This is a genomic window from Arthrobacter zhaoxinii (genome assembly GCF_024385505.1).
GTDB lineage: Bacteria > Actinomycetota > Actinomycetes > Actinomycetales > Micrococcaceae > Arthrobacter_B > Arthrobacter_B zhaoxinii.
Window position 1 is genome coordinate 456,704 of record NZ_JANFLT010000006.1, and the last position, 115,343, is coordinate 572,046.

General features: G+C 64.6%; 85 protein-coding genes, 1 tRNA gene and 3 pseudogenes (2 of these 89 running past the window's edge). 52 read left to right on the forward strand and 37 right to left on the reverse strand.

Annotated features, from left to right (window positions below):
• The 3 genes in view from NNX37_RS13575 to NNX37_RS13585 are tightly spaced (at most 44 nt apart) and all read right to left on the reverse strand, a layout consistent with a single transcriptional unit that may run on beyond the window.
• Positions 1-842, reverse strand: partial view of a transglutaminase family protein gene (locus tag NNX37_RS13575; RefSeq protein ID WP_255793258.1) — the start only. 1,504 nt of this gene lie to the left of the window's left edge; 842 of the gene's 2,346 nt are visible here — the first part of the coding sequence; the start codon lies at positions 840-842; its stop codon lies beyond the left edge, outside the window.
• A complete protein-coding gene (locus tag NNX37_RS13580; protein ID WP_255793259.1) occupies positions 839-2,179 on the reverse strand; it encodes a DUF58 domain-containing protein in 1,341 nt (446 codons plus the stop codon). The genes NNX37_RS13575 and NNX37_RS13580 overlap by 4 nt, the downstream gene beginning before the upstream one ends.
• Before the next feature lie 44 nt (positions 2,180-2,223).
• Positions 2,224-3,288 carry an AAA family ATPase gene (locus NNX37_RS13585; protein WP_255793260.1) on the reverse strand — a complete coding sequence of 355 codons (1,065 nt, stop codon included), beginning with the start codon at positions 3,286-3,288 and terminating at the stop codon, positions 2,224-2,226.
• A gap of 149 nt (positions 3,289-3,437) precedes the next feature.
• Here NNX37_RS13585 and NNX37_RS13590 point away from each other — a divergent pair, with 149 nt between their 5' ends.
• Positions 3,438-4,373: a TatD family hydrolase gene (locus tag NNX37_RS13590; protein WP_255793261.1), complete on the forward strand. Its 936-nt coding sequence runs from the start codon at positions 3,438-3,440 to the stop codon at positions 4,371-4,373.
• Between the two features lie 347 nt (positions 4,374-4,720).
• Positions 4,721-5,884 carry a ubiquitin-like domain-containing protein gene (locus tag NNX37_RS13595; RefSeq protein ID WP_308206327.1) on the forward strand — a complete coding sequence of 388 codons (1,164 nt, stop codon included), beginning with the start codon at positions 4,721-4,723 and terminating at the stop codon, positions 5,882-5,884.
• A gap of 6 nt (positions 5,885-5,890) precedes the next feature.
• Here the strand turns inward: NNX37_RS13595 and NNX37_RS13605 are convergent, their stop codons facing one another.
• Positions 5,891-7,117 carry a helix-turn-helix domain-containing protein gene (locus NNX37_RS13605; protein ID WP_255793262.1) on the reverse strand — a complete coding sequence of 409 codons (1,227 nt, stop codon included), beginning with the start codon at positions 7,115-7,117 and terminating at the stop codon, positions 5,891-5,893.
• A 249-nt stretch (positions 7,118-7,366) separates the two neighbouring features.
• Between NNX37_RS13605 and rsmA the strand changes: the two genes are divergently transcribed.
• From rsmA to NNX37_RS13620, 3 genes are read left to right on the forward strand one after another with little or no spacing between them, the layout of a single operon-like run.
• The gene (gene rsmA, locus NNX37_RS13610) at positions 7,367-8,251 is read left to right on the forward strand and encodes a 16S rRNA (adenine(1518)-N(6)/adenine(1519)-N(6))-dimethyltransferase RsmA (protein ID WP_255793263.1); all 885 of its coding nucleotides are present in this window, start codon (positions 7,367-7,369) and stop codon (positions 8,249-8,251) included.
• A 19-nt stretch (positions 8,252-8,270) separates the two neighbouring features.
• Positions 8,271-9,233, forward strand: a complete 963-nt coding sequence (locus NNX37_RS13615) for a 4-(cytidine 5'-diphospho)-2-C-methyl-D-erythritol kinase (RefSeq protein ID WP_255793264.1) — start codon at positions 8,271-8,273, stop codon at positions 9,231-9,233.
• A 6-nt stretch (positions 9,234-9,239) separates the two neighbouring features.
• Positions 9,240-11,132, forward strand: a complete 1,893-nt coding sequence (locus NNX37_RS13620) for an ABC-F family ATP-binding cassette domain-containing protein (protein WP_255793265.1) — start codon at positions 9,240-9,242, stop codon at positions 11,130-11,132.
• Positions 11,133-11,137: 5 nt separating this feature from the next.
• Here the strand turns inward: NNX37_RS13620 and NNX37_RS13625 are convergent, their stop codons facing one another.
• The 3 genes and pseudogenes from NNX37_RS13625 to NNX37_RS13635 form a co-directional block, all read right to left on the reverse strand.
• Positions 11,138-13,954 (reverse strand): FG-GAP repeat domain-containing protein, encoded by a 2,817-nt coding sequence (locus NNX37_RS13625; protein ID WP_255793266.1) that lies wholly within the window; start codon positions 13,952-13,954, stop codon positions 11,138-11,140.
• 200 nt (positions 13,955-14,154) lie between these two features.
• Positions 14,155-14,613: an NUDIX hydrolase gene (locus tag NNX37_RS13630; protein ID WP_255793547.1), complete on the reverse strand. Its 459-nt coding sequence runs from the start codon at positions 14,611-14,613 to the stop codon at positions 14,155-14,157.
• A gap of 6 nt (positions 14,614-14,619) precedes the next feature.
• A pseudogene (locus tag NNX37_RS13635) lies at positions 14,620-15,204 on the reverse strand (TetR/AcrR family transcriptional regulator); the annotation flags it as partial.
• A gap of 165 nt (positions 15,205-15,369) precedes the next feature.
• Between NNX37_RS13635 and NNX37_RS13640 the strand changes: the two are divergent.
• From NNX37_RS13640 to NNX37_RS13700, 13 genes are all read left to right on the forward strand, one after another.
• A tRNA-Gln gene (locus NNX37_RS13640) sits at positions 15,370-15,441 on the forward strand.
• Positions 15,442-15,516: 75 nt separating this feature from the next.
• Positions 15,517-17,028 (forward strand): bifunctional UDP-N-acetylglucosamine diphosphorylase/glucosamine-1-phosphate N-acetyltransferase GlmU, encoded by a 1,512-nt coding sequence (glmU, locus tag NNX37_RS13645; protein WP_255793267.1) that lies wholly within the window; start codon positions 15,517-15,519, stop codon positions 17,026-17,028.
• Positions 17,028-18,011, forward strand: coding sequence for a ribose-phosphate diphosphokinase (locus tag NNX37_RS13650; RefSeq protein WP_230024813.1), 984 nt, complete (start codon positions 17,028-17,030; stop codon positions 18,009-18,011). The genes glmU and NNX37_RS13650 overlap by 1 nt, the downstream gene beginning before the upstream one ends.
• 255 nt (positions 18,012-18,266) lie before the next feature.
• Positions 18,267-18,875 carry a 50S ribosomal protein L25/general stress protein Ctc gene (locus NNX37_RS13655; RefSeq protein ID WP_255793268.1) on the forward strand — a complete coding sequence of 203 codons (609 nt, stop codon included), beginning with the start codon at positions 18,267-18,269 and terminating at the stop codon, positions 18,873-18,875.
• Positions 18,876-18,941: 66 nt separating this feature from the next.
• A complete protein-coding gene (pth, locus tag NNX37_RS13660) occupies positions 18,942-19,529 on the forward strand; it encodes an aminoacyl-tRNA hydrolase (protein WP_255793269.1) in 588 nt (195 codons plus the stop codon).
• A 354-nt stretch (positions 19,530-19,883) separates the two neighbouring features.
• Positions 19,884-22,499 (forward strand): helix-turn-helix transcriptional regulator, encoded by a 2,616-nt coding sequence (locus NNX37_RS13665; RefSeq protein WP_255793270.1) that lies wholly within the window; start codon positions 19,884-19,886, stop codon positions 22,497-22,499.
• Positions 22,500-22,518: 19 nt separating this feature from the next.
• A complete protein-coding gene (locus NNX37_RS13670; RefSeq protein ID WP_255793271.1) occupies positions 22,519-25,218 on the forward strand; it encodes a helix-turn-helix domain-containing protein in 2,700 nt (899 codons plus the stop codon).
• A 452-nt stretch (positions 25,219-25,670) separates the two neighbouring features.
• Complete coding sequence (locus NNX37_RS13675) at positions 25,671-27,701, forward strand: helix-turn-helix domain-containing protein (RefSeq protein WP_255793272.1); 2,031 nt, start codon at positions 25,671-25,673, stop codon at positions 27,699-27,701.
• 286 nt (positions 27,702-27,987) lie between these two features.
• Positions 27,988-30,735, forward strand: a complete 2,748-nt coding sequence (locus tag NNX37_RS13680) for a helix-turn-helix transcriptional regulator (protein ID WP_255793273.1) — start codon at positions 27,988-27,990, stop codon at positions 30,733-30,735.
• Positions 30,732-33,470, forward strand: coding sequence for a helix-turn-helix transcriptional regulator (locus tag NNX37_RS13685; protein WP_255793274.1), 2,739 nt, complete (start codon positions 30,732-30,734; stop codon positions 33,468-33,470). Before NNX37_RS13680 ends, NNX37_RS13685 begins: the two co-directional genes overlap by 4 nt.
• Before the next feature lie 185 nt (positions 33,471-33,655).
• Positions 33,656-35,362, forward strand: coding sequence for a sugar transferase (locus NNX37_RS13690; RefSeq protein ID WP_255793275.1), 1,707 nt, complete (start codon positions 33,656-33,658; stop codon positions 35,360-35,362).
• A gap of 166 nt (positions 35,363-35,528) precedes the next feature.
• A complete protein-coding gene (locus NNX37_RS13695; protein ID WP_255793276.1) occupies positions 35,529-36,836 on the forward strand; it encodes a glycosyltransferase family 4 protein in 1,308 nt (435 codons plus the stop codon).
• Positions 36,836-37,561: an LbetaH domain-containing protein gene (locus tag NNX37_RS13700; protein WP_255793277.1), complete on the forward strand. Its 726-nt coding sequence runs from the start codon at positions 36,836-36,838 to the stop codon at positions 37,559-37,561. Before NNX37_RS13695 ends, NNX37_RS13700 begins: the two co-directional genes overlap by 1 nt.
• A gap of 35 nt (positions 37,562-37,596) precedes the next feature.
• On the opposite strand, the gene NNX37_RS13705 is transcribed toward NNX37_RS13700, so the two are convergent.
• Complete coding sequence (locus tag NNX37_RS13705; RefSeq protein ID WP_255793278.1) at positions 37,597-38,253, reverse strand: SGNH/GDSL hydrolase family protein; 657 nt, start codon at positions 38,251-38,253, stop codon at positions 37,597-37,599.
• A 212-nt stretch (positions 38,254-38,465) separates the two neighbouring features.
• On the opposite strand from NNX37_RS13705, the gene NNX37_RS13710 reads away from it, so the two are divergent.
• From NNX37_RS13710 to NNX37_RS13730, 5 genes are read left to right on the forward strand one after another with little or no spacing between them, the layout of a single operon-like run.
• Positions 38,466-39,287, forward strand: a complete 822-nt coding sequence (locus tag NNX37_RS13710; protein WP_255793279.1) for a glycosyltransferase family 2 protein — start codon at positions 38,466-38,468, stop codon at positions 39,285-39,287.
• Entirely contained in the window at positions 39,280-40,503 is a 1,224-nt protein-coding gene (locus tag NNX37_RS13715) for a glycosyltransferase family 4 protein (RefSeq protein ID WP_255793280.1), read from the forward strand. Before NNX37_RS13710 ends, NNX37_RS13715 begins: the two co-directional genes overlap by 8 nt.
• The gene (locus NNX37_RS13720; protein WP_255793281.1) at positions 40,500-41,957 is read left to right on the forward strand and encodes an O-antigen polysaccharide polymerase Wzy family protein; all 1,458 of its coding nucleotides are present in this window, start codon (positions 40,500-40,502) and stop codon (positions 41,955-41,957) included. The genes NNX37_RS13715 and NNX37_RS13720 overlap by 4 nt, the downstream gene beginning before the upstream one ends.
• Positions 41,954-42,814 carry a CDP-alcohol phosphatidyltransferase family protein gene (locus NNX37_RS13725; RefSeq protein ID WP_255793282.1) on the forward strand — a complete coding sequence of 287 codons (861 nt, stop codon included), beginning with the start codon at positions 41,954-41,956 and terminating at the stop codon, positions 42,812-42,814. Before NNX37_RS13720 ends, NNX37_RS13725 begins: the two co-directional genes overlap by 4 nt.
• Positions 42,815-44,050 carry an MATE family efflux transporter gene (locus NNX37_RS13730; RefSeq protein WP_255793283.1) on the forward strand — a complete coding sequence of 412 codons (1,236 nt, stop codon included), beginning with the start codon at positions 42,815-42,817 and terminating at the stop codon, positions 44,048-44,050.
• A gap of 137 nt (positions 44,051-44,187) precedes the next feature.
• Here NNX37_RS13730 and NNX37_RS13735 read toward each other — a convergent pair whose 3' ends face one another.
• From NNX37_RS13735 to NNX37_RS13745, 3 genes are all read right to left on the reverse strand, one after another.
• A complete protein-coding gene (locus NNX37_RS13735) occupies positions 44,188-45,633 on the reverse strand; it encodes a polysaccharide biosynthesis tyrosine autokinase (protein ID WP_255793284.1) in 1,446 nt (481 codons plus the stop codon).
• A 68-nt stretch (positions 45,634-45,701) separates the two neighbouring features.
• The gene (locus NNX37_RS13740) at positions 45,702-46,439 is read right to left on the reverse strand and encodes a hypothetical protein (RefSeq protein ID WP_255793285.1); all 738 of its coding nucleotides are present in this window, start codon (positions 46,437-46,439) and stop codon (positions 45,702-45,704) included.
• Positions 46,440-46,501: 62 nt separating this feature from the next.
• Entirely contained in the window at positions 46,502-49,546 is a 3,045-nt protein-coding gene (locus tag NNX37_RS13745; RefSeq protein ID WP_255793286.1) for a CBM96 family carbohydrate-binding protein, read from the reverse strand.
• 286 nt (positions 49,547-49,832) lie between these two features.
• Between NNX37_RS13745 and NNX37_RS13750 the strand changes: the two genes are divergently transcribed.
• Positions 49,833-50,285 (forward strand): adenylyltransferase/cytidyltransferase family protein, encoded by a 453-nt coding sequence (locus tag NNX37_RS13750; RefSeq protein ID WP_255793287.1) that lies wholly within the window; start codon positions 49,833-49,835, stop codon positions 50,283-50,285.
• The gene (locus NNX37_RS13755; protein ID WP_255793288.1) at positions 50,282-51,763 is read left to right on the forward strand and encodes a glycerophosphodiester phosphodiesterase; all 1,482 of its coding nucleotides are present in this window, start codon (positions 50,282-50,284) and stop codon (positions 51,761-51,763) included. The genes NNX37_RS13750 and NNX37_RS13755 overlap by 4 nt, the downstream gene beginning before the upstream one ends.
• Here the strand turns inward: NNX37_RS13755 and NNX37_RS13760 are convergent.
• Both NNX37_RS13760 and NNX37_RS16570 read right to left on the reverse strand, forming a co-directional pair.
• Positions 51,756-52,235 (reverse strand): VanZ family protein, encoded by a 480-nt coding sequence (locus NNX37_RS13760; protein ID WP_255793289.1) that lies wholly within the window; start codon positions 52,233-52,235, stop codon positions 51,756-51,758. The two genes, NNX37_RS13755 and NNX37_RS13760, sit on opposite strands and share 8 nt — an antisense overlap.
• 48 nt (positions 52,236-52,283) lie before the next feature.
• Positions 52,284-54,530 (reverse strand): LamG-like jellyroll fold domain-containing protein, encoded by a 2,247-nt coding sequence (locus NNX37_RS16570; protein ID WP_255793290.1) that lies wholly within the window; start codon positions 54,528-54,530, stop codon positions 52,284-52,286.
• 328 nt (positions 54,531-54,858) lie between these two features.
• On the opposite strand from NNX37_RS16570, the gene NNX37_RS13770 reads away from it, so the two are divergent.
• From NNX37_RS13770 to NNX37_RS13805, 8 genes and pseudogenes are all read left to right on the forward strand, one after another.
• Positions 54,859-56,175 carry a cysteine desulfurase gene (locus NNX37_RS13770; RefSeq protein ID WP_308206328.1) on the forward strand — a complete coding sequence of 439 codons (1,317 nt, stop codon included), beginning with the start codon at positions 54,859-54,861 and terminating at the stop codon, positions 56,173-56,175.
• On the forward strand, positions 56,176-56,634 hold the full coding sequence (gene sufU, locus NNX37_RS13775) for a Fe-S cluster assembly sulfur transfer protein SufU (protein ID WP_255793291.1): 459 nt from the start codon (positions 56,176-56,178) through the stop codon (positions 56,632-56,634).
• A gap of 779 nt (positions 56,635-57,413) precedes the next feature.
• Positions 57,414-57,569: pseudogene (locus NNX37_RS13780) on the forward strand (sugar transferase); the annotation flags it as partial.
• 81 nt (positions 57,570-57,650) lie between these two features.
• Positions 57,651-58,082, forward strand: a complete 432-nt coding sequence (locus NNX37_RS13785; RefSeq protein WP_255793549.1) for an adenylyltransferase/cytidyltransferase family protein — start codon at positions 57,651-57,653, stop codon at positions 58,080-58,082.
• Positions 58,079-59,302: a DUF1972 domain-containing protein gene (locus tag NNX37_RS13790; protein ID WP_255793292.1), complete on the forward strand. Its 1,224-nt coding sequence runs from the start codon at positions 58,079-58,081 to the stop codon at positions 59,300-59,302. The genes NNX37_RS13785 and NNX37_RS13790 overlap by 4 nt, the downstream gene beginning before the upstream one ends.
• Positions 59,299-60,096 (forward strand): CDP-alcohol phosphatidyltransferase family protein, encoded by a 798-nt coding sequence (locus NNX37_RS13795; protein WP_255793293.1) that lies wholly within the window; start codon positions 59,299-59,301, stop codon positions 60,094-60,096. Before NNX37_RS13790 ends, NNX37_RS13795 begins: the two co-directional genes overlap by 4 nt.
• 10 nt (positions 60,097-60,106) lie before the next feature.
• A complete protein-coding gene (locus tag NNX37_RS13800; RefSeq protein WP_255793294.1) occupies positions 60,107-60,856 on the forward strand; it encodes a hypothetical protein in 750 nt (249 codons plus the stop codon).
• A complete protein-coding gene (locus NNX37_RS13805; RefSeq protein ID WP_255793295.1) occupies positions 60,853-63,471 on the forward strand; it encodes a PKD domain-containing protein in 2,619 nt (872 codons plus the stop codon). Before NNX37_RS13800 ends, NNX37_RS13805 begins: the two co-directional genes overlap by 4 nt.
• 44 nt (positions 63,472-63,515) lie before the next feature.
• Here NNX37_RS13805 and NNX37_RS13810 read toward each other — a convergent pair whose 3' ends face one another.
• The 4 genes from NNX37_RS13810 to NNX37_RS13825 all read right to left on the reverse strand — a co-directional run bounded on the left by NNX37_RS13810 (position 63,516) and on the right by NNX37_RS13825 (position 70,366).
• Positions 63,516-64,850 carry an MATE family efflux transporter gene (locus NNX37_RS13810; protein ID WP_255793296.1) on the reverse strand — a complete coding sequence of 445 codons (1,335 nt, stop codon included), beginning with the start codon at positions 64,848-64,850 and terminating at the stop codon, positions 63,516-63,518.
• Between the two features lie 1,513 nt (positions 64,851-66,363).
• Positions 66,364-67,809 (reverse strand): glycerophosphodiester phosphodiesterase, encoded by a 1,446-nt coding sequence (locus tag NNX37_RS13815; RefSeq protein ID WP_255793297.1) that lies wholly within the window; start codon positions 67,807-67,809, stop codon positions 66,364-66,366.
• Positions 67,809-68,834 carry a glycosyltransferase family 4 protein gene (locus NNX37_RS13820; RefSeq protein ID WP_255793298.1) on the reverse strand — a complete coding sequence of 342 codons (1,026 nt, stop codon included), beginning with the start codon at positions 68,832-68,834 and terminating at the stop codon, positions 67,809-67,811. The genes NNX37_RS13815 and NNX37_RS13820 overlap by 1 nt, the downstream gene beginning before the upstream one ends.
• A 59-nt stretch (positions 68,835-68,893) precedes the next feature.
• Positions 68,894-70,366, reverse strand: a complete 1,473-nt coding sequence (locus NNX37_RS13825; protein ID WP_255793299.1) for a polysaccharide biosynthesis tyrosine autokinase — start codon at positions 70,364-70,366, stop codon at positions 68,894-68,896.
• Between the two features lie 170 nt (positions 70,367-70,536).
• On the opposite strand from NNX37_RS13825, the gene NNX37_RS13830 reads away from it, so the two are divergent.
• Entirely contained in the window at positions 70,537-71,190 is a 654-nt protein-coding gene (locus tag NNX37_RS13830; RefSeq protein ID WP_255793300.1) for an arsenate reductase/protein-tyrosine-phosphatase family protein, read from the forward strand.
• Positions 71,191-71,222: 32 nt separating this feature from the next.
• Here NNX37_RS13830 and NNX37_RS13835 read toward each other — a convergent pair whose 3' ends face one another.
• Complete coding sequence (locus NNX37_RS13835) at positions 71,223-72,191, reverse strand: glycosyltransferase family 2 protein (protein ID WP_255793301.1); 969 nt, start codon at positions 72,189-72,191, stop codon at positions 71,223-71,225.
• A gap of 106 nt (positions 72,192-72,297) precedes the next feature.
• Between NNX37_RS13835 and NNX37_RS13840 the strand changes: the two genes are divergently transcribed.
• The gene (locus NNX37_RS13840) at positions 72,298-73,329 is read left to right on the forward strand and encodes a glycosyltransferase family 2 protein (protein WP_255793302.1); all 1,032 of its coding nucleotides are present in this window, start codon (positions 72,298-72,300) and stop codon (positions 73,327-73,329) included.
• On the opposite strand, the gene NNX37_RS13845 is transcribed toward NNX37_RS13840, so the two are convergent.
• Together NNX37_RS13845 and NNX37_RS13850 are read right to left on the reverse strand one after the other, a co-directional pair.
• Positions 73,326-74,333: a glycosyltransferase gene (locus tag NNX37_RS13845; protein WP_255793303.1), complete on the reverse strand. Its 1,008-nt coding sequence runs from the start codon at positions 74,331-74,333 to the stop codon at positions 73,326-73,328. The two genes, NNX37_RS13840 and NNX37_RS13845, sit on opposite strands and share 4 nt — an antisense overlap.
• Positions 74,334-74,451: 118 nt before the next feature.
• Positions 74,452-75,993, reverse strand: a complete 1,542-nt coding sequence (locus NNX37_RS13850; RefSeq protein ID WP_255793304.1) for a glycosyltransferase family 39 protein — start codon at positions 75,991-75,993, stop codon at positions 74,452-74,454.
• A gap of 321 nt (positions 75,994-76,314) precedes the next feature.
• On the opposite strand from NNX37_RS13850, the gene NNX37_RS13855 reads away from it, so the two are divergent.
• Positions 76,315-77,391: a glycosyltransferase family 4 protein gene (locus NNX37_RS13855; RefSeq protein WP_255793305.1), complete on the forward strand. Its 1,077-nt coding sequence runs from the start codon at positions 76,315-76,317 to the stop codon at positions 77,389-77,391.
• Here the strand turns inward: NNX37_RS13855 and NNX37_RS13860 are convergent.
• A complete protein-coding gene (locus NNX37_RS13860; RefSeq protein ID WP_255793306.1) occupies positions 77,388-78,701 on the reverse strand; it encodes a UDP-glucose dehydrogenase family protein in 1,314 nt (437 codons plus the stop codon). The genes NNX37_RS13855 and NNX37_RS13860 overlap by 4 nt on opposite strands.
• 195 nt (positions 78,702-78,896) lie before the next feature.
• Between NNX37_RS13860 and gmd the strand changes: the two genes are divergently transcribed.
• The gene (gmd, locus tag NNX37_RS13865; RefSeq protein ID WP_255793307.1) at positions 78,897-79,925 is read left to right on the forward strand and encodes a GDP-mannose 4,6-dehydratase; all 1,029 of its coding nucleotides are present in this window, start codon (positions 78,897-78,899) and stop codon (positions 79,923-79,925) included.
• Position 79,926: 1 nt separating this feature from the next.
• Positions 79,927-80,916, forward strand: coding sequence for a GDP-L-fucose synthase family protein (locus tag NNX37_RS13870; protein WP_308206329.1), 990 nt, complete (start codon positions 79,927-79,929; stop codon positions 80,914-80,916).
• 28 nt (positions 80,917-80,944) lie between these two features.
• On the opposite strand, the gene NNX37_RS13875 is transcribed toward NNX37_RS13870, so the two are convergent.
• The 5 genes from NNX37_RS13875 to NNX37_RS13895 form a co-directional block, all read right to left on the reverse strand.
• Positions 80,945-82,258, reverse strand: coding sequence for a UDP-glucose dehydrogenase family protein (locus NNX37_RS13875; protein WP_255793308.1), 1,314 nt, complete (start codon positions 82,256-82,258; stop codon positions 80,945-80,947).
• Positions 82,259-82,662: 404 nt separating this feature from the next.
• Positions 82,663-83,223 carry an LPXTG cell wall anchor domain-containing protein gene (locus NNX37_RS13880; protein WP_255793309.1) on the reverse strand — a complete coding sequence of 187 codons (561 nt, stop codon included), beginning with the start codon at positions 83,221-83,223 and terminating at the stop codon, positions 82,663-82,665.
• Positions 83,224-83,457: 234 nt separating this feature from the next.
• On the reverse strand, positions 83,458-85,344 hold the full coding sequence (locus NNX37_RS13885; protein ID WP_255793310.1) for a DUF4012 domain-containing protein: 1,887 nt from the start codon (positions 85,342-85,344) through the stop codon (positions 83,458-83,460).
• A 43-nt stretch (positions 85,345-85,387) separates the two neighbouring features.
• Entirely contained in the window at positions 85,388-86,851 is a 1,464-nt protein-coding gene (locus NNX37_RS13890; protein WP_255793311.1) for a sugar transferase, read from the reverse strand.
• A 20-nt stretch (positions 86,852-86,871) separates the two neighbouring features.
• Positions 86,872-88,347, reverse strand: a complete 1,476-nt coding sequence (locus NNX37_RS13895; RefSeq protein WP_255793312.1) for a polysaccharide biosynthesis tyrosine autokinase — start codon at positions 88,345-88,347, stop codon at positions 86,872-86,874.
• Between the two features lie 399 nt (positions 88,348-88,746).
• On the opposite strand from NNX37_RS13895, the gene NNX37_RS13900 reads away from it, so the two are divergent.
• The 4 genes from NNX37_RS13900 to NNX37_RS13915 all read left to right on the forward strand — a co-directional run bounded on the left by NNX37_RS13900 (position 88,747) and on the right by NNX37_RS13915 (position 93,677).
• Complete coding sequence (locus NNX37_RS13900; protein WP_255793313.1) at positions 88,747-89,880, forward strand: hypothetical protein; 1,134 nt, start codon at positions 88,747-88,749, stop codon at positions 89,878-89,880.
• Positions 89,864-90,922 (forward strand): glycosyltransferase, encoded by a 1,059-nt coding sequence (locus tag NNX37_RS13905; protein WP_255793314.1) that lies wholly within the window; start codon positions 89,864-89,866, stop codon positions 90,920-90,922. The genes NNX37_RS13900 and NNX37_RS13905 overlap by 17 nt, the downstream gene beginning before the upstream one ends.
• A 291-nt stretch (positions 90,923-91,213) precedes the next feature.
• Positions 91,214-92,446: a lipopolysaccharide biosynthesis protein gene (locus NNX37_RS13910; protein ID WP_255793315.1), complete on the forward strand. Its 1,233-nt coding sequence runs from the start codon at positions 91,214-91,216 to the stop codon at positions 92,444-92,446.
• 148 nt (positions 92,447-92,594) lie between these two features.
• Positions 92,595-93,677: a glycosyltransferase family protein gene (locus NNX37_RS13915; RefSeq protein WP_255793316.1), complete on the forward strand. Its 1,083-nt coding sequence runs from the start codon at positions 92,595-92,597 to the stop codon at positions 93,675-93,677.
• Positions 93,678-93,798: 121 nt separating this feature from the next.
• Here NNX37_RS13915 and NNX37_RS13920 read toward each other — a convergent pair whose 3' ends face one another.
• The gene (locus NNX37_RS13920) at positions 93,799-95,115 is read right to left on the reverse strand and encodes a sensor histidine kinase (RefSeq protein ID WP_255793317.1); all 1,317 of its coding nucleotides are present in this window, start codon (positions 95,113-95,115) and stop codon (positions 93,799-93,801) included.
• A 479-nt stretch (positions 95,116-95,594) separates the two neighbouring features.
• On the opposite strand from NNX37_RS13920, the gene NNX37_RS13925 reads away from it, so the two are divergent.
• The 3 genes and pseudogenes from NNX37_RS13925 to NNX37_RS16640 form a co-directional block, all read left to right on the forward strand.
• Positions 95,595-96,416 carry a response regulator transcription factor gene (locus tag NNX37_RS13925; RefSeq protein ID WP_255793318.1) on the forward strand — a complete coding sequence of 274 codons (822 nt, stop codon included), beginning with the start codon at positions 95,595-95,597 and terminating at the stop codon, positions 96,414-96,416.
• A gap of 527 nt (positions 96,417-96,943) precedes the next feature.
• Positions 96,944-97,924 (forward strand): acyltransferase family protein, encoded by a 981-nt coding sequence (locus tag NNX37_RS13930; protein ID WP_255793319.1) that lies wholly within the window; start codon positions 96,944-96,946, stop codon positions 97,922-97,924.
• A gap of 136 nt (positions 97,925-98,060) precedes the next feature.
• Positions 98,061-98,444: pseudogene (locus tag NNX37_RS16640) on the forward strand (IS3 family transposase); the annotation flags it as partial.
• Positions 98,445-98,854: 410 nt separating this feature from the next.
• Here NNX37_RS16640 and NNX37_RS13935 read toward each other — a convergent pair.
• From NNX37_RS13935 to NNX37_RS13950, 4 genes are all read right to left on the reverse strand, one after another.
• Positions 98,855-100,531, reverse strand: coding sequence for a sensor histidine kinase (locus NNX37_RS13935; RefSeq protein WP_255793320.1), 1,677 nt, complete (start codon positions 100,529-100,531; stop codon positions 98,855-98,857).
• Positions 100,532-100,648: 117 nt separating this feature from the next.
• Positions 100,649-101,026, reverse strand: a complete 378-nt coding sequence (locus tag NNX37_RS13940; protein WP_255793321.1) for an Hpt domain-containing protein — start codon at positions 101,024-101,026, stop codon at positions 100,649-100,651.
• A 264-nt stretch (positions 101,027-101,290) separates the two neighbouring features.
• A complete protein-coding gene (locus tag NNX37_RS13945) occupies positions 101,291-101,728 on the reverse strand; it encodes a VanZ family protein (RefSeq protein WP_255793322.1) in 438 nt (145 codons plus the stop codon).
• Complete coding sequence (locus NNX37_RS13950; protein WP_255793323.1) at positions 101,725-102,303, reverse strand: arsenate reductase/protein-tyrosine-phosphatase family protein; 579 nt, start codon at positions 102,301-102,303, stop codon at positions 101,725-101,727. The genes NNX37_RS13945 and NNX37_RS13950 overlap by 4 nt, the downstream gene beginning before the upstream one ends.
• Before the next feature lie 227 nt (positions 102,304-102,530).
• On the opposite strand from NNX37_RS13950, the gene NNX37_RS13955 reads away from it, so the two are divergent.
• The 5 genes from NNX37_RS13955 (at position 102,531) to NNX37_RS13975 (ending at position 106,049) form a co-directional block, all read left to right on the forward strand.
• Positions 102,531-103,112 carry an alternate-type signal peptide domain-containing protein gene (locus NNX37_RS13955; protein ID WP_255793324.1) on the forward strand — a complete coding sequence of 194 codons (582 nt, stop codon included), beginning with the start codon at positions 102,531-102,533 and terminating at the stop codon, positions 103,110-103,112.
• An 89-nt stretch (positions 103,113-103,201) separates the two neighbouring features.
• The gene (locus NNX37_RS13960; RefSeq protein WP_255793325.1) at positions 103,202-103,747 is read left to right on the forward strand and encodes a hypothetical protein; all 546 of its coding nucleotides are present in this window, start codon (positions 103,202-103,204) and stop codon (positions 103,745-103,747) included.
• Between the two features lie 19 nt (positions 103,748-103,766).
• The gene (locus NNX37_RS13965) at positions 103,767-104,522 is read left to right on the forward strand and encodes a signal peptidase I (protein ID WP_255793326.1); all 756 of its coding nucleotides are present in this window, start codon (positions 103,767-103,769) and stop codon (positions 104,520-104,522) included.
• On the forward strand, positions 104,522-105,472 hold the full coding sequence (locus NNX37_RS13970; RefSeq protein WP_255793327.1) for a hypothetical protein: 951 nt from the start codon (positions 104,522-104,524) through the stop codon (positions 105,470-105,472). Before NNX37_RS13965 ends, NNX37_RS13970 begins: the two co-directional genes overlap by 1 nt.
• The gene (locus NNX37_RS13975; RefSeq protein ID WP_255793328.1) at positions 105,465-106,049 is read left to right on the forward strand and encodes a hypothetical protein; all 585 of its coding nucleotides are present in this window, start codon (positions 105,465-105,467) and stop codon (positions 106,047-106,049) included. Before NNX37_RS13970 ends, NNX37_RS13975 begins: the two co-directional genes overlap by 8 nt.
• Positions 106,050-106,057: 8 nt before the next feature.
• Here the strand turns inward: NNX37_RS13975 and nhaA are convergent, their stop codons facing one another.
• The 4 genes from nhaA to NNX37_RS13995 form a co-directional block, all read right to left on the reverse strand.
• On the reverse strand, positions 106,058-107,425 hold the full coding sequence (gene nhaA, locus NNX37_RS13980) for a Na+/H+ antiporter NhaA (protein ID WP_255793329.1): 1,368 nt from the start codon (positions 107,423-107,425) through the stop codon (positions 106,058-106,060).
• A 167-nt stretch (positions 107,426-107,592) separates the two neighbouring features.
• The gene (locus NNX37_RS13985; protein ID WP_255793330.1) at positions 107,593-107,814 is read right to left on the reverse strand and encodes an SCO4848 family membrane protein; all 222 of its coding nucleotides are present in this window, start codon (positions 107,812-107,814) and stop codon (positions 107,593-107,595) included.
• Between the two features lie 3 nt (positions 107,815-107,817).
• Complete coding sequence (locus NNX37_RS13990; RefSeq protein ID WP_255793331.1) at positions 107,818-108,321, reverse strand: DUF2505 domain-containing protein; 504 nt, start codon at positions 108,319-108,321, stop codon at positions 107,818-107,820.
• A 131-nt stretch (positions 108,322-108,452) separates the two neighbouring features.
• Complete coding sequence (locus NNX37_RS13995) at positions 108,453-109,124, reverse strand: hypothetical protein (protein WP_255793332.1); 672 nt, start codon at positions 109,122-109,124, stop codon at positions 108,453-108,455.
• A gap of 357 nt (positions 109,125-109,481) precedes the next feature.
• On the opposite strand from NNX37_RS13995, the gene NNX37_RS14000 reads away from it, so the two are divergent.
• Positions 109,482-111,125 carry a M28 family peptidase gene (locus NNX37_RS14000; protein WP_255793333.1) on the forward strand — a complete coding sequence of 548 codons (1,644 nt, stop codon included), beginning with the start codon at positions 109,482-109,484 and terminating at the stop codon, positions 111,123-111,125.
• Between the two features lie 207 nt (positions 111,126-111,332).
• Positions 111,333-114,932 (forward strand): transcription-repair coupling factor, encoded by a 3,600-nt coding sequence (gene mfd, locus NNX37_RS14005; RefSeq protein ID WP_255793334.1) that lies wholly within the window; start codon positions 111,333-111,335, stop codon positions 114,930-114,932.
• A 2-nt stretch (positions 114,933-114,934) separates the two neighbouring features.
• Here mfd and NNX37_RS14010 read toward each other — a convergent pair whose 3' ends face one another.
• Both NNX37_RS14010 and NNX37_RS14015 read right to left on the reverse strand, forming a co-directional pair.
• Entirely contained in the window at positions 114,935-115,072 is a 138-nt protein-coding gene (locus NNX37_RS14010; RefSeq protein ID WP_255793335.1) for a hypothetical protein, read from the reverse strand.
• A gap of 135 nt (positions 115,073-115,207) precedes the next feature.
• On the reverse strand, positions 115,208-115,343 hold the 3' portion of the coding sequence (locus NNX37_RS14015) for a hypothetical protein (RefSeq protein ID WP_146363517.1). It continues 116 nt past the right edge of the window; 136 of the gene's 252 nt are visible here — the last part of the coding sequence; its start codon lies off the right edge, out of view; its stop codon occupies positions 115,208-115,210.

A 115,343-nucleotide genomic window follows, 5' to 3' on the forward strand; every position in this document is an offset into this window, starting at 1 on the left:
CCCAGGGAGACGACCGGATTCAGTCCGGTGCTGCCGGAGAAGAAGTTGAACCGGGTGCCTTCCGGGAAGGCGCCGCCGCTGAATCCCGGCAGGACTGCGGGCAGCAGCAGCGCCAGTGCAAGGGACGACGCGGAAACCGCGGTTGCGCGTGCCAGCCAGGGCCGCGGAACGCGGGTGCCGGGTCCGTGCTGTTCCCGGCGGGCGCCGGCCGCGAGCAGCACCACGTAGCCGGCGCCCGCGAGCAGGAAATACCCCGTACCCAGACTCTCGGGTTTCAGCACCGCGGGGAGCATGAGGACAGCGAACAGGCCGAGCCCTGCGGTGGCCGGCATCCGGAGCGTGGCCGCCAGGGTATCGGTCAGCACAGCCACCAGCCCGATCCCGGCGCAGCACAGGAACAGGATGCCCGGCAGCGGCTGCACGGGCGTGACCTCGGTGAGGATCACCGTGCGTGCCTCGGACAGCAGCGCATCCGCGCGGGCGAGGGTACCCGGACCGGGCAGGAAACCCAGGAATGAGGACGATGAAGCAAACAACCAGGTAAGGGTGCACGCCAGGACGGCCATACCGGATACCGGCACCAGCGGTTGCGGCACCCTGAACCTCCGTGCAGCGGCGGTGGCCGCCAGGGGAACGAGGACGGCGAAAAACAGCGGCGTCAGCCAGGACCAGCCTTCGATGACCCCGTGCACGCTGAGTGAACACAGCAGGACGGCCAGGGCACTTGCCGCGCCTACCGCAACGTTGGCCGCTTCACTGCTTCCCCGGGGAGCCGGGTCCGGCTCCTGCGGGCTCCCGGACAGCGGAGAGCCGGCTTCGGGGCGTGTCAGCAGGGCGCTCATATCTGCTCCCCGCCCGCGTGGACGGACGGGCGGTCCTGGTCGAGGAGGGACCACGCAGCCGGCACCGGAGTTGCCGGGGTCACCGCAGCGGCAATCCACCCGGCGTCCCGGAGGATTTTCACTACCGGGTGCAGCCCGGCCGGCCGGTCCGTGACCAGCAGAATCAGCGGCTGGCGGGCATACCGGGAGGCCGGGGCCAGGACGAGGGCTTCTTCGGTGGTCATCCGCCCCGCAACAACCAGCAGGGGTCCCGGTGCCTGGCCGGATCCGTCCAGTGCCGCAAACGGCACCGCAGCGTCCGGCGGACGCCCGGCCGACGCCGGCGGAACGGGCTCCAAGCCCAGGGCGGCCAGGCCCTCGGCGAGGTTCAGCACGCCGTCGGATCCGCGGAAACCGGTCTCGCTGCCGTCCAGGGCGGAGGGGGAGCGGGCCAGTCCCGGCCGCGAAAGCTCGTCGATAAAGCGCACGCTGAAGCCGGCCTCCGTGAAGAACACGGCACATGAGATAACGGCCGACACTGCCCACTCGAACGTTTCCGAGGTCAAGAGGTCGCCGTTGCCGGGAAGCGGTGCCGCTCCGTCAGCATAGGCGGGCAGGCGCTGGTCCAGCAGGATGGAAGCGGTGGGCGCTGTCACTGGTTCCTCCTGCCGGACCATCAGTTCGCCGTGCCTGGCCGTTGCAGCCCAGTGCACGCGGCGCATCGGATCCCCGTACCGGTACTCCCGGGTGGACACATCGTCTTCACTGGGCGTTCCGCGGCGTCTGCTGGATGCGGTGCCGTCGGTGCCCAGAGACCCGAACAAGGACGACGGCGGGAGCTCAAGCGGTGCAGGAGCCACGGCCAGCCGGTCGGTTCCGCCGAGGGTGTGCACGGTCCTGGCCAGCCCCAGGGGATCGAGGAACTCGGCGGTTACCGGACCAATGCCGTAGAGTCCGCGCCGGCTCGACCGCAGGCGGTACTCGTAGGTGCTGCTTCCGTTCTCCGCCGCGTGGACGGCGGGAAACCGGAACACCGGGCTGGGCCCGAAGCGGAACGGCAGGCCCTCCCGCATCACGGCTCCCGACACCGGTGCTCCCCGGCTCTGCACCCGCAGCGTCACGGTGGCTGCCGTCCCGGTCTCCACCAGCGGGGGTGCGAAGGTCCGTTCCACCTCAAAGCCCGGTTTGAACAGGCGCAGCAGGGCCGCAGCCAGGACCGGCAGCCCGAGCAGCAGGACCGCGAGGGCCAGCAGGTCCCGGCGTCCCAGTGCGGCTGCGCCGAGCAGCGCCGCCGCACTGGTACCCAGCAGGGCCCAGCCGCGGGGAGTGAAAAACCTCGTGACGGAGGCGGCTTCCATGGTGGCCTTTCGCTGGGCGGTGCGGCGGAGACGGGCAGGGGCAATCAGCGGTGCAGGCGCTCCTGAGCTGCAGCGGTACGGGGGACTGCTACGGAGGTAATCACGGAAGCAATAACGTCTGCGGCGCTGATCCCGGCTCCCGCGGCCTTGCGCTGGAGCAGGAGCCGGTGGGCGAGGACAGGATCCGCCAGCCTCGTGACGTCGTCGGGCAGTACGAAATCCCGGCCCTCGAGCGCTGCATATGCCTTGGCGGCACGGAGCAGCTGCAGAAGAGCACGGGGACTGGCACCCAGGCGCAGATCCGGATGTTCCCGGGTGGCACGCCCCAACGCGACCGTGTACTCCTTGACAGCAGCCGAAACGTAAATATCCCGGACCCGGGCGATCATTGCCGACGCCTCGCGGATCCCTACCACGGGGGTGATGCCGTCCAGGGGCGAGCCGGCCTGGTGGTGGTCCAGCATGTCCACTTCCGAGCGGGCATCGGGGTAGCCAAGGGAAAGCCGGGCCATGAATCTGTCCCGCTGTGCTTCCGGCAACGGATAGGTCCCCTCCATCTCGATGGGGTTCTGCGTGGCCACCACCATGAACGGCGCCGAGAGCCGGTGCGTGCCGCCGTCGACGGTCACCTGGTGTTCCTCCATGCACTCCAGCAGGGCGGACTGTGTCTTGGCCGAGGCCCGGTTGATCTCATCGGCGATCACCACGTTGGCGAAGACCGGACCCTGGCGGAATTCGAACCGGTGGCTGTCCTGGTTGTAGATGGACACCCCGGTAACGTCCGACGGCAGCAGATCGGGGGTGAACTGGATGCGGCTGACGGTGCAGTCGATGGTCCGGGCGAGCGTTTTCGCGAGCATCGTCTTGCCGACGCCGGGAACGTCCTCCAGCAGTACGTGACCCTCGGCAAGCAGGACCGTAAGCACCAGCCGGGCAGCTTCTTCCTTGCCGTCTATGACGGTGTTGACCGCGGCGAGGATACCCTCGGCCGCAGCGGCGAAGGACTCTGCGTCAATGGTGGAGGAGGGGGACTGGAGAGTGGTGGGGGATTGCCGGGAAGGAAAGCCGTTGAGGGACGCTGCGGCGGCAGAGGAGAGCGGAGCGTCCATGGACACCTTCCATGCTCGGCGGTGGCTGCTGCGACACGCGGGTCGCCCACGGGATAAACAGGCCGGGATATGCAGGCTGAGATATCCGTGCGGTGAAGGCAGACAGTGGTTTGTCTCCTTAGGCTACTAGCTCACCTAGGCTTAAGAACATGAGTAATCGAAGTGGATTTGTCCCGGGAAGCATACCGGCGGCCTACCTGCCGCCGGCCGAAGACGCCGGATCCGTCCGGCACAAGGGCAAAGGCTATCCGCCGGCGCCTGAGCCGCTGCCGGTGCCCGTCATGGATAACCATACGCATTTCGACTTCCCGGCCGACAACGGCGGAGGCGGTTTTACGGCCGCCCTTGCCGCTGCCCTGGATGCGGCAGAAGCCGCGGGCGTCTCCGGTGCCGTCCAGGTGGGAACCGATCTCGAGTCCTCCCGCTTCACCGCTGCCGCCGTCGATTCCGATCCGCGCCTGCTCGGTGCAGTGGCCATCCATCCCAACGATGCCCCCGTGCTAGCCGGGGAGGGGACGCTGGAGCCGGCGCTCGCCGAGATCGAGGCGCTCGCCGCCCATCCGCGGATCCGCGCCATCGGGGAAACCGGGCTGGACTATTTCCGGACCGGGGAAGACGGCAGGGAACAGCAGCACTATTCCTTCCGCCGGCACATTGACATTGCCAAGCGCCTTGGACTTGCCCTGCAGATCCACGACCGCGACGCCCACGACGACGTCGTCCGCCTGCTGAAGGAGGAGGGAGCCCCCGGCACGGTGGTCTTTCACTGCTTCTCCGGGGACACCGAGCTGGCACGTATCTGCAACGACAACGGCTGGTACATGTCCTTTTCCGGAACGGTGACTTTCAAGAATTCGCACAATCTCCACGAGGCGCTCGCGGTTGCGGACCGGGAGCTGCTGCTGGTGGAAACGGACGCCCCGTTCCTCACACCCCATCCGCACCGCGGGCGTCCGAATGCGAGCTACATGGTGCCTTACACGGTGCGTTCCATGGCGGCCCGGCTGGGCGCGAACCTGTCGGAGCTGGGAGCGCAGCTTTCTGCAAACACGCTTCGGGCCTACGGATCCTGGGCCGAGGCATAGCCTCCCTCCACAGGCGCCGAAGGCAGGAGCGTGAAGCAGGTGTAACGGGTGGCTCCGGACAGCGTGTTTGCCACCACATCACGGTTCGGTTACGGTAGGGATCAATTAGCCGGGGTCGGGGAAGGCATCCGGACTATCACTTGCATTTTTTGCGGGACTGTGCCGTTCAGTGGTGCGGACCTGTAAACGCGTAGAGGGCAGCACAAGCCTGCTGCCCTCCACGGGTTGCGTGCCGCCATGCCTGCGCCTGGCCGCGTTCCATCCACACTGCCCCCGGGCAGCGTGACCTGGACAGCGGATGGCGCTTCAAGTCCCCGTGCCCGGATTCTTTGACCGTTTGGAATCTCGTGGCAAGTTCACTCGCAAAGCGTGGGGTAAAGATCGTCGGCCAGGCAACCGTGATGGTCTGCCTCCTGTTGGGACTGGTCGCCTTTGTCGGCGCCAGCAAATCGGTGGTGCTGACTGTCGACGGCGAAACCCGGAAGGTGCAGACCTTCGACGGCACCGTCGCCGACGTCCTGGAAAAGGCCGATGTCTCCGTCTCCTCCGCTGACCGTGTGACCCCGGAACCGGCAGCCGCGGTCCAGGACGGCACCACCATCGAAGTCGAGCGTGCCCTCGCCGTGGACGTGACGGTGGACGGCAAGGGGACCACGGTCCACACCACGGGGGAGACCGTCGAGGACCTGGTCTCGGAGCTCCGGGTCTCCACCAACTCCGCCGTCTCCGCCCCGCTGGACAGCTCGCTCGAGGGGTTGGACGGCAGCATTTCGATCTCCACTCCCAAGACCGTGTTCGTCACCGTGGACGGAAAAACCCACGAGCGCAGCACCACGGCGGGGACCGTCCGGGACCTGCTGAAGGAATCAGGAGTGAAGCTGGGCGCAGCCGACCAGGTGTCGGCGCCGCGCAGTGCCGGCCTGGTGGACGGCATGGGCCTGAAGGTTACCCGCGTCTCCGCCGGCGTGGAGGAAACGGTCACGGAGCCGGTGCCGTTCACCAGCGCCGAGGTTCCGGACGCCACCCTCGTGGAGGGCGAAAAGAAGGTGACCACTGCCGGAGTGAACGGCGAACGGACACGCATCTTCTCGGTCACCGTGGTGGACGGCAAGGAAATCAGCCGGACCCTCGTCAAGGAAAGCGTCACTAAGGAACCGGTGGCCGAAGCCGTTGCGAAGGGCACCAAGAAGCGCGCCGAAGCCAAGCCCGCCACCCCGCCGGCAGCCACCCCGCCGGCTGCCGGAAGAGGCGGGAACGCACCCGCTTCCGGCACCTGGGCCGCACTGGCGCAGTGTGAATCCGGTGGGAACTGGCATATCAACAACGGCAACGGCTACTACGGCGGCCTGCAGTTCAGCTCCGGCAGCTGGCTTGGTGCCGGCGGCGGCGCCTACGCACCGGTGGCCAGCGAAGCCACTCCGGAGCAGCAGATTGCCGTGGCTGAGAAGCTGCGCGCCAACGGCGGATGGGGCCACTGGCCGTCCTGTGCCTCGAAGCTCGGCCTGCTCTAAGCGGGCTCAGCCGGCAGCAATCCGGTGGGCCAGGGCAGCGGCGTGTGCTGCCCGGTCCCCGGCCCCGGCCGTGCGGAAGGACCGTTCGCTGTCCGCGAGATAGGCGGAACCGGCGTCGGCACGGCCGGTCCGCGCCAGGGCGAGGCCCAGATGGAGGGCCAGTTCGCCCGAGTCCTGGGGCGACAGTTCGTCCCGGTGGCTGTAGACGTCCGAGAGCATTCCGACCGCCCGGGAGTGCTCACCCAGCAGGTCCAGCAGGAGGCCCTGGCTGTGGGCCAGTTCCAGCTGCTCGGGACCGGAGAGCCCCACCACCGACATCGCCGCCTCGGCGTGCTCAATGCAGGCAAGTGTCTCGTCGTCGGAAATGCCCGCGGCGAGGCGCATTGCCGCCGTCGCGTTGTTGAACCGGGCCCACAGTTCGACGTCGAACCCCGGCTGCAGCAGGTCCCCGGCAGTGCGGTGGTGCAGCAGCCCGGTGTGTATGTCACCGCGGCGGAACGCTACGGTGCCCACCGCCCAGAGGGCCTTGCCCTTGGTCTGGCGGTCCACCCCCGTCTCCAGCAGCGGCAGGATCAGGGTGCGGCAGTAGCCCCAGGCCTCCTCGATCCAGTCGGCCTCGGCCAGGGCGGCAACCAGTGCCTCGCACGCTTCGAGGAAAGCCGCAGGTCCAACCCCTGAGCCCTGCACCTTCGCCACGGCCCTGCGGGCATGGGCAACTGCCGCCTCCAGTTCTCCGGCCCCCTGATGGGCGGCGGCGAGCAGGGTTTCGGCCTGCGCCGCCCGGGCAGAGTGCTCCAACGCCAGGGGATGACCGACCAGGCTGAACGCTTTTCCGATGCTCTTCCGATAGGCGTGGACGGTGCACAGGCAGCAGGCGGCCAGATAGGTCAGCTCCCACCACGCCGGCAGATCTCCCTCAGCCAGCGCAGCTTCCGCCCCTGCTCCCGCAAGGACACACGCCGTACCGTAGTCCCGCTCGTCCACCGCCTGACGGGCGGAGAGCTCAAGGAAAAGGACGGTCTCGTCCCCGGCGCGGCCCCCGCCCCGGCTGCCGGTACTGCCGGGGGCAAGCCGCTCGCACAGCATCCGGACCGCGCCCGGAACGGGTTCCCTGCGCCCGGTTTCCAGCAGGGAGATTTCCCGCGGCCGAAAAATCCCGTAGCCCAGCTGAGTCTGTGTCAGGCCACGCTGCTGCCGCTCCGACCGCAGCTTGTCACCGAATGATTTACCCATCGTCGATACCGCCGATCCCAGGGGTGCGGCACACTGTCGCCGGTGCCGGCAATGCGCTCGATGCTACCGGCGGGAGTCCGCCGTCGGCAGAGCAGGCCGCTGTTCCGGACGGCAAAACAGCGAAGTCCCCGGCATCCACCGTAACGACCGGTCCGTGCGCCGGGAACCGGGTCCGGGGGACTGTCCCGAAACGACCCGCAGCCGGATGCCCGCACCCGGCTGCTGCGCCCGCTCGGCTAGTATTACTGGGTGAGAGAATCCGAACCCGCCCCCCGAACACCCGTCCCCGCGCTCCTTGGCGCCTCGGATATCCGGGCGCTGGCGGAGGAACTCGGAGTCCGACCCACCAAGACGCTGGGCCAGAACTTCGTCATTGACGGAAACACCATCCGCCGGATTGTGGCTGCAGCCGATATTGCACCCGGTGAAACGGTGCTGGAAGTAGGCCCGGGACTGGGATCGCTCACCCTGGGCCTCCTCGACGCAGCCGAATCAGTGGTGGCTGTGGAGATTGATCCAGTCCTTGCCGGCAAGCTGCCCTCCACCGTGGCTGAACGGCGTCCGGAAGCGGCGGACCGCCTGCACGTTGTCCTCGGCGACGGCATGCGGATCAAGGAACTGCCCAGAGAACCCACCGCGCTGGTGGCGAACCTGCCCTATAACGTTGCGGTGCCCGTGGTGCTGCACCTGCTGGAGCACTTCCCGTCCCTGCAGCACGGCCTGGTCATGGTGCAGGACGAAGTCGCTGACCGGATGGCCGCCAAACCCGGCTCCAAGACGTACGGTGTGCCCTCCGTGAAGGCGGCCTGGTATGCACAGATGCGCAAGGCCGGCGTGATCGGAATGAACGTGTTCTGGCCCGCGCCGAAGATCGCTTCCGGGCTGGTGGGATTTGTCCGGCATGAACCGCCGCAGACCCGCGCCACCCGCGAAGAGGTGTTTGCCGTCATCGACGCCGCTTTTGCCCAGCGCCGCAAGACGCTGCGCGCCGCCCTGGCCGGCTGGGCGGGCAGCCCCGCGGAAGCGGAGAAGGCGCTGCGTGCAGCGGGTGTGGACCCCAGCGCTCGCGGCGAGGTCCTGGACATTGCCGCTTTCGCCCGCATTGCCGAGGCACGGAAGCCGCTCATTGCCTGAGGAAAAGGAACCTGTTGAGATGTCCGGCCCGCGTTCCGTCCGCGTCCGGACCCCCGGGAAGATCAACGTCTCCCTGAAAGTGGGTCCGCTGCGCCCGGACGGCTATCACAGCGTGGCCAGCGTCTACCTGGCCGTGTCCCTTTTCGAGGAAGTAACGGCCACGGAGCTGGCAGCGGATGAGATCCGGCTGACGCTCAGCGATCCGGAGGGCCGCCTCCCGGAGGCCGGGATTCCGCTGGACGGGGACAACCTTGCCGCCCGTGCCGCCCGGGCGGTTGCGTCCCGGGCCGGCAGGGACCGCGCGGGTGTGCACCTGCACATCACCAAGCGCGTACCGGTGGCCGGCGGGATGGGCGGCGGCTCGGCGGACGCCGCGGCTGCCCTGGTCGCCTGCAACGAACTCTGGAACGCAGGCCTGGGGCCGGCGGATCTGGCGGATCTGGCTGCAGGCCTCGGAGCCGATGTGCCGTTCGCCCTGCTGGGCGGCGCTGCCGCCGGGCTGGGGGTGGGGGACCGCCTCACCCCGGTCCCGGCCCCGCAGCAGCTGCACTGGGTCCTGGTACCGGCTGCCTACGGACTCTCCACTCCGCAGGTCTACGCCGCCGTCGACCGGCTCCGCGACGGGGCCGACGTCGCCGAACCCACGGAAGCGGACCCGGCAGTTCTCGCCGCCCTGGCAGACGGGAACACCGCCGCGCTGGCAGGCGTTCTAGCAAATGACCTGCAGGCGGCCGCGCTGGAGCTTGCCCCCGGACTCCGGTCTGTGCTGGAGGCAGGGATCGGGCTCGGTGCCCTCGCCGGCATGGTCTCCGGCTCCGGACCTACCCTGGCCTTCCTGACAGCGGGCGAAGCCGCCGCGTCCGCCCTGGCCGCCGCCCTGCGCGCCGAAGGGTATGACGCCCTGGCCGCCTACGGGCCGGCCGAGGGCGCCGTCGTGCTTCCGGCCGCCGAAACCACCGCACCTCAGACGTACAGAAAGTAGTACCGATTGGCACACCTGCTTGGTGCTGAGAACCTCAGCATTTCCTTTGGCACGCGCACCATCCTCGACGGTGTCTCCCTCGGCCTCGAGGAAGGCGACCGGATCGGCATGGTCGGCCGCAACGGCGACGGCAAGTCCACCTTGATGAGCCTGCTCGCTGAACGGCAGAGGCCCGACGACGGCCGGGTCACCCGCCGCCGCGACGTCACCGTGGGGTACCTGGACCAGACGGACGTGCTGGACGGGGACCTGACCGTCGGCCAGGCCATCGTGGGCGACGCCGCGGACTACGAATGGGCGTCCAACGCACGGATCCGCGACGTGATGAGCGGCCTGGTGCAGGAAGTCGACTGGAACGCCTCCGTCTCCTCGCTCTCGGGCGGGCAGAAACGCCGGGTGGCGCTGGCCAAGCTGCTCACCGGCGACGACGACGTCATCATGCTGGACGAGCCCACCAACCACCTCGACGTTGAGGGCGTGGCCTGGCTGGCCCGGCACCTGAAGCAGCGCTGGCGCCCCTCCGACGGCGGCCTGTTGGTAGTCACCCACGACCGCTGGTTCCTGGACGAAATCTGCACCCGGACCTGGGAGGTCCACGACGCCGTGGTCGACCCGTTCGACGGCGGGTATGCCGCCTACGTGCTGGCCCGCGCAGAGCGTGACCGGATGGCGTCCGTGGTGGAAGGCAAGCGCCAGCAGCTGGTCAAGAAGGAACTGGCCTGGCTGCGCCGCGGCGCCCCGGCCCGCACCGCCAAGCCCAAGTTCCGCATCGAAGCCGCCAACAACCTGATCGCGGACGTTCCCGAACCCCGCGACACGCTGTCCCTGAACAAGATGGCCACCGCGCGCCTGGGCAAGGACGTCCTGGATCTGGAGAACGTCTCCCTGACACTCGGGGACACCGACCTGTTCCGGAACATCACCCTGCGCCTGGCGCCGGGGGAGCGGCTGGGCCTGGTGGGTGTCAACGGCGCCGGCAAGACCACACTGCTGCGCCTGCTCAACGGCGACATCGAGCCCACCTCAGGCAAGCTTAAGCGCGGCAAGACCGTGCAGACCGCCGTGCTGTCGCAGGAGGTGAAGGAACTCGACGAGGTTGCCGACCAGCGCGTCATCGAGGTCATCGAAAACGAGAAGCGGGTCTTCAACGTCGGCGGCCGCGAGGTCTCCGCCGGCCAGCTCGTGGAGCAGCTCGGCTTCAGCGCCCAGCGGCAGTGGACCCCGGTCCGTGAGCTTTCCGGCGGTGAACGGCGCCGGCTGCAGCTGCTGCGCCTGCTGGTGGGGGAGCCGAATGTCCTGATGCTGGATGAGCCCACCAACGACCTGGACACCGACACCCTGGCAGCCGTCGAGGACGTGCTGGACGGCTGGCCCGGTACGCTCGTGGTGGTCTCCCACGACCGGTACCTGCTGGAACGGGTCACCGACCACCAGATGGCGCTGCTCGGCGACGGAAAGCTGCGCGGCCTGCCCAACGGCGTGGACCAGTACCTGGAACTGCGCGGCGCCGCGCTGGCCGCCAACTCGTCTGCGTCCACCGCGGCCCGGGGATCATCCCAGGCTGCACGTGCCGCTGCGGCCGGTGCCTCCCGTCCCGGCGGTTCCTCGGCGTCCTCCGCGCCCTCCAACGGCGGGACGACGACGGCGCTGGCGGGCTCCGGTGCGTCCGAGGCCGAAAAGCGGGCGGCCAAGAAGGACCTGACCCGGATTGAACGGCAGCTGAGCAAGCTGACGGCGCAGGCGGAGAAGATCAACGCCCAGATGAACGACGCCACCCAGAAAGCGGGCGGCGCGGACTTTGAACTGATCGGCGAGCTCAACGCCAAGCTGCAGGCCGTGGCAGCCGAGCAGGAGGAACTGGAAATGCAGTGGCTGGAGGCCTCGGAGCTGCTGGAATAGGGCGGTCAGAACCTCCCGGAGCCGGCGAGGAACGAACCGCGCAGATCCATGGGATAGGTAATTACGCCGGCAAAGCGGGTCCCGCTGGCACTTACGTACTGTAACCAGCCGCTCCGCTTCACCGAAAGGACCCCACTGTTGTCCCGGTAATGCCCCCGCACGGCGGCTAGCGCCGTCGTATCACTCCATCCCGCGGAAGCGGCAAGGACCGCCGCTCCGTCGAAGCTGCCCTTGCCGTTGGAGGGCTGGAAGTAGAGCTTGGCTCCGGACCGTCCCAGCAGCCCCGCCCGGCCGGACCCCGACATGTCGATCATCGTGATATTGCGGCCCTTCCATCCGGTCCCGATCGCGTAGCCGGCGCCGATTGTCCCGCCGGCGCCCACCGGGTGCCGGCGCACTTCCCCTGCGGCGTCCAAGCCAATGACCGTGGGGTAAATGCCGCTCACCCACGGTCCTACTGTCATGGTTTTCATAGCCCATCCGTAAGCTACGACGGCCGGGGCCTCGAACCCGCCGTTCACCTTGCCCCGGTGCCACTCCAGATTTCCGTTGGTCCGCTGGACCAGGATGTCGGGGATACCGTCTCCGTTCCAGTCCGTGACGTGGAAGCTCCGGATGGTGCCCGCCTGCCAGCCGGTACCGTGTCGGACAAGAGGTGAGTATTTGCCGCCGCCATTGGACGCGGCGATCAGCAGTTCCCCGGCTGCGTTGATGATGACCAGGTCGGAGCCCGAGGAAATTGTCGGATTCGGGTCCACATGTACCTCGGCGATGTGGTTGTTCTGATAGGCGACGAATACCCGGCCGTCGGGCATTACCGCCAGCGGGGTACCGGCTCCGGTTTGGACCAGGACGGACTGGGTGCGTTCTTTTACATCGATTAGCATGACCGTGCTGCCGGAACTGTGAACAATCTTGCTGGTGCCGGGGACCGGATGGGCGCGGGCGGTTTGGTAGCCGGGTCGAGCTGTCCGGTTCCGGACCGCCAGCGTCTGCTGGAGGGTTCCGTTGGCGGGGTCGAGGCCCAAGAGCCCGTTGATGGTGGCCACATAGAGAGCGCCGTCGACAATCATCGGCGAATACAGATCCCGGTGGCCCTTGAGATATGAGACCCATAGTGTCTGGTCCGTGCGGGCGTTATAGGCGAAGACACAGGCATCGCCTGTGTAATCGGCAATACCGTAGCCTCCTCGGCCCGAGGTCGTCCCGTAGGCGATGTCCCCGTGCCCGGAGAGCCCGACGATTGACTGCTCGGGGATGAACTTATTCAGGACCTTCTGAAGACGGTTGGTCACCGGATCTATAACAGCGAGGGCGCCGCCGCGCAGACCGTATTCCGGTACGGTGCCCGCAAGTACTTTGCCGCCGGCAGCCGTCCAAGCGAACGGTCGGGACTGCATGTAGGTTGTTCGCAGATTAGCGACAAGCGTGAAGGCGGCGTCGCCCTCTGCTATCCGGCGGCGGTCGAAGGCGTACAGTTTCGCCGAACCATACGAGCCGATGTACAGACGGTTCTCGTCGTACTGCATCAGGTGTTCGATCTGCGCGATGCCTACCGTGTTGCTCGAACGCCAGCGTGCATCCGTGACGGGGTCAAGGGAAGCGATCCCGTCTCCTTGATAGCCGCCCAGATACAGCAGGCCGTGATCCGAACTGATGAGTGACTGCACCTGAAGGGAACCTGCCAGCAGATCGGGGCGAATACGCCGGACCTCCGCCTTTGTCCTGAGTGAGTACTCAGCGACGACGGGCTCGCCGGAATGGCTACCTGCGACCAGGACCCTGTCGCCTGAAACGTAAATCGAGCGTGCGAGGGGTATACCCGTGGGGCACACAGCGGTCTCGGTCATCAAACCTGTGTCGGTCTGGAGCAGCAATGACCCAGCTGCACGCCAGGTGATATTTCCCTGGGCGGCGGAGAAGGGGCTGGAAAGTGGATTCAAATTATCGGCATTTATCCACGCGGCTTTCAGCAGATCGTAGACGTAGCGGCGCGTGGCATTAGTATTGTCCTCGGCAAAAACGATCAATTTGTCTCCGCATGCAACGATCTTGTGAACGAAGCCGACAGCGGCGGCATTCGGAATTTTGAGGACAGTCCGCCGGGTCGGGTCGTTCACAGGGAATGACACAATGTGGGGATTCTGGGACCCTGTTCCGACAAAGACCGTTTCCTTCCAGACGGCGAGAGCCTTCACATAGTCGGTCAGCTCGTCTAGTGGTGGGTAGGAGGTAAATTTCCGGTTCTTAGGATCGTAGCGCCAGACAATTCCGCTCGGATAGGAACCACCCCAGAGCCCTCCGGCAGAGTCAAGGACAAGAGCGTACGTTCCGGACGCACCGGGAGTACTCACACCGAGCGACACCAGTTTCCTGGTGGCAAAGGACCAGGACAAAATGGTGCCTTCGCTGGCTGCATATACGGTTCCTGTAGCGGGATCCCAGGCGAGGGTGGCAGCCAGCTTGTGTCCCTCCGGAGTGGTTTCAGCGTGCTCCCGTCGTCCCGTTGCTGCGTCGCAGACTTGGAACTGGTTGGTGCTTCCGGAGGTGGCGGTGACTAGCTTAGGTATCCCGGCGGTATCGGTGATCACCAGCATGTCGAGGAACGTCAAGGACGGGAAAGCATCCTTGTAGATCCTTTTGATTCCCGCTCCCGAGGCGACCCGGCGTAGCTCCGACGTGCCGGTGCCGAGAGCCGCAGGAGCGGACGGAGACCATGCCGTGGCGGAGGGGACAACCGGCGGACCCGCCGCCGTGAGGAAGCCGGTGGCGGCCGCCAGCGAAAGTACCGAGCGGCGGGACATGGGGGCAGGATTGGTCATCTTGGTCCTTCCGGACGCGCGTCTGCAATCGGCAGGCCTCCGGGACAGGAGCAGGTCTAGCACACGGGGTCAAGTTGGAGAACAGCAAAGACCCCAACCTGCATGGTCGGGGTCTTTGCTGCGGTCCGCAATGGCGGCTCTAGTCTTCTTCTCTTGTGTTTCTGCTGACGGAAAGGGAAAGTTCCGGATCCCTGAACCGCTTAGCCCAGCAGCATGGGCAGGATGTGCTCGCTCAGCAGCGGCGAGAGGTCGGTGCGTTCCGCTGCAGCCGTCGGCGCGGTCCAGAGAATCTCTTCAATCTCCGCGGCTGCAGCGGGCTGCGGGCTCCCCGCGGGAAGGGTCCACGCGAACAGGCCGGCGTCTATGAACGTGTTTTCCTCGTTCGCTGCCGGACCGTACCAGCGGCCCAGATCTTCCAGCTCCGCGGCGGCAACGGTGAGTCCGAGCTCCTCACCGATCTCCCGTGCGGCTGCCTCGGCGAAGCTCTCGCCCGGCTCAAGCTTTCCGCCGGGCTGCATAAAGCGGGAGGTGCCGCGCTTACGGACGAGTAGGATCCGGCCGTCGTCGTCGCGAACCAGGACTGCCGAAAGGCGCAGGACGGCGGGACCGGGCTCGTCGCCGCCGGCCGGGGCGGCAGCAGCGGAGCCGAGCACCGGCATGTGGGAGAGCTGCGGATCCTTCTGCAGCCCCGCCAGGCCGTTCCAGGACAGGTTCACCAGGTGCGCCGCCACGGTGGCCTTGTCCGGGGTCCGGGTGTCCAGCCACCACTGGCCGGTCATGGCCACCATGCCCACCAGCATCTGCGCGTACATCCCGCCGACTTCGGCGCTCAGGCCGCGGCTGCCGAACTCCTTGGAGAGGATGTGTTCCACGTGCCGGGTGATCCGGGACAGCAGGGTGGAAAATGTCCCTTCCGGCTGGGACGGAGGCGCGTCCCGGGTGAGGATCCGGAAACCGTCGGTGGAGTTCTCAATATAGTCCAGCAGGGCATAGGCGGCGCGTTCCAGCAGCACCCGGGGAGCGGCATCGGCGCTGAGCGACTCGGTCATCACCTCAAGCAGGCGGCGGAACTCAATGTCCACCACCTCGTTGTAGAGGCCCTCCTTGGAGCCGAAATGCTCGTAGACCACCGGTTTGGAAACACCGGCCGCGGCCGCAATGTCCTCGATGGTCGCGCCGTCGAGGCCGCGCAGGGCAAACAGCCCGCGGGCCACCTCGATGAGCTGGGCGCGTCGCTGGATGCCGGTCATACGCAGGCGCGTGCCGCCCGCGGAAGTCTTTACCACCGGACCAGTGTACCCACGCGGGTCCCTGGCAGACGGAGGGCGTGCCCGGGCGGTCGCGACTCAACTCGCGAACACCTCGGCTCCCGTGGCAGACTAAACTCTTGTGTGCGGGGCTAGCCACGCACATGGTCCGCCCTGGTGTAATGGCAGCACCCCGGCCTTTGGAGCCGTGGAGTATAGGTTCGAATCCTATGGGCGGAACGCTGTGCAGTGTGCCTGTGAGGGCAGCCGCGCACCAGAAATACGCCGGCCGTACCACCGAGGAGCGCCATTTTCGTGACCACCAACGATGTCCGAACCAGTGGGGCCACCACCGGCACTTTGTCGGCAGTGATCGTCCTTGCAGCCGGCGCCGGCACACGGATGAAGTCCCGGACCCCGAAGATCCTGCATCCCGTGGGCGGCATCTCGATGCTCGGCCACGCCCTCGCCGCCGCCTCAGAGCTGCACCCCCGTTTCCTGGCCGTCGTCGTGCGCCACGAACGCGACCTTGTCGCCGCGCACGCCGCCGAGCAGGCACCGGCGGCCGTCATCGTGGACCAGGACTCGATCCCCGGTACCGGCCGCGCCGTCCAGGTGGCACTCTCGGCGCTGGATGCCGCTGACGGGCTCGAAGGCACCGTTGTGGTGACTTACGGCGACACTCCGCTGCTTGAAGCGCAGACCCTGCGCAACCTGGTGGCCGTGCATGAAACGTCCGGCAACGCCGTGACCGTGCTGACCGCCAGGCTCGCCGACCCGACCGGCTACGGGCGGGTCCTCCGGGCCGAAGACGGCACCGTCACCGGGATCGTTGAGCACAAGGACGCCACTGACGAGCAGCGGGCCGTTCGCGAGATCAACTCCGGCATATATGCCTTCGACGCCGCGGTGCTGCGCAGCGCGCTGGAATCGGTCACCACCGCTAACTCGCAGGGCGAGATGTACCTGACCGACGTCCTGGGCATCGCCCGCGCCGCCGGCGGACGCATCAGTGCCGTTGTCACCGATGACACCTGGCAGGTGGAGGGCGTCAACGACCGCGTCCAGCTTGCCGCGCTCAACGCAGAACACAACCGGCGCAACCTGGATAAGTGGATGCGGGCCGGTGTCACGGTCGCGGATCCGGCGACGACCTGGATCGACTCGACGGTAACCCTGGCCGAAGACGTCACGATCCTCCCGGGCACGCAGCTGCACGGCTCCACCAGTATCGCCCGGGACGCCGTCGTCGGACCGGACACCACCCTGACCAACGTCACCGTGGGTGAGGGTGCGCGCGTGGTGCGTACCCACGGGAGCGACGCCGTGCTGGGCGCCGGAACCAGTGTCGGACCGTTCGCCTACCTGCGCCCCGGCACCGTGCTGGGTGCCAGGGGCAAGATCGGCACCTTCGTGGAAACCAAGAACGCCGACATCGGCGCCGGGTCAAAGGTTCCCCACCTTTCCTATGTGGGGGACGCCACCATCGGCGAGGAGTCCAACATCGGCGCAGCGTCCGTTTTCGTGAACTACGACGGCGTCAACAAGCACCACACGACCATCGGATCGCATGTGCGCATGGGCAGCGACAACATGTACGTGGCGCCCGTCACGGTGGGCGACGGCGCGTACAGTGGAGCCGGAACGGTGGTCCGCAAGGATGTCCCCGCCGGTGCCCTCGCAATCAACGTTGCGCCTCAGCGCAACCTCGACGGGTGGGTGCTGGACAAGCGTCCCGGGACTGCCGCCGCGGAAGCTGCGGCGGCCGCGGCCACCAACACTTCTTCCTCAGTAACTGATTCCCCCACGCGAGAAAGCGATCATTAATGAGCAGCGAGATCACCGCACAAGGTGAAAAGAAGCTTGTCCTTGCCACTGGCCGGGCACACCCGGAGCTGGCCGAGGAGATCGCACGCTGTCTTGACACGGATCTGCTGCCGCTGGCGTCCTATGACTTCGCCAACGGCGAGATCTACGTCCGTCCCGGTGAGAGCGTCCGCGGCACCGACGCCTTCGTGATCCAGGCCCACCCGGCGCCGATGAACAACTGGCTGATGGAACAGCTGATTACCGTTGATGCGCTGAAGCGGGCCTCCGCCAAGCGGATCACCGTGGTGTCCCCGTTCTATCCGTACGCCCGGCAGGATAAGAAGGGCCGCGGCCGCGAGCCGATTTCCGCCCGCCTGATCGCCGACCTGTACAAGACTGCCGGCGCGGACCGCATCATGAGCGTGGACCTGCACACCTCGCAGATCCAGGGCTTCTTTGACGGCCCCGTTGACCACCTGATGGCCATCCCGCTGCTGGCCGACTACATCCGCACCCGCGTAGACGTCTCCAACGTCACGGTGGTCTCCCCGGACACGGGCCGTGTCCGTGTCGCTGAGCAGTGGGCCGAGCGCCTGGGCGGTTCGCCGCTGGCCTTCGTACACAAGAGCCGCGACCTTACCGTCCCGAACCAGGCCGTGTCCAAGCAGGTCGTCGGCCAGGTTGAAGGCCGCACCTGCGTGCTGATCGACGACATGATCGACACCGGCGGCACCATTGCCGGCGCCGTCAGGGTGCTCAAGGAAGCCGGAGCCAAGGACGTCATCATCGCGGCCACCCATGCCGTGTTCTCCGACCCGGCCGCCCGGACCCTCGCCGAGTCCGGTGCCCGCGAAGTTGTGGTGACGAACACGCTGCCGATCCCGGCTGCCAAGCGCTTTGACCAGCTGACCGTGCTTTCAATTGCCCCGCTGATTGCGCGGGCCATCAAGGAGGTCTTCGAAGACGGATCAGTCACGAGCCTCTTCGACGGCAAGGCCTAGCACTTACAGCACCGGCGAACCCAACCGCCCGTCCGGACCGCACCTCGAGTGCCGTTCGGGCGGGCGGACTTGTGCTGGTAGCATGGAGAGCGATGCCTAGGCGAGGGAGCGGCCCGGAGAATTCCGGACGAACTCCGTTATCGACGGTGGCTGGCAACTTCTGATCGTACAAAGGACCGTTATCCGGTCCGTACGGTGCACTGTTCCGAAACCGGCGCCTGAGGCAACCACGGAACACCACTTACAGGAGTAGCAATGTCTGAGCAGAAGCTCGCAGGAACCGCCCGCACCGAGTTCGGCAAGGGTGCAGCCCGCAAGGCCCGCGCCGCCGGCCAGATCCCGGCAGTCATCTACGGCCACGGCGCCGATGTTATGCACATCCTGCTGCCGGCCAAGGCCACCACGCTGGCCGTCCGCACCTCCAACGCCCTGCTGGAAATCGACGTCGACGGCGAGTCCCACCTGGCCCTGGCCCGCGACATCCAGCGCGATCCGATCAAGCAGATCATCGAGCACATCGACCTCCTGACCGTCCGCAAGGGCGAAAAGGTCGAGGTTGAGGTCAACGTCCACGTTGAAGGCGAACTGGCTGCAGGCGACTCCGTCTTCAACCAGGAAGCCAACACGGTCCTGGTTGCCGCAGACGCCACCGACCTGCCGGAAACCATCGTGGTCAGCATCGAAGGCCGCAAGGCCGGCGAGCACATCTACGCCTCCGACCTCGTCCTGCCTGCCGGCGTCGAGCTGCTGCTTGATCCTGAGACCATGATCATCAACATCTCCGAGTCCACCGTTCAGGACCTGGGCGCTCCGTCCGACGAACAGGTTGCCATTGCAGCTGCTGAAGTCGGCGCAGAAGCGTAACCCACTTCCGGGGTCTGCTCCCGGTAACGGAGCCGTCCGGTTCTTAGTGAAGGAGCAGTACCCGTAGTGAACAGCAACACCTGGCTTGTAGCCGGGCTCGGAAACCCCGGGCCCGGCTACAGCCGTAACCGGCACAATATCGGCCAGATGGTCCTCGACGAGCTGGCCTCCCGGATGGGCGGAAAGTTCAAGACCCACCGGTCGCATGCATCCATTGTCGAAGGACGCCTCGGCATCGGCGGTCCCCGCGTAGTGCTGGCCAAGCCGCTGACTTATATGAACCTCTCCGGCGGGCCAGTCTCGTCCCTGTCCCGCTTTTTCGATATCGATCCGGAGCAGGTCGTGGCGGTTCACGACGAAATCGACATCCCTTTCAACACCGTTAAGCTCAAGCGCGGCGGCGGAGAAGGCGGGCACAACGGTCTCCGGGATATCAGCAAGGCCCTGGGCACCAAGGACTACCTGCGTGTCCGGGTAGGCGTGGGCCGTCCGCCGGGCCGCATGGACACGGCTGACTACGTCCTCAAGGACTTTTCCGGCACGGAGGCCAAGGAGCTGCCGTTCCTCGTAGGTGACGCCGCCGATGCCGTCGAGCTGCTCCTGGCGGAGGGGCTTACGGCCGCCCAGCAGAAGTTCCACGGCACCGGCGCCTGACGGTAGGGGACTAGGTACCGGCGGCACGGAATGGGGTAGTTTTCCAGCGTCGGGAATAGCGGGGAGCCATTGTTTCGGTTCGGTTACCCGGCCTAAAATGTAACCAGCCTTCAGGGCTCCCAAAGCGGGGCCGACGTCGGGAGGCCTCCGAGACTGGGCCACCCCCATCCCGGCGTCGGTCCCTTATTTCCCAGCAGTACCGTCTACGGCCCGCCCGTCTGGTTGCAAATACATGTATTTGTATCTAGACGGGCGGTCCTGTTGCACCGTATGCTCCAACCCACTGACCAGTTGCGAGCAGTGGTGTCCGGATCAGGACTCCATGCGGGCGTTGTGGGGGGCGTAGGCCGGCCGATGGACAATGAGTCACCTGTAGCCGAGCTGATCGGGCGTGCCGAGCTGCTCGACGACCTATGCGCTGCGCTGGCTGCCGGTGGTGCCGGAGCTGTCATCCTGGGCCGGCCAGGCGTCGGAAAGACCGCAGTGCTCCGTGCCGTAGCGGACCGGCTGCAGGCCGACTTCCACGTCATTCCGATCCGCGGCAGCGCCATCTCCGCCCGGACCCCGTACGGGGCACTGGCCTTCCTGCTCAGCGGCCTGCCCGAAGGCGCGGAGCAGGATCCGCTGCAGCTGCTCCGGGAACTGAGCCGCAGCCTTACCGCCCGGGCCGGACAGGGCCGGATATTGGTCAGGGTGGACAATGCGGACCAGCTGGACCGGTTCTCCATCATGGTGCTGTCCCAGCTGCTGCGGCGGGGAACCATCGCCGTGCTGGCGGCCGCCTCGATCCAATGGGGAGCCAATCCTGAACTCGTAGGCCTGTGGAGCGAAGGACTCCTGGAACGAGTCGATCTCGAACTGCTGACCGAGCGGCAGACCCGCCAACTCATGCAGCAGATACTGGGCGGACCGGTGTCGTCCCTTGCCTCCGGAACCATGTGGCGGGAAACCGAGGGCAGTCCGCTGCTGGTCCGGCTCATGACCGCCGCACAGGTCCGCTGCGGAACCCTGGCACGCAGGGATGCCACCTGGGTCTGTACCGGCCCCTTCGTCCGCACCGGGGAAGTCAGCGAAGTGCTTAACAAGGTGCTGGACCGGCTGGGTGCAGCTGAACGGCGGCTGGTGGAAGTCCTGGCGCTGTGCCGAAGTCTTCCCTTGTCCACCGTCCTGGAAATGTTGCCGGCGCCGGGGGTTGATGCCCTTGAAGAACAGCAGATCATCTCCGTGGCAGGGACGCCGGCAGCAGTCCGGCCCGGAGCGTGGATTCCCGGAACGGTCATAGCGGAAAGCATGGCGCCCGGCCGGAGGCGGAAACTTTGGGAAGACATCTCGGCGCTGATTGCCTCCGAAGATTTGGACGGCGACGAACTGACGGCATTCGCGGACTGGACACGGTCCTGCGGGGAAAATCTCCGTCCGGCGGACATCCTCCGTGCAGCGCGCACCGCGAACAGGCGCGCGGATCCCGCAGCGGCACTCAGGTTCGTCCGGACCGTGCCCGCGGCGGTGCGCAGCCAGGATCTGGTCCTGGAAGAGGTCCGCGCCCTGCACTTCATGGGGCATCTGCAGGAAGCCCTCCGCGTCTTCCGGGACGCGGAGCCCCGGCTGGTCCCGGAGGAACGTTTCAGTTATGTGCCGTTGCTGCTGCTTCACAGCCGGACGCAGGCACGCCTGCCCGGGGCCGGAGACCCGCATGAGACGCTGGCCGCTGTCGAGGCATCATGCCCGGCGGAAGGGGAGCACCCTGAACTTGCTGCGGCGCTGGTCCTGGCGCAGGGCGCATTGGCTGCGGACGGGGGCCGCCTCGGGGAAGCACCGGAGGTTCCGGACCGCCTCGCGCGGCTCGCCGCGGACGGCTCGCTGACTCCTGCCACCCGGACGGAGGCGGCCGCGCTGTCCGCCCTTGTGCTCGCCCTGGCCGGACGGAACAGCGAGGCACTGCAGGCACTCAGGCAGCTGGGGCCGCCGGAGAACTATGCCGTCAGTCCCGCGAACGCGGGGGAGGTCTGCACCCGCATTTTCGATGCCTACGTTGTATCGGGTGAGTTGGAGCAAGCTGCTGATTTCGTTCGGTCCTTCAATGACAGCGGAGTCCGGCCCTCCTACCAGGGCAGCGGCGGGGAGCTGGCCGTGGCCGTACTCGCATCATGGCAGGGACAGGACGGTGCAGCGCGGCATGCGCTCTCCGGCGGTATCGGGCAGCTCCGTGTCCACGATCCGCAGGACATGCTGCCCCTGGCACAGACCCTGGCGGCTTACGTCCGCCGGGAGCAGCCCCCGGAAGGTCCCGGAATGCCGGGCAGGGAACAGGGCCCCAGCCAGCATCCCGGCTACGTTCGTGATTTCCTGAACCGCTATTTTTCTCTCCTGGCAGGTAATGCCGTAAACGACGAGGCCTGCGCCCGTCTGCGCGGCGAAGCGGCGTCTGCCCGGGCGAAAGGGTATGCGGCGCCGGCACTATTGTTTCTTTCAGCAGCAGTGCGGACGGGTGACAGGCAGGCAGCTGCCGAGATCCTCGCGACGGCACACGAGGTGAGCGGAAGGTTCAGTGAGCTGTTGGCGGATTTTGCTGCCGGGATCCTCCGCAATGACCCCGCCCTGCTGCTCAGCGCGGCTAAGGGGTTCAGCGACCGCGGGCAGTACCTGCTCTCCCGGGATGCGGCGCAGGCGGCGGAGGACAGGTTGGCTCACGCCCGCACCGCGGAGCGGAAAAAGCTGGCCAGAACGGCACGGACCCTGATTAACGCCAGCCTGAGGCGAATGCACCAAGTCGGGGGCCGCGCAGAAACTCTGGCGGAATTGAGCCAATTCGAGGCAGATCTTGCGCATCGTGCGGTTACGATAGCCACCACCACGCAGATCGCCGGAGAGCTGAACCTGTCTCCGCGAACTATCGAGTGGCACCTGGGAAAGATCTTCGCAAAGCTCCACGTCTCCGGCCGTTCCGAGTTGGCGGAGATTCTGGTCTAGGAACCGACGGGGGAAGAGGATGCACGGGTTCAACCCGCGGCCGCTGATGGGCAGGGATGCCGTCCTTTCCTCCGTGCTCGAGAGTCTGCGCCGGCCCGTCGGACACGGCGCCGTCGTCGCCGGGGAAGCAGGTCTAGGGAAGACCGCCCTGGCGGCGGCTGCCGCACAGGAGCTGCAGGATTCGATGCCCGTCCACTGGGTCTATGCCAGCCCGGCCCTGAAGGCCGTGCCGTACGGGGCGCTGGCTGCCCTCCTGCCGGACCTCGCGCCGGGGCAGACCGGGTCACCGCTGGCGGTCATGCGTGCCCTGATATCCCGGTTGTCGGACCCGGCGGGCGGTGGACTGCCCGCCGCACCGCAGCTCCCCGAACCCCTGGTCATCGTCGACGATGCACACGACATCGACGGGCCGAGCCTCGACCTGCTCGCCCAGCTGCTGGACGCCGGACACATCCGGCTCCTTGTCCTGACCCGGTCCTTTCCGGATATATCCGGGGTTCTTCCGCATACATGGGACGGTCAGCTGACCCGCCACGGCCTGCTGCCGCTGGACGAGCGGGAAGTGCTGAAGCTGTGCCAGCAGGAGCTTCAGGGCCAAATCAGCACGACCGCAGCCGTTGAGCTGGCCCGCCTTGCCGGCGGAAACCCGATGTACCTGCTGGCGCTGCTTGACGAAGCGGTGCGCCGCGGCTTCCTGGTCCAGCGGCATGGCATCTGGGTCGTGACCAACAGCGAGGTCCCGGTGGGCGGACGCGTGGGTGACCTCGTGAAGACACAGATACGCGGCCTGGACCTGCCGGACCGCACAGCTTTGGAAATGATCTGCCTTGCCGAACCGCTGCCGCTGCCGGCTGCCTTCCGGCTGGGGCTGCATGACTCGGTGGACCGCCTCACGAATGCACTGCTGGTGAAGATCTCTGGCGATGTCCACCAGGTCCTGCGTCCGATGCACCCGATCTATGGAGAAGTCGTCCGCGGCATGGTTCCGGCGGCACGGAGCGCCCGTCTCCTTGATCAGCTGCGGCACGCCATGGAAGGGGTGGAGACGGAGGAGGAGGGACTGCTCCGCCGCATCTCGTGGGCGGTGGCCCTGGGGGCGGAGGTCCCGGAGCATGAGCTCCTATGTGCGGCGGAAACCGCGAACAACCGCTCCGATCCCCGGCTGGCCCTTCGCCTGGCAGCTGCCGTGGGAAACGGAGAACTGCGGATACCGGCACAAATCCAGGCGGCGCGCGCACTGCTGGTGCTCGGGGAACCCGGGCCGTCAGCCGCAGCGTTGGAAGGAACACTCGAGCAGGCACCCGATCTGCACGCCGTGAAGCAGGCGATGACGGTGCACGTCCAGCTCGCCCTGACGGCCGCTGAGGGAACCGGCTGGGAAGTTCCGCTGGCCCGCGAATGGACCCGGGCAACGGACCGGCTGTCCGGCAGCGAACCTCCCCAGGCGGTGGAGCGGGCCCGCTGCGGCGCTCAGATGCTCGGCATCCTGCACCGGGTCAGGGAGGGCGACTATGTCTGGGCAGAACTGGAACTGGCTCAGGTGCTTCGTTCCGCAAGGGCGAGCATGGACCATGAGGCGGTCCTCTTTGCCGAGGCACTGACGGCTGAGGTTCTGGTGGCAACGGGACGGGCGCAGACCGCACTCGAACACAGCACGGCTGCCATGAGGATGCTGCAGGAAGGCACCGGGGAATTGCAGCTTATGGGTTCGTTCGTCCTGCACCGGCACCTTGCCGTGCTGCTGTGGCTCGGCGAATGGGAACAGCTTAAGCGCTCCGTCGGTTCTGCGGATTCACTTGATCAACGGGCCCTCCTGCATTCCGGCGGCGTGGTCGACTTTGCCCTGGGTTTGAGCCGCCTGCGCTCCAGTGCCCTCGAAGACGCCCTCAAGGACTTTTCCGCTGCGGCGGAAGCTGCGGCGATCGCTGATCCCGAGGGAATCCTTCCCCTGTCGCTGGCTTTGGGTTCCTTTGCCGCCGGCAGTCTCGGCCAGCGGGACCTCGCCGGGCGGCTGCTGGAGGAGGCAGGACGGGTATCCCCGCGGGGGCCGGAGCCTAGCCGGGTGCTGGCCGACGGGATCCTGGCGGGCGGGCGTTTTGCACGGGATTCCGACGACGCCTCTCTGCAGAAACTGCGGGATCTGGCTGCGCAGGCGCAGGAACGGTCCTTCACTTCGGTGGAATTCACCCTTCGGCACCTTTCCATGCGGCTGGGCTGCTTCGACGATGCCGGACGCCTGCTGAAGGTCACGGAAGGATTCGAAGGACCGCAGGCAGGTGTGCTCAACCGGGTGGCCCGCGCCGTGGTCGATCAGGACAGCGCGGCGCTTCTCGCCCTGGCTGCCGACCCCGATCCGGAACTGGACCTGCTCCTGGCCGGGCAGTGCCTGGCCGAGGCGCAGCGCGTGGCCCGCAGGAGTAACGACAAGGCCACACTGAACCGGATCCAGCGCCTGGCGGGCCGGCATGGAAGCCGCAGCCGAGGCTCGCTTCCCGGGTTGACCCGCCGGGAACTCGATGTTGCCGCACTGGTCGCGGCCGGACGTCGCAACGCCGACATCGCCGGCACACTGAACCTCTCCGTCCGCACCGTCGAAGGACACATTTACCGGACGTACGAAAAACTCGGCATCAGCCGCAGGGAAGAACTCAAGGCAATGTTTCCTCTGCTGGACCAGCCATCCGGAGGAGCGCGGAACCGGCCTATGGCCGCCGAGTAGTTTTCGCTGGAAACACCAGTAGGTTTTACTCGGGCGCCGCCATTGCGGGGTTCGTAGCGTTGTAGCCGTTACCCACGGTTCCGTGTGCGGTTGCGGCAGGGGGCTTAGCCCGCAGCCTGCGGCGCACGGGAACCTCGGGTCCCACATACGGAGCCGGCGGCGTCGATGCCCTCTGAGACCGGGGCGTCCCCCCAGCCGCCGCCGGCTCCTTCCCGAACGCCTATCCGCCGACGCTGCGAATGCCGGCATCAACAGCACCGCGCAACCGGTGAAGGAGCCGTTCGATGGAAGCTGCCGGACGCCGCGAAAGCCTTGAAGGCAGCCAGCCGCTACCCCGTTCCGCATCGGTGCCGGCCCAGGTTCAAAATGCGGCGGCAGGAGCCCTCCAGGCGCTGTCCGAAGACAAAAGTGTTCTGGTCACGGGCGCCGCAGGGACAGGGAAGTCCACTGTCATGGCCAGTATCCTGGCGGGCCTCGGCAACGACTACTCGGTGCTGCAGCTGCGCGGGACTGCCTCATGGGCGGGAAAACCCTTCAACGGACTCTTGTGGCTCCTGAGCGAGCTGCCGCCGGAGTCCCTGTCCGATCCGGTGTATGTGCTCCAGTTCCTCCGAAAGGCTTTCCAGGAGAAGGCCGCCGGCCGCCGGCTGGTTCTCGCCGTCGAAAATCCGGCGGACCTGGACGCCGCCACGGCGGCCGTTCTCCTCCAGCTGTGCAGGGCCGGGTCGGCGCTCTTGCTGGCCACAGCCCGTGACCTGTCCGCCTGCAGCGGGGAGCTCGTCCGGTGGTGGGCCGAAGGCTCGGTCCATCGGGAGTCCCTGGAGCCGCTGCGTCCCGGCGCCACCCGGGTACTGCTGGAGGAACTGGCGGGCGGTCAGGTCTCTCACCGGCTTGTGGCCCAGGTGCAGAGAAGGAGCCGGGGAAATCCGCTGCTTTCGTCCATGTTTCTCCGGGAACAACTGAACGCCGGGACGGTGCTGAAGCGGCACGGAACCTTTGTGTGGACGGGGGCGGTGTCATATTCCGGAGCCCTGGCCGACCGGGTGGCAGCGGAAACCGTCGCCCTGTCCCCGGCGGAACGCTATGCGGCGGATGTCCTGGCGGTCACCGGGGCCCTGCCCCCGCTCCTGCTCCTGCGGGTGGCCGATCCGGTCGCCGTGGAAAGGCTCGAGCAGGATCTGCTGATCGTCTCCGGTCCAGCCGGTACCGTCCAGCTCAAGGATCCGCTGCTCGAGGAGGCGGCGGCAGCACTGGTCCCGCCGGGCCGTGCCGCCGAAATCCGGTCCCTGTTTGCCGGCGTCGTCAGCTGGGTCCCCGGTTCCGGCCCGCAGGCGCCGGAGGCGGCCCGCAGGAGGGCGGCTGCGGCCGCGGTTCGGGAGGCGGCGGATCTATCCCGCCGCGGCCGGTGGGAGGAAGCTGCCGCAGCCGCCCGGCGATGCCTGCAGGCAGCGGATGAACAGGGAGTCGAAGACAGCGGAGGGCCGGACCTGCTGTCGGACCTTTTCCACGTGTTCCTGCAGTGCGGTGACCTGCGCGAGGCTGAGGACCTCCTGTCGCGGTTGGATAAGGCAACCGAGGGTGCGGAGCTTCACGGAGGCAACGACCTATGCGCGGGTACCGTCCAGGTTCTCGGCGGGCGTGCCGACCGTGCCCTGGATTACCTGCGGCGGGCCATTGCACAGTTCGAGGCAGACGGAACCGCGCAGCTGCTTCCCCTGGCGCATTCCGCCGCAGCCTATGCCTGCATCCTGCTTGATGACATTGACACCGCATACGGTTACCTCGCTGCAGCGGTCGATCCCGGTCCGGCCGGAAAGGATCTTCCGGCGGCCTCTGATTCGGCGGAAACCGCCCAATGGGCCGCACTTACCCGACGCCTTACCGGGCTGTGCGCTGTCCGCGGAGTGACCGGCGGGCCGGGACCTGCCGCGGCCGGAGCGGATTTGGACCTGCCCGGAGCTCTGCTGGTGCTGGCCACCGCCGCCCTGCACGGCCACCCGGGAGCAGCCGAAGAGCTCGGTGAAACGGCAACCGGCTGCAGCGGGGACGCTGCGCAGTTGTACCTGGAGCTCGCTGAGGCGCTCACGGCGTCGGAGCCCGAAGGTCTCTGCCGGGCAGCAGAACGGGCCTATCAGCTGGGTCACTACCTGACGGCGTACGAGGCAGCCCGCAGTGCGGTCCGCCTGTCCCGGGCGCAGGCAGACCGCGCACGGCTGCGCGCTGCGACCCGAATCGAGAACGCCAGTTACCGGATGCTGCGGACAGCCAATTCGGTGTCGGACCGGCTGTCGGAACTGTCCGATTTCGAGCAGAGACTGGCACTGGGCGCAGCCGCCGGGTCCAGCAGTTCCCACCTGGCTGCGGCGCTGCATCTCTCACCCAGGACGGTGGACTGGCATCTCGGCCGCATCTTCCAGACGCTACGTGTTTCCGGCCGCGCGGAACTGCGCGAGTGCCTCGAAACCGAACACCAGCACGAGTGAGATCCGGTATTTCTTTCCACGGACACCCTGTTGCAGGTGGTTTAGGCCGGTAATTACGTAGCCCGGCACGGCCATCCACGGGTCATTTCCAAGTAACCGCGTAGCGGAACTAGGGTGCTCTACTCGTGTAACGCCGGGAAGGCGTTCCTACGCTGGTGCACAGCAGGAGCGCCTTGACGGGCCGCCGGTGGGTGGACATCCCCGGGGTGCAACCGAGTCCTGCTACTGAACCTGAACCTGAACCTGAACAAGAAGAACCTGAACCGACAGAAACCGGGTCTCCCAAGTGCAGCCACATGATGATCAGCAATCCCTGCTCCGCAGCTCCGGCAGTACCTCCGGCCTTCCGGCAGCGATGACTCCTGCCGGGGCGCCCGGCACGGCCGGCCAGGCGGCCCAGCCGGTCATGATCGGCAGGGCAGGAGTCGTTGAAGAGATTCTGCGGAACCTCGCCGGGGCAACACCGGGAACCGGCTGCCTGCTCGTGGGCGAACCCGGGATCGGCAAGACCGCAGTCATGCAGCACGTACTCCGGCACCTGCAGGAGGACACCTACATTGTGCAGGTGCGCGGCTCGGAATTCGCCGGCCGGACACCGTTCGGCGCCCTGACGTTCCTGCTCTCCGACCTGGATCCCGAGCTTTCCGAGCACCCGGTGATGATCCTGCGCGGACTTACCCGGCTGGTGACGGAGCGCGCCGGCGGGCGTCCCGTCCTCCTGACCGTGGACAACGCTGAGGAACTGGATGAATTTTCCGCCATGGTGCTGACCCAGCTGGTGCTCAACCGCAGTGCAGGCATGCTCGTCGCCTTCCGCGACTTCAGCTCGGCTCCGGCGGAATTCGCCGGTCTGTGGCGCGACGGCGTCCTCGCGCGGGTGGACCTGGAACCGTTGAGCGTTCCGGAAGCCGGCGCCTACCTCGGCTCCCTGCTGGGCGGCACGGTCTCCCGTGCCGCCGCCGTTGCCATCAATGACTACGCCGGCGGCAACCCGCATCTGCTGACGCTGGCACAAACGGACTTCCGGGATGCCGGGCGGCTCAGGCAGCACAACGGCAGGTGGATCCTGGCCCCCGGGGAGGACATCCGCGGCGGACGGGTTGCCGGCGCGGTGATGGGTAACCTGGCGCACCTTTCACCCGCCCAGACCCGGCTGCTCCAGCTGCTGTCCATGGCGGAATCGCTGCCGCTGCCCCTGGTTCTCGCCTGGCTCGGCAACACGGACCTGGACGCACTCCAGGAACAGGGAATCGTCGCCCTGGATACGCGTCCGGTGCCGGATGTACTGATCTCCAACCCCGTGGTGGCGCGGTCGGTCCGGGCAGGATTGACGTCGGCACAGCAGCGTCAGCTCTTTGAAGAGCTGGCCCCGTCGTTCAACACCGGACTGGTCCTCGATCCGCTTGTCCTGGCCCGCTGGCTCGACTGCATCGGTGAAGTTCCGGGCCGGGACCTGGCTGTGGGGGCTGCACGGCAAGCCACCGCACTGGGCCTGCCGGAAACAGCCGTCCGGCTGATTTCGGCAGCTTTCAGCGGGAATGAAAACGCCGGGGCGGTCATCGAGCTAGCCCGTGCACGGACGGCACAGGGCGAATACGGTGCAGCACTCGGAGTACTCGCCCGCTTCCGGGGCAGCGATGCGGTCCCGTCTGCCGGGGACCGGATCCGCCTGACGCTCGCCGAATGCCGGGTCCTGTGCATTGAGGCAACCGGGCTGCGGGATCCGCGCTCAGCCGAAGCCGCAGCAGAGCCCACCCGGATGCGGCACACCGACCTCTTTGAACAGGTTGAACGGGAGATCGCCGAGCTGGACGGGGCGGCCGGGGCCGACAGTGCCAGGCGCGAACTGGCCCTCGCCCGTGCCGAATGCCACTCGGCCCACGGCCGGTTCCTGGTGAACGCCTCCTACCTGGCCGGCCTTGAGTTCCCGGATGCGGACTTCCGGATCCTGCGTGCGGCCTGGCTGAGCGAAGCCTGGAGCATGACCAACCGCCAGGACGACGCCGTCGAACTTGCGGGGACGGTGGAACGGATGCTTGAGGGAACGAGCGCCGATGTCCGCGCCGGCGTTGTCGGCAGGCTGCTGCACACCTATCTGATCACGGGGGCGCTTTCCGCCTGTGAACGGCTGCTGGCCGGAACCACCGGTATGGAGGGCACACACGCCGAGTTGGCCGAGGGATTGCTGCACGCCTTCGCCGGCAGGCCGGAACCGGCGCTCGCTGCACTGACCCCCGCGGTAAATCAGCTGATGGTCAGCGGGCCCGCTGCCTTCCTGCCCCTTGCGGCAGCGGCAGCAGCGTACTGCCACGCCGTGGAGGAGCGAAGCGAGGACGCCCGCCGGTACCTGCAGGTGCAGCGCTCAGCGGCCGACGGCGGACCCTGGGCGGTGCGCCGCGGCGCCCGGCACTTCGCCGCCCTGGCGGAGGCAACACTCGGCGGGGAGACCGGCAGCGCCCGCTTTGTTTCGCTCGCTGCGCAGGACCAGCGGCGCGGCGCCTACGCGTACGAGCTCCTTGCACGGTTGACGGCTATGCGGCTCGGTGATGCGGAAAGCCTGGACGATGTGCTTTCCGCTGCCGCAAACCAGCAGGGGGACTTCGCGGCGTTGTGTGAGCTCTATGCCAAGGGCCTGGGCAACGGCGACGCCCAGATGCTCCTGCGGGCATCGGAGCTGGCAGCCGGAGCCGGCCACGTCCTGCTGGCCCGCGAAATCTCGGAGCACGCCCTGGGCATCGCCTCCGGTGCCGGAGACCGGGCCACCGTCCGCTTCATCCACCGGAGCCGAAGAACCGCGGCGCCGGACGCGCCGGCAGAGGCCGCAGACGAGTTCCTCGGCGCCCTCACCGCCCGGGAACGCTCGATCGCCAGAAAAGCCGTGGCCGGCACCAGCAATAAGAAGATCGCGGAGGAACTTGGGATTTCGGTTCGAACCGTTGAAGGACATCTATACCAGGTGTATTCGAAGCTCCACGTCGGCAGCCGGCGGGAGCTGGCACGCACCATCGCGGAGCAGGCAGGGGCAAAGAAATGACGTACTGGGGGCAGGGCAGCCAACTCTTCGGACGGGACCGGGAACTCACCGAGGTGACCAGCCGGCTGCTGGACCCCGGGCTGCGGGGCGTCGTCCTGCTTGGAGCTGAGGGAATCGGCAAGTCCTACCTTGCTGCTCACGCCGCTGAGCACCTGAGTTCGATGATGGCTCCGTACTATGTGAGCGGAAGCCCCGTGTTGTCCCGCATGCAGTACGGCATCCTCTCCACGTATCTGGGATCCACCACCGCCGCCGACATGGAATCTCCACTGGCTGTCCTGCGGACGGTGCGGGCCCACTTCCAGCGGCTGACGGAAACCAGTGGCATGCAGACCCTTTTGGTAGTGGACAATGCCCAGCACCTTGACGAAGCCAGTGCCCATCTGCTGACCCAGCTGGCCATGTCCGGGGAGCTTCGGCTCATGGTGATTTCCCGTGCGCGGGCACCCAGAATCCACGAACTGCTCTCGCTGGCCCGGGACGGCCTGCTCGCCCGGGTGGATCTGGGGCCGTTGTCCGCGCAGGCTGTCCACGAGTTCTGCGTCAGCGCTCTCGGCGGGCCGGTGCTCCAGGCCTCCAGCACGGTGCTGCATCGGATGTCCCGCGGCAACCCCCTGTATGTGAAGGAACTGCTGACCGGGGCACGGCTGCAGCAGCGGTTGGTGGAAAGGAACGGTGCCTGGTTCCTCACAGGGGAATCGGACTCTGCGGACACGCCGCTGGCGGACCTGATCAAGACGATGCTCGCTTCCCGCAGTCCCGCGGAGCGCAGCGTGCTGGAGACGACGGCGCTCGCCGTGCGCCTGCCGCGGTCGGTGGTTTCGGCGGTTTCCGACGATGAAGCCGTGCGTTCGCTGGTGATCGACGGTCTCCTGGAGGTCCTCCCGGACCGGGATGAATCAGCACATCTTGTGCAGCCGCTGCACGAGGAAATCATCCGGAGCCTGGTCCCGGCGGCCCGGAGCGCGGAGATCCGTGCAAAAGTCCTGAGCCGCTACGACCCGAAAACGCTGATCGATTCAAAGGAACCTTCCGGCCTCGACATCCTGCTCCGCCATGCCGAGTGGGCGCTGGACTGCGGGGAACAGCTCGGGCCCGAAGACCTGCTCGCGGCGGCGCGCGCGGCCAACGACATGGGGGACGCAGCACGCGGGATGCGGTTCGCAGCCGCGGTCCGCCCGCTGCCCTTCCGGCGGGAAGCGGACGTGGAACTTGCCGTCGCGTATGCCCGGCAGGGCAGCTACGGTCGGGCCCGCACCCAGTTGGACGCGCTGAAGAGCGGGACGGACGACGCCGGCGCCTGGACACAGCTCAGCATGCGGCGGGCGGTATTTACGGGCGCACTGATGCTCCGCCAGACCAATGCTGAGGGCCGGACGTTGACTGCCCTGTCCGAGAGATGGGTTGAAGCGGCAACAGCGCTGGCAGTCCGGGCAGATGCTTCCGCAGGAACTCCGGCCGGAGTCCGTGCGGGGGCGGAATTGCTTGCTGCCGCTGCGCTTCTCCTGGACGGCAGCTACACCGAGGCCCGTAGCTGCCTGGCCGGGCTCGCTACGCAGGAAGCTCCGGACCCCGAACAGGCCCTTGTTTTCCACGGCCTCTATGCAGAAGTCCTCACGGCGTGCGGCGACGTGGAAGCAGCGCTGCAGCAGGCGCAGGACGCCGCAGACCTGCTCGACGCCAGCTCCGGACAGCTGTGGAGCTATTCCGGGTTTGTGTTCGTGCGCCATGCCTTCGCCCTGCTCCATGCCGGCCGGTTTACCCAGTTGGAGCAGCTTGCCGCCCGGGTCCATTCCGGACCGCGGCACCTGTTGACCGCCATGGGCGGGACGCTGGGGGTTATCGAGGGCGCCCTTGAAATTCACCGGGGGAGGCTGCATGAAGGACTGAGGCGCCTGCGGCCTGCGGTGGAATCACTGCGGGACTGGGATCCCGAGCTGCTGCTTCCCTATGCGCTGGGGCTCGCAGGCTACGCATCGGCAGTGGTCGGCGACGGGACGCCTGCCGCCGGATCCGGCTCCCGGATGACGGCGCCGGGATACACCGGTCCCCGGCATTTGTGGCTTACCGCCCAGGCATACGCCGCTGCAGCCGAGGCATCGCAGTCCACCGAGGGTCCAACCCCCGACAGGCTTGCCGCGCTTGCCGCTGAAGCACGGGCCGCAGGACTGCTCAGCAGCGAAAAAGACATTCTCGAACTGTGCCTTGCCGTCGGGGACCTGGCCCAGGTGGGCCGCCTCGCCGAACTGACCGCGGACCTCGACGGCGGGGAGGCCCGGGCGCTGCATACTTATGCCGCCGCCGTGGCTTCGGGTAACCCGGACCGGATGGTCGCGGCCGCCGAGGACGCCATCCGTGCGCAGAAGTACCTGGTAGCCGTGGAGAGCATCGGCCATGCCATCCGGTTCTACGGCAACCACGGAAACCTGCGCCGGCAGCGCGCGCTGATCCAGCAGCTGCGGCGCCGCCGGGAGGAACTGGCCGGTGTGACCGTCTCTTACCTCAGCCCGTCACTGCACCTGGTCCGCCTGACCCGGCGTGAACATGAAATTGTGGATCTGCTGCTCTCCGGCGCCACGACCAAGGACATTGCCGGGCATTTCACCCTCTCCCAGCGGACGGTGGAGGGGCACGTCTACCGGATCTACGTGAAGCTGGGAATCAGCCGCAGGGCGGACCTCGACGCGGCCTACCGTGCCCTGGAACCGGGACCCCGGACGGCGTCCCTGCTCTAGGCAATCCTGCACTGGCGGGAGTGCACTCCCGCCCCACGCGTAGCAATGCAGGTAGACGCCCTCCGGCGCAGAGCCCGTCCATCCCTCCAACCGAGTACCCGGTACTCGTGCCCGCAGCAGACGGTCCTCCTAGATTGATGCCCGTTGGATAACTGTTGGTTTGGAAAAGGAATGACGGTCTCGTTATGGGTGCTGATATACACCCCCGGCTTATGCCGGGTGCCCCGGCATTGGGAGCGTTGCCTCCGGCAGCCGGCACCGATGCTGCCGGTACGCAGCTGACCACTGATCCTCAGCCCGTGACGGCCGGACCGGCTGCCGGTCCGCTGCCGACCCGTTCCGCGGAGACTGGCGCGGTGACGGCCGATGTGCTCGCAGCGCCTCCGGCCGTGTTGCCGGGGGAATCGTTCGTCTTTCCCAGCTTCACCGCCCGGCGGCCGTTCGGCAGGACCGGCCACCCCAGAAGTGCTGCCGTTGCGTGGAACCGCAAATACTCACGGATCATCACCGCTGCGGATGCAGTGGTGGTGTTCGCGGCGGCACTGGCCGGACACCTGGTGTGGTTCGGCCTGGCACCGGCACCGCTGAAGATCGGCTCGTTCACCACCACGTACCTTGTCGTCTCCGTGGTGGTCGGCTGTGCCTGGATGCTGGCCCTGCACGTCTACCGCAGCCGCGATCCCCGAATTACGGGCATCGGCACCGACGAATACAAGCGCGTCGTTAACGCCAGCGTAGTCCTGCTGGGCGGCCTGGCCCTGGCCACGGTGGTCTTCCAATTCGATGTGTCCAGAGGGTACTTCGGACTGGTTTTCCCTGCCGGGGTTGGCGGCTTGATCTGCTCCCGGTGGCTTCTGCGCCAGTGGCTGCAGGCCCAGCGGCAACGTGGGCGGTACCTCTCCAAAGTCGTGGTGCTGGGGCGCCCCCGGGACGTGCGGTACGTCGTCCACCAGATCAACGCCAAATCCCGTGCCGCCTACCAGGTGGTGGGTGTGGTTTTGACGGGCAGGCAACGGGCGTGGCTCGACGTGGACGGGACGCGTCTGCCGGTGGTCTCCGACGAACATAAAGTGGTTGACGCCGTGGCCCGGCTCCGGGCCGATGCCGTGATTGTTGCCGGTCAGACCAAGGGTGGAAGCCGTTACGTCCAGGAACTCGGCTGGGAGTTGGAGGAATCGTCGACCCAGCTGATCCTGACCACCGGGCTGACGAACGTAGCCGGCCCGCGGATCCATTCCCGTCCGGTGGAGGGCCTGCCCCTGATGCATGTGGAGCTGCCCCAGTACACGGGGGGCAAGCATGTCCTGAAGCGGGGACTGGACATTGTCCTCTCCGGGGCAGCCCTGCTGGGCCTGGTTCCCGTCTTTCTTCTCCTGGCCGTCCTGGTCCGCCGGGACAGCCCGGGACCGGCGCTCTTCCGGCAGGAACGGGTGGGCCGTGGCGGAGAAGTCTTCGAGATGCTCAAGTTCCGGTCCATGGTGCAGACCGCCGAGGATGACCTGGCCGGCCTGCTGGACCGAAACGAGGGCTCGGGGGTGCTGTTCAAAATGCAGCAGGATCCCCGTGTCACCCGCGTGGGCCGCTGGATGCGGAAGTACTCCCTCGATGAACTGCCGCAGCTGTGGAACGTTTTCCTGGGCCATATGTCCCTGGTCGGCCCCCGCCCCCCGCTGCCCCGCGAAGTGGCCCAGTACGGCAACCGGGTGCACCGCCGCCTGTACATCAAGCCAGGACTCACCGGCATGTGGCAAATCAACGGCCGGTCGGAACTCAACTGGAAAGACGGTGTCCGGCTGGATCTGTACTACGTCGAAAACTGGTCGCTTGCCGGCGACCTCATCATTCTCTGGCGCACGGTGCAGATGCTCCGCCGGCCAGTGGGCGCGTACTAGCAAGTTCCTTTCCGGCTTCGGCTGGTCTCACCACTAAGAAAGCGGAAACCATGAAGAACACAGTAGTCGCCGGTGATGGCCGGGGGCCTTCTATCTCCCCGCACAGCGGACCGGAGCGGACCTGCACGCGGTTGACGGACCAGGTTCCAGAGCAAAGGGCTTAGCTATGCGTATCCAGATGCATGATTTTTCCGGTCATCTCTTCCCAGCTGAGCTGTCGCGTGAACTGGTGGCCCGTGGGCACTTCGTGGACCACGTGTATTCGACCCAGTACGCCAGCGGGAAAGGGACGTTGGAACGGACAGCGGATGATTCGGAAAGGCTCAGGTTTTCACCGCTGACCGCGGAGCAGCCGTTCCAGAAGTACAGCCCGCTGGGGAGGGTCCGTTTCGAACGGTCCTATGCAGCGGTGTGGCAGGAACACGTCCGGGCTACTGCACCTGACTGCGTTGTGGCCTGCAACATGCCGTTGTTCGCCCTGGACGCCTTCCGGCGGACCGCTGCCCGCCGGAAACAGCCCTGGCTGCTCTGGCACCAGGACCTCTTCAGCAATGCCATTTCCGAGGAGCTCAGCCGGCGGCTGCCCGGGCCGGCTGCCCTTGGCGGCCGTGACCTGGTGCGCCGCATGGAGGCGGGGGTGGTGCGCTCAGCCACGCAGGTGGTGGCGATCGGTGAGGAGTTCCGCCAGGCCTACCGGCTCTGGGGATTGACCACGGACCACGTAACGGTGATCCCGAACTGGGCGCCGCTGGATGAGATCACGCCGCGTCCACGGGAAAACGCCTGGTCGGCACAGCATCTGCCGGCCGGGACGGAACTGCGGCTGCTGTACGCAGGAACCCTGGGCCGTAAGCACAATCCGTTGCTGTTGGCCGGGCTGCTGCGGTCGGCGCTGGCCGCAGGTCTGCCTGCACGGCTGATCGTGGCCTCGGAAGGGGACGGGATCGAGATGCTGCGGGAGGACCTTTGCCAGGAACCACAGCTTCCGGTCACGCTGCTGCCCTTCCAGCCGGCAGCAGAGTTGCCGGATATGTTGGGGTCAGCTGACGTTTTGGTAACCATCCTGGAGCCCGGGGCCTCCCGCTTCTCCATTCCCAGCAAGGTCCTCTCTTCCCTCGCTGCCGGCCGGCCTGTGCTGGGACTGATGCCCGAAGACAACCCTGCTGCCGCTGACATCCGGGCTGCAGACGGGTTTGTGGGTCCCCCCACTGACTTCGGGATCGCCGGAGGCGTGGGATGGCTGCGCCGGTTGCACCGGAATCCGGCGGCTGCCCAGGCGGTGGGAGACAAGGGGCGCGCCCTGGCGGAGACAAGGTTCGGCATCGGGCCCATCACTGACCGCTTCGAAGCGGTGCTGCGGACCACGGTTCCCGGGATTCCGGAGCCGGATGGGCAGCCGGAGGCCGGTGCCGCGCCTCGGCTTCGCCCCGCTCATGCTGCCTCCCCGCGGGGCTTTTTGCGGAAGGTGTCCTGATGCTTCGGCACGAGCTGCCCCCGGGGTCCCCTGAGGACAGTCAGCGGCAGCAGGACGGCCAGGGGCCGGAGGACAACGGGGGAACCCGGCTGCCGCGTCGTCATCCTCCGGTGATTGATCTTTCCCAAGCGCCCGGGACAGGTGAATCATGGGGGCGGCCACGGGCAGTGGTGTACCTCTGGTCCGCCTGCGAACTGCTGTTCGTGTCGAACCCGTGGCAGATCAGTTCGCGCCTGCGCGTAGCTGTGCTGCGGGCGTTTGGTGCAGAGATCGCCGACGGCGTCATCTTCCGTCCGCGGACACGAGTGAAGTCACCCTGGAACCTGCACATCGGAGAGCGCAGCTGGATCGGCGACGGCGTCTGGTTCCACAACCAGGACCACATTTATGTGGGCGCTGACGTCGTGATTTCCCAGGAAACGTTCCTCACCACGGGCAGTCACCGCGTGCGCAGCGACATGGGGCTGATTACCAGTCCCATCCGGATCGGTAACGGCGCCTGGATCACCTCCCGCTGCATCGTGCTCGGCGGCGCACGGATCGGCGAATCCGCGGTTGTACAGCCGATGACAACCGTCAAAGGCGAGGTGGGAGCCAACCGTGTGTTCGGAACGCCGCTGCCGCCGGTGGAACTGGGCGACCGGTTCGCTCCGGTAAAAGAGCCCCGTGAAGCTGATCTCCGTGCAGCCAATGCCGGTGAAGCCGAGCCGCGGGAGCGGGCATGAACGGGGCGGGGAGGAACGGCCGGGAGCATCCGCAACTACGGAGCAGGCTCCTCAATGACGTCCTCGAGGAGAGGGAGAATTTTCGAGGCGAGGTAGGCATGGCCCTCATCCGTGGGATGGATCCCGTCCGTGCCGATCAGTCCGTCTTCGGAGCCGGCAAACCAGCCCTCGGCGAGGGCATCAATGTAGACGACATCCTCATCGGACGCGGCCCGGGCCATCGCATCATTATTGGCGGAGATGAAGTCAGGAACGTCGGCGTCCACCCACACGGGTCCGACAACAACAACCTTCGCGTCGGGAGCAATGTTCTGGATGTCGGAGTAGAGCGACTGTGCAGCGTCGTACATCGTGTTGTCGTCCTGCCGGCCGTCGTTGCGGCTGCCGAAGACCAGCACAACATCAGCGGTGGGGCGCAGCCGGAGGGTGGCAGCCTCCCGGAAAACCAGGTCGGTGGTGCCGCGGGCCAGATAGCCGGATCCGGGCTGGGCAATCACATTCAGCTCGACGCGGGAGCCCTGGTCATAGAAGCGGGTGCCGACCACCTTGGTCCAGTTGGCGGATCCGTTGCCGCCCTCGGCGGAGCCGCCCACATAGGAGTCACCCAGGATATCGATCTGGGGAACCTTCTCCACGGGTTGCGTCGTGCGGGCAGGGCGAGGAGCGCCGTTCGCCTCCTGCGACTGGGACATCGCGTAAAAAGTCAGCAACCCGGCGGCGATGACGAGGCCCACGAACCCAAGGACTCGGGGCCACCGGCGGATGGAATGTGAAGTTCGGCGATTATCGCGTCGAGTTGGCATTCCTAAATATTAGCCGAGCGGCGTCTCCGGATAAATGCTTATCGCAAACAACATAATACTTATTTCAGGGGGGAAACTACGTGAACAAAATACCTGTTACCGTGTTAATTCAAACAAAAAACGAGGAAAGGGGAATTATCGCCTGCCTGGCCGGTCTCAAAGAATTTGACGAGGTTATTGTTGTTGATTCCAACAGCACCGACCGCACCGCTGAGCTGGCCAAGGAAGCCGGCGCTTCGGTCATCAACTTCACATGGGACGGCAGATTCCCGCAGAAAAAGCAGTGGATGATCACCCAGGTGGACACCCGGAACGAGTGGTTGCTCGTAATGGACGCAGATGAGTTTCCCACGCCGGAACTGGCCGCCGAACTCCGGTCCATAGCCGAAGACCCTGCCGAAGTCCGGGTGGCGTTTGACGTGCCGGTGGCCTACCACTTTGCGGGTGCGGAGCTGAAGCACGGACACCGCGTGGTGAAGCGGACTTTCCTCCGGCAGGGGATGAACTCCTACCCCAACATCGATCTGCTGCATTTTCCCGGTATCGGCGAACAGGAAGCGCACTACCAGCCGGAAGCGCACGGTCCCGTGGGAAGGACCACCGGCAAACTGGCCCACAATGACCTGGATCCGGTCCGGACATGGTTTGACCGGCACAACCTCTATTCGGATTGGGAAGCCTCGATCCGCACCCATGCCGAAACCCGGGGCAGCGTCCGCGCGTCCAAGACCAGCCAGGGGCGCCGGTTCGATGCGCTCCCGCTGAAACCGCTGGTGTTCTTTCTTTACAGCTATGTGCTGCGCCGGGGGTTCCTGGACGGCAGGCCAGGGTTCGACTATGCGCTGGGCCTGTCCATGTATTACTGGCAGATTGGGCTGAAATCGCGGGAACTGCAGCGGGAGCAGACGGCGGACCATGGATAACACAGCAGATACTCAGCACCGCCGCCTCAGCATCCTGCAGGTCGGGGGACTGGCAGGCCCGGGTGCGGCCGCGGGAGGAGTCTGGGCGGTTGCCCGGACCCAGAGGGCAGCCCTGGCGGGACTTGGCGAAACCGTCGAACTGGTGGGCGGCTGGCTGGGCAGGGTGCCGAAGACCGATAACACTGCGAACGGCGAGGACCCGGTGACGCTGTTCCGGGTTCGGCGGCCGTTCCCCGGCGCCCGCCTGCGCGGACTGGTGAGTCTGCGCCTTCCCCGTTACGTGGCGGCACGCGCCGCATCATCGGACGTGGTCCAGGTTCATTTGTGCCGCGATTTCATCACCACCGCGGCTACGGTGCTGCTCAGCCGGAGAAACACTCCGGTCATTGCACAGTCCCACGGGATGCTGGTGCCCTCGCGCTCGCTGCCGGTACGGATCTACGACACTGCCATCACGCGGTGGCTGGTCCGCATTCCGCGGCTCTGGCTGACGCTGACTGAGGATGAGGAACGCGGTCTGCAACAACTGGGCGTCGATCCTGTGCGGATGCGCCGGGTGGTTAATGCAACGGTTGCCTCCGACCACGTGTGGTCGGATCCGGAGCAGCAGGTGTTCCTGTTCGCTGCGCGGCTGGCTCCCCGGAAACAGCCCGCGGTGTTTGTCCAGGCGGCTCTGGAAGCGCTCGACCGTGGACTGGACGCGCACTTTATCCTTGCCGGCCCTGACCAGGGGGAGGCCGCCCGGGTTCGGGCCATGATCGCCGCATCGGCACATGCGGAACGATTCGAGGTGTCAGGGGAACTGACTCCGGCGCAGGTGCAGAGCGCCATGGCCGCCTGCACGGCGTATGTCCTGCCGGCCTTAAACGAGCCGTATCCCATGTCGGTAATCGAGGCAGCGGCTGTGGGAACACCGCTGATCGTGACTTCCGAATGCGGTCTTGCGGATGACCTCTATGAGGGTGATGCTGCAGTGCTGGCGGAGCCGACAGCAGATGCGTTCTGCCGGGCCATGCTGAATGTCGGCGCTGACCCGGACCGCCGGATTGAGCTGGGAGCAAACGCGCGCCGGGTGCATCAGCGGCTGTGGTCTGCTGAACGGCTGGCTGAGGAGCTCCGCAAACTCTGTTTGGAGGCTCTCGAAGAGACGGCCGGAAGTAGTTGGGAAACCATCAAGCCTGCCGAACCTGTCCAGCAGAACGGAGGCCGGCTATGAGGACCAATCAGCTAGGACGTCGGCCTGCCCCCGTTTCCGGCGGCCCCGGGGCTGACACGCGGCCCGGCGTACGCACCGCCGTCGCGCTTGTGGCCTTTCTGCTGTTCGCCGTGGTCTTTCCGTTGGAGATCCGGGATGCCGGGGCCGTCTATTTCACCGACGCCGACTTCCTGATCCGCTATGCCGTGGCGCTCTATGCGGCCGTGAAGCTTGCACTGCTGCTGTGGCACAGCGACATACGCCCCATGGCTGCGGTGTTTTGGATTTTCGTCTACACCGGCATGGGACTTGCACCGTTGGCCCAGCTGACCACCGGCCGTTCCACGGCCGTGGCCGTGCAGGTGGACGACGTTGCACTGACAACAACCAGCCTGCTCACGTTGGTGGGATGCGTCTGTTTTGACGTCGCCTACCACCTGAGGCTGCGCAAGCACGGACGCGAACCGCAGCTGCGGTTCCGGACGCTGCGCAGCATGGACGTGCTGCGCGTTTTCTCGGTAGCGGCAGTGGTGGCCGCACTGGTTTACGTCGTCCAGGCAGGCGGCCTGTCGGTGTTCTTCCTCAGCCGCCAGGAAGCAGGCCATGCGCTGGATGAAATCAGCCCTGACAGCGGGCATGCCCTGCGCGCCATCATTTCCTCTGCCGGGTCAGTCGGCTGCCTTACGGCGCTGATCTTCTACCTGCATGTCTGGCGCACCCGCGACCGCGCACTGGCTGCAGTGGACGGTCTCCTTATGGCTGCGCTTCTGGCGATGAACATTGTGGTCAACAATCCCGTTTCGAATTCCCGTTACTGGACGCTCGCGGTGCTCTTTGGCCTGATGCTGCCCCTGATCCGCGGGCGGAAGAACTTGTTCAACGCTGCGGTGGTCGGGGGAGTCATAGCGTCCATCGTCATTTTTCCCTTGTCGGACATTACCCGCCGGGCGGGCGGACAGGGGACGCCGGTGAACCTCGACTCGGTCTGGATCGTTATTGCCACTAAGGATTACGACCAGTTCACCATGCTCGCCAACACCTTGGCCTATACCGATAACAACGGCTTCTCCTGGGGTCTGCAGGCCCTGGGGCCGCTCCTGTTCTGGGTGCCGCGCGTCATCTGGGCCAATAAACCGCTGGACACCGGAGTTGAGGTGGGCCAATGGATGAACAGCGTCAACCTCAACCTTTCGGCGCCGCTGTGGGCCGAAGCCTGGATCAACTTCGGGCTGCCGGGCCTGATCCTGGTGTTCGCCGCGCTGGGCATGCTGTCACGGCGCCTGGACTCGGGGTTCAGGGCAGAAATCCTGAGCAAGGGGGCGGTCGGATACCTGGGCATTTCCATTCTCGCCGGGTACCTGTTCATTCTCCTGCGCGGGTCGCTGCTGCAGTCCATGGGCCGGCTCATGATCCTGGTACTTTCGGTCGCGATCCTGACCGCTGTCACAAACCGCCGAGAAAGGCTCCAGCCATGAGTCAAACCCTCCCGCAGACTCGGGCCACCTTTCGCGAGTCGTTCAACCAGCTGAAGCAGGCACAGAAAACCCGCAAGGGAGCCCCGCTGTACCTGCTGTACGTCAACCGACCGGCGGGCCGGGCCGTGGCAGCGGCCCTAAGGCACACGCGGCTGACGCCCAACCATGTCACCCTGGCCGGTGCGGTGTGTACCTACGGCTCGCTGGTTTGGCTAGCCTTTGGAGCCGCGGCCGATCTATCGTCGGCACTGGTGGGAGCGCTGCTGGTGGTGGGATACATCCTTGATTCGGCCGACGGACAGCTGGCGCGTCTGCAGGGCACCAGTTCCGCCTTCGGCGAGTGGCTCGACCATGCACTGGACAACGGCCGGATTACGGTCATGCACGTGGCTGCCTTTTGCTTCCTCGCGCGCACCACCGACTACGACCACATTCAGCTGGCCGCCGTGTGTGGACTGTTTTTGCTCTCCAGCTCCTGCATTTTCTTCGGCGGTGCCCTGCTGGATCAGCTGCGCAAGAATCCCCGTGCGCCGAGGGGTGCTAATGCACGGCCTTCGGGGAACGCCGCTGCACCGTCGATGCCTGCTGCCGCGTTTGCCGCAGCCGCAGGCGGGGACGCGAACAGGGACTCGGGCCGGGCCGAAAACCGCCGCGCAAACCGGGCTGACAACCGCCGGATGCTGATGCGGTCAGCTGTAACCCTGCCGGTGGATTACGGCATGACCTGCCTGGCGTTTCTGCTGCTGCCCTGGCCCCGGGTGTTCCTGGCGGCCTATCTGGTGCTGGCGGCAGCACACGTGCTGATGGCCGCGGCGTTCCTGCCGAAATGGCGTTCCGAGCTCCTGGCGCTGGGTTAGGTGGGGGGATTCCGCCGGCTGGTCACCTTCGCGGACCAGGGCGTTTCCAGTGTTTCCAATTTTGTGGCGGTGGCGGTGGCAGCCAATGTGGCAGGTGCCTCCGAGTTTGGCCAGTTTTCACTGGCCTATGCCGGCCTGCTGTTGTTTCTGGGGGGCCAGCGGGCCCTGGTGGGGGAGACCCTGCTGGTGCGGTATTCCCAAACCGGCAAACTGACCCGGGATGTTGCCTCGGCCAGCCTGGGGGCCACCCTGCTGGTGGCATTGCCTGCCGTCATGCTCCTGCTGGCCGGGGCGGTCCTCTCCGGTGCAGAGAACTCCCTCGTATGGCTGGTGATGGCGGCGGCGTCGCCGTTTGTGCTGCTGCAGGACAGCATCCGATACCTGTTCATCTGCCAGGGGCGGCCGGCGCTGGCACTCCTGATCGACGGACTGTGGGCGGGAGGGTCCATCAGTGCGATGCTGCTGGCGGCTCAGTCCGGCAGCGCGCTGTGGGCAGTCCTGGCGTGGTGGGGTGCAGGTGCTGCCGCCGCGCTCGCGGCCGGCCTCATCATTGCCCGCAGCGTCCCGGCTGTTCCTGCCGGCGTCCGCTGGCTGCTGCTCAATAGGGACTTTGCTTTCCGCTACCTTGCTGAATTTGCAGCGCTCAATGCCTCCACGTTTGGTGTGCTGTATTTTCTCGTGTTTCCGCTGGGTGCGGCGGGGGTGGGTGCGCTTAGGGCAGCGCAACTGCTCTTTTCTCCCTTGAACACGGTGTTCAGTGCGATCAAGACAGCAGTCATTCCCGAGCTGGTCCGGACTCGGGGGACCGGGGCGTTCCGCAGCAGGCTGCTCGAGACCTTCGTTCTTGTACTAGTCCTGTGTGTGGGGTGGGCCGCGGCCGTTCTGATGCTGCCGGCATCCGCCGGCGAGTTTGTGCTGGGGGAGACCTGGCACAATGCCTCAGACCTGCGCTGGCCGTACGCGGTTCAGTACCTGGCCATGGTCCCGTATACGGTTCTTCTCGCTTACTTCCGGGCCGTCCAGGTCAACCGGCTGTCCACGCTGATGCGCGGGGTTCTGGCTGTCCTGACTCTTGTACTGCCGCTGGCCCTGGCCCTGGGCGGATCTGCCGCCGCCTCGGCGTGGGGCTTCACCGGTGCGGTCGCTATTGCTGCGGTATGCGGGCTGGTTGCGGTACGCGTGGCCCGAGTCCGTTCCGCGCGGCCTGCGGCGGGCGCTCTCGAACCTGTGGATTAGCCGCGGACAAGGGAAAAGCCTTCCGGGTGATGCGCTTCTGAAGCTGCACACCACCCGGAAGGCTTTTGTTGTTCCCCGTTGTCCGGGACGGCTCCCGGAACGGACCCGGCCCGTAGCGAGCCGGGTCCTTGCCCGGGTTATCCCTTGCTCAGCGCCCTGCTGTTCTGGCTGTCCCGGACAATCGCGGCTTCTGCTTCGGCCACGGGAGAGGCCGGACCGCCGTCGTTGTCGCGGATGACGGGCAGCGGCGTGACGCCGTAATCGGAGAGGTAGGCGGAGTTGGCATCCGGGCCGGAGCGCGGAATGCGGTTGAGGACCGCTCCCACCACATTCGCGTTCACCAGGCTTAGCTGCTCCACAGCCTTGGAGAGGTTGTGCTGGCTGACCCGGGTTGCTCCGACGACCAGCAGGATGCCATCGGTGTGGCGGGTGAGGATCGCGGTATCGGCCACCGGCAGCACCGGCGGAGCATCCAGAATCACCGTGTCGTATTCGGCTTCGAGTTCTTTGACCAGTTTCTGCATGGCATCGGAGCCGAGCAGCTCGGTGGGATTCGGCGGCAGCGGTCCGGAAGTCAGCACCGACAGGCCGCCGGTGCCCCAGTGCTGGGTTGCCTCGGCCAGGCTGGTGCGCCCGATCAGCACGGTGGTTAGGCCAACGCTGCCTTCCAAGCCGGTGGCGCTGGACACCGAAGGGAGCCGCAGATCGGCGTCGACCAGGATTACCCGCTGCCCGCTTTGCGCGATGCTCAGGGCCAGGTTCAGGGCGACGGTACTCTTGCCCTCACCCGCCTGCGAAGACGTGATCACCAGCGACTTCATCTGCTGGCTGACGGCGGCAAACTCCAGATTGGTCCGCAGCTGCCGGAAGGCCTCGGTTCCCGCGCCACCCAGGATGGTCGGGCGGCTGGTGTGCCGCGTGGATTCGGTAATCCCGCCGAGCAGCGGCAGATCGGTGGACTTGCGCAGATCGGCCTCCGTGCGGACATGGCGGTCCAGGACATGGCGGAGGATCGCCACAACCAGCCCGAGGGCGAGGCCGTACAACAGTCCCAACGCCAGGTTCAACGGTGTCTTGGGACTGGAAGCGGACGACGGCGGCTGGGCCGTGTCTACCGAGGTGAGGCGCATGGGGGAGGGCAGTCCGTTGGTGGGCCGCTCCAGATCAGCAACTGAGGTGATCAGGCTGGCCACCACGCCGTTAGCGATATCCGCCGCACGCTGGGGTGAGGAATCCACCGCCTGGATTTCGATCAGGACGGTGTTGCGGGAGGTCCCTGCCTTGACCTTGGTGGCCAGCTCCTGGGGCGTCATGTCCAAGTCAAGGTTCTCAATGACCGGGTTCAGGACCTGGGGCATGCTGACCAGCTCCACGTAGGACCCGACCCGGTTCAGGGAGAAGACGCTGCCCTGCTGGAGTTCGGCGGAGGTTTCAACATTCTGGGTGGAGACAAATAGGTTGCTAGTGGCGGTATAGGTTTTGGGCATCAGTACGGAAATAGCTCCGGCGCTGATCAACCCGATGAGTGCAAATGAGACTATGAGCATCCAATTGCGGCGAAGGATGAGTATTTGTTCGCGCATATCCATTGGTTACCCCTTCCCGTGGATAGGCAGATGATGGAAACAGAAAAAGAAGCTGCAGGTGGACGTCATGAACGGAACCACGTGTAGCACTGGTCCGATTCCACACGTGCAGCGTCAGCGCCGATAGTGACCGGAGCGGACCCGTCGTGAGACCCGAGGAGTTCCCCGGAGCCGGTGTAGACCGTGATGAGACAGCCCTCGGGCTGCCCGTAGGCCCGGTAGATCCCGGGCGCAATCGAGGGTTGCTCGCCGTGAGGCGCAGCCGCTCCTACCGAGAAGACTCCATCGGGGAAGCCCAGCTTGGCCGCTTCCAGGACGGGCAGGAGCTCAGGGCACAGTGCGGCGACGGCGTCGGCGGTGTCCCGCGCCGGGCTCATGATGAGCTCGCTGAGGACCGACTCTTCGTCAATCGCCCTGGCGCTGAGCAGCTGATCGCAGCGTTCCTGGCCAACCTGCAGTACAGCGTTGGGATCACCGCCTTCGGGCACCTTGTCCTGAAGGTACTGCTCCTGCTCCGCCTCGAATGTCGGTTCCGGTGCCGGCTGGGGCGACTGCACCACGGCATCGGGCGCCGTCCCGGTCCCCTCGGCAGCGGACGTTTCGGGCGCGCTGGTCGGAACAGCGGTTCTGCTGCTTCCCGGTGCGGCCGACGACGACGGCTCGCCGGATGAAGCGGACGATGACGGTGAAGCTGACGGCGGCGCTGCTTCGGGTGAGCTGTCGGGGGAACTGCATCCTGTTGCCATACTCAGCATCGGCAACAGCAGCATTCCCAGGAGTGGTGGCTTGAGACCGGTTTTCATGGAGTGTGCCTTCTATCGAATGAACCTGCAGAAAGAGTGCTGCCCCCTTGCAGGGGCACGAGTTAGGGGCCGAAGACCAGTGTCAGGACCGGCCGGCGGCTGGAGGACGCTTCCTTTGTGTAAAACCAGGCATTGTCGGTGCCTGCGCCGGTGATCGCCAGGTCAACGGACTCGGACAGTGCGGCTGAGACAGCTGCGGGATCCAGGTCCACGGAGTAGGCGGTGTTCGTCGCCGTCGGCGAGACGGTGCCCAGCACCGCGCTGCCCAACGTCGGCCGGGTGTTGTAGGTGGTGCCCGCTTCCGTCCAGGCTCCGGTCGCCGTTTGGACACTGTGCCGGTCAACGGAATTGCTGAGGGGATCGGAGGTCGTGTACACCCGCAGGCTGGCCGAAATCAGTCGCATTCCTGCCGGCACGGCGGTGCCGGGAGTAAACCTCAGGTACGAGGTATAGGCCTGCGAGCCACGTGACGCCATGGACGTAGACGTTCCATAAGCCGCATTGGGAGCACTCTGGTTCACATAGGTGTCTGCGGTCGGGGACAGGGACAGGGTCACCGGTTCGGCCGGAGGAGCGCCGGCGACAGTGGCGCTCGCCTCGTCGGACGCCGCGCCGGCATTCCCGGCGGCATCGATGGCCACCACCCGGTAGTAGTAGGTTCCCGGTTCCAGATCCGCATCACTGTAGGAGAGCGCCGAACCGGGGGAGGTGGTCAGCAGGCTGCTGTCCGACGGCGTGAAACCTCTCGTCACCGACCGGTGGATCCGGTACCCGGTGACGCCCACATTGTCGGTGGCGGTATTCCAAGTGAGCGTGGCCGTGGTGCCGCTGACCGTGGCCGACGCACCGGACACGCCGCTGGGTGCGGTGGTGTCGGGAGCCGGTTCCGGCTCAGCGGGACTTCCCCCGCCTGCGGTGTAGTGCTCGGTTACCTGGGCGGTGCTGATGGCCACGGGGTAGGCCGCGAATTCGTCGATGGACCCGGCCAGGTAATTGCTGGTGGGCCGTTCGGGCCAGTTGTTCAGGCTGTCGCCGCCCACCCGCCAGGAGCCGGTGTAGGTTTGTGCGGCGGCTGTCGGACTGGTGGCCACGGCAATGCCGTCCACGTACAGCGTGAAGCCCGAAGCGGTCTGGACTGCCGTTGCGTGGTGCCACGCGTTGTCGTTGTAGGCCTTGGCGGTGCTGACGCTGACCGGGGTGTTGGCCGCATTGAGGACACCGTAGGCCAGTGTCCCGCCGGTGGTCATATACAGGTGGCGGTCCACGATCCCGCTGGAGTTCCGGTCGCCGTGGCGATTGGGCTGGCCGGAAGCGAAGCCGAAGATCTTGCCGCCGCGCACTGTGTCGGTTTTGAACCAGACCTCGGCAGTGTAGATGGTGGGAGCAGCGTACCGCTGCTGTCCGGAGACCTGGTCGTCGACGCCGTCAAACACGCCTGCCGTGCTGCCGGGTACGGCGCCTTCGGTGCCGGCCAGGAGGGGACCCGCGTAGGCAATGCCCCGGTTGTTGCCCGTGGAGGTGTCTGCCGGAGCGGTGGCGCGGCTGTCGTCGAGCCGCCAGTATGTGGAGGCACCGTCACGGAGCACCGAAGCAGGGTAGGGCTGGGTGGCCGTGGCAGTGGTGACGGAAACCTGCGCGGAGAGGGCGCTTGTGCTGGAGCCATCGCCTGCCCTCACCCGGTAGGAGTAGGCAGTGCCCGGCACCGCTGTGCGGTCGGTGAAGGACAGCTGGGGTGTGTTGAACCAGGTGGAGTTGCCGGTCACGGTGCCGAGTGCGGTGCTGCTGCCGTTGCGGTAGATGCTGTAGGTGAGGGCGGAGTCGTCATTGTCCACGCTTTGGGTCCAGCGGATCTGGTTCTGGCCGGCGGCGAAGCTGACTGCGCTGACGTTGGCCGGCGTGCCGGGAGCGGCGGATGCCGGCCCGGGACCGAAGCGGGTCAGGCTCTGCTGAGCGGTGCCGTTGGTGGTGGTGAATTCACCGGCAACCCACAGGACATCGCCGCTGCCCGTGCCGGTGGTCTCCAGTGCCCGCGGGCCCAGGGCTTCCCCGGTGCCGTCATTGGTGTCGGGGCTCCAGCCGAGGAACGGGTACGGATCGTTGATGTCCTGGGCGGAGAGGTGCTTGCGGGTGCCGTCGGGGAAGCCATCCATGCTGGAGCAGTCGTGGACGTGGTGCCCGGAGTAGAGCACGTCCTTGTAGGGCAGCACCGCCTGGGTGGCGCCCTGGCAGGTGTCTTTCCAGATCTGCTCGTAATTGTTGTCCAGGGAAAGCCGGGCCCGGCCGTCGAAGGACCTTGATCCCAGGCCCTCACCGGCGACGTAGAAGCTGGTGCCGTCGCTCGTCACGTCCTTGACCACGGCCGTGGCGGGGATGTAGCCGGCTGAGGGATACGTGCGCACATTGGCACCGGAGGCCTTGTCCACCACGGCCATCGCCCGCGATTCGGCGCCGTTGACAGTGCTGAAGTCCCCGGAAACCAGAACCACGTTCCTGCCCGCCGGGACGTCGAGGGCACGGCCCACGCCGTCAGCCGCCGGCGCCCACGGAAGCAGGCTGCCCGTGGTGCCAACGGCTGCGAAGCGGTTGCGGGCGGTGCCGTTGACAGTGGTGAAGTCACCGCCGAAGTAAACGGCGTCGTCGGTGGCGGCGACGGTCCGCACCGTGCTGTTCACCGTGCCGGGCCGGAAGGAGGTGTCCACCGTGCAGTTCGGAAGGTTGATGGCGGCCAGCCGGTTCGCGGCGACGCCGTTGACCGTGGTGAAATTTCCGCCCACGTAAAGCCTGCGGCCATCGGGGGAAACATCCATGGCCCGCACCGTGGCGCCCGTTCCGCCGGTGAAGGACAGTGCGCATGAGGTGGGCGTGCCCGTATAGGCATCAAAGGCTGCGAAGTTGACTGCTGCCCGGGACTGGCTGTTGCCGGCCGCGGTGCCGGGGGGCCGCACGGAGGTGAAGGTGCCGCCGACGTACATCACGCCGTTGGCCTCCGCCATGGCCCACGCAATGCCGTTGGTCTGCCAGGTGGGGAGCGCGGCGGCAGAGAAAGCCACGCCCGGGGACAGGGCCGTGGCCGGAGCGGCAACGCCAATCAAGGTCGCTGCTGCCACAGCCGCAACCGAAAACATTGCCGCAATCTTTTTATGCACGGCATACCGCCTCAAGAAGTGGGGACGGGCCCGCGGCCCGAAACTGTTTGGAAGCGTAGCTCCGGGCTTCTGCGTGTCACACGGTGGCGTTTACGCGAATCGGTGCCGTGAATACCCGTGCTTCGGGTGCCTTTACTCGTGTTTGCCAGGACCCTACGTGATTGTCCTCAATTCGCTTTACGGGTCCCGAAAATAATCCAAAGATGAATTGATATTTAGCGGAGACCATATCTGGGGGTAGTACAAAATGACAGTTCGGATTGGCTATGCCTCGGGTGTTTATGATCTCTTTCACGTCGGCCATCTGAATTTGTTGAAGCATGCCCGCAGCCAATGCGACTATCTGATTGCAGGCGTTGCCTCCACTGACATGACCCAGCGGCTCAAGGGAACCACTCCGGTGATCCCCCTTGCCGAGCGGCTGGAGATCGTGCGCAGTGTCCGCTATGTCGACGACGTGGTCATTGATGAGCACCTGAATAAGGCCGACACATGGCGTGAAGTGGGATTCAACGTGTTTTTCAAGGGCGACGACTGGCGGGGCACCGAAAAAGGCGACCGCCTGGAACGCGACATGGCTCAAATAGGAGTGCAAGTGGTGTATTTCCCCTACACGGTGACCACCTCCTCCACCGCGCTGCGCCGTGCCCTGACCCTGCTGGAGGGCGGCCGCACCGGGGACGCAGCCCTGAAAGCATGAACTCCCGGCGCGCTCTCGGGCACCCGCTGCGCCCGGCCTCCGGGCTGTCCCGCCGTGAAGTGCTCGTCCTGGGCGCCGCGGGGCTTGCCCTGGCCGGCTGCACCGGAAGGGCTGACGCGGACGGCGAGGCGACTGGCACGCCCGAGCCGGCACCCGTCCACACCATCGAGTCCATGCTGGCAGCTGCCCCGTTCCTGGTGGCACACCGCGGATCCTGGGACAACTGGCCCGAGCACACCATGACGGCTTACCGAGAGTCGGCCAACGCCGGCGCCGTGGCCCTCGAGATCTCAGTCAGCGCCACCTCGGACGGAACGCTGATCTGCCACCATGACCTCAGCACCGAACGCACCACCGGCCGCAAGCTGGTGATCAAGGACTCCACCTACGCCGAGGTGTCGGAGCTGATGGTTGATGCCCGTGCCTGGCTGGGGCCGGAGGCCGTGCCGGAGAAAATTCCGCTGCTCAAGGATGTCCTGGATGCCTTCGCTGCCACCCACGTGCTCTTCATCGATGACAAGCAGGGCACCAACGCCAACGTCTTGCTGGACCTGATGGACACCTATCCGGAGTCGCACAGCCACTTCATCTGGAAGCAGTCAGCGGAAGCTGCGCAGATCGATGCGGTGTCCAAGCGCGGGTACTCCAGCTGGGGGTACTTCACTGTGGAACAGCTGGACCTCGTACCGGCACTCGCGGACAAGTTCACCTATCTGGGCGTCCATCATTCGGCTTCCGATGCTGCACTGGCGGAGGTTGTGTCCACCGGTAAGCCGGTCATCAGCTGGGAGGTGCACACCCGGGAGCTCCGCGACCGGCTGTTGGGGCTCGGCGTGTCCGGACTGATGTGCGCGAACCTTCCGTATTTGTCCACTGACGAGCCGATGGCGACGTCCGACAGCTTCGGCGACGGGATCCGGGCCGCCGGGGACCTGCCGTGGATGGTCAGCCAGGGATGGGACTTCCAACCCGAACTGAAGACTTCCGGGACCCTGCTCATGTCCGCCGCAGCCAACAGCAGCTACCGGATGGGTTCCCTGGGGCCGCTGCGGCGGCAGATCTACAGTATCCAGTTCGACATGCGCTGGCCGGAGGCGCTGCCTGCCGATGACACACTGCACGCCGGCATCGCATTCGGCCAGGACGACGACCGCCCGTACCGGGTCCTGATACCCAGCGACGTGGGCGGCTATCACCTGGTGGTGCGGCTCACCGGGGAAATGACGCTGCTGCTGCGCAGTCCGGGCGAGTCCGGCGGGCTCCGCTTGGGTACGGTGGATACACAGCCGGTCAGGGTCGGGGAATGGATGTCGTTCAAGATCGATATTGACCCGGACAGTATCCGCTATTCGCGGCTCGACGGCGCGGGCTGGGCGGGCAGCACCTCGAACCGCAAGTACCGCGGGGGTTACTTCAGCCTGGCCCGCAACTATTCCGAGGACTGCCCGGTGGAATTCCGCGGTGTGAAGGTCATCTAGTCCGACTCCGCCGTGTGCCTGCACGCAGGCCCCGACCGGTAGCGGCCACTGCTACGCCCAGCAGCGCACCCACGCCGTTGTTCAGCACATCCTGAAGACTGCCCTGCCGCAGGGGCAGGAACAGTTCCTGGAACACTTCGGCGCCCGCCGCCATGCCCAGGCACAGCAGCAGCGCCAGCCACCACCGCCGTGGGGGCAGCAGGAGCGCGGCCAGGAGTCCCAGCGGGACAAAGAGCAGCACGTTGGCAGCTGCTTCCGCTGCAGCGTAGTCCACCCAGCCCGGGAGCCCGTGTTCCTGCAGCCGGCGGATGGCGCGCAGCACCTTACCGTAGACGGGCCGGTCCACTGGCCCGGGAGTCAGGAGGACGCCGCCCATGCAGGCCAGGACCACCGCGGCAGCCAACCCGAGCACGGCGCGCCGGGCCGATCGGCCGCGGCTGCCCTGTTCCGGGGGCGGGCTGCACGTTGCCACGCGCCGGTTACCCAAGTCGGCGCCTCCGGGAAATCCTGCCGGCACCGGCTACCTGCGTCCCTGCTGGTTGTGGGCGGCAACCTGGGCGGCGGTCAACGCTGTGGGATAGACAGCGAATTCGTCAATGGTGCCCTTGAAGTGCCTGCTGGTGGGAGCGTTGGGCCAGCTGGACGGGATCGAATCTCCGCCGATCCGCCAGGATCCCAGGCTGACCGTGTTAGCGGAAACGGTATTGGAGGCAACCTTCACACCGTCGACATACAGAACCATGCCCGCCGGGCCCTGGGTGGCCACCACGTGGTGCCACGCGTCGTCGTTGTACCTCGCGGGCGAGGTGACAACCACCCGGGTGCCGGACCAGGTGCCGAACACGAGGTTCCCGGCGTCGCTCATGTACACGTGGCGGTCATAGACGCTGCTGTAGCCGAGGAAGGTTCCGTTGCGCCGGGGCTGCGCATTGCCGAAACCCAGGATCTTCCCGCCGGTGGTCGTGTTGGTTTTGAACCAGGCTTCGGCGCTGAATACAGTCGGGGCGCTGACGCGCTGCTGGCCGAAGATCATGTCGTCGACGCCGTCGAAGCTGGCCGCGCGGTTGTTGTCGCTGCGTAGGGCTCCGACGGATCCCGAGGGTTTCGCCCCGAGGTTGGGCAGGCCCATCTTGTTGCCGTTGGAGGAATCCGCTGCCGCTGCCAGGGAATCACCCAGCCGCCAGTAGGTGATGGCGCCGTCGGCCCGGACCATGGCTGGATACGCGGCGGCCGAGGTGGCCGTGGTGATCTGCACCTGCGCGGACAGGGCACCGCTGCGGCCGCTGGGATCGGTGGCCTGCACCCGGTAGGTGTAGGAGGTGCCCGGCACCGCAGTGGTGTCAGTGAAGGAGGCCTGCGGCAGGTCCCACCAGCGCGACGACGAGTTGACGGTTGCCAGCGGAGTGGCGGAACCGTTGCGGTAGACCCGATAGGTGAGCTCGGAATCGTCAGGGTCGGAGGTGGACTGCCACCGGATGGTGTTCTGGCCGGAGGCCCGCGACTCGGCGCTGACAAACTTTGGGACGCCGGGACCAGCGGTGCCGGGGCCGGGACCGAACCTGGTCAGGCTCTGCTGCGCGGCGCCGTTGACGGTAGTGAATTCCCCTCCGGTCCACAGCATGTCCCTGCCGCTGCCGGCGCTGGTGTGCGCCAGGGTGCGCGGGCCGATTTGTTCACCCTGGCCGTCATTGGTGATCGGGTTCCACTGGTACATGGGCGAGGGTCCATTGATGCTCTGTGCGCTTAGGTGAACCCGCGGTCCGTCGGGAAAGGAGTTCATGCTGGAGCAGTCGTGGGCGTGGTGCGCCGCGTAGAGCGTCGCTCCGTAGACGGAGACGGCCTGGGTGGCACCGAGGCAGGTGTCCCGCCAGATCTGGTTGTAGGTGGTCAGGTCCAGCCGGGCGCGGCCGTCAAACACCCCGCCGCCGGTGCCCTCATTGCCGATATAGAAACTGGTGGCGTCGGAGTCGATGGACTTTACCGTGGAGGTTTTTGGAATAAAGAAGTTGGGGTACGTGCGGATGTTGGCGCCCGTGGTGTTGTTCAGGACCGCCAGGGCCTTTGAATCGGCACCGTTCATGGTGAGGAAATCCCCGCCGGCCAGCACGATGTTCCGTCCGGCCGGGACGTGCAGCGCCCGCACCGGCTGGTCGGCCGACGGCGCCCAGGGCAGCAGTGTGCCGGTGGTGCTCACGGCGGCCAGCCTGTTCCGCGCCGCACTCCCCACCGTTTTGAAGTCCCCGCCGAAGTACACTGCGGAGGCCGTTGCCTCGATGGCACGGACGGTCGTGTTGACCGCCGCCGGCTTGAAGTTGGTGTTCACTGTGCAGGAGGGCAGGTTGACGGCTGCGAGCTTGGTGGTGCCCACGCCGTTCACCGCTGTGAAACTTCCCCCGATGTACAGCGTCCTGCCGTCAGGGGAAACGTCCAGGGCCCGCACCGTGGCGCTGCCCCCGGTGACCGAGAGGGAACAGCCGGCCGGGTTCCCGGTATAGGCATCAAGAGCGGCAAAGTTCACGGCGCTCACCGACCCGGCACCGCCGGCGGCGACTTTGGGCGGGCGGATGGCGGTGAAGGTGCCTCCGACATACATGACCCCGTTGGACTCGGCCATTGCCCAGACAATTCCGTTGGTCTGCCAGGTGGGCAGGTCCGAGGCGGCGAACGACACTCCGGGGGAGAGGGCGGCCGACGGAGCGGACACCCCGATCAGAGTGCCGGCGGCGAGTACGGTCCCGGTGAGTACTGCAATGAGTTTTCTGCGCACGATGATCAGACCCCTGGCTTGTGTTTCCCCGGCACGCCTCATCAAGACGTTCCCCCCCCCCGACGCCGCTGCAGGACGTTTCCCTAACGGAACGTAATGCCTGCGGCTGCACCCGGAAATGCGTACCGGTACGCGCATTCGCAGGAACACCTGCGTAGTGGCGCAGGATCCTGGCCACGGGTGACCCCGTACCGGGGCGGGGAGGAACTAAGGCCCGGCTCAGATGCGCTCCGAGGGCGGCAATGGGATGATTAGCAAAGAGTTCCGTTGCGTAATGGTGCAGATCACCTGATGCGCACATCCGACGGCCAGCCAAGGAGATTTTTCCGTGCCTGTGGTTTCCACCCCTGATACCCTCCGGCCCGCTCACGGGCCCTTGGACAACGCCGAAGTGCTGCGCATCCGCAACGACTTCCCCATCCTGAACCAGCAGGTCAACGGCAGGCCCCTGGTCTACCTCGATTCGGGTGCCACGTCCCAGAATCCGCTGAGTGTCATTGAAGCCGAGCAGGAGTTCTATGAGCAGCGGAATTCCGCCGTCCACCGCGGCGCCCACACCCTTGCCGTTGCGGCGACCGAGGTGTACGAGGATGCGCGCGCCAAGGTAGCCGGGTTCGTGGGTGCGGGCCCCACTGAGATTGTCTGGACCTCCAACGCCACCGAGGCACTGAACCTGGTGGCCTACGCCTTCTCCAACGCCGCCGTCGGCCGCGGCGGGGAAGCGGCCCGCCGCTTTGCGCTGGGCGAAGGCGACGAAATTGTGGTGACGGAAATGGAGCACCACGCCAACCTGATTCCGTGGCAGGAACTGGCGGCGCGCACCGGAGCGACTCTGCGGTTCATTCCCGTGGACAACGACGGCGCGCTGCGGCTGGAGGAGGCCGAGCGCATCATTACCGGGCGCACCCGGATCGTGGCGTTCACCCACGCCTCCAACGTGCTCGGAACCATCAACCCGGTTCGGGCACTCGTCGACATGGCGCACCGGCAGGGGGCGCTGGTGGTGCTGGACGCCTGCCAGTCCGTGCCGCACCTGCCCGTGGATGTGAAGGCCCTGGACGTGGACTTCGCCGCGTTCTCCGGGCACAAGATGCTTGGCCCCACCGGCATCGGCGCCCTCTACGGCCGGGCCGAACTGCTGGACGCGATGCCCACCTTCCTGACCGGCGGCTCCATGATCACGACCGTGACCATGGACAAGGCCGAATACCTGCCCGCGCCGCAGCGCTTCGAGGCCGGAACCCAGCGCATTTCGCAGGCCATGGCCCTGGGCACTGCCGTCGACTACCTGCAGGAAACCGGGATGGACCGCATCCATGCCTGGGAGGCGCAGCTGGGTCAGCGGCTGGTGTCCGGCCTGGAACAGATTGACGGTATCCGCGTCCTCGGCCCGAAGGCGGGCGTGGAGCGGATCGGGCTGGCGGCGTTCGACGTCGCCGGCGTCCACTCCCACGACGTCGGCCAGTTCCTGGATGACCAGGGCATCGCCGTCCGTGTGGGCCACCACTGCGCCCAGCCGCTGCACCGGCGCCTGGGGCTGGTCTCCACCACCCGCGCCAGCACCTACCTTTACAACACCACCGACGACGTCGATGCCTTCCTGGCCGCAGTGGCCGGCGTCCGTCCCTTCTTTGGAGTGAAATAAATGAGTTCTGACCTGCAGCAGCTGTACCAGCAGATCATCCTGGAACACGCCAAGCGGCGCCGCGGCGACGGGCTGGTAGATGTTCCGGCCGGCGCGGTATCGGGGGAGTCCCACCAGCTCAACCCCACCTGCGGAGACGAGATCACGCTGCGCGCCGTCGTCGACGGGTCCACCGTGGAGGGGATCAGCTGGGAAGGCCAGGGCTGCTCCATCTCCATGGCCTCGGCCTCGGTGCTGACCGAAATGGTGGCCGGGCTGGACCGCGGGGAGGCAGCCGGGCTGGTGGAGGAATTCCGGACGCTGATGCGTTCGCGCGGAAGCATCGAACCGGACGAGGAAGTCCTGGGCGATGCCGCGGCCTTCGCCGGAGTGGCCCGCTATCCGGCCCGGGTCAAGTGTGCCATGCTCGCTTGGGTGGCGCTCGAAGAGGCCCTGGACCAGGCCGCACCGGCGGCCTAGGGCCCCGGCGTCTGCAGGTAGCCACCCGGAAAATCACGCGGGCAGTCGCCGCTATCAAGGCCGGGCAGCAGCACCTCTACATGGGCAACCTGGAGTTTCCTATCTCAGCCCGTCGCTGCATCTAGTCCGACTGACCCGGCGGGAACATGAAATCGTGGACCTGCTGCTCTCCGGAGCTAGCCGCCGGGCGCACCTCGAGTCGGCCTACCGGGCCCTGGAACCCGGGCACCGGACGGCGTCGCTCCTCTAGTTTTCCGGCGGAAAGCGCAGCAGTCCCGGTAGCGCCGGGGTACCCCTGCCCGCGGATACCAGTGGTAACAGCAGCCCCTGCAGTACCAGCAGTCCCGGTATTTCCAGTACCCGCGTAGCAAAACAGGTAGACGCCCTGCGGTGCGGAGCACGATCGCCGGTCCATCCGAGTACCCGGTACTCGTGTCGGGGGCAAGTGGCCCTCCTAGATTGATGTCCGTCGAATAACTCGTGGTCTCCACGAAAAGGAATGACGGCTCGTTATGGGTGCTGATATGCAGCCCCGGCTCCTGCCGGGCGCCCCGGCGTCGGCCGCGGCACGCACGGTCGCCACCGCTGCACCACCGGCGGAAGCGTTCATTTTTCCCAGTTTCGCCAAGCGGCGGCCTTTCAGCGGGGCCAGCCATTGTAGAAGTGCCGCCGCTGCCTGGGCCCGCAAATACTCGCGGATCATCACCGTGACGGACGCCGTGGTGGTCTTCGGGGCGGCCCTGGCCGGGCACCTGGTCTGGTTCGGCCTGTCACCGGCCCCGCTGATCCACTCCCGGCCCGTCGAGGGCCTGCCGCTGATGCACGTGGAGCTGCCTCAGCACTCCGGCGCCGCGCTGCTCGCCCTGATACCGGTGTTTATCACCCTTTCAGTGCTGATCCGCCGGGACAGCCCCGGTCCGGTGATTTTCCGGCAGATGCTGCACGATCCGCGGGTCACCCGGATGCGCCCCCACCCGCCCATCCAGCCAAACGTCCATGACAGGGAGACAGGAAAGATGGCCATCCGCATCGGCTACGCCGCAGGAGCTTATGACCTGTTCCATGTGGGGCACCTGAACATCCTTAGGCATGCTAAGGCCCACTGTGACTATCTCATCGCTGGAGTTGTCTCCGATGAACTGTGTGAGGCCCGGAAAGGCCATCCGCCGGTCATACCCCTGGCCGAACGCCTCCAGATCGTAGGGGGACTGCAGTGCGTGGACAGCGCAGTTCCCGAACTGCTCCCAGACAAGCTGCAGACCTGGGAAGAACTGCGCTTCAACGTGTTCTTCAAGGGGGACGACTGGCGCGGCACACCGGCTGGCACGGCGCTGGAAGCCGCTTTTGCCGCCGAGGTTGTCTATTTCCCCTATACGGTCCACACCTCCAGCAGCCGGCTGAGCCAGAGCCTGGAGGTCCTAAACTCGAGGGCAGGACGGCGGCTATGAAAGCGTCCCCAACGCATCGCGCACGCGTCACCCTGCGCATCGCACTGCTGGGCACCCGCGGGGTGCCCGCCCGCTACGGGGGATTCGAGACCTGTGTGGAGGAGGTAGGCCAGCGGCTGGCAGCCCTCGGACACAAAGTAAGCGTCTACTGCCGCACCGACAGCGAAAGCGACACCTCCGAAACCGAGTACCTCGGTATGGACCTTGTGTACCTGCCGGCCCTGCGGAGGCGGGCGCTGGAAACGCTCAGCCATACGGGACTCTCCGTTTTCCACCTGATGCTGCACCGGCCGGATGTGGCCATTGTCTTCAACGCGGCCAACGCGCCATGGCTTCCCATCCTGCGGGCAGCGCGTATTCCGGTGGCCACCCATGTGGATGGACTGGAATGGAAACGGGCCAAATGGGGGCCGACGGGGCAGCGGTACTACCGGATGGCGGAAGCGGTTGCCGTGCGGTTCTCGGATGCGCTGATTGCCGATGCACGCGGTATCCGGGACTACTACCGGGATGAGTTCGACGCCGAAACGCATCTGATGGCCTACGGTGCGCCGATCCTCACCGATGCGGCCGCGGACCGTCTTGCCGGGCTCGGTCTTGAACCGGACGGCTACCATTTGGTGGTCGCCCGGCTCGAACCCGAGAACCACGTCCACACCATCGTCGAAGGGTATGTCCGGAGCCGGGCGGAACTGCCTCTGGTGGTGGTCGGGGCGGCGGCCTATGCCCGGAAATATGTCAGCGGCCTGCACTCCTGCGCGGATGAACGGGTGCGGTTCCTTGGCGGAATCTGGGACCAGGAACAGCTGCAGCAGCTCTATGCGAATGCGCGCCTCTACTGGCACGGACACTCCGTGGGCGGCACCAACCCCTCCCTGCTGCGGGCGATGGGAGCAGGAACCGCCGTGAATGCCTTCGACGTCAATTTCAACCGGGAGGTCCTAGGGGAGTGCGGCTGGTACTTCCGCCTCCCTGCTGACATCCCGGCACTCATCGAAGCTGCGGAAGGTCCGGTGTCAGATACAACGCTGCGGGCTAAGCAGTCCCAGGAGCGGGCCAAAAGCTACGACTGGGGGCAGGTCGCCGATGAGTACGAGAAATTATGCCTGGGACTGGCCTCGGGCAAACTGAAAGGGCAGCACGCCCGTTTCGGCCGGGGGTTCCTCTGGGCGCCGCGCCGGACAGCAGGGAGGCCTGTGCACGGGGCGGTGGGACCATGAGCGGCCGCCGGCGGGAAGTAGCCGGCGCCCCGTCCCGTCCGGAGCACCTGCCGCACTTCCGCGCCGTGTACGCCCAGCTTGGCGAAGCGCAAAAAGCTGCGGCACGCAGCGCCCCCGCTTACTCCCGGTTCATCAACCGGAGGCTGGGCAGGGTGCTGGCCGCCGCCGCGTTCATGTGGGGCCTGTCATCGAATGCGGTCACCGCGGTGAGCGCCGTCCTCACGTTCAGCGCAGCGACCCTCCTCATTTTCCTGCCGCCGAGCTGGCCTGCGGGAGCGGCAGTGGCAACGCTCCTGCTGCTTGGTTATGCCTTTGATTCAGCGGACGGACAGGTAGCTCGCCTGACCGGCGGCGGCAGCCCGGCCGGCGAATGGCTGGACCACATCGTGGACGCCGTCAAAACCTCCGCACTGCCGCTTGCGCTAGCCGTCGGCCTGTATCGATTCAACGCCGTCGAACACTACTGGCTGCTGGTGCCACTGGCTTTCAGTGCCGTATCCGCTGTGCTGTTCTTCGCAATGATCCTCACCGAACAACTCCGCCGGCAGGTGGGAACTCCGTCGCGGGCGGCGGACCTGCCCGGACGTTTCCCCTGGCTTCGCTCGGTGTTCGTTTTGCCGATGGATTACGGCGTGCAGTGCGTGGCATTCGTGCTTTTGGGCAATCCCGCCCTCTTCCTGCCGGTGTATACCTTCATAGCTGCTGCCACTACAGGCTTTGTTCTGCTGGCGCTCCCAAAATGGTTCCGCGAAATGAAGGCCCTGGCTCCACGGAAGACCGCAACAGCTATGTGAGGAGCAGGGCATGGACAAAGAAGGCCTTAGGAGGCGAACAGGGGGCCGGAGACGGCTGGCGCTCGTTGCGGTGCTGGTGCTGGTTCTTTTGACGGGGGGACTGTTCACCCTTCAGATTGGGGGCGGTGGCGCTGATCCGGCGGCGGCGCAACGGGAACCAAACGCCACGGAGGCGAGTCCCGGACCCCAAGGGGAGCAGTCGGCTGCCTCGCCCGCTGCCGGCGAAGCAACCGCGCCGGCAGCGGACGGATCCGGCGGCGACGGCGAAACCGGAGGAGGCGACGGAGCCGGCGCCGCTTTGGGGGAGCCGCCCGCCGCCGGGGAGATCAACGATGCTCCCCAGCCGGTTGCCGCCGCCGGGGCCCTTAACCGTCCCGCTGACGTCAGCGACGGCGTCGAGGCCGCTGTCGGTTCCTTCGAGGCTGTCGACGGCGATCCTGGAGGAGCCGCCGAGGCCGGCGGGCCCTCCATCCGGTTCAGCGTCACGGTATCCAACCGTACGGGCAGCGCGATATCCCTCGAAGAAGCCGTGGTCAACGTTGAAGCCGGTCCGGACGCGACCCCGGCAACCCAGTTGAGCGGTCCCGGAGGCACCGCCTTTCCGGCGACTCTGGGCGCCGGGGAGTCCGCGTCTGCAGTATTCGTCTTCCGCGTAGCACCTGAGCTCCGGCAAGCACTCAGGATCCTTTTCCACTATCAGGCAACCACCCCGATTGCCGCGTTCGAAGGGCCCATGCCCCAGTCAGAAGGAAAACAATGAACAAAAAACCCACCCGCCGCGAATACGCGGATCCTGGTCCGCAAAGCGCCAGGATTGTCCGGGGTTTCCGCAGGTTGACGGCTCTGGCGGGCGCAGCAGCCATCACGGCCTCGCTGGTGCTCGTGTCCGTAACTCCGGCCGCCGCAGACACCGCACCCTTGAACCCGGCCGATCCAGCCACCCCTGAAACGGTTTCCGCGGATGCCCTTCCCACTGTGCAGATTGACGGCGTTGTCTGGCAGCAGGTGGCAGTGGGCAATACCGTGTACGTCGCCGGTGAATTCACAAAGGCACGCCCTGCAGGAGCGGCCCCCGGAACCAACACGGTTACCCGCAACAACATCCTGGCCTACAACCTCACCACGGGCGAATTGATCTCTTCCTTCGCACCGAGCCTGAATGCACAGGCAAAAGCGATCACTGCTTCCCCTGACGGCACACGGATCTACGTCGGCGGAACGTTCACCCAAGTGAACGGTGTCAACGCCTACCGCATCGCCGCGCTGAACCCGACCACCGGCGAACTGATTAATTCCTTCAAGCCGGCGCCCAACTCGAAGGTCTCGGCAATTGCCGCCACGAACACCACGGTCTATTTCGGTGGCGTGTTCTCCAGCGTGGGGTCCACCAGCCGCAGCAGGCTCGCATCCGTGAACGCATCGGACGGCAAACTGACATCCTGGGCGCCAACTGCCAACGGCGCCGTAACGGCGATGGCGATGAGCCCCGATCAGAGCAGGATCGCAGTAGGCGGGGCGTTCACCACGCTGAATAATTCCGGCAACCCCGGGTACGGTTTGGGCCAGGTGTCCGCAGCGAACGGCGCACTACTGCCCTTCGCGGTGAACTCCGTAGTCCGCGACGCCGGCTCGGCGGGCGCGATCACGAGCCTCACGGCCGGCGACGACGTCGTTTACGGGAGCGGATACGACTACGGAGGAGGCGCCAACTTCGAAGGCAGTTTCGCTGCCAAATGGGACGGTGGAGCCATCAAGTGGTTGGAGGACTGCCACGGCGATACCTATGGTGTGGCCCCACTCGACGGGGCTGTGTACACCGCGGGGCACGCCCACATGTGCACCAACATCGGCGGCTTCCCGGAGGTCACCCCGCGGCGGTTCCAGCGCGGCCTCGCCTTCAGCGAGGAAGCAACGCAGAAAATCACCAGGGAACGGGGCAGCTACGTAAACTTCGAGGGCAAGCCCGCGCCGTCCCTGCAAACCTGGTTCCCGGACATCGAGGCAGGCTCCTACACTGGCAAGACCCAGGGGCCGTGGACTGTCGCCACGGCCCCTGGATACGTGCTGATGGGCGGCGAATTCCCGAAGGTCAACGGCAAGCCGCAGCAGGGTCTCGTCCGCTTCGCCACCAAGGACCGTGCACCGAACCGGCTGGGGCCGCAGGATGCGTCGTCCGAGAGCCTGCCTACCGTGAAAGACACGGGCAAGGGTGGAGCCACCGTGACCTGGAAGACCAACATGGACCAGGACAACCAGAACCTGACCTATAGGGTGATCCGGGACGGGAATATCGCTGCTCCCGTCCACACTGTCACGGAGGCCTCCACCTTCTGGCAGCGGCCCAGCCTGACCTTTACTGATACTGGGCTGTCTTCGGGTGCCCACACCTATCGGATCTTCGTGACGGATCCCTTTGGCAACGAGCTCGCGACAAACGCGGTCAGCGTCAACGTGACCGGCGGGGGGCAAGTCAATACCGCACCGATTGCGGCATTTACCGCCACCACGGCGGGGCTCACGGTCAATGTCAATGGCTCTGGATCTACGGATCCCGGCGGAAGCATCGCGGGATATGCCTGGGACCTCGGTGACGGCAGCACTGCCACCGGGGCAACCGCTTCCCGTACCTACGCGGCTCCGGGAACGTACACGGTCTCACTCACGGTGACGGATAACGGTGGTGCGGCTAATACACTCCGCCGCGCCGTAACGGTGGGATCACCAACCGTTCCGCCTCCGCCGGCGGGAACCCTGGCGCGTGACACCTTTGCCCGTACCGTATCGGGAGGCTGGGGTACCGCTGACGCCGGTGGACGCTGGACGGTCGTGGGAACGGCTGGCAACTACAGTGTGGGTTCCGGGGCAGGGTCCATGCTCGTCAACGCGGGAGGAAGCGCGGTCGCCCAGCTGAACAGCGTCTCGGCAACGGATGCCAGGACCAGTTTCAGTGTCGTCGTCGACAAGAAGCCGAACGGAGGCGGCCTGAAGGTACTGGGGATTGGACGGCGGATCGCCGGCGCCGGCGAGTACCGCGGCGGAGTCTCCATAACGTCCGCCGGGGCAGTGAACTTTTCCCTCACCAAGGTGTTGGGAAGCGCTGAAAGTTCCCTGAAATCCGCGTCTGTTCCTGGGCTGGCTCTGGCGCCGGGGGAACAGTTGAACGTGTTGGTCAGGGTGAGCGGAGTCTCGCCCACCACGGTTGAAGCCAAGGCATGGAAGGCAGGAACTGCGGAACCGTCAGGCTGGCAGGTCACGGCGACCGATAGTTCCGCAGGACTCCAGGCAGCAGGAGGAGTAGGGATCTACTCCTATCTCTCGGGAACGGCGACCGTTGGACCGATCCTCCTCAGCATCCGGTCCTTCTCGGCCCAGTAAACCCAGCCCGGCCGCTGCCCACGCGGCCGGAGAGCAGCTGATGTTCACCGGGAGGGGTCTCCGGCTTCGGACGGGGACCCCTCCTCTGCGTCCTGCACAGGGCCGGGAACGCCTTCGGACGTTTCTTGCCGGCGATGCCGTCTTCGGGCCAGGTCACGGTGGACGTACCAGAAATTCGGCAGCACCTGGCAGAGAGCAACGGACACGGCGGAACCGATGATCGGTCCGCCGGCGCCCACCACCCCCACCAGCCACCAGGACAACCCCAGATTCAGCGGAACCATAAGCAGAATGGGAGCGACCTGGAACCACAGACCTTTCTGGTCCGTCATGTACATGCCCAGCGGGTACTTGGCCGCCTGCAGTCCGGTAAAGGCGGCGAACCCAAGAACCAGGGGAAGATCCAGGTGGATCTGCCCGGAGGAGATAAACCCGGCAAGCCAAGGGGAAGCCAGGGCCAGGCCACCCCCAAGCAGTACCCCTCCGGTCAGGAAGGCGAGGGTAGGTCCGGCCGGGGATTCCACGTGCCCTTCGCGGCGTGCGAGGGCATAGACAGGCCACAAAGCCAGCCCCGCGGCAGCGATTGTCTGCAGGACCAGGCCATACAACTGGGAGGCGAGGTTGTAGGCGGCCAGCGCGTCAACCCCCGCTAAATGACTGAGCAGCAGGCGGTCGGTCTGCATGGCGATGGGAAGGGCCACCATCTGAATCAGCATGGGAAGGGCTGTGCCGGCCACGGGCACCCCCCGGTAGGAGCGCACACGCCACACCCGCCGCAGCGCCGTTCCCAGCTGGGGACGGGTATGCCGGTGGGCGATCACCAGACAGATGACGGACACGAGTCCGTTGCCGGCATAAGAAAAAACAGCCAGGAAATTTCCGGCCGGAAGGGAGAGGGCGATGACCGAGGTAATGCACAGCAGCATGAACGGCGCCACCACCACCTGCGCTGCAACCTGGCTCGTCGTCCTGCCCAGGCCCACGAGGATCCTTTGCCCAACAACCAGCGGCAGGCACACCCCGAACAGGGACAGACACAGGAAGGCTGCTGTGTTCCCTTCGCTGCCCGTGACCGCGCTGCCAAGCAGCAGCGGCCATGCCTTGAGCAGGGTGATTGCCGCAGACAGGCAGATGAGGACAAAGCCGGCACCAAACAACACCCGCAGCGCTGTTACCAGGGTCCGGGTAACATCCTCGTCGGTCCGCACAGCCTTGGACCCGGCAACCGCGTTGATGACTACTGCCGCTATGCCCAGATCGGCAAATGGCAGCAGCGACGGAAAGGAGGCAAGGAGGCCGTATTGTGCGTACGCCGACGTACCGAAGTCCTGGATGATCAAGCGGCTGGTCAGCACTGCCAGCAGGCCCGACGAGCCCATGACCAGGACTTTGACCACCGCTGTGCTGCCGACGGCCTTGAGGGCTGAATTCTTGAGGTTCCTCGTTGTTCCCTCCGCCCAAGCGTCGACTGTGGGACCTGCCGGCCGCTCGCCATGATGTCAGGCGGTACGTGTGCTTTCCATAGGTACTCGGGCGGGCTGCTAAGTACCTATTGGCAATCGGAAGCAGCGGCGTACATTGGGCCCGGCAGCGGCGGAGTGAACAGGGGGGACCGGATGCCCGAACGTGTTGGGACGGGCTGGCCGACGAAGGTACTCGAGGGGGCGTGGCCGGGCCGTTCGACGCTGCAATGGACGGACGGCGACGCCGCCAGAGGCTGGGCGGTCCTGGAACGCGTGGCAGCAGTAGCCGGTCTTCTGATCCTCGGCCTGCGAATCAACCTGCCGCAGGGACTCACGGTGGGATATGCCTTCGCGTTGGCCTTCGCCCCGGTATGGCTGTCTGTGGTTCGGCGGTACCGCTGGGCCCCGACAATGTTTGTGCTCGGCGTCCTGATGCTTCTCTCCGGGTTTGTCCTGACCGCCCTGTCGGCCCAGACCCACACCATCAGTGTCCGCACCCTTTCCGGCCAGGTTTTCCTGCTCATCGGGACACTGGCGGGGGCCGGGTTCATGCTGTGGACACGGTCCGTGATCGGAGTCCGTTGGACCGTTGCTGTATACGCCGTCGGGCTCCTGCTTGGTGTTTCCCCGAACGGGGCCCTCTACGATTCGAATCCATGGAAGTACGGTTACGCCGCCGCTGCAAGCGTTTTGATACTCAGCCTGGCGGGGGTAGTCCGGCGCCGTTGGGGTGAATTACTGGTACTGACTGTCCTAGCCGTGGTCTCTTCGCTAACGGATGCACGGTCCGCCTTCGGCCTGCTGCTGCTGACTATCCTGGCCGTGGCATGGCAGATGCGCCCGGCGCACCCAAAGCGCAGCATCAATGCAGCAAGCACTGCTTTGGCTGTGGCGGGCATATTTGTGGTGGTGTACAACCTCGGGAGGGCGCTTATCCTCGACGGATACCTGGGCCAAACCACTCAGCAGCGCTCCATCCAGCAGGTTCACGACGCCGGTTCGCTGTTGCTGGGGGCACGCCCTGAACTGGGGGCAACCGTGGCGCTAATGGAACACCAGCCGCGGGGATTCGGACTGGGTGCTGTGCCGAATCTGCAGGAAATCCTGATCGGCAAGAGCGGCATGATCCGGCTTGGATACCAACCCAATAACGGATATGTAGAGAACTACATGTTTGGTTCCTCGTTTGAGCTGCACTCCATTTTCGGAGACCTGTGGGCGCATTACGGGGTGGTGGGCGTGGCAGCTTCCATCCTGTTTGTCACCGCAGTGGTGGTTCGGCTGGTCTCTTTCATCTCGACAGGCAAAGCCAGCGCCGTCCTGGTTTTCGTGGCTGCACAGGCTCTATGGAATGTCGCCTTTTCCCCCCTGTACAGTTCCGCGGCTTTCCTGATGCTGCTGCTGGGACTTTTGTGGGAGGAGCGTAGCCCTAGGACCTTTGCACTGAACGGAATTCCAGTGGCTCGGCGGCCTTATACGCTTTCCACAGGGAGAAATGGCCGCCGCGGTACTGGGTATCCTGGGCAGAGACGGAGCTCTCCCCGCCATCGTGGCCTATGACCGTTACGGTCACGACGCCCGCGGCCATTCTCGCCGAGACCTTCATCCAGCGGCCTCTGTATGAACGGGTAGCAGGCGCCTCATCCAGTGGCACCGAGCTGCCGTCGGGACCCAGCTTCAGGAGCACGATGCGCCCCACGGGATAAACCAGCACAGCGTAGCCGTCACTCGGTGCGCCGTCGGCTACGGGTCGGTCACTGCCCTGCGCGAAGGCCAAACCCGCGCAGTCTTCATCTTGGGGCTTGCCCGGCCAACGCATCTGGAAGCTGATCGACAGCTCCTCTGACGGCAGCTCGGCCATTGAGCCCATCTGGTAGACCACCTTGTGGCCCTGCTCGAACCGCAGGGAGGCCCTGGCTGGCAGGATTTGCGGCTGCGCGGTCCAGACCAGCGGGTAGGGCAGGTCTCCCGGGGTCCGCGACCCGGAAGTGAACTTGTCCGTAGCTGCAGGGGCATCGGGGAAAGCCACGTACAGGATGTTTGAACACATCATCCCCTGTACGCCCAAGCCGGTCAGGCGGTCCCTCATCCAGCGCTGATGTACTTCCCAGCAGATGACCGGTTTCCCGGCTGCAACCACCCGGCTTATGACATCGTCAGGGGCCCGGTGATAAATCCCCAGATAGTCCAGTAACGGCACGCTCTTGGTGAAGGTTTCCTCGTCGATCTCTGCGAAATAGCCCCACACTTGGTAGCCGCGCTCGCGGCATTCACGCGCCGCCTTCGCGGATTCGCCCGGCATCTTGATGATGACATGTTGGCGGGCGTTGGGATATGCGGAAAGGACGTCAAGCAGCAGCGCTGTGTTCTTGCCAGTCTTGTCCTCGATGAAGAGCACATGGGAGGCAACGTGCGCGTCCAGGATGTCGGTGAGCTTGGGGATAGGCAGCAACGGCGTGCTGGGACCCAGCCAGGCCCGGGCATCGGTACGCAGCTCTGCAACCTGGTCGTAGGTCATTTGTTCGATTTCGCCGGGCACCCCGGTCAGCCGGGCCGTATCCCGGTCGTGATGGCATACGAACACCCCGTCCTTTGTCGGCACAGTGGACACTTCAATGGCTTTGACGCCGGCGTCAATGGCGTTGGCGTAGGCCTCGGCCGTGTGCTCCGTCCAGTTGTCCCCGGATCCCCGGTGCGCGATATAGAACGGCGAGGAGCTGAAAAGGTCGTCAATGTTGTATCTGGGCAGTACCGTCGCAGCAGGCTGTTGACGTACGCAGCCCGCCAATACCAGCGCGCCGGCGGACGCGGCAAACAACTGGCGGCGGGAAAGCAGCGGATGGACAGCATGGGCGCCGGCTGGGATCGTCGGCATCACATACTCCTGAAGAGCCAGTGGTCGGCAGCCAGGCGGCCGTCTACGGGCGGCAGGGATGACTGTACGAGGGCTGGGGGCAGCGGTGCCGCGGCGATGCCCGCCATGGCCTGGGCCAAATCCTCCGGGGAGTAATCAGCCGGCAGAACCCTGTGCCCATGCTGATGCAGCCAGGATGCCAGGCCGGTTTGGTCCGTTGTGACGATGCTGCAGCCGTGTGCAAGGCCTTCAACAATGGGCAGTCCCACCTGCTCCCGCCAGCCGGGAGTGGATCTGGAGGGGAGCGCAAGCACTTGATGCGTCAGCAGTTCCCGGTGAATGACGTCACGCGGGGGATCGGCGACAAAGCGGACACGCGGATCAGCGCGGGCAAGGTTCCGGGCGGCGGTAGACAGGCGCCCGGTGCCAATGATTGTCAGGTGGATTGCAGGCATGCAGAGCCGTACCCGGGCCCATGCCTGCAGCAGGAGGTCGAAGCCCTTCCGTTCTGAGAGGGCGCCCAAATACAGAAGGGTTCCGGGTGTCTTTTCCGGCCTCTGGGCACACGGGCAGGACGCAGGCAACGCTTCGACCAGTTTCTGGTCGAGGCGGACCCGCGGCGGCATGATCTGCTGATAGAGCGTGCGGGAGGCAACAGTCCCATAGGCGATCCGGTCGAGACGCTGCCACAAGGCTCGGGACAGGGCCGCGTTCAATACCAGGCCAGGGCGCTGACGGAGGCTGGCGGGCGGAGGGCCGAACGGATTCCGGTTCTCAATGGCGTAGCTGACTACCAGGGGGCGGTAGCCCATCAGCCTTCCGCGCAGGCAGGCAACGGCCACCGCCACGGCGGTACGCCGCGCGCTGGCCAGCATAAGCGGTTCGTTGATTTCGATTTCCCTGACCGTGGAACGTGCCATTAGGCACACCGTACCGAAGGTGTCCGCCCGAACGAGGTGCAGGCCCTGTGCTATGGTTTCGTCGAAGTCATAGCGTCGAGAGGCGTACACCAGCGACGCCGCCGGCAAGGTCCGTGCTCTCTCCATGTGGGCTGTCCTGAGCGTTTCGTAGAGTCGAACCCTCTCCAGCAACAGCGCCCCTGCCACTAGCGTCCTGAATCCGCGGCCGACCGGGCCTTGCCATCGGTCTGTGCTGGCTCATCGGGTTGTTCGGACGAGCGCCAGGACCGGGGTTCCGTCGGCGGTACCCAGGCCTCTGCTCCGGGCTTACCCACTCCGGAGTCGGGATAACTGCCGTAGTAGGTGCTTCCGAGATCTGCATCGGCCATGGTGAGCACCACTCCAACCGTGCTCGCCCCTACGTTTTCCAGTGCTGCCTGCGCCCGTGCCAACTGCTGGCGCCGGGTCTTGCGGCGCCTGGCAACAAGCAGGGTGCCCTCGGCAAGCCGTGCCAAGGGGAGGGCATCAGCTACCGGAAGGATAGGAGGGGAATCGATCACAACGAAGTCGTACCGGGCAACCAGGTCCCTGACGATCGACGCCATGGTGTTGGAGCTCAGTAGCTGGGTGGGGTTAGGCGGTACCGGCCCGGAGGGGAGGATGTCCACTCCGCTCCAGCGTTCGATGGCTTCCTCCGCTGATGCGTTTCCGGATAAGACAGTGGTCAGTCCAACGTCTCCCTGGATGCCGCAGTACGGGGCGACGGCGGGACGGCGCAGGTCAGCATCTATGAGCAGCACCCGGTTTGTGTGTTCTGCTACGGCAAGGGCCAGGTTGATGGCAATGGTGGTTTTTCCTTCACCGGGCATTGGAGAGGAGACCAGGATGGACTTGAGCTGGCGGTCCGGATCGATGTACTCCAGATTCGTGGCCAGCAGGCGGTATGACTCTGCGACGTGGCTGTGGGGATTGCTGCGCATCGCCAACTGGCTCGACTTCTTGTTGCGGTTCCGGGAAACGGAGGCAATAACAGGCAACTTGGTGACTCGCTCAATGTCCGTGGAGTTCCGCACCCGCGTATCCACCAGCTCCCGGCCAAGGGCGACGAGCACGCCGAGGACAAGCCCGCCGAGGAATCCCAGGGAAAGCAGCAGCCTGATGTTCGGTTCAAACGGAGCCCCGGGAGTCTGTGCCCGGGTGACGACCGTCAGCTCAATGGGCGGCCGCTGGTCCTGCCCCACGGCCGGCGACAGTTCCGCCACAGTCTCCGACAGTGAAGCCGCCACACTGTTGGCGATCTCGGCAGCTCCTTCAGCGGACGCATCAACCGCCTTGATGTCGATAAGCACGGTATTCAGCGGTGTTTCCGCCGTGACGTGCGAGGCGAGAGTCTGTGCCGTCGTCTCCAGATCGAGGTCTTCGATGACGGGGTCCAAAACCTTGGGCGTCGTAACCAGTTGGGTGTAGGACTGCACGATGTTTTGGGTGTAAGTGGAGCCTTGGACGAGTTCCGAAGTGGTTTGTCCACGGTCCACGGACACGAACACGCTGCTCGTGGCGCGGTACGAGGCGGGGGTCAGGGCTGCGGTCCCCAGTCCGACGAGAATGCCCGCGACGGCGATACAGAGAATCAAGAGCCACTGATTGCGCATCGCTGCTACGTAGTCCCGAAGTTCCATTGAGACCTTCTTCCAATCCTGGTGCTGCCGCTTCGCGCTGCATGCCAAACCCAGTAACTACCACAGGGGCAACAACGTGAAACGCGTAGTTCTCCCCGCACACCGGAAGGGGCCGGCGCTGTATTCTGCCGATGTAAACCGGCGGCCGGATGAGTGCGCGAGGTGTGTCCATGGAAGAAGCCCTGCCGGTGCCTGACAGAGACACGGGGGGACACCTCAATGTGCTGACCGTCTGCACGGCGAACGTATGCCGGTCACCTCTGATGGCCGCCTTGCTGCTGAACCAGGTGGGGACCAATCCCGGGAAGACCGTCATTCGCGTCGGCAGCGCAGGGACCTTGGCCCGGAATGGAAGCAGGATCTGTCCGGTGGCCGCCCGCCGGGTGCGGAATATGGGCCCGCTTCAGGCCGCCTACGCCGACAGCCACCGATCACGCTGCCTGACGGCAGCACTGGCGGATTCAGCCGATCTGATTATCGTTCCGGACCTGGCTAACCGAAGCCGGGTGATCAGTGTCTACCCACCCGCCCGCACCCGAACGTTCACTTTGATTGAAGCGGTACAGCTTGCGCAGCACCTGCCGGATGCGGAGGCCGAACATCTGGACGGGCTGGTGGAAAGGATGAATGAATGCCGGGTCCCGCTGGCCGCCGGCCGGGCCCGGGGGCTGCGGACCTGCAGCGACGGTTCCGGCACCTCAAGCGACATCCGCGACGGGCACAATCTGTCGGTATTTGGGCACCTCGCCACCCTGAAGCAGATTGCCAACGGGGTGGAGGCGCTCAGCTCGGTTCTCCAGGCGGCTCAGCGCTCCCGGGCCTGACGTGGCTGCTGCGGCGTATTCCGCGCAGGGACCTAGGTGGTGCGGCTGGCAGAACGCCGTACGGCCATGGCCGTTCGCGCAATTCTGCGTCCTTCCCATATGCCAAGCAACAGGGCGCGCAGGGGAGCGACAGGGTGAACGAGCTGCCGCCGCCCCCCACGCATGAGCACCGCCCATGCCTGCGGATACGTGCTTCGCAGCCAGCGGCGAAGCTCATCATCGGTCAGGTTCCGCGCGGCAAATAACAGGCGGTTACGCGCGTTGTACCGGTAATAGAGGGTGGATTTTCCGCGGCCTCCGTGGTTGTGCCGTTCCGGCCGCTGTGTCCCGCCGACGTCGTGCACTGCTAAGGCTTTCGAATCAACCAGCAGCACTGCACCTGCCGCCGTTGCCCGCCAGGACAAATCGATATCCTCCCAATACAGGAAATACTCCTCGTCAAAGCCGCCCAGCTTATGCCAGAACTCCGCATGGATCATCAGGCAGGCACCGCTCAACCACTGCGTGTGCCGGCGGCCCGGGTATTTGCTGCGGTGCCTGCTGGCCGCCACCTGACCGGTGTCCAGGTAAAGATCGGAACCGGTGAACCAAGGGTCCCCGGAAGGTTTGAGTACCACCGGTGAGACCAGGGTGGCCGGCTCGGCATCGACCCGGGCGCGCAGGCGCCGTACATGCGACGCGGAAATCCGGGCATCCGGGTTCAGGATGAGGAAGGCACCGACGCCCATTCCTGCCGCACGCGCGGCGCCCGCGTTGGCGCCGGCGCCGAATCCCCGGTTGTCGGGCAGGCAGACCAAGGCCCAGCCCTCAGCCCTCGCCAAATCCCCTAGGGCGCGGCGCTCCGCACAGTCTGAGAAGTTGTCCACCACGACGACAAGCAGGTTTGGATCTTCACGCGACAGTGGCGCCAGGTTCTCCCTCAGCAGGGACGAGGACGCGTAATTGACGACGATGACTGCAGTGGTGTCCGCAGTGCGCTCCACCGAGGAGATTTCAGACATGCGGCGCAGACTACCCGTGGACAGAAACGAAGACACCAGTATCCTCAAACGGCCCGGGCGTCCCGACGCCCATGCCTACGCGATCCGCCGACAGAAAAGGACGGCCATGCCTCACGAGCACAGGGAACAGGTGACGATAGCCGTCCTGACCTACAGGCGGGCGGCGGACCTGGACCGCATTCTTCCGCTGCTGCTCGAGCAGGCAGCAAAGGCAGAGACCTCCGGCTGGCCCACGGAAGTACTCGTGGTGGACAACGATCCGGAGGCCGGGGCAAGGGACCAGGTGAAGCAGGCTGCCGGGCTGCGGGCCGCGGAAGGGAGACGCCTGCGGTATGTGCATGAAGCGGTGCCGGGGATCTCCGCAGCGCGGAACCGGGCCATGGCGGCTTCACCGGATTCGGAGCTGTTGGTCTTCATCGATGATGATGAAAGCCCGGGCGAACGATGGCTGATGTCCCTGCTGGAGACATACGCCGACTATGCGCCGGCCGCGGTTGTGGGCCCGGTGCGCTCCACCTTCGAGGTGGAACCGGAGCCGTGGATCGAAGCCGGCCGGTTCTTCGCGCGGCGGCGGTTGGCAACCGGGACGCCCGTGCAGGTGGCGGCGACGAATAACCTCCTATTGAGCCTGCCGGTCGTGCGGAGGCTGGGGTTGGAATTCGACCCCGACTTCGGTATTTCGGGCGGGGCGGACTCCCTGTTCACCCTGCAGCTGCACCGGCAGGGCGGGCCGATGGTGTGGTGCTCCGAGGCGCTGGTCGACGACGTCGTGCCGTCGCACCGGCTCACTCGCAGGTGGGTGGTGACCCGGGCGTTCCGAAGCGGTAACTCCTGGAGCCGGGTGCAGCTTCGGATGGAAGGATCCGGTGCGCGCAGGGGGACGCTGCGGCTAAGGCTTCTCGGGCCGGCGCTGCTGCGTGCGTCCGGCGGGACCGCCCGTGCCACCTTTGGTACCCTGACGCGGTCCGATAAGCACCAGGCGCGGGGGATACGTACTGCGGCGAGGGGGCTGGGCATGCTGTCGGGAATGCTCGGGTACACCCATCTGGAGTACGGAAGGACGCCGAAGCGGGGGAAGCAGCCGAGGAAGCCGCATCCCGCCGCAGCACGCAGGGAGCACCCAGGCAAAGCCGGTTAACCGCGGGCCAGACGAAGGGCAAGCCGGTACGCCTCGACGTGCTCGCTTCCGGCCCGCGCCCAGCCCCGCCGGGATAGGTCCGGACTGTGCCCGGCGCGGGCGGTGCGGGTGCTGTGCAGCGCATTGACCAGGATCTCCGGGGTGAGGCTTCCGTTGTAGGTGTGTACCCAGCCTGTCCCTGCTTCCTGCTGCAGCAGGCGGTTCGTTTCATTCGCGGGAACAAGCACCGGCCTGTCCAGTGATAACGCCGCCAGCGCCGCTCCGGAGTTGTGCATCTCCCGGTAGGGGAGCACCACGAGTTCGGCGGCCGTCACCACCTGGACCAGCTCGGCGTCCGTGAGGTACCGCAGGATGGAGGCCACCCTGGGGTCGCCGTCGAGCCGTTCGATGAGCGCCTGCGGATCCGAGCCTGGCTTGCCGGCAACCATAAGGCGTAACCCTTCGTCGGGCCGTGTCTGTGCGAAGGCATCAAGGAGCCCGTCCACGTTCTTGTAGGGGCGGATAAGGCCGAAGTAAGTGAGCTGCCCGGACACAGCCGGGGAAGGGGGGAAGCTGCTGAACCAATCACGGTAGTGCCCGTGCAGGATGGTCACGCATTCTTTCCCGGGCTGGACCGGGGTGGCGTCGCTAATGTGGATACGCAGCACGGTCAGCCGGTCAAAGAGGCGCAGCAAGAGCCGCTGCACGGTGCATAACCCGGGCGGCACGTCCAGGTTATGCACCGTGCGGACCACCGGAATCCGGAGCAGGAGCAGTTTGGCCAGGAAGCCCACGAACAGTGCCTGCCGAACCGCCGCCTTGAGGGGTCCCGCGCCGGATACAAGGATTTCCGGCCAATGTGCGTGAAAGACGTCGAACCGGGACAGCAGCGCGGTACGCCAGGAGAAGTGCAGCAGATCTAAGTCCGGGCGTTCGGCTAATGACCGGCACAGCATGACAATGTAGGGGTTGGTGGTGGGTCTGGGCAGGGGTGCCGACTGCAGGATACGAAGGGGACGGGACACAGATTCCTCCTAGGGGCCCGGTAGGCACTGACCCGCGAGCATAGCTATTCACCGTGGAGCAGGCACAAGTAAGAGACGCAGGCGTTCTCCAATGCCTCGCTCGGCAGGGGCGCGCACCTCATTCCACTCTGATGAAGACGGTGATCCGGTTGGTTGTACCCGTCCAGTTCTGTTCCTGGGCAAAGCCGGAGGATGCCAGCCACTGCTCCTCCTGCAGCAACAGAGCGGCCGGGTAATCCACGCGGCGCACGGCCACGAGCCGGTCTATGCCTTTCAGGCGGACTGCAGCGTCCTGAAGTCGCAGCGAACGTCCGTCCAAGGAACCGTCATCTTCCCCTGGACGTATGAGCGTAAGGTCGACCAGTCCGCGAAACGGTGCGGGATAGGCAGTCCGGATCCGGCGCTGGGTCTGCCCCGCGTAGGTACCGTCCGGCGGCCGCCTGGGTCCGAAATACACGGCGTCGCCCGGATCTGAATGCTCCTCCACATACGCCGCCACCCGGGACCAGTCGGATGCACTCTTCGCGGACTCGGTCCGCTGGGAAGCATAAACCGGCAGGATGAGCATACCCAGCACCGCCCACGCAGCGATGCGCCTGCCCGGGGTGCTTATGCGGACCAGGCCCGCTCCCATCAGCAGAGCCAGCCCGGGTACCGCGATGGCCAGGTAACGGGGGTTGTAAATAGGTGAGACAACCAGGGAATAGGCGACCAGCACGACGGTCGGCAGCAGCACGAGCGGGGCGGCGGCCGCCAGGACGGTTTGCCCCGCGCTGCGCGCGGCCTTCAGGGCAAGCAGCCATGCCGGGAGCGCAAGGAGCAAAGCCGCAGGTTGCCACCAGCCGTCCCCTGATCCGGGAACGGACGCATTGGTAGGGGTTTCCCCCAGGAACCACTGATCCACAAGCACGTTCCGTGCCAGGTGGAGGGCCGAGAGGTCCGGAGTTCCCAACTGGCCGCTTTGGGCTGCGGAGGCCAGCAGTACCGGAGCCGCCAGGAGCCCCCCGCCGACGGCCGCCGCGAGCCAGCGTCCAAGGAACGGCCGTGCGCGGGGGATGAGGAGCAAGGTTAGGCCGTGCCCTGCCACGGCCAGCAGTACGTATATATTTACCGCGATTCCGAAGGCGGCAAGCAGCCCGTAGCCGGCGAAAGACATCCAGCGTCCACGGATCACGCCGGCCGCCAACAGGCATGCCAGCCCTACGCCCGCGGCCGTCCCGAGGGCGAAGGAACGGCCCTCCATTCCCATCCATGTGGTCCTGGGCAGGATGGCGAATATGACGGCGGCAGCAGCGGCTGTGCGTGGGCCGTCCAGCCTGCGTGCCACCACGTAGACTCCTGCAGCGGCGGCACCGACAGCCAGGGCACTGGGAAGGCGGAGTGCGAAGGCCGAGTACCCGAACACCGAGCCCCACAGGTGCATTAGCGCGTAGTAGGCACCGTGCACCGCGTCTACGTCTGTGAGCATTTTCAACAGCGAGGACCAACTGCGGGAGGCCGCGGAAATGGAGACCGCCTCATCAGTCCAAAGGGAGGCGTGCCAGGACCCCAGGACTGACACGGCAAACGCCCCGGCAGCAATGACCGCCGGGGTGAACAGCCACCCGGTCCCCGGGACCGGACGGGGAAAGGCCGCCGCCTCGGGCCTCGTTTCCGACATCAGTGCACCTCGGGCGGTAGGGGAAGGATCGTGCCTAGGAGGCCGTCAATCCGGCCACGCCCGACAGTAGCCGGTGGCGGAAGCTTTGGGCACCGAACCAAGCAGTGGCGAGTATCAGGCTCCGGGCGGGGGCGTAGGTAATCGGATGAGTGTTCGTCCTGCCGGTTTGTCTCCTAGCCTGAGTCCATGAATCCGGGTCCCGCCGGAGGTACGCGACCACGAAGGGGATCGAAGAGGACCATGGAGCTTCAACGACCACCCCGTCCGCGCCGACACCGTCGGCCGCGCACAGGGATTCTTTGCGTCCACTCATCCAATGAAATGTACGGGGCGGACCGTGTGCTGCTGCAGGTGGTGCAGGCGCTGCCCCCGGACCGCCGGGACGACGTTGTGGTGTGGCTGCCGGATGGCCGCACTGCGCCCGAAACCGCACGTTTGGACCGTGAATTGAAGCGGGCCGGTTATGCCGCCCGGTCACTGCCGCTGCCGGTGCTGCGACGGAGCCTGATGTCGGTCCGGGGGTTCGTCATTCTTTTAGGGCAAGCAGCTGCCGTCCTTCCGGCCCTGGCACGCCTGCGCCCACAGGTCCTTCACTGCTCCACCAGTGCCGCCCTTCTGCTGGCTCCGGCTGCCAGAATGCTGGGCGTTCCGCGCGTGGTGCTGCATATCCAGGAAATCTGGTCCGGTCCGGAGGCACTGGTACTGCGGTTCCTCGCCGGGTTCGCCACGGACTGGATAGCGATCTCCAGGGCTTCGGCCGCATCCATGCGGGCCGGGATGCGGCACCGGGTGCGGGTGATTCCCAATGGCGTCGAGGACCGGCCCATGGGAGAGCCGCCTCCGGGGCGGGAGAGGGAGGGGCCGCTGCGCTTCGTTATGGCCGGCCGCTGGAACGCCTGGAAGGGCCACCGAACCCTGCTGGAGGCCTGGGACGGGGCAGAGCCGCCGGGCACGCTCAGCATCCTTGGCGGTCCGCCGTCTTCGGGGAACGCCGCGGACGTTGCGGGAATGGTTGCCGGACTGCGCTGGCCCGGGTCCGTCACCATTGTGGGGGAGGTTCCTGACATCACCCCCTATATTGATGCCGCTGACGTGATGGTAGTGCCCTCCGCGAGCCCGGAGCCGTTTGGACTTGTCGCCATCGAAGCGTTTGCCCGGTCCCGTCCCGTTGTGGGCAGCAACGCCGGCGGCTTGGCCGACGTCGTCACCCACGGTGTCACTGGCTGGTTATTCCGACCAGGGGATGCAGCGGAGCTGTCGGCCGTCCTGCGGGGATTGGACCGGACCAGGACGGAAGCCGTAGGCCGGCTGGCACGCCACGCCTACGAAGAGCAGTACACCGCTGCGATATTCCAGGAGAACCTGCGCACCTGGTGGAAAGGGGTGCTCGAGGCCTAGGGTCGTCCCATTGCCTTGTAGTTCCAGCCCGCGGCCCGCCACTGGACCGCGTCCAGGGCATTGCGTCCGTCGATAATGTTTTTTTCCGTGACGAGGGCAGAGGTTGCGGCGGGATCCAGGCCCAGGTACTGCTTCCACTCGGTGAGCAACACCAGGGCATGGGCATTTTCAATAGCATTCTCCGCGACGGGCTCGTAGTTCAGCTCGGGGAAGCGGGCCTTGGCGTTCTGCAGGGCTTCGGGATCCGTGACGGTGACGGTGGCTCCCTGCAGCTGCATCTGGGCGGCGGCGCTTAGGGCGGGAGAATCACGGACGTCGTCGCTTTCGGGCTTGAAGGCGGCGCCCAGGATGGTGATTCGCTTACCGAGCAGCGATCCGCCGCAGATGTCCCTGGCCATGTCCACCACCTTCGAGCGGCGGCGCATGTTGATGGCGTCCACTTCCCGAAGGAAGGTCAGGGCTTGGTCTGCCCCGAGCTCGCCTGCCCGGGCCATGAAGGCGCGGATGTCCTTCGGCAGGCATCCGCCCCCGAAGCCCACTCCCGCGTTGAGGAATTTGCGGCCAATCCGCTCGTCCATGCCGATCGCGTCGGCGAGGGCGGTGACGTCCGCTCCGGAGGCCTCGCACACCTCGGCCATGGCATTGATAAAGCTGATCTTGGTGGCCAGGAACGAGTTGGCAGCGGTCTTGACCAGCTCCGCGGTGGCATAGTCCACCAGCATGCGGGGCGTGCCGGTGGACAGGGGGACGGCATACACCTGGTCCAGTGCTGCGGCGGCGGACTCTCCGGCGGCACCGGCAGGAATGCCGTAGACGAACCTGTCTGGTGCGAGCGTGTCCTGCACGGCGTGGCCTTCGCGCAGGAACTCGGGGTTCCAAGCCAGCACCGCGCCCGGGGCAGCCTCGGCCAGCTGGTCGGCCAGGCGTGCGGCGGTGCCCACCGGGACGGTGGACTTGCCCACCACGATGTTGCCCGGCTTGAGGTACGGTGCCAGGCCGGCGACGGCGGCGTCCACGAACCGCAGGTCAGCGGCGTATTCGCCCTTCCGCTGAGGGGTGCCCACGCAGACAAAGTGCACGTCTGCTCCGGCGGCGTCGGCCAGATCGGTGCTGAAATTCAGGCGACCGGTGGCCTGAGACCCGGCAAGCAACTCCGGCAGTCCCGGTTCGAAGAACGGTGCCCGCCCCGCAGCAAGTTCGTCAACCTTGGCCTGGTCAACGTCAATGCCTACAACGTCGTGGCCCAGTTTCGCCATGGAGGCGGCGTGGACTGCTCCCAAGTAACCGCAGCCGATAACCGAGAGATGCACTTTTTGCCCCATAAGGTTCGATGGCGGAGGACGGCTACCAGCCTATCCCTTACAACTACAACGGTTCCCGCGCAGAACTCCGTGCAGCCGTAGGTAATGGGGCGGACGGGGTACGTATCCACTACTCTTCCGCAACGGTCTCAGCCGGGATTGGCTTCATATCCACGACGGCGTCAATTACTGGGGGGAATGATTTTGCCTAAGCGCGCACTAATTACAGGTATCACCGGGCAGGACGGCTCTTACCTTGCAGAGCTTCTGCTGCGGAAGGGGTACGAGGTCCACGGTCTCATCCGCCGCGCCTCCACCTTCAACACCTCCCGCGTGGACCACCTGTACGTGGATTCACATGATCCAGAGGCGAAGCTCTTTCTGCATTACGGGGACCTCAGCGACGGCTCGCGCCTGGTGACCATGCTGGCCGGCCTGAAGCCGGACGAGGTCTACAACCTTGCCGCGCAGTCCCATGTCCGTGTCTCCTTCGACGAGCCCGAGCACACGGCGGACACCACCGGGATGGGGACGGTCCGGCTCCTGGAAGCCGTGCGGCTGGCGGGAATCGACACCCGGTTCTATCAGGCGTCCTCGTCCGAGATGTTCGGCGCCACGCCGCCCCCGCAGAACGAGGACACCCCGTTCTATCCCCGATCGCCCTATGGGGTCGCGAAGGTCTACAGCTACTGGATCACGAAGAACTACCGCGAGGCCTACGGCATGTACGCGGTAAACGGGATTCTGTTCAACCACGAATCCCCCCGGCGCGGAGAAACATTCGTCACCCGAAAAATCACGCGGGCAATCGCCGCTATAAAGGCCGGGCAGCAGGAGCACCTCTACATGGGCAACCTGGACGCAATCCGGGACTGGGGATATGCCGCTGAATATGTGGAGGGCATGTGGCGCATGCTGCAGGCCGACGAGCCCGACGATTTTGTCCTGGCCACCGGCGGGAACTACTCCGTGCGGGATTTCCTGACTATTGCCTTTGAACACGCCGGCCTCAACTGGGAGGACCACGTGAAGTTCGACGAACGCTACCTCCGTCCCACGGAAGTGGACGCACTCGTGGGTGATCCCTCTAAAGCGGGGGCAAAGCTCGGCTGGAAAGCCACGGTGCATACTCCCGATCTGGCCCGGATCATGGTGGACGCGGACATCGAGATGCTCAAGCACCCGGGCCGCAACTGGATCGACACCGTGAACCTCGACTGCTGGAACGACTGACGTGGCGGCGAGCCTTACCGCAGACAGTGCGGGCTTCGAACCGGGCGTCCTGGACCGCGCCGCACCCTTCTATGTTGCCGGACACCGCGGCCTCGTCGGCTCGGCGATATGGCGGAAACTCGAATCCGCCGGCTTCACGGATCTTAGAGGCCGGACCTCCAGCGAGCTGGACCTCAAGGACCGTGCGGCCGTCTTCGAATACTTTGCGGAGACCACCCCCCGCTACGTGGTCCTGGCGGCAGCGAAGGTGGGTGGAATCCTCGCCAACAATACGTATCCGGTGGACTTCCTGACCGAGAACCTGCAGATCCAAGTCAATGTGCTGGACGCGGCCCGCGAACAGGGAGTGGAACGACTCCTGTTCCTCGGCTCATCCTGCATCTACCCCAGACTTGCACAGCAGCCCATTTCCGAGGATTCGCTTCTCACCGGGCACCTCGAGCCGACCAACGATGCCTATGCGATTGCCAAGATTGCCGGCATCATGCACATCCAGGCGGTCCGCCGGCAGTACGGGCTGCCCTGGATTTCGGCAATGCCTACCAACCTTTACGGCCCGGGGGACAATTTTTCGTCGGAAGGATCCCACGTCCTTCCGGCGCTCATCCGCCGTTATGACGAGGCCGCACGGCAGGGTTTAGGCACTGTGACCAACTGGGGAACAGGGGCGCCCCGGCGGGAATTCCTGCATGTGGACGATATGGCAGCTGCCTGCCTTCACCTGCTGGAGCACTATGACGGACCGCAGCAGGTGAACGTAGGAACGGGGTCCGACGTCACGATCAAGGAACTCGCCGGACTAGTCGCCGAGGCCGTGGGCTATAACGGAGCCATGGAGTGGGATAGCTCGAAACCCGACGGCACCCCGCAAAAGCTGCTGGATGTCTCCAAATTGACCGAGGCCGGCTGGACGGCACAGATCTCCTTGAAGGACGGCATTCGGGACACGGTGTCCTGGTATCGGAACAATCTGGCCGCGCTGCGCGGTTAGATCCGGTACGCGCTTCCTGCCACTGCGGCTACGGCCGGCCCATGCTCCGGTAGTTCCACCCGCCTGCCCGCCAGGCCGCGGGATCCAGCACGTTGCGGCCGTCAATGATGTTCCGGTCCGCAACGAGGGCGCCGGAGGCCTCCGGGTCGAGGGACCGGTATTCCTTCCACTCGGTCAGGAGCACCACGGCATGGGCGTTCAGCAGCGCGTTTTCGGTGACCGGTTCGTACGTCAGCTCGGGGAAGCGGCCCTTGGCGTTCTGCAGGGCCTCGGGGTCCGTCACGGTGACGGTGGCGCCCTGCAGCTGCATCTGCGCTGCGGCGCTGAGCGCGGGGGAGTCCCGGACGTCGTCGCTCTCCGGCTTGAAGGCCGCGCCCAGGATGGTGACGCGCTTGCCCAGCAGGGAACCGCCGCAGATTTCGCGGGTCATTTCCACCACCTTGGAGCGGCGGCGCATGTTGATGGCGTCCACCTCGCGGAGGAAGGTCAGCGCCTGGTCTGCTCCCAGTTCCCCGGCGCGGGCCATGAAGGCACGGATGTCTTTGGGCAGGCAGCCGCCGCCGAAGCCGACGCCGGCGTTGAGGAAGCTGCGTCCGATGCGCTCGTCCATGCCGATGGCGTCCGCGAGGGCAGTGACGTCTGCTCCGGAGGCCTCGCAGACCTCCGCCATGGCGTTGATGAAGCTGATCTTGGTGGCGAGGAAGGAGTTCGCGGCAGTCTTGACCAGTTCCGCCGTGGCGTAGTCCACCACCATGCGCGGGGTTCCGGTGGAGAGGGGAGTGGCGTAAACATCGTCCAGGGCGGCGACGGCGGCGGTGCCGGCAGCGCCGTCCGGGACACCGTAGACAAAGCGGTCCGGGGAAAGGGTGTCCTGCACGGCGTGGCCTTCGCGCAGGAACTCAGGGTTCCAGGCCAGGACGGCGCCCGGGGCGTCCTCGTCCAGCTGATCGGCCAGGCGTGCGGCTGTGCCCACCGGGACGGTGGATTTGCCCGCCACTACGTTGCCCGGCTTCAGATGCGGTGCCAGTCCGGCGACGGCGGCGTCCACGTAGCGCAGGTCCGCGGCGTATTCACCCTTCCGCTGAGGTGTGCCCACGCAGACAAAGTGGACGTCGGCGCCGGCAACGCGAGCCATATCCGTGCTGAACTCCAGGCGTCCACTGTCGAGCGCTTCGGCAAGCAGTTCGGGCAGGCGCGGTTCAAAGAATGGAGCCCGCCCGGCGGCGAGGTCCTCGATCCTGGCGGTGTCGACGTCGATCCCCACAACCTCATGTCCCAGCTTGGCCATGGAAACCGCGTGAACGGCGCCCAGGTAGCCGCAGCCAATAACGGAGAGACGCACTTTTTACCCCAAAGGTTCGATGGCGGAAGACGGCTACCAGCCTATCCTTTGCACGGGCGTGGCAAGGAATGATGTTGAGTCCTAGGTACCGTCCCGTTCGGGACAGGTATCGATTACTCTTCCCCTAAGGTCGAGTACTTCTTAGGTTCGGAGCCATGAGTACAGTCGAACCGAGAAGAGAATGGCGCCGTAAACGTCCGCGCCTAACTCCAGGGGAATGGGCCAGATATGCAGGGGTCGTAGTTCTGGCAGTGGTTACGGCGGCGGTGGTGATCTCCGCATTGGCTAGGTAGCCATTCCATCAATGAGTGGAGAAATACAGAGGGAGGGCGGAAACCTGTTGGTTTCCGCCCTCCCTCCTTGCTGACTAGACCGGTCGCTGTGTGCGACCGCTAATCAGGTGGTTAGGCATTTTTGCGGCGTGCGACGGCCACGGAGGCAACGCCGGCGCCCAGGGCCAGGACGCCTGCGGCACCCCAGAGCATCATCGCAGAATCAGCGCCGGTGTCGGGGAGACCACCGTCAGCCGAAGCGTTGGCGCCAGTTCCGGCACCCGCGCCCTCGGCTTCAACAACAACGGTGCTGGTCACTACCTTGCCCGATTCCGCGCCGGTGGCAGTCAGGGTATAGGTTCCGGGCTCGCCCAGCGTTACCTCAACGGCGAAGTTGCCTGCTGCGTCGGCAGCGGTGTTGTAGCTGCCGATCTGCTGGGCCAGGATAATCGGGCTGCTCACGCCGGTTCCGCCGACAACCACAGGGTCATTGGCGTAGGTGACTGTGACGAGGATCTGCTCTCCGGGGATGAAGCCGGCGCCGCTGAAGACTACAGCCGAACCGGGGGTTACGACGCTATCGCTGACCGTGCCGGCTGCCGGAGCAGGGTAGCTCTCAAGGGCGCTGGCAGCTCCGGCGCCAGCAAGGGCCATAACTCCGGTAAGGACTAGTGCGGATACGGTTTTTTTCATGTGAGACTCCCCGGTGCAATTGATAAAGACTGTGTGTTTATAGACGGTCGGCTCCCACCAAGAACCCGTGAAACCAAGCCTGAAAATATTTCGATCTCATGATCTGTCCCCGGCGCTCTTTCGAGCGTACTGGGGATGTTACCCCGCATATTTGTGCGAAGCGGGACATGATCACGGTAACAGGTGCTGCCCATACTTCCAAGCTGTATGTGGTATGGGCAAGGTATTTATCTTCTAATCGCAGGAACCGTCTCGTTTCGCAGGAAGTGCAACGTCTTGTAGTGCCTGTGTGGAAGGAGTGACCTCAAGCTTAGGCTCGGAACTCTGCACTACACGGGAGAACTCAATATCGATAACCGCTGTTTCTCCGGGCGCTAGCTCTAGGGTTACGGTGCCCACGGGCCGTTGGCCGTGTTTACCCGCGCCGAATGCGACGCTGTTTCCGTTTATCTGAGCTGCCTCGACTAGGGACTGTGCCGGCCCATAGACCACATAGTTTGTGCGGAAGTGCCCTGGCTCTACGCCGAACACTCCGTCGCCGGTCACGTAGGCCGGAAGTGAGGTAGCGGCATCCTCTGGCGCAGTATTCGCCACCTTCAGCTGTACGGTGTAGCGGCTGTAGCCGTCAGCGTCGCAGGTCTGCATTAGCTGGGCAGTACGAGAGGCGTAATAATCCATTTTGGCACCAGTTCCGTCATTGAAATAGGCCCCAAACGTGGCCCCACCCGCTGTTGGCCCGGTAACCGACCCTGCAAGGGCGGTGGACGAAATAATGTCCTGTTCATTCTTGATACTTGACCACAGGTACAGCCGATTCTCCTGCACGCTCGTGCCCAGGGCAGAGATCAGCTGTTTGCTGTCACCCTGGCCCCCTGTAAAAGCCGAGAAGACCCTGGCAGCCACGGCAGCGAAATATGCGTCCTGAGCCGCTGGCTCTTCGATTTCTCGGTAAACATCGGACAGAAGGGTGTTGACCACATTGTCTTTGGTCAAGGATATGGGTAGTTGCGTTCCTCCAACGAGTTCCACCACGCTGGGGTCAGCCAAATCTACCGGTCCGGTTGCTTCCAAGAGGTGTCCCAACACCACGGGATCCAGGGCAAGAACGCCATCTACTATCTGCCCCGGATGCCGCCCTTCCCACATTCTTTTGGCAGTTTCTGCTGCTGTTGGGAAGTGGGGAGTGAGATTTACGTTCTGCATCTGGGTGCCGAGGCGTGCTGTGTACAGGCGCTCTTCCTCTTCGTCCACCTCCAAGGCTGGCTTGAAGGCCTCAATTGCCGCAGCGCTGCTTTGATCGCTCAGGCTGATTCGGCCATCATCGGTGGTCAGCATCGCCAAGGCCCCGGGAATGCCGCCTGTTGCGCGGGTTTCGGCGCTGTTCTGTACGAGAACTAGGTAATTGCGTTCACCATTAGTGCCCAGCATCTCCGGTAGCAGCTGGGCTGCTGAGGAAGCGGTTCCTAACGTGGTGCTGACGGATCCGAGCTGCTCTGTTGCTGAACGGATTGGGTCAGCTATTTCCGGACGGAGGCGGGAGAGGTCGATGGACTTCAATCGGTCGTGGGACATACGTACGGTGTTCGCTGCAGTGGAAATGCTTGGCTCGGCATCCTTGACTTGGCTAACATCGATCCGACCGTCCGTGGGAGTCAATGTTGCCCAGTCGAGAGATTTATATCGGTCGACCAACGGGCTTATCGCATGAGCAGCAACGTCATCGGCAGATACGGCAACTTCCGCTACTGCGGCAAAATTCGCTCCGATCAGGGGAACGGCGGCGGCCGCCTTCCACAGGGGGCCGGTCACTATAGAACGTGCACTGGCGGTACTGTCCTGGATCTGAGCAGCAGCTTGGTTTGCGCCGTCATAGTTGCTTGCACCCAGATCGGCCCGAAGCGAGGGAACCAGAGCGAAAACCGTTTCAAGGTCTGTACGAACCGCCAAAACCTGACGGGCTACCAAACCTATCCCTGCGCCAACGAATATGAGTAAAGAGAGAAGTGCGATAGCCACGCGATAGAGCAGCTGGCCCCGTCCAATTGGCCACTTACGGCGTTTCGTCGTTTGTGCAGCTCCAGATGCTTCTGGTTCGGCAACTATGCGGTAGTGCGAACTCATGGATCGGCTTTCAGCAGAAGGGGCATGTGGGAAAAGGTAGGGATTAGAAGGCGCCTTGACGTGCAAGGACGGCCCGCACCGTTTTGAGCAGAATGGCGATGTCGCCGGCCAGCGACCAGTTCTCTACGTAGTAGAGGTCAAGGCGCACCGTGTCGTCCCATGAAAGCAAGGACCTGCCACTGACCTGCCACAATCCAGTGAGTCCGGGACGAACCATCAAACGGCGATGTACGTGGCTCTGGTACTGATCAACCTCCGACCGCAGTGGCGGGCGGGGCCCAACCAGACTCATCGTTCCGTTGAGTACGTTGAATAGCTGAGGGAGTTCATCCAAGCTATAGCGGCGAAGAAAGCGACCCACTCTTGTGATGCGGGGGTCGGCCTTGAGCTTGAACATCACGCCGTTGCCCTCGCTTTCGGCTTGGAGAGCTGCCAGCTGTTGTTCGGCATCAACGACCATTGAACGAAATTTAAGCATTTGGAACGGCCGACCCCCGGTACCTATACGTTCTTGGCGGAAGAGGACTGGTCCCGATGAATCGGCCCGCACCACGGCGGCTACGATCAGAAGCACCGGTAACAGTACAACCAAAAGTCCTGTAGCGCCTATCAAATCAAAAGTGCGTTTCACTAGCCCCTGGCCGCTTCCAAGATTCGGTGTGGAAACATGAATCAGCGGGAGACCCGCAACCGGTTGAGTGTGTATCCGAGGACCAGCTATGTCTGTTAGTGCAGGTGCCATAATCATGCGAATCTGCATGTCAGCGAGGGCCCAGCCCAGCTCTCGAATAACGGGCGGGGGCAGAGGGACACCTGTCGAGAGTGCCACGGCATCGGGTGATACTTTCCGGACTGCGGCGACGATGCCCTCTATTGACGCTTCGTGTCCGAGGTTCGGCATATCGAGGGAAGGGTCGATAAAGCTATCCTTTGGGGTCCCTGGGAGGTAGGTGGCAACTGGCTGGTAGCCTGCCATGGGCTGGCTGCGCAGTGCCCGGACTAGGTGCTCAACACCAAAGATTCCGCCGATGACGAGGACAGATGAACTGCTTTTCCCGGATTGGCGTTGGCCTCGGAGGTGGGTTCGCAATAGGAAGCGAGCCACAAGCAAAGACAAAACGCCTGCCGACAAGGCGAGACCCACGAAGCCTCGGGCGGTATCGAACTGGAAAACGTAGGATACCGACGCCACAAGCCCAAATAGCCAGAAGGAAGCGGTAAGGACCCGCTTATACTCTTCTGATCCATAACCCAACACCGTAGTGTCGCGGCTGCCTAGGAGTCCCAGCATGGCCCACCAGGTGGTGCTCAGAAGCAAGGTAATAACGAGGTAAAACTCGCCTTTAGCAGCAATCCACTCCTCGCTTGCCGGAGTACCGAAGCGAAGGATAAGGGCACCAGACATCGCCCATAGAATAACTGCGGCGTCCACCGCCGCTAACCGTCCCACGTGTTGCCGCCGCCAGTCAGTTGCCATTTTCCTGCGCCCCCAGTTGAAGATTTCCACTCGTTTAAGGACTGATTGCGCTATCTGACAATATCGGCGGACTCGGACACCTCGTGACGACCCCGGTTACCAGTCACAAAATGACCACCATTGACGCTTTTTGCCGTGCGCTTATTGCTTCTCTTGCCTCCGGCCGATTCGCCCTTTGATTCATAAGAATAATAGCTGTAGGCGTAAGCATCGGGACCTTTGGAAGGAAGCATGTTGAGCACGGTGCCCAGCAAGTTTGCTTTTACCAGTTCCAACGAGGAGAGAGACTTCTCAAGGTCCCGGGACTGAATCTTGCCCGAGGCGACCACGAGAACCACACCCGACACCTTCTGAGCGAGCACAGTTGAGTCGGTCACCGGTATTAGCGGAGGAGCATCGACAATAACAGCGTCGAATTCATCGGATAGGCGAGTGATCATTTTTGACATCGCCTCTGAACCCAAAAGTTCACTCGGATTGGGCGGTATCTGCCCTGACGTGAGGACATATAGATCGTCTTCTCCCCAGGGCTGTAGAAGATCTTCTACGTCAGCAGTGCCGATCAAAGCGGTAGTGAGTCCAGCGCCGCTCTCAAGACCCAAGTATGTCGCTACCATTGGGCGCCGGAGGTCGGCATCGATGAGGACCACTCGCTGGCCGGCCTGAGCCATGGCGATCGCCATGTTCGTTGCCGTGGTGCTCTTTCCTTCGCCCGGCAGAGACGAGGTAACGAGAATGGTGTTCGAGTTGCTGTCGACATTAGCGAACTGAAGGTTAGTGCGAATTTGCCGGAAAGATTCAGCACGTGGACTCTGGGGTGCCGCCTGAGTCAGCACCGGCCTCTTCGCAGCATCCACGTCGAACGAAATGCCCCCAAGGATTGGAGCCTTGGTCACCCGTGAGACATCAGCTTCACCTCGAACCTTGGTATCTAGGGCTGAGCGGAGGATAGCGGTCCCTACTCCGGCCATGAGGCCAACAACAAGGCCGACAAACAGATTCAACTTCGTGTCAGGGGCAGATGGTGCGGTGGGTGCGACGGCTGGCGTTACCACAGAGAGTTTAATGGGTGAGACTCCACCCATGCTGGGGGTTTCTAATTGACCAACTGTCTCGACAAGACTGTCGGCTACCGCTTGTGCTACGGCCGCTGCCTGGACCGGCGAGGAATCGACGGCGGAAATTGTGATGAGAACGGTGTTCAAGTCTGCACTTGCGCTTACGGTTTCGGCAAGTTTGGCAGGAGAAACATCGAGCCCGAGGCTATCAACGACAGGCTGCAGAACCGCTGGTGTTTTCGCGGTCTCCACATAGGTTTGGACACGCGCCTGAGTGAAAGTATTCCCCTGTTGAAGCTCAGCCACAGTGCCAGTGCTTTGAATAGAGACGAATAGCTGCGTGTGCGAAGTATAAACCGGACGGATTAGGAAGGACGCTGCTGCCGCGGCCAGCGTTCCGAGCAGGGCGCACGCGACTATAACCATCCAGTTGCGTCGAACTAACCGCCCATATTCCTTGAGATCCAAGTTCTAACCTTTCGTCGCGTGCATATCAGATCGTGTGCGAGGCCAGAACAACAGGAGATGTCGACCGCCGCCCATTGCCCGAACCAGATAACTATAGCGGCATTCCGACAAACCTATTCGAACGAAAGGGGGTCTCGGCCCGCCGCGTCCGCTCTTTCGACCTGTTGCGAGCTCGGTGAAGGGCCATCGATGCCTGCAGATCACAGCCGCTGCTCCTTGAATATCGCCAGTTTGACCCCTCGCTCTCTCACTAGCACCGCTCATGACAATCAGCCTTCATGTTCCTACTCGTGGAGTCGATGAACGGGGTGGCCACATATTGTCGGTGGGAGCCGACCTGTGCCTATAGACTGGGTTGGTGCAACACAGAGTCGGTCTTACCTGGGTGAGGGAGTTTGAGTGAGTGGTCGGGAAACGCACCGATACGCACCCGGCGTAAAACGCGAACTTGTATTTATGGACCTCTGCTTCGTCGCGGTATTCCTTCTCGGATATCTCATCGTTGTCTATCGTTCTGATATTCTTCCAACGCGTTTCATGGGTGACGAAAATGTCATTCGGGAGCTTGCTTTAGGAACGCGCTCTGCTTACGGAGACAACTCTTACGGCACGGTTGCGGCTATATATAAGCATTTGGGATTGGCCAAGAACCAGCTTGCAGCCGGACTGCTTGGCTACTTATTCGCATGTGCGCCATATTTGATCGTTATGTCTAGGCACAGAAACGCCGGCGCGAATTATGGTGCCATATTTGCCCTTAGCATTGGCGTGCTTCTAAGCGCCGTCTATATGGGAACGTACTCTAAGGAAGTTTTCGTTGTACCAGTAGTAGTCGCTCTGATCCTGTGTCGTTCACGGCGAAGTGGTTTGGTAATCATTTGTACGCTGGTCGTCGTATATGCCGTAAACTTTCGAAGTTACTGGTTTCTTCTGCTCGTAACTTTCGTCGCATTGTTACTATTAGTAAAAGCTATTCGGGCTTCTTGGGCTATCGTCCTAACTGCGCTGACAGCCGTCATTGTGGGATCTTTCATCTTTAGCACCATCATGAATGTTCCCGCTGACCATTTCCGCAACAGCGTCAACGAAAATCGCTTGCTCACAGGTAACGTTAATACGCTTATACCGCGATATGTTGACACGGGGACTATTTTGGATGGCCCCATGAACAACGCGATCAGCTATATCACCTTACAGCTCCCTATCCCACTGCTCATAAAGCTGTCTCCATATTATGTGGCCCTGGCGATCGTGATGGCCGCTCTATGGATTGGCTTCTACTCACGCATGGCCTCCATACTGAACATAGATGATACGAAGCGGGACCCTCAATTAGTGCGATCTGTTACGTTCGTATTGGCGTTCTCTGTGACTCAGGCATTTTTCGAGCCTGACTATGGCTCAGCATTAAAACACTTAACTCCGTTTTTACCGATATTCCTAGCGATGTACCTGGCGGTTCGGAAGAAACCTGAAGACTTGGTGCAAAGGGGCAACAAAGAGGAGCGCTGGGCACTTGACCAAACCCATTAGAGTTTTACATGTCGTGGAGAGCTACGGGGGCGGTGTAGCGACAGCGCTTGCCCAATATGCTGCCGCAACTCCTTCCGTTGAACATCACTTGCTCCGCACAGAACGGCCAGGCGATTTCGTTGATGGCGGAGAGCTTGCACAGTTTAAGAGCGTTGAAGATCTGCCCGGAAATCCCGCTAAAGCGTGGTGGACCATCAGACGCACGGTGAAAGCCCTCAACCCGGATGTTGTCCATGCTCATTCAAGCCTTGCAGGCGCTTATGTAAGGACGTCCGTCAAGGCTTCGCGGAATTTGAGTGTTATATACACGCCTCATGGTTACGCCTTCGAGAGGAAGGACATCCCTGTATCGCTTCGCCGCGTCTATCAGACTATAGAGCGAGTTTTGGCTCGAAATACTACGTCATATGCCGCTTGTTCACCTCGCGAAGCTGAGCTGAGCCAGTTCCCAGGATTTGCAGGGGCTGTAGTTCACGTTCCTAATGTTGCGACAGACGACGTTGAAAAGATTATGCATGAGGCTCCCCATGGTTCCGCAATGGAGGTAGTTAGCGTCGGCCGGCTTACACCCGCGCGCGATCCGCACTTTTTCGCTGAGGTCGTACGGACCGTTCAGGAAGACGGCCCTGAAGTGGAATTCACATGGGTGGGGGGTGGTGATATCGAGTATATTTCGACTCTCCAAGAGTTGGGAGTACATGTGACCGGATGGCTTTCCCGCAAGGAAGCTATGGCTTATATCGCCGGCGCGGATGCACACCTTCATACTGCGTCGTGGGATGGATTCCCTATGGTATTACTCGAGGCCAACGCAATGAGGGTGCCGAGTCTTGTACGGGATATTGAACCATTCGCGCAGGTTCCCCCTACGATGCGTAGTAAATTGCCTGAAGAGATGGCTCGCCAACTAATTGGCATGCGACAGAACACTCGCCGCCAACAGGTCTTGGCCCTGTGGGACCACTACCTAAGGGACAACACCGTGGAGGTTCAGGGTGAGCGGTTGATGTCTTTGTATGATCCCCCTTCCACTAATGAGTAGTAAAGCTCCTTGGCGAGCAAAGAACTAAGAGCCGAACTTGGTATCCGCACCGCTCCGTAGAGACTAGTGAAGCTAATGAATCAACAGATAAGCGTGGAATCGCAGGCTGCAGTATATGCTGCGGAATGGGGGAACGAAGCGTTTATGCCTGGCCCCATAATTTATCCGGTTTCGCATAATATTGGCGCAAATTGTTCCGCTGTGGCTATGCTGCGTTACGGAATCGACAGAACGAATGGGTAACAACATGGTCCATCGATGTAATACCTACGGGCCGAACTAATGGTCGGTATGGGTCAAGTTAAGAACAAAATATGGTATCTTGCACCAACAGCCCTAACAGGGCTGACTTCGATATTATGTGTGCCCCTGTTGATCTATATCTTGGGCCCTGCAGGTTGGGCTGATCTGGCGCTCGGACAAGCAATCGGTCTTTTTGGAACGGTTTTCGTCAGCCTTGGGTGGCCGGTGACCGGTCCTGCGCTTATTGCTCGCTCTTCCGCTGACGAGCGGTACAGGCAAATGGTTATTTCCCTCTGGACTCGTTTCCTTATGGCCTTACCGTTGGTTGTAATTGGGGCAGTTGCACTGATCTATTGGATCCCTCAAAGTCAAGTTCTCGTGTGCACCGCGCTCGTGAGCGCTTTTCTAGGTTTTGCGCCATCGTGGTATTTTCTCGGCATAGATGACCCGAAGGGGTTGTTCTGGTTCGATGCTGTAGCTCGGGCGACTGGGACTCTCGGCGGGCTGGTGGGTGTTTATGCCACGCACGATGCTCGTTTTTACGCCTTCGGTCTTTTCTGTGGAATCGTTGTTGCTGCTACATCAGGTTGGGCGAAGGCCCGAGGGATGAGGGCTAAGGTTGGTGTGGGCGTAACGGCAAGTGAGGTATTCAAAGCGTTTAAGGGACATCTCCGGGGTTTGACTACCAATGCTCTGTATATTTCTATAGCGTCAGTCATGCTACCTCTGGTCGCCTTGTTTGGAGGCCCTGTGTATGTGGTATTCGCTATTGTTGATAAGGTGCAAAAACAGCTCTTAACGGTGTCGCTTCCGATCACGCAAATGCTGACAGGCCGAATGGCGGGGGATATTGAGGGAGGTAATGGCGCTCTAGCAGTTGCAAGCCGCTCCTTCAAGGCCATAGTTGTGGCTGGTGCAATATTAGCGCTGTGCATGATACCTATCACGCCCTGGGCTGTTCAGCTGATGTCAGTGGGCTCGGCCGACATCGACCTTGTGCAAATCCTCGCAGTTTCCCTTGGCGTCGGCTTGGCCTTTATCTTGCAATGCCTCCCTGTTGCGGTTTTGGTCGTACTGAAACGTCTTGGGTATGCCGTTGTAGGAATGATAGTATCGCTACTTATAGGCATAGCCTCGGTTGTCTTTATCGGAGATGAGTTGAATTTGACGTTCATACTATGGGTTCAGTGTGGTATGTATGCCGTTTCGATCGTCTTCTGTTGGGCGGGTTTCCATAATGCAAAGAGGTCGTTTCATTCGGTCTCCAGTGTTTGCAGTTAGTGTGGTTCTAGGGCCGCCTAAAGTCTTTTGTTGCACGCCTGTTTCAAGCTGGTCATGAGCGCATCGTGTACCGGATATTTTCCCGCTTATTGCCGTAGCGGTTATGTGTTTGCGCGGACGTCGTTGCTCTAGTGTCTGGATTATTGTTGTGTTTACTAATTCCCTCGTCACGGTAGCCACCTATGGTAGAGCCGGCGGGAGTGCCAGGGTTCGTATATATGATTGGCTGGATTTCTTACGCGTCGATGCGGCGGTATTCGACTATGCCGGCATGGGCGATAACGGTGTATCAACAATTCTCCGCAATGCCCCGTCAGCATTGCGTGCAGAGGTGGAGCTTCGTGCGCTTCCGACTAGGTTGAGTAAGTCAGTTTTGCTAATGAGTCGAGAAGCATCCCCGTTTAGTAGCGGAAAGTTGGAAGAACGACTACTTAAGAGCGCGGCTTTGTCGGTTTATGACTTTGACGATGCAATTTACGCCGCTTCAGCTCGTTTTCCGCAAAGTATTTGGCCAAAGGATAGAATTTGGACAAGGGCCGTCCGCCACGCCGATCGCGTTATTGCTGGAAACGAGTATCTGGCTGAAGCAGCATCCAAGATCGCTGACGATGTCACGATTATCCCTAGTTGTGTAAATCCTGACGCATATCCGATAAAGACGGACTACGGTCTAAATGGGACTCCGACGCTGGTCTGGTTAGGGTCACCGTCTACTGAACAGTTCCTCTTGCCTCTCGCCGATGCCCTTGTCAATGTGAATCGAGTCCGGCCTATCCGGTTGCGGGTCATAAGCGCCGGACAGCAAAGCCTCGGGAAGCTAGATGCGATAGTGGAGAGGGTAAATTGGTCGGAAGATACATTCGCTAATGAACTTCCGAGTGCGGATCTGGGAATTATGCCGCTCTTGGATACACCATTTGCGCGCGGAAAGTGTGCGTACAAGCTTCTTCAGTACGGGGCCGCGGGATTGCCGGTAATGGGCTCGCCCGTGGGTACAAACCTGTCGGTTCTGGCGGCCATGGGTGGAGCTGCGCCTTCAACGCCTGCACAGTGGGAGAACGCTCTCCATGACTTCTTGGACACCAGCGAAGAGGAACGGCGGCGCATGGGGGAACGAGCGTACGCAACCGTCGGTGAGCGTTATAGTTTCCAAGCCTGGCAGGATGAGTGGCGCCGGGTTGTGGGAATAGACGATTCGGGTCTCTTGAGTGATGCTGGAAGCATTAGCTAAGTCAGAATTTGGCGGCTGACAGGCTGAGACGGCACTTTATCTAGGTTCACGACTAGGGGCGGCAGTAATCATTTCGTCCTTACCGCTGCTGAGAGCTCATGACCAGTCACTTCCTCCTTGTTCAAAGAGCCGTGTACGCCGGCACCTCTACGCAGAAAGTAGTCCCGACGCCCAGCACCGAGTTGAACGAAATCTGCCCCCCGTGTGCCTCAACGATGGATTTGGTGATCACCAGACCCAGTCCCACTCCCGGGATGGCAGCCTTCTTCACCTGCCCGGTGCGGAAGAACTTGGTGAACACATCCCGCTGGTCGGCCTCGCTCATGCCGATGCCGGCGTCCTGCACCTCCAAGACCAGGTTTCCGCCCTCCTGCCGGGAGCGGACGGTGACTTTGCCTCCGTCGGGGGAGTACTTGATTGCGTTGGAGAGCAGATTGTCTAGGACCTGGGAGAACCGGGCCGGATCCACCAGGGCCCGCAGGTTTTCCTCGCAGTCGCAGCCCAGGTCCACGCCGGCTGTACCTGCGCGGGTGCCGGCCGAGTCCAGCGCGGCGCGCACCAGCTCGGCTACGTCCGTCTCAGTGCGGTGTAGATCCATCGTTCCGGAGGCGGTGGTCAGTAGGTCTGCCACCAGCAGCAGCAGCCGCTCGGCGTTGCGCTGCGCCACCTGCAGGGCGCTGTGCAGACGTGGCAGTAGCCGGGAGGAGGCCTCGTCATCCAGCACCAGGTCCAGGTAGCCGATGATCGAGGTGAGCGGCGTCCGCAGCTCATGGGAGACGCTGGAGACAAAGTCCTCCCGGGCGTTGAGCGCGTTGACCATTTCCGTGACATCGCTGTAGGCCAGTACGGAGCCGGTAAACTGCCCGTTCTCCCGCATGGGCCGGGCACAGACGGCCAGGGCACGCTGACGCTCGCCCGTACCCACCCAGATCACGACGTCGGAAAAGGTTTCCCCCCGCATGGCCCGCTGGGACGGCCGCTGGTCCAGGGACACGGGCGTGAGCTGGTCCAGCCCGAAAATCAGGGCGTCACCGTCCGTGTCCGAGGCATGCAAAAGACCGGCGAGAGCGTGGTTGGCGCGCTGCCGGCTGTTCATCAGGATGGTCCGGCCGGCGGCGTCCACGGCCGTGACGCCGACGTCCACCGTTTCCAGTACGGCGTCCAGCAGCTGGGAGCGACGGCTGGTTTCCGCCAGGCTGGCCTGCAGCTCGGATTCGATGGCCACCAGCCGTTGCTGCTGGGCGGTGGTGTCCGCCTCCATGGCCGAGGCGACAACGCAGATGCCCAGCATCACGAAGGGAATCAGCAGCGGCGCGGCCAGGCTCTCAAGACCCGGGAAGCCGGGGGCCTGGATAAATAGCGGTGCCCACAGCAGCAGCGTGGTGCAGAAATAACCGAGAAGCCATGCCAGACGCGGTGCCGCACCGGACCAGGCCATCCAGAATACCGGAAAAACCGCTAGGAAGCTCAGGCCAATAAGGGAGTTTTTGCCCTCGTAATAAAGGCTGGCGACAACTGCGAAATCCAGTATCGGGATACACCAATAGCTCAGCGGTGGATATCGTTCCCACGGCACCGCAACACAGGCCGCCGTAAGAACTGTAAGAAGCACCGCGGCGAACCGGAAGCCGGCGCTTCCATAGAGTTCCGGGGCAACCACAGCGGTAATCAGGAGCGCCACGACAACAGCAAGCACAAGCGGAAGCTGGCTCACCAGCAGCCGGTACCGCAGACTTAGCTGATTGAAAGAAGAGGTGATGCCCGTAAGGGTTGCCACACGGTCTTTGAGACTGGACATGAAAAAGGAAACCCCCGGAATCCTGTAGCGGTAGCTCAGATTATAGGGCCCCTCCTGTAGAATACTGAGCAAGGGGTGCGGGGAATCAGAAGGTCTCGCAGGAACAGGAAAAATAGAACATGGAAATTCAACGCGTAGCCGTCATCATCGAAGACGACGCCGATATCCGCGACCTTCTTTACGCGGTGCTTCAGCAGTCCGGTTTTGAAGTTTTTACAGCTCCCAACGGCTCAGACGGTGTTGAAGCCGTACGGCAGCACAATCCCACGGTGGTTACCCTGGACCTCGGTCTGCCGGACATTGACGGTTTTGAGGTCATCCGGCAGTTGCGGCAGTTCAGCGATGCGTACATCGTGATGCTCACGGCCCGCGCGGAGGAACTCGACACCCTGATGGGACTTGAAGCCGGGGCGGATGACTACGTCACCAAACCCTTCCGTCCCCGGGAACTGCGCGCCCGGATCTCCGCCATGCTGCGCCGGCCCCGCGGCGAGGCACCCGCTGCCGAAACACCGGACGCCGGTACCTCTTCCTCTCCGCAGGACGGGCCGGGAGCGCCCCTCACGGGACAGGCACCCGCACGCGTTGCCGCTCCCGTCTCCGAGGTAATCCCGGGCGCGCTGGCGCACAACGGTCTGACCCTGAACCCGGGCACCCGGACCACGGAGATTGAAGGCACGAACGTTGAGCTGACCCGCACGGAGTTTGACCTCCTGCAGGCCCTGTTGGAAGGCGGCCGGCTGGTCCGGACCAAGACCGACCTGGTCCGGCGGCTGCGGGGCGAGGAGTACGACACAGGATCCTTTATCAGCGACGCGGATGAACGGACCGTGGAAGTGCACGTAGGCAACCTGCGCCGCAAGCTCGGTGACGATTCGAAGGCGCCACGCTGGCTCGAAACCGTCCGCGGCGTCGGCTACCGGCTGGCACCCCAGATTTGATACGGACGGGTTGCGAAGAAGAATAGATAATGGTCCCCGCGGATCGGTCTTCCCTGCCCGAATCAGGCCTATTCTGCAAAGACCAGGCTGGTCGGGGATGTCTCTATGGTTAGAACTGTTTGCCGACGATTTCCACTAGGATTCGAGCGTAACCCTTGAAATCCGGGCTTTGGGGTAGGGCCCCGTAAAGAAGGGGTGAAGAGGCGGAGATTGGCCCAGCGAGGTGACCCCGATGGGAAGTGCGCTGGCGATCGCGCGCTGGTCCTCGACCTCCAAAACTTTCCTATGGGCGGCGAGGCGGATGTCACGGATTCAGACTTTATCCGGACGCTGGTAACTTTCTGCTCATCTGGCCTGATGTGTTCGCAGGTCGAGGTAGGTAGGACTCATATCTGCTTTGTAAACGGCTTCGTTGGTCGTGCCGCTGCCGGATTTTGCCGGGCGCCAGAAGTCAGTTCCGGTGGCGGGAGCTCGTGCCCGTCTTCGTGGAGGAATCGTGCCCGAACAGGTGGGCATATAATCGGTTAATGTCCAACGATGAGATGCCCCGAACGGAGATGCGGAAGCGAATCGATTGGATGGACTCCCTCAGAGGATTAGCCATAGTTTTCGTCCTGATTTGGCATGCAGTCTCTATCCCAACTGTACATGGGTATTCCCTACCAACGTGGATCGAATCGATCAACAATAGTGTGCTCCCGTTTCGCATGCCACTTCTCATGTTCCTCTCCGGCACGTTACTTGCTAGGTCCTTTGGCAAGTCGACCAAGAGTTATTATCTCGGCAAATTTCAAAGGCTCGTTTGGCCTTATCTGGTGTGGAGTCTGATATATATTCTCCAGTACCCAGATTCCGGCAGCCTGTGGGATCCACGCGCGTGGATCGCTACGGGACATTTATGGTTCATTTTTTTTATTACGTTCTATTACCTAGTTGCTCCAGCCTTTAGGAATTTGCCCGTACTAGTGATTCCTGCACTCTCTCTATTGGTTGCCTTGGTGCTTCCGGGGGGAGTGGTGCAGATGCTATTCTACTTTGCTGTATTCTTCTTTATGGGGAATGCAGTTACGCGCCACCCCAATATATTCAATCGAATGCTGAAGTCCAGGCTGGCCATTGGAGTGTCAGCAATGGTCGCTCTCCTTCTTGGGTTCATGTCGGCCACTTACGGGACCGAACACAACGCATGGTTTGCGCCCGCGAATCTTGCTGGTATATTGGCAATCATTGCGGGCGCCCAGAAGGTGGAGAATGCGGCTTGCCAGACGATACTGCGTTACATAGGGAAGCACTCCATTTACTTCTATTTTTCACACTTCGCTGCCATGACGGTCGCACTCGTCGCATTGGAAGCGTTGGGTACTACTGCTTACGGAGTGAGAATTCCCGTTCTATTGGCGGTCGGATCAATCACAGGATTCGTATTGAGCGGGTTTCGCGACCGGCCCCCAGTACGGTGGGCTTTCAGTCCGCCCCGTATGGCCGCCGGGTTTAATCGCGTTAGGTAGGAGACAACAGCTATTTAGTACTCCTCGCGGTGAGCCGTGCGCTTACTTGCGGGTTTGTCGGCCGCCGGTACACCTATAATTTGGTGCGGAATCGGGGGACTTTTTCGAACTCTGTTTCGTGTGGCTTCTCACGCGGCTGATTGAAGTCATCGAAGAACTCCAGGTCACCGATGCAGCTTGGTGCCGGTGGCTGATTCGGTTCGGGTTCGAGCAGAGCGCAGAGGTATCTAAGCGGACCAAGGGGCTGGAAAAGGAGAACGTCTGGCCAAAAACTGTGGCGTGGCGGAGAAGGAACTGGCCATCGAGATCATCAACTGGGTGGCCGAGGGAAAACTCTGAGCCGTGAAGCCCGCGTCGCTTTGCTGTGCCCATGGCGGCGGAGAAATTCGGGGTGTCGGAACGCCTCGCCTGCATAATCCTGGGTCAGGACTGGTCCGTGCTGCGCGAGAAGGAAGCCTGCATGGGTTTCAAGGGGGCCCGGCTCCATGCGGAGATGTGGGCTATCGCGGTTAAGCATCCCTTCCTCGCCAGCACCGAATCCGATGCGGCGCTTCTTTTTCGCCATGGAGCCCTTCGGGGACTGGGCGGCCACTCTATGTATGCGGGGTGGGTCCGTGTCTGTACGTTCAGAGAATGATGACAGTGTAGCGCGCACAGTTAGATAATCGATATTGACTGAGGAGGAAAGCCTGCGCGGGGCGCGGTGGTCTATCGGATGCCGACCGAGTGCGTGCGCGAGGCGTGCCCGACGGCATCGTGGAACCCGACGGTGCCTTCGCCCACATCGGTGAGGAACCGGCCGATACTCATAGTGTCCACGCCGTCGGTGGAGCCTCGGCGGGTTGCGTCCCGCGGCGCTGGCTACCGGCTGCCACCCCAGAACTAATCCGACGGCCCCGCGTCTCTGACCCGGGGCCGCCGGCCGGCGGGCTACACGCCGGAGGGCAGCTCCACTGTGAAACTGGTGCCCTGGCCCAGAGTGCTCTCCACCCGGATACTGCCACCGTGCGCCTCGGCAATATCCTTGCTGATGGCCATGCCCAGCCCGACGCCGGGGATACCCGCCTGCCGTACCGTGCCGGTGCGGAAGAACTTCTCGAACACCGCATCCACGTCCTCGGCGGACATGCCCATGCCGGTGTCGGCCACACGGAAGACCGCGCGGTCCGCGTCGCGCCAGGCGCTCACGGTGACCGTCCCTCCGTCGGGCGAGTACTTGATGGCGTTGGACAGCAGGTTATCCAGAACCTGCGCAATACGGTGCGGGTCCGCATGCATGGGCAGCTCGGCCGGAGCATCGTTCACCAGCTCGACGCCGGCCTCCCCTGCCCGGGGCTCCGCCGTGCGGAGGCTGGTGGTGATGATGTCCGCCAGGCACATGGGCCGGTATTCCAGCTGAATGGTGCCTGAAGCCGCCGTGAGCAGGTCCGACACCAACCGCAGCAGCCGTTCACTGTTGCGCAGCGCCACACGCAGGGATCCGGGGATGGGCCCCTGCAGCTGGGTTTCCTCAGCCTCGTCCAGGGCGAGGTCCAGATAGCCCATGATGGACGTCAGCGGGGTCCGCAGCTCATGCGACACGCTGGCGACGAAGTCGTCCTTCGCGGCCAGTGCACCTACCAGGGCAGTGACGTCGGAGAAAACGATGACCGCGCCGTTGAAGCCGCCGTCGTCGTTCCGCAGTACCGCCCCGGAAGTGTTCACGGCCATCTGGTTGCCTGGAGGTCCCAGCCACAGCGGTACGTCTTGGAAGTCGGAACCGAGCAGGGCGCGGGCCACGGGCCGCTCGTCGAAGGGCATCAGGGTGGTGCGGTCGAGGGTATAAAGGAGCAGATCGCGTTCATGTGGGCGGGTTATTCCGGCGGGCAGCGCCCGCTCCTGCAGCAGCCGCTGGCGGCGGTTCATATGCCGGGGAATGCCGTCCGCGTCCACCAGGAGGACCCCGACGTCGATGGCGTTGAGCACGCCGTCGAGGCGTTGGGACTGCCGCTTACTCTCGGCCAGCGCGGCTTCGAGCAGCCGGTCCTTGTTCTCCATGGTTTCACGCTGCGAACGGATGTCCTCACGCAGCACGGATACGGTGAGCGCGACGCCCAGGCTCACCAGCGGAACAAGCAGGGGAGCGGTGAGGTCCGCACCGCTGACTGGGCCGGGGGTGCCCAGGATGAAGGGATGCCAGACGGACAGCAACGGGCAGAAAAAGCTCAGCACCTGCGCCGACGCAGGGGATACCCGGGACCAGGAGATCCAGAACACGGGGAAGACGTGCAGGAGGCTCAGTCCCGTCAGGATCCCGTTGCTGCCGTGGTGGAGCTGGGCGATGGCCACGAAGTCCAGCAGGGGGATGATCCAGTAGGAGGGGTACCAGAGCTGGTTCCAGGGAACGGCAATGCATACTGCGGTGACCACGGCCAGCGTGATCAGGCCCGTAACGAATTCCTGCTGCTGGAAGATCTCCGGCAACTGCCAGGCGGCAACGGCGCAGATCAGTCCCACCACAATGACCAGGGGTGCCTGGCTCACCGCCGTCCGATAACGCAGCGGCAATTCGTGGAACTGGGAGGTAATGCCGAAAAACCCCAGCGTCGACCGCGACAACCGCGACATGCGTGACCCCCTTCTAAGCACAACAGGGTCTAACGATACCGGTGGTATGCCCGCTCCCGTGACCGCGCTCACGGGCGGGGCGGGTTCAGCGGGGCCGGCGGGTCTAGGCGGCGGGCCCTAGGCGGCGGAGAACAGGGATGACTGGTTCAGATGTGCCATGGTTTCCGTGCCGCAGGCACGGACGGCAGCGACCATTGCCTCCAGACCGCGTATGTCGCGGCGTGACACCAGGTCCTGCGCGGCAGCCCCCAGGGCCGAGAGCCGTTCCGCTCCGGCCATGTGGCTGGAGATCTTGATACTCAGGACCACGTCCATCGCGGCGTCGAAGTCCCGGCCTTGAACGGCCTGACAAAGGCGGGTAAACCGGCTCTCCCACATGGAGACGAAATTAGAGACGAACTGGCGGCAGGACTCAGTGCCCACCTGGTCGCTCAGCTCCCGGAGCCGCTCCAGGGAGACCAGCCGCACGTCTGTTTCTTCGCGGGGCATCGTCATGACCTGCTGCTCCCGCGGCGCGAGGCTGCGGCATTCTGTTTCAGCGGTCAGGCTGATGCACCGGCGTGCGGGCTCGGTGGCCCTGCCTGCGGAAGCTGCGGGGGAGTCAGATATAAACAAAATATCCTTCGGGGTGGGGTGCCGTGGGGCGTTCGGTTCCTGGCGGAAGCCAGCCGAAAGCTCCCGGCCGATGCTTTACGCTCTCACTCCAACCTCAGGAAATCTGGCCTGTGACACTCAAGATCGAGGCAATATTGGCGGCCCTCATCCGTCGTGTTTTCGGCTGCGGATTGCGTAGACCGCAAGCGTGCCGAGCGCCGCCCCCAGCGAATTGGCCATGACGTCGTGGACGGTGGCAAACCGGGCAGGCAGGAACAGATGCTGCCCGGTTTCAATAGCGCAGGAAACGGCAACGCCGACGACCGCGGCGAACCAGGCATAGCGTTCGGCAAGGTATGCGGCGGCCAGGACACCGAAGGGAACGAACAACACCACGTTCGCCGCGGACTCCACCAGGGTGTAGTTGACCCAGCCGGGCACGCCGCGGGCATGCAGGGCACCGAGGATCTTCTGCAGGGTGCCGGCCGAGCCCGCGTCTACCGGGGAGGGCCAGAATGCGATCAGCGCCAGCGCACCTATATAGAGCAGGAACAGGCCCGCCAGCCTGCGTCGTCGTTGAGTTCCCGGAATGACTACGTTCACCGGTAGCGGCGCTCCCATGCGAGCAGCGCGTCCACCGCGGGGGTAAGCTCGCGGACCATCTGCTGGTAGACATCGTCGCTGCGGCGGTACGGGTCCACCACGTCATCTTCTTCCGGCCCCGCCGGGTGGGCGCTGCGCAACCGCAGGGCACGGGCCATTGCGGCCTGCCAGCGGTCGGCAGTCGTCGCGTCCGGGTCGGCGTCCACCAGGGGGAGCAGACGGGCCAGTTCGCGCAGAGTGAAGGTGCGGCGCAGCAGCCCAGGGGCGAGCTCGACTATTTTGCTCCGGTGGCCGCGGGTCAGGGCCAGCACAAGGTCCTGGCCCTGGAGAACCTCCAACGTGAGCTGCCGGGAGGTGAAACCGGCGGAACTGCCGCCGAAGATATTCACGAAGCCGGCCACGTGCGGTTCGATGCCCGAGCCCACCAGCGCCCCGGTGCCGGCGCTGGTGACCTCGAACTCGCCGGGAGCCATCTGGTCCAGTCCGGACTGGAGCAGGCGCTCGGCCATGGGGGAACGGCAGATGTTGCCGGTGCAGACGGTCAGAATACGGAACGGGGCGGTGGTGGTTCTCATGTCCTCAGGCTTCAAATAGGGCTGGTTTCCAGGCCGGATACGGCCGGGTGCGCTGGTTTTGAGGGTACCTTGTGTGGCGCTTGAGCTTTGCCGGAATGTTTCACGAACCCTGTGTTTGGGCGGCGTTGTTTCTTGAGGGGAGGGCAGCAAAGTAATACCCAGCGGCGAGGAGAAAAATCTCCCCAGGCCGAACGGGTTACACGGAGCAAGGGGACACAATGAATAAGATGGCAAAAGGCGCACTGGCAATCGGTATCGGCTCGGCAATGCTGCTCGGCGGCGGCGGCACCCTGGCAGTCTGGAACCAGACGCAGGCAGCCAACGCCGGCCAGATCGCAGCCGGTGACCTGAATCTGACCACGCAGCCGGGTGTCTGGAAGAACGCCTACGGCACCGTGGTGGATCTGGATCCCACCAACGCCGTTGCTGACTACAAGGTGGTCCCGGGCGATGTCCTCACCTACAGCCAGACCATGGACGTGTTGCTCACCGGTGATCTGATGCAGGCCAAGCTCTCCATCCAGAACGTCCCCACCAGCAGCTTCGTGGCCCAGAACGTCACCATCGACAGCGTGGTCGTCAAGGATGCTTCGGGCAACAACCTGCAGAACGCCGTCCTGACGCCGGCCAACTCCGGCAAGGTCACCGCCTCCGCCAAGTTCACCTTCAAGCAGGACACCGATCTGCGCAGCAGCGTCAACGCCCTGGCTGACTTCAAGAACATCTCCTACAAGCTGGACCAGCAGGCACTGCCGGCACCGACCGCCACCCCGACCGCCACCCCGGCCGCAACCCCGGCCGCCGGCTAGTAGCACTGGCTAACGCCACCTTGTTCCAACCCCTGGCTGTGCGCGAAGCATAGGCTCCGCGCACAGCCTGTTCCCCCCGAAGGCGGATCATGAAGAGCACGCTGAAGGCAGCAGGCCTGATCCTCGCCGCCGTCGTGCTCGGTCTGATGACCGTTCAGGGAAGCTACGCATTATGGAATACCACGGCTCCCTCGAACGCCGGCACCATTCAGGCAGCTGACTTCAACATCCTGGTCAACGGGAGCCCGATGACACCCGGACCCCTCGCGGTCAACATGGGTGACGTGGCCAAGGGCCAGGCGAGATACCAGTCCATCACCGTTGAAAACGCAGTGAACGTCACCGACAGTTCTCCCCTTCGCCTCCAGGCAAGTCTGGTTGGACTGGGTCCGGTCAAAGATTTTGCCGGGTATTTGACGGTGACGGCAGCAGCGGTACCTATTTCAAGCGCCTGCGATCTCCTCTCCGCGAACCAGTACACCTCAGTTTCACCGGCACCCGTCCTCACCAAGGGCGCACCGCAGAAGATCTGCCTGAAGGCGGAACTCAACCCCAACACTCCCACCGCCTACCTGGGGCGGAACGTCGCCAGCACAATCACCCTCAACGTCGCGCAGACAGCGCCGGCTAAGTAACAGAGGATAGGAAGAAACCATGAGCGGTCGCAGGAACGCAGCAGCCTCAGCCAGCCCCCTGGGCTTCCTTGCTGCCGGCCTGAGCTACCTCGCCCTCTGCCTCGCGGCGCTGGCTGCCCTCGCGCTCGTGGTTGTCCCGATGCTCTCCGGCTCGCAGACCTACAGCGTCCTGACCAGCTCCATGGCCCCCAAGTACGCGCCGGGCACCTTCCTGGTGGTCAAGCCCGTGCCGTTCGAAGAACTCCGGGTAGGCGACATCATCACCTACCAGATCGAGTCCGGCAGTGCCGCCGTGATCACCCACCGCATCACCGCCATCAGCGCGGCGCAGAGCGGCGAACTCGAGTTCATTACCAAGGGTGACAACAACGACGTCGAAGACGAGCTGCCCGTTCGCGAGCTCCAAGTACGCGGCAAGCTCCTCTATGCGGTGCCGTTTGTCGGCTTCGCCGCCAACGCGCTCGGCAACTCGGACCGCGGCGCGGCTGCCCAGTGGGGCGCCGTCGCCCTCATGGGTTACGGTGTCATCTCCCTGGTGCGAGGTGCACTGGCAAAGCGCCGCGGGGAAAACTCCGAGGGAACACCCGGTAACGGACCCGAAGACGGAGACAACGACAGCGACGGGGACAACGCAGGCGGCGCAGCAGATGCCGGGCTCCCGGACTCCAATGATCCCTTGGAATATGACGATCCCATCCTCACCGACTGTGACTGCAGCACTCCCGTGCGCCGGCACAGCCACTCCATGAAGTACCTGACGCCCGCGGGCGTCTGATGAAAAGACCGACGAAGCTACCCCGGCGGCTGGGCGGAGCAACCGCCGTCCTCATGCTGGCTGGCACCGTAACACTCGCGGGCGCTCCCGGCGCCTGGGCCTCCGGGGATTACCTCGAGTTCAGCCGGGACGGCAAGAGCTACGCGCCCGCCATCTCGGGTCCGGTGTTCAGCGAATCCGCGAGGTATATTCCCGGAGGCGGCCAGACCGCCACGGTGTGGATCCGCAACAACTCAAACGAACCTGCCCGGCTGAGTTCAGCTGTGCGAATGGTTCGATCCGATCCCGAGCTGAACGGGTATCTGGGCCTGGCGGCCTCCGGCACATCCCGGCCTGCAGAGCGGGTTGTTCTGGGGCCGCAGGGTACGTGCCGGGACATGCCGGCTAGCTGGGACCTCGGCAGCGGCCAGGATATTGAGCTGACGCTCGTGGCGGACATGTCCGTTGACGCCCCCAATGCAACGCAGAACCGTGACGCCGAGTTCGATCTGGTCTTCTATCTTGAGTCAACGGAAGCCGGCCTGGCGCCCCGTTCCGCCTGCGATGCTCTTGACGGCGGGACAGACAACAGCGGTGGCGGGACTGGAAACGGGGCGGGCAACGGACAGTCCCCGTCCGGAGTGCGGGAAGGCGGAGCGGCTGCTGGAAGCGCTTCGCAGCCGGCCTCTGCCCCCGCGGCCGGTTCGCTGGTTGCCGTGCCCGGCAGCGGGACAACAACCGCGGGCCCGCTGGCAGTTCCTGCCGGAGCGATATCGCAGAATCCCGCAGCCCGGGGTCCGCAGGGCACGGAGACGCAGGACCGGGAAGAGGCGCCCCGGATCCTGGATGCCCGGGTGCAGAGCACGGTCGAACCCGTTATCCGGTCGCTGTCCGGTACGCTCCTGATAGCAATGTCGGTAGCGTTCACCGCGGCCGTGGTTCTTCGGGTCTGGAGTAGAAGATATGTGTGACAAGCAGTTGGGGGCTGCTCCCGAGGCGGAAACTGAACCGGTGAAGGGTCCGGGTTGGTTCGCCCGTCTGCGCGCCCAGCCGGGTTTCAAGACTGCTGCTGTGGCGTTCGTATTGACGGTGATCCTAGGCGTGGGCGGACCTGCCGCATATGCCTATTGGAGCGACTCGACAAGTGTGTCGATCTCCGGCAAGACCGTTCGGCCACCGCTTCCAACCCTGCAGGGTGATGTCAGATGCGGCTGGAACGGCTCACGCGTTGTTATATCGCAGCCGACACCTGTATCTGCCCTGCCCGGCGGGGCGTCTGTGGTCATGCGGATCAGCGATCCGAAGGGCACAACGTACTACACGGTCAGCCCGCGCGAATACGTGCGCCTCATCGATGTTCCAGGCCTGGAAGATCGCTTGCGGTGGGGTAATTCCCTCAGTATCTCGTACGCAACGGCATACCTGAACGGAAATGCTGCACCCAATATAGGGCTCGTCCAGGAAACCGATCTTCTCGACTTCAAGTCCCTCGCCTGGACTAAAGAGGCCAGCGCATACTATCGCGCATCGTTCTTCTGCGAGCGATGATTGGCAGTCTAGCGCCCCTCGCCGTCCTGGTACACGTCCGGAATGCCGTCCTGGTCATCGTCACGGCGGTCCTCCGCCTCGATGAGCCGGTAGCGCCGGTTCCGGGCGGTCAGCAGGGCTGAGGCCAGCAGTGCAGCGAAGACGGAGGCAACGAGGATGCCCACCTTGGCGTCGTCGTTGTGCAGGGTTCCGACGTCGAAGCTCAGGTCGTTGACGAGAAGGGACACGGTGAAACCGATTCCCGCAAGGATACCGATACCGGTCAGGTCCACCCACCGGACATCGGCATCGAGCTTGGCGCGCGTGCCGGCGGTGACGGCCCAGGTGGTGAGCAGGATGCCGATGGGCTTGCCGACCACCAGGCCGAGGATAATGCCGATGGCAACCGGATCCTTGACCACCGCGCCCAGCCCGCTCCAGCCGCCGAGGGCGACGCCGGCGGAAAAGAAGGCGAACACGGGGACCGCAAAGCCGGTGGAGACAGGCCGGAAGCGGTGCTCGAAGATTTCCGAGAGGCCGGGAGCTTCCGGGTTGGCCGGCAGTTTCTGCCGGTCCGGTCCGCGGCGCAGCACCGGAACAGCGAAGCCCAGCAGGACCCCGGCCACAGTGGCGTGAACGCCGGAGGCATGCATCAGAGCCCAGGTGGCGACGCCGAGCGGCAGCAGGATCACCCAGGCGGGCCAGCTGCGGGCGCCGAAGAAGCGCGGGACGCGCTGGACCAGCAGGGTGAAGGCGGCCAGCGGCAGCAGCATCCACAGCAGGTAGGCCGGGTGCACGTCTTCGGTGTAGAAGAAGGCAATGATGGCGATGGCAATCAGGTCATCCACCACGGCCAGGGTCAGCAGGAAGATCCGCAGCGCGCTGGGCAGGTGGGAACTGATGACGGCCAGGACAGCCAGCGCGAAGGCAATGTCGGTGGCCGTGGGAATGGCCCAGCCGCGCAGGCCGTCGGACCCGGCAGCCAGATTCACGGCTACGTAGACCAGGGCGGGAACAATAACACCGCCCACGGCGGCTGCAACGGGAACAATGGCCTGCCTCAGGTCCCGCAGGTCCCCGGCAATGAACTCCTTCTTCAGCTCAAGGCCAACCAGGAAGAAGAAGATAGCCAGCAGCCCGTCCGCGGCCCACGTACCGATGCTCAGCTTGAGGTGCCACGGCTCGTAGCCGATTTCAAAGTCGCGCACAGCGAAGTAGGTGTCGGCAGCCGGGGAATTCGCCCAGATCAGTGCGGCGACGGTGGCGATGAGCAGCAAAATCCCGCCCACGGTTTCCTTGCGGAGAATCTCGCCGATGCGAAGTGTTTCGCCGTAGCTGCGCCTGCCAAGGATGGTGCGTGCACCGTGCGGCTGAGGGGAGGAGGGCTCAGAGGCCATGAAAGATTTCCTAACGAGTTCGGGTACGGCAAAGTTACTGCCGACCAGACTTCCCGGCGCACCGTCTACCAGTCTAGTCATATTGCGGAGGCGGTGTGTGGTGAAAGGCGAGGCACGCAGCAAAACGCCCCGGAAGGAAACCTTCCGGGGCGTTCTGGAGGAGAAATTCAACCGATCAGACCGCGGGCACCGATGACGAGGGTGGCCAGGCCGAAGATGATCGCCGTGCTGATCTTCATCAGGTTCAGGGTCATGTACCGGGTGGGTGCACCTTTGGCGTCCCGGGACCGCGGGGACTTCAGCACGTCCCGCAGATAGGACGGCCAGATCAGGATGGACCAGAGACCGGCAATAACCAGGACGAGTGCCAGGGGAGTGGAGAGGACCATGGGTTAGCTCTGCCGGCTTTCGATCCACTTGCCGGCCTGGCCGGCCTGGATGGTCAGTGCCTTGCCGATCATGGGTTCGGCGGCCTTCGCGATCTTGTCGCCGAGGAACGGAATGGAGGAGGCCACCTTGCCATCGACGTCGACGCGGGTGCCCTCGGGGGTGTTGACCAGGCGCTGCACGGCGTTGACCTTCAGCGGTACCCCGCCTACGGACAGTTCCACCTTGGCTTCCCGTGATCCGTCGGCGGCAGGGGCGGCCCACTGCTCCTTCTGGGTGACGGTCAGGGTGGCACCGACGAACTTCTTGGCCATGTCCGGCAGGCGGTCGGTCGGCATGGTCCGCACCGCGGTGAGCACAAATGCCCCGGCAGTGTCACCGTCCACGGAAGCGGACACCAGGGAACCGCCGACGTGCTCGCTCATGCTGCGCAGGAACCCCTCGTTGGCGAACGTGTCGGTCACGGTGCGTACGTCGTAGGGCAGGATGGTGGATGCGTTCAGGGCCATAGGTCCTCCGTAAGGTGGGCGTGATGCCGGAATCCCGCGGGCTTGCAACCCCGCGGCCGGCCAACCCTCATCCTAAACTGCCCCCGCAGCTGCCCTGAAACTCCGCGCCGGGGGCCGGGGGGCGGACGGGGCTACGGCACCAGGTTGATGCAGCCCACCGGCTGCCCGGCAGCCCCGCCCTGTCCTGCATCGAGGACGAGGAGGGACTCGGCGTCGTCGTCCGGCAGCGTCCACTGCACCGTGGTGCTCGCGGAGGCATTGCCGGCGGCGTCCGTGGTGAAGTCCAGGACGAGCCCGCCCTGGCTGGTTTGGTACTCTGCGCCGGCATCCGCCGGATCCGCGCCGCAGTCGTCCGTGTGCAGCCGGGCGCTGTACGTCGTATTGGCTGCGAAGCTCTGCGCCTGCAGCCGGACGGTAGTGTCGGCGTCGGTCTCCTCGACGGTGACGATGGCGACGGATTCGTCCGGGATCAGGGCCGCGTTGTAGGTGGTCGCGACGGCGTCATCGCAGTAGGGGCCGAACGTCCCCTCAATGATGCCGCCCGGCGTCGGGGAAGCGGTGAACTTTCCGCACCGGTCGGAGTTGGCGGTGGTCCCCGGGATGCCGGCAGCCTGGCAGTTCTCTTCACCCGGGCCGTCGGGGGAAACGGTGGCGCAGGACGCGTCGCCGGAAGTGGAGGCAGTCCGCGAAGGACTAACGGGGGAGTCGTTGTAGCCGTCGCCTTCGGGGTTGCCGGCGCATCCCGCGAACGTGAGCGCAAGTACCGCGAATCCGGTCATCCAAAGGGGCGCGTTGCGTGCCATGGGGCACTCCTTACCTCGACAGGGACGTGCGGCCCGGTTCTGCCCGTGCCTTTCCAGCGTGGCAGGGGGGCCGGTGAAAAACCAGATATCCGGTGCCGCTTCCAGACGCCGGGCTGCACCTGGGCAAAAACCCCCGAGGATATGCGCCCCAACGGCAAATCAACAGGGGGAAGGCTGATCCTGCCCGCTATCGGTACTGAATAGGGTCCGGGCGCCGCACTGCCCTTACTCCGGCCCGGTGCGTCGCGTACGTTCTGCGGCACGGTACCGCCGTCGTGCGATGGGACGCGGCACCGGACCATCACCGGCACTTACGGGGGACTCACACCTAGGGGAACGATGAACAGGAACAGAACTTTGCGTACGACGGCGCTCGCAGCAGCGGTCTTCCTGGCCGCGGCAGGGCAGGCGCCGGCAGCGGCGACAGGCAACGAAGCTGCGGGCGGACAAGAGGAGATCAGCGGCACGGCATCAGGGAACGGGTATCCCGGGAAGGGGCATCCGGGAAAGGGGCATCCGGGAAAGGGGCACGGAAAGCCCGATGCCAGCGAGATACTGCGGCAGAAGGTGACCCTCAAGAATGTGATGCGGCATCTGGACGGACTGCAGCGGGCCGCGGATGCCAACGGCGGAAACCGCGCGTCCGGAACTCCCGGCTACGAGGCCTCCGGCCGCTACATCGAGAAGCAGCTGCGCCGTGCCGGGTACAAGCCGGTGCGTCAGCCGTTCTCCTATGATCAGTTTGAACTGACTTCGGAGGCGCTGGAGCAGGTGTCCCCGGACGCACGGACATTAGTGGCGGGGACGGATTTCAGCACCATGTCCTACTCCGGGCCCGGGGACGTCACGGCGGCCGTGACACCGGTGGATATCAACCTCCTCGGGGACCGGGCGTCCACCAGCGGCTGTGAACCGGAGGACTTCGCTGGCTTCACCGCCGGCAACATCGCACTGCTGCAGCGGGGCGTATGCAGTTTCGAGATCAAGGTAGATAACGCAGCCGCCGCCGGCGCAGCGGCCGCCGTCGTCTTCAACCAGGGCAACGAGGTACCCGACGACGACCGCACCGGTCTAGTGAGCGGCACGCTTGGCACCGAGTTGTCGGCCATTCCCGCCGTGACCGCGACGTTTGCCCTGGGTGAGGAACTGGCTGGAACGCCGGGGGCCGTCCTGCACCTTTCCGTTGAATCCGGGGTACGCACCACTGAGTCCTTCAATATCCTCGCGGACACAAGGAGCGGTGACCCGAACCGCACCGTGGTGGTGGGTGCGCACATGGATTCGGTGCCGGAGGGGCCCGGCATCAACGACAACGGCAGCGGCTCGGCGGCCACCCTGGAGACCGCCATCCAACTGGCCAAGACCAAGACAAAGGGCGGCCTGGAAAACCGGGTTCGGTTCGCGTTCTGGGGCGGGGAGGAAGACGGGCTGGTGGGCTCGAACCACTACGTCGCGCAACTGGGTGAAGCCGGGGTGGCCGGAACCCTGCTGAACCTGAACTTCGACATGGTGGGATCCCCGAACTTCGCCCGGTTCATTTACGACGGCGACGGCAGCATGCTCCCACCGGGCGAAGAATCCTCCATACCCGCCGGATCCGATGTCATTGAGCACGTCTTCGAGGAGTACTTCGCTTCCCAGGGCCTGACCACGGCACCCACCCCGTTCGACGGCCGTTCCGACTACGGCGGGTTCATCGCCGAGGGGATAGACATCCCGGCCGGCGGGCTGTTCACGGGTGCCGAAGGCCTGAAGACGCCGGAGGAAGCCGCGCTGTTCGGCGGAACTGCGGGTGCTGCGTACGACGCCTGCTATCACGCCGAGTGCGACGACATTAAGAACATCAACCGCAGGGTGCTGGACCAGATGTCCGACGCCGTGGCCCACTCCGTGATTACCTTCGCCCTGATGGAGAAGGACCTGCGCGGGAACGAAACACAGTCCCGGCAGCTGACGGTCCCGGCTGACAACACCTACCGCGGCCATCAGCTGCTGAAGTAGGGGCGGAGCAGGACCGCCGCGTACCACCTGTAAACGCCCGGCGCGAAGCGGGAGGCCCCTCAACGGCCTCCCGCTTTTGCGTGCTTTCCGCTCTCAGCGGGAGCAGCAGATCACTGGCTCCGCAGCAGGTAATGTGGAAGAAAACCCCGGGGTTCCGTTTGTGGACTTCGGGTATTTGCGTTGCCGTCATGAAGGAGAAAACACCCCATGAGCCTGAACGGACTGCGTGCCGCCCTCGCTGAGGACCCCTCGTACGCAAGGGTGCGGACCCTTTCCTCCCGGCCCGTAGCAGGCCGCAGCGAAGACCTGCAGATCGGCGCACCGCAGGGCATGCGCGCCGCCCTGCTCGCGGAAGTCGTGGACGGGCTGGCGGCGGCCGGAACCGGTGACGGGATCCCGCCGGTGGTGCTGGCCGTGACGGCAACCGGACGCGAGGCCGAGGACCTGGCCGCAGCCCTGCGCAGCTACTTGCCGCTGGCCGGCATCGAGGAGTTCCCCAGCTGGGAGACGCTGCCGCACGAGCGGCTGTCCCCGCGCTCGGATACCGTGGGCCGGCGCCTGTCGGTGCTCCGCCGGCTGTCACACCCGGAGACGGCTCCGGTGCAGATTGTGGTTGCCCCCGTGCGGGCCGTGCTCCAGCCGCTGGTTGCGGGACTGGGCGAACTGAAACCGGTCGCCCTGAAGGTTGGCCAGGAGCAGCCCTTCGACTCCGTGGTGTCCGCACTGTCCGATGCCGCCTATGCGCGGGTGGACATGGTCTCCCACCGCGGCGAATTCGCGGTGCGCGGCGGCATCCTGGACGTTTTCCCGCCCACCGAGGATCACCCCATCCGCATCGACTTCTTCGGCGACGAGGTGGATTCCATGCGCTGGTTCGCGGTCGCTGACCAGCGGACCCTCACCGGGGAGCACATCACCCACCCCTCCGAGCTGTACGCCCCGCCGTGCCGGGAAATCCTGATTACGCCGTCGGTCATGAGCCGCGCGGCGAAACTTCGGGGCCAGATGCCGGCCGCCTCCGACATGCTGGAGAAAATCGCCGGCGGGATCGCCGTGGAAGGCATGGAGTCCCTTGCCCCGGTCCTGGTGGACTCCATGGTCCCGCTGATGGGCGAGCTGCCCCGCGGATCCATTGCCGTGGTGATCGAGCCCGAAAAGGTCCGGGCCCGCGCACACGACCTGGCTGCCACCAACGAGGAATTCCTCGCGGCTGCATGGGCCACGGCGTCCGACGGCGGTGCCGCACCTCTGGATCTTTCCGCCGGGCTGGCCTCGGACCTGGACGCCGCAAGCTTCCGTTCCCTGGCAGACACGCGCACTGCAGCGCAGGCCAATGACGTGGGCTGGTGGTCCATCACCTCCTTCAATCCCGACGACGAAACCGTCCTGGACATCGACACCCTGACCATTAATGCCCGCGAACCGCGCGGCTACCGCGGCGACGTCGCGGAAATGATGGACTTCATCGGCGGCCGTGTCCGTGACGCCTGGCGCGTGGTGGTGGTGACAGAGGGGCCGGGCCCGGCCTCCCGCCTCGCCGAACTCTTCAAGGAGAACGACATCCCCGCTGCCCTGGTGGATTCCGTGGACGAGGAACCGCGCCCCGGCGTCATCTCCATCACCACGGCCAGCGCCGGCCGCGGATACGTCTTCGACACCCTCAAGACCGGGCTGCTGACCGAAGCGGACCTGCTGGGCCGCGCCAGTGCCTACTCCACCCGCGACATGCGCAGGATGCCCTCGAAGCGGCGTAACGCCGTCGACCCGCTGCAGCTGCAGGAGGGCGACTTCGTGGTGCACGAGCAGCACGGCGTGGGCAAGTTCATCGAGCTGATCCAACGGGCCACCGGAGCCGGCACCAACAAGACCGTGCGTGAGTACATGGTGCTCGAATACGCAGCTTCCAAACGGGGTGCACCCGGGGACCGGCTCTTCATTCCCACCGACCAGCTGGACCAGATCACCCGCTATGTGGGCGGTGAGACCCCCGTCCTGTCCAAGATGGGCGGCTCCGACTGGGCCAAGACCAAGAGCCGGGCGCGCAAGGCCGTCAAGGAGATCGCAGGGGAGCTGATCCGGCTCTACTCCGCACGGATGGCCTCCAAGGGCCACGCCTTCGGCCCGGACACCCCGTGGCAGCGCGAACTCGAGGAAGCGTTCCCCTACATCGAAACCCCGGACCAGCTGACCACCATCAACGAGGTCAAGGCGGACATGGAGCGCGAAGTTCCCATGGACCGGCTGGTCTCCGGCGACGTGGGCTACGGCAAGACGGAGATTGCGGTCCGGGCAGCGTTCAAGGCCGTGCAGGACGGCAAACAGGTCGCCGTGCTGGTGCCCACCACCCTGCTGGCCCAGCAGCATATGGAGACCTTCGCCGAGCGGTTCTCCGGCTTCCCGGTCCGGGTGGACTCGCTGTCCCGGTTCCAGACCTCCAAGCAGGCCAAGGAGACCATGGAAGGCGTCAGGACCGGCGCCGTGGACGTAGTCATCGGTACCCACCGCATCCTGTCACAGGAAGTCCGGTTCAAGGATCTTGGCCTGGTGATCGTGGACGAGGAGCAGCGCTTCGGCGTCGAACACAAGGAAGCGCTGAAAAAGATGCGCACCAACGTGGACGTGCTGGCCATGAGCGCAACCCCGATTCCGCGCACCCTGGAAATGTCCCTGACCGGTATCCGCGAGACCTCCACGCTGGCCACCCCGCCGGAGGAACGGCACCCGGTGCTCACCTATGTGGGCCCGTACACGGACAAGCAGGCCTCCGCCGCCATCCGCCGCGAGCTGATGCGGGAGGGCCAGGTGTTCTTTGTCCACAACCGGGTCTCCTCGATTGACCGGACCGCCGCGCACCTGCGGGAGCTGGTCCCGGAGGCACGCATCGCCGTCGCCCACGGCCAGATGAGCGAATCCAAGCTCGAGCAGATCATCGTGGACTTCTGGGAAAAGCGTTTCGACGTGCTGGTCTGCACCACGATCATTGAAACCGGCCTGGATATCTCCAACGCCAACACCCTGATCGTGGACCGGGCGGACCACTTCGGCCTCTCCCAGCTCCACCAGCTGCGCGGCCGGGTGGGCCGCGGCCGGGAGCGGGCCTACGCCTACTTCCTGTACCCGTCGGAAAAGCCGCTGGGCGAGGTGGCCCTGGAGCGGCTGAAGGCCGTGGCCACGCACAACGAACTGGGTGCCGGAATGCAGCTGGCCATGAAGGACCTCGAGATCCGAGGCGCCGGCAACCTGCTGGGCGGGGAGCAGTCAGGCCACATTGCCGGCGTCGGTTTTGACCTGTACATCCGGCTGGTAGGCGAAGCCGTGGCCGACTACCGCGGCGAGGCCGAGGAAAAAGCAGCGGAGATGAAGATCGAGCTGCCGGTCAACGCGCATCTGCCGCACGACTACGTGCCGGGGGAGAGGCTACGGCTGGAGGCCTACCGCAAGCTGGCCTCCGCGCTGACCAACGAGGCGATCGACGAAGTCCTGGCCGAACTGGTGGACCGCTACGGCGAGCCGCCGCAGGAAGTAAAGAACCTGATCGACGTGGCCCGCTTCCGGGTGGATGCGCGCGCCGCCGGGCTGACCGACATCGCGCTGCAGGGCAACTTTATTAAGTTTGCGCCGGCGGACCTGCCCGAATCGCGCACCATGCGGCTGCAGCGGATGTACCCGGGTGCGATGGTGAAGCCGGCGCTGAACGCCGTGCTGGTGCCCAAGCCGAAAACCGCTCGAATCGGCGGGCGGGATTTGGTGGACGCCGAGATCCTCGCCTGGGCCAAGCAGGTGCTCGACGCCGTGTTCAAGGAGTAGGGCTAGCCCGCCACAGCGATAACGAAGACAGCGGCGGCGGCCACTACGCAGGAGGCGAGTACCGAGTACCCGATGAGGACAATGCGCTGCTGCCGGGCGCGGTCCCGGCGCCACTCCCTGCGGGTCATGGTCGTAGTCATACCCGTAAATCTAGGGACGGCGGGCCGGGGCGGCCTAGAGTAGGACACACCTGCCTGCCCGCGGTGACTACTCAGTTAAACAGCGACGCACCCCGGCGTGAAGGCCGGGGTGCGTCGCTGTTTTAGGTAAGGGATTTACTCGTTGTGCGAGTAGCCCTTGGCCAGTTCCGTGGTGGTGTCGGAACGGCCGATGCTGAACGCTACGAGGTACATGCCGGTGGCGGCGACCAGCAGGATGGCCATTGGCCAGACGTTGTCCAGCGTCAGCCAG

Excerpts from the sequence above, each read along its gene's own strand:
- NNX37_RS13965 (WP_255793326.1), top strand. The coding sequence starts at position 103,767 with ATGAGCGGTCGCAGGAACGCAGCAGCCTCAGCCAGCCCCCTGGGCTTC.
- NNX37_RS13825 (WP_255793299.1), bottom strand. The coding sequence starts at position 70,366 with ATGGAACTTCGGGACTACGTAGCAGCGATGCGCAATCAGTGGCTCTTG.
- NNX37_RS13995 (WP_255793332.1), bottom strand. The coding sequence starts at position 109,124 with ATGGCACGCAACGCGCCCCTTTGGATGACCGGATTCGCGGTACTTGCG.
- NNX37_RS13880 (WP_255793309.1), bottom strand. The coding sequence starts at position 83,223 with ATGAAAAAAACCGTATCCGCACTAGTCCTTACCGGAGTTATGGCCCTT.
- NNX37_RS13885 (WP_255793310.1), bottom strand. The coding sequence starts at position 85,344 with ATGAGTTCGCACTACCGCATAGTTGCCGAACCAGAAGCATCTGGAGCT.
- NNX37_RS13685 (WP_255793274.1), top strand. The coding sequence starts at position 30,732 with ATGACGTACTGGGGGCAGGGCAGCCAACTCTTCGGACGGGACCGGGAA.
- NNX37_RS13785 (WP_255793549.1), top strand. The coding sequence starts at position 57,651 with ATGGCCATCCGCATCGGCTACGCCGCAGGAGCTTATGACCTGTTCCAT.
- NNX37_RS13850 (WP_255793304.1), bottom strand. The coding sequence starts at position 75,993 with ATGTCGGAAACGAGGCCCGAGGCGGCGGCCTTTCCCCGTCCGGTCCCG.
- NNX37_RS13725 (WP_255793282.1), top strand. The coding sequence starts at position 41,954 with ATGAGTCAAACCCTCCCGCAGACTCGGGCCACCTTTCGCGAGTCGTTC.
- NNX37_RS13715 (WP_255793280.1), top strand. The coding sequence starts at position 39,280 with ATGGATAACACAGCAGATACTCAGCACCGCCGCCTCAGCATCCTGCAG.
- NNX37_RS13805 (WP_255793295.1), top strand. The coding sequence starts at position 60,853 with ATGAACAAAAAACCCACCCGCCGCGAATACGCGGATCCTGGTCCGCAA.
- NNX37_RS13735 (WP_255793284.1), bottom strand. The coding sequence starts at position 45,633 with ATGCGCGAACAAATACTCATCCTTCGCCGCAATTGGATGCTCATAGTC.
- NNX37_RS13670 (WP_255793271.1), top strand. The coding sequence starts at position 22,519 with ATGCACGGGTTCAACCCGCGGCCGCTGATGGGCAGGGATGCCGTCCTT.
- NNX37_RS13795 (WP_255793293.1), top strand. The coding sequence starts at position 59,299 with ATGAGCGGCCGCCGGCGGGAAGTAGCCGGCGCCCCGTCCCGTCCGGAG.
- NNX37_RS13990 (WP_255793331.1), bottom strand. The coding sequence starts at position 108,321 with ATGGCCCTGAACGCATCCACCATCCTGCCCTACGACGTACGCACCGTG.
- NNX37_RS13950 (WP_255793323.1), bottom strand. The coding sequence starts at position 102,303 with ATGAGAACCACCACCGCCCCGTTCCGTATTCTGACCGTCTGCACCGGC.
- NNX37_RS13975 (WP_255793328.1), top strand. The coding sequence starts at position 105,465 with ATGTGTGACAAGCAGTTGGGGGCTGCTCCCGAGGCGGAAACTGAACCG.
- NNX37_RS13910 (WP_255793315.1), top strand. The coding sequence starts at position 91,214 with ATGGGTCAAGTTAAGAACAAAATATGGTATCTTGCACCAACAGCCCTA.
- NNX37_RS13580 (WP_255793259.1), bottom strand. The coding sequence starts at position 2,179 with ATGGAAGCCGCCTCCGTCACGAGGTTTTTCACTCCCCGCGGCTGGGCC.
- NNX37_RS13695 (WP_255793276.1), top strand. The coding sequence starts at position 35,529 with ATGCGTATCCAGATGCATGATTTTTCCGGTCATCTCTTCCCAGCTGAG.
- NNX37_RS13675 (WP_255793272.1), top strand. The coding sequence starts at position 25,671 with ATGGCCAGTATCCTGGCGGGCCTCGGCAACGACTACTCGGTGCTGCAG.
- NNX37_RS13830 (WP_255793300.1), top strand. The coding sequence starts at position 70,537 with ATGGAAGAAGCCCTGCCGGTGCCTGACAGAGACACGGGGGGACACCTC.
- NNX37_RS13625 (WP_255793266.1), bottom strand. The coding sequence starts at position 13,954 with ATGACCAATCCTGCCCCCATGTCCCGCCGCTCGGTACTTTCGCTGGCG.
- NNX37_RS13585 (WP_255793260.1), bottom strand. The coding sequence starts at position 3,288 with ATGGACGCTCCGCTCTCCTCTGCCGCCGCAGCGTCCCTCAACGGCTTT.
- NNX37_RS14010 (WP_255793335.1), bottom strand. The coding sequence starts at position 115,072 with ATGACTACGACCATGACCCGCAGGGAGTGGCGCCGGGACCGCGCCCGG.
- NNX37_RS13920 (WP_255793317.1), bottom strand. The coding sequence starts at position 95,115 with ATGGCCTGGTCCGGTGCGGCACCGCGTCTGGCATGGCTTCTCGGTTAT.
- NNX37_RS13705 (WP_255793278.1), bottom strand. The coding sequence starts at position 38,253 with ATGTCCCAGTCGCAGGAGGCGAACGGCGCTCCTCGCCCTGCCCGCACG.
- sufU (WP_255793291.1), top strand. The coding sequence starts at position 56,176 with ATGAGTTCTGACCTGCAGCAGCTGTACCAGCAGATCATCCTGGAACAC.
- NNX37_RS13815 (WP_255793297.1), bottom strand. The coding sequence starts at position 67,809 with ATGCCGACGATCCCAGCCGGCGCCCATGCTGTCCATCCGCTGCTTTCC.
- NNX37_RS13985 (WP_255793330.1), bottom strand. The coding sequence starts at position 107,814 with ATGGTCCTCTCCACTCCCCTGGCACTCGTCCTGGTTATTGCCGGTCTC.
- nhaA (WP_255793329.1), bottom strand. The coding sequence starts at position 107,425 with ATGGCCTCTGAGCCCTCCTCCCCTCAGCCGCACGGTGCACGCACCATC.
- NNX37_RS13650 (WP_230024813.1), top strand. The coding sequence starts at position 17,028 with ATGAGCAGCGAGATCACCGCACAAGGTGAAAAGAAGCTTGTCCTTGCC.
- NNX37_RS13925 (WP_255793318.1), top strand. The coding sequence starts at position 95,595 with ATGGAAATTCAACGCGTAGCCGTCATCATCGAAGACGACGCCGATATC.
- NNX37_RS13855 (WP_255793305.1), top strand. The coding sequence starts at position 76,315 with ATGTACGGGGCGGACCGTGTGCTGCTGCAGGTGGTGCAGGCGCTGCCC.
- NNX37_RS13840 (WP_255793302.1), top strand. The coding sequence starts at position 72,298 with ATGCCTCACGAGCACAGGGAACAGGTGACGATAGCCGTCCTGACCTAC.
- NNX37_RS13615 (WP_255793264.1), top strand. The coding sequence starts at position 8,271 with ATGTCCGGCCCGCGTTCCGTCCGCGTCCGGACCCCCGGGAAGATCAAC.
- NNX37_RS13960 (WP_255793325.1), top strand. The coding sequence starts at position 103,202 with ATGAAGAGCACGCTGAAGGCAGCAGGCCTGATCCTCGCCGCCGTCGTG.
- NNX37_RS13970 (WP_255793327.1), top strand. The coding sequence starts at position 104,522 with ATGAAAAGACCGACGAAGCTACCCCGGCGGCTGGGCGGAGCAACCGCC.
- NNX37_RS13810 (WP_255793296.1), bottom strand. The coding sequence starts at position 64,850 with ATGGGCTCGTCGGGCCTGCTGGCAGTGCTGACCAGCCGCTTGATCATC.
- NNX37_RS13630 (WP_255793547.1), bottom strand. The coding sequence starts at position 14,613 with ATGCCGGTGCTCGGCTCCGCTGCTGCCGCCCCGGCCGGCGGCGACGAG.
- NNX37_RS13720 (WP_255793281.1), top strand. The coding sequence starts at position 40,500 with ATGAGGACCAATCAGCTAGGACGTCGGCCTGCCCCCGTTTCCGGCGGC.
- NNX37_RS13740 (WP_255793285.1), bottom strand. The coding sequence starts at position 46,439 with ATGAAAACCGGTCTCAAGCCACCACTCCTGGGAATGCTGCTGTTGCCG.
- NNX37_RS13690 (WP_255793275.1), top strand. The coding sequence starts at position 33,656 with ATGGGTGCTGATATACACCCCCGGCTTATGCCGGGTGCCCCGGCATTG.
- NNX37_RS13800 (WP_255793294.1), top strand. The coding sequence starts at position 60,107 with ATGGACAAAGAAGGCCTTAGGAGGCGAACAGGGGGCCGGAGACGGCTG.
- NNX37_RS13935 (WP_255793320.1), bottom strand. The coding sequence starts at position 100,531 with ATGTCGCGGTTGTCGCGGTCGACGCTGGGGTTTTTCGGCATTACCTCC.
- NNX37_RS13835 (WP_255793301.1), bottom strand. The coding sequence starts at position 72,191 with ATGTCTGAAATCTCCTCGGTGGAGCGCACTGCGGACACCACTGCAGTC.
- NNX37_RS13665 (WP_255793270.1), top strand. The coding sequence starts at position 19,884 with ATGGACAATGAGTCACCTGTAGCCGAGCTGATCGGGCGTGCCGAGCTG.
- NNX37_RS13790 (WP_255793292.1), top strand. The coding sequence starts at position 58,079 with ATGAAAGCGTCCCCAACGCATCGCGCACGCGTCACCCTGCGCATCGCA.
- NNX37_RS13700 (WP_255793277.1), top strand. The coding sequence starts at position 36,836 with ATGCTTCGGCACGAGCTGCCCCCGGGGTCCCCTGAGGACAGTCAGCGG.
- NNX37_RS13590 (WP_255793261.1), top strand. The coding sequence starts at position 3,438 with ATGAGTAATCGAAGTGGATTTGTCCCGGGAAGCATACCGGCGGCCTAC.
- NNX37_RS13820 (WP_255793298.1), bottom strand. The coding sequence starts at position 68,834 with ATGGAGAGAGCACGGACCTTGCCGGCGGCGTCGCTGGTGTACGCCTCT.
- NNX37_RS13750 (WP_255793287.1), top strand. The coding sequence starts at position 49,833 with ATGACAGTTCGGATTGGCTATGCCTCGGGTGTTTATGATCTCTTTCAC.
- NNX37_RS13755 (WP_255793288.1), top strand. The coding sequence starts at position 50,282 with ATGAACTCCCGGCGCGCTCTCGGGCACCCGCTGCGCCCGGCCTCCGGG.
- mfd (WP_255793334.1), top strand. The coding sequence starts at position 111,333 with ATGAGCCTGAACGGACTGCGTGCCGCCCTCGCTGAGGACCCCTCGTAC.
- NNX37_RS13930 (WP_255793319.1), top strand. The coding sequence starts at position 96,944 with ATGTCCAACGATGAGATGCCCCGAACGGAGATGCGGAAGCGAATCGAT.
- NNX37_RS13605 (WP_255793262.1), bottom strand. The coding sequence starts at position 7,117 with ATGGGTAAATCATTCGGTGACAAGCTGCGGTCGGAGCGGCAGCAGCGT.
- NNX37_RS13940 (WP_255793321.1), bottom strand. The coding sequence starts at position 101,026 with ATGACGATGCCCCGCGAAGAAACAGACGTGCGGCTGGTCTCCCTGGAG.
- NNX37_RS13655 (WP_255793268.1), top strand. The coding sequence starts at position 18,267 with ATGTCTGAGCAGAAGCTCGCAGGAACCGCCCGCACCGAGTTCGGCAAG.
- NNX37_RS13955 (WP_255793324.1), top strand. The coding sequence starts at position 102,531 with ATGGCAAAAGGCGCACTGGCAATCGGTATCGGCTCGGCAATGCTGCTC.